The sequence below is a fragment of the Streptomyces sp. ISL-10 genome, assembly GCF_018614575.1.
GTDB lineage: Bacteria > Actinomycetota > Actinomycetes > Streptomycetales > Streptomycetaceae > Streptomyces.
In genome coordinates, this window is record NZ_JAGGOJ010000032.1 from 1 (window position 1) to 113,626 (window position 113,626).

At 69.1% G+C, this 113,626-nt stretch carries 99 protein-coding genes and 19 pseudogenes (1 of these 118 cut by a window edge); 52 read left to right on the forward strand and 66 right to left on the reverse strand.

Going from position 1 to position 113,626, the window contains the following annotated elements; translation table 11 throughout:
* Positions 1-112: pseudogene (locus J7E88_RS29195) on the reverse strand (IS5/IS1182 family transposase); the annotation flags it as partial.
* 220 nt (positions 113-332) lie between these two features.
* Between J7E88_RS29195 and J7E88_RS29200 the strand changes: the two are divergent.
* Positions 333-827 (forward strand): hypothetical protein, encoded by a 495-nt coding sequence (locus J7E88_RS29200; protein WP_215186373.1) that lies wholly within the window; start codon positions 333-335, stop codon positions 825-827.
* Between the two features lie 232 nt (positions 828-1,059).
* On the opposite strand, the gene J7E88_RS29205 is transcribed toward J7E88_RS29200, so the two are convergent.
* Entirely contained in the window at positions 1,060-1,716 is a 657-nt protein-coding gene (locus tag J7E88_RS29205) for a DUF4360 domain-containing protein (RefSeq protein ID WP_215186375.1), read from the reverse strand.
* Positions 1,717-1,760: 44 nt separating this feature from the next.
* Between J7E88_RS29205 and J7E88_RS36360 the strand changes: the two genes are divergently transcribed.
* Positions 1,761-2,264, forward strand: coding sequence for a helix-turn-helix domain-containing protein (locus J7E88_RS36360; protein ID WP_251023390.1), 504 nt, complete (start codon positions 1,761-1,763; stop codon positions 2,262-2,264).
* Positions 2,265-2,959: 695 nt separating this feature from the next.
* On the opposite strand, the gene J7E88_RS29215 is transcribed toward J7E88_RS36360, so the two are convergent.
* A complete protein-coding gene (locus J7E88_RS29215) occupies positions 2,960-3,286 on the reverse strand; it encodes a hypothetical protein (RefSeq protein WP_215186377.1) in 327 nt (108 codons plus the stop codon).
* A 600-nt stretch (positions 3,287-3,886) separates the two neighbouring features.
* On the opposite strand from J7E88_RS29215, the gene J7E88_RS29220 reads away from it, so the two are divergent.
* Positions 3,887-4,954 carry a hypothetical protein gene (locus tag J7E88_RS29220; RefSeq protein ID WP_215186378.1) on the forward strand — a complete coding sequence of 356 codons (1,068 nt, stop codon included), beginning with the start codon at positions 3,887-3,889 and terminating at the stop codon, positions 4,952-4,954.
* Between the two features lie 199 nt (positions 4,955-5,153).
* Here the strand turns inward: J7E88_RS29220 and J7E88_RS36365 are convergent, their stop codons facing one another.
* From J7E88_RS36365 to J7E88_RS29240, 4 genes and pseudogenes are all read right to left on the reverse strand, one after another.
* A complete protein-coding gene (locus J7E88_RS36365; protein ID WP_251023391.1) occupies positions 5,154-5,261 on the reverse strand; it encodes a DUF4186 family protein in 108 nt (35 codons plus the stop codon).
* 110 nt (positions 5,262-5,371) lie between these two features.
* Positions 5,372-5,653, reverse strand: a pseudogene (locus J7E88_RS29230) (DUF488 family protein); the annotation flags it as partial.
* Positions 5,654-5,668: 15 nt separating this feature from the next.
* Positions 5,669-5,848, reverse strand: coding sequence for a hypothetical protein (locus tag J7E88_RS29235; RefSeq protein WP_215186382.1), 180 nt, complete (start codon positions 5,846-5,848; stop codon positions 5,669-5,671).
* A gap of 80 nt (positions 5,849-5,928) precedes the next feature.
* Positions 5,929-6,015: pseudogene (locus J7E88_RS29240) on the reverse strand (RidA family protein); the annotation flags it as partial.
* A gap of 162 nt (positions 6,016-6,177) precedes the next feature.
* Between J7E88_RS29240 and J7E88_RS29245 the strand changes: the two are divergent.
* A complete protein-coding gene (locus tag J7E88_RS29245; protein ID WP_215186384.1) occupies positions 6,178-7,041 on the forward strand; it encodes a hypothetical protein in 864 nt (287 codons plus the stop codon).
* 281 nt (positions 7,042-7,322) lie between these two features.
* Here J7E88_RS29245 and J7E88_RS29250 read toward each other — a convergent pair whose 3' ends face one another.
* Complete coding sequence (locus J7E88_RS29250; protein WP_215186386.1) at positions 7,323-7,526, reverse strand: hypothetical protein; 204 nt, start codon at positions 7,524-7,526, stop codon at positions 7,323-7,325.
* 727 nt (positions 7,527-8,253) lie between these two features.
* On the opposite strand from J7E88_RS29250, the gene J7E88_RS29255 reads away from it, so the two are divergent.
* Complete coding sequence (locus tag J7E88_RS29255) at positions 8,254-8,769, forward strand: NUDIX hydrolase (protein WP_308307648.1); 516 nt, start codon at positions 8,254-8,256, stop codon at positions 8,767-8,769.
* A 525-nt stretch (positions 8,770-9,294) separates the two neighbouring features.
* On the opposite strand, the gene J7E88_RS29260 is transcribed toward J7E88_RS29255, so the two are convergent.
* Both J7E88_RS29260 and J7E88_RS29265 read right to left on the reverse strand, forming a co-directional pair.
* Positions 9,295-9,783 (reverse strand): hypothetical protein, encoded by a 489-nt coding sequence (locus tag J7E88_RS29260; RefSeq protein WP_215186388.1) that lies wholly within the window; start codon positions 9,781-9,783, stop codon positions 9,295-9,297.
* A complete protein-coding gene (locus J7E88_RS29265) occupies positions 9,771-10,160 on the reverse strand; it encodes a hypothetical protein (protein ID WP_251023392.1) in 390 nt (129 codons plus the stop codon). Before J7E88_RS29265 ends, J7E88_RS29260 begins: the two co-directional genes overlap by 13 nt.
* An 81-nt stretch (positions 10,161-10,241) precedes the next feature.
* On the opposite strand from J7E88_RS29265, the gene J7E88_RS29270 reads away from it, so the two are divergent.
* The 4 genes from J7E88_RS29270 to J7E88_RS29285 all read left to right on the forward strand — a co-directional run bounded on the left by J7E88_RS29270 (position 10,242) and on the right by J7E88_RS29285 (position 13,743).
* The gene (locus J7E88_RS29270) at positions 10,242-10,394 is read left to right on the forward strand and encodes a transposase (protein WP_215186390.1); all 153 of its coding nucleotides are present in this window, start codon (positions 10,242-10,244) and stop codon (positions 10,392-10,394) included.
* An 8-nt stretch (positions 10,395-10,402) separates the two neighbouring features.
* Entirely contained in the window at positions 10,403-10,576 is a 174-nt protein-coding gene (locus J7E88_RS29275; RefSeq protein ID WP_215186392.1) for a hypothetical protein, read from the forward strand.
* A gap of 1,340 nt (positions 10,577-11,916) precedes the next feature.
* Entirely contained in the window at positions 11,917-12,723 is an 807-nt protein-coding gene (locus J7E88_RS29280) for a CAP domain-containing protein (RefSeq protein ID WP_215186394.1), read from the forward strand.
* An 828-nt stretch (positions 12,724-13,551) separates the two neighbouring features.
* Complete coding sequence (locus J7E88_RS29285) at positions 13,552-13,743, forward strand: hypothetical protein (RefSeq protein ID WP_215186396.1); 192 nt, start codon at positions 13,552-13,554, stop codon at positions 13,741-13,743.
* 1 nt (position 13,744) lies between these two features.
* On the opposite strand, the gene J7E88_RS29290 is transcribed toward J7E88_RS29285, so the two are convergent.
* On the reverse strand, positions 13,745-14,329 hold the full coding sequence (locus J7E88_RS29290) for a DUF2867 domain-containing protein (RefSeq protein WP_215186398.1): 585 nt from the start codon (positions 14,327-14,329) through the stop codon (positions 13,745-13,747).
* Positions 14,330-15,435: 1,106 nt separating this feature from the next.
* On the opposite strand from J7E88_RS29290, the gene J7E88_RS29295 reads away from it, so the two are divergent.
* The 5 genes and pseudogenes from J7E88_RS29295 (at position 15,436) to J7E88_RS29310 (ending at position 22,237) form a co-directional block, all read left to right on the forward strand.
* A complete protein-coding gene (locus J7E88_RS29295; protein ID WP_215186400.1) occupies positions 15,436-15,828 on the forward strand; it encodes a CU044_2847 family protein in 393 nt (130 codons plus the stop codon).
* A complete protein-coding gene (locus J7E88_RS29300) occupies positions 15,821-17,926 on the forward strand; it encodes a trypsin-like peptidase domain-containing protein (protein ID WP_215186402.1) in 2,106 nt (701 codons plus the stop codon). Before J7E88_RS29295 ends, J7E88_RS29300 begins: the two co-directional genes overlap by 8 nt.
* Before the next feature lie 49 nt (positions 17,927-17,975).
* A complete protein-coding gene (locus J7E88_RS29305; protein WP_308307649.1) occupies positions 17,976-18,983 on the forward strand; it encodes a MoxR family ATPase in 1,008 nt (335 codons plus the stop codon).
* A 65-nt stretch (positions 18,984-19,048) separates the two neighbouring features.
* Positions 19,049-20,443, forward strand: a pseudogene (locus J7E88_RS36860) (SAV_2336 N-terminal domain-related protein); the annotation flags it as partial.
* Positions 20,444-21,670: 1,227 nt separating this feature from the next.
* Positions 21,671-22,237, forward strand: a complete 567-nt coding sequence (locus J7E88_RS29310; protein ID WP_215186586.1) for a molybdopterin-dependent oxidoreductase — start codon at positions 21,671-21,673, stop codon at positions 22,235-22,237.
* A gap of 599 nt (positions 22,238-22,836) precedes the next feature.
* Here the strand turns inward: J7E88_RS29310 and J7E88_RS29315 are convergent.
* A pseudogene (locus J7E88_RS29315) lies at positions 22,837-23,298 on the reverse strand (transposase); the annotation flags it as partial.
* A 173-nt stretch (positions 23,299-23,471) separates the two neighbouring features.
* Between J7E88_RS29315 and J7E88_RS29320 the strand changes: the two are divergent.
* On the forward strand, positions 23,472-24,101 hold the full coding sequence (locus tag J7E88_RS29320) for a hypothetical protein (protein ID WP_215186406.1): 630 nt from the start codon (positions 23,472-23,474) through the stop codon (positions 24,099-24,101).
* A gap of 17 nt (positions 24,102-24,118) precedes the next feature.
* Here the strand turns inward: J7E88_RS29320 and J7E88_RS29325 are convergent.
* A pseudogene (locus tag J7E88_RS29325) lies at positions 24,119-24,204 on the reverse strand (IS5/IS1182 family transposase); the annotation flags it as partial.
* A gap of 125 nt (positions 24,205-24,329) precedes the next feature.
* Positions 24,330-25,265: pseudogene (locus J7E88_RS29330) on the reverse strand (IS5 family transposase).
* A gap of 468 nt (positions 25,266-25,733) precedes the next feature.
* Here J7E88_RS29330 and J7E88_RS29335 point away from each other — a divergent pair.
* The gene (locus tag J7E88_RS29335) at positions 25,734-26,315 is read left to right on the forward strand and encodes a DUF4352 domain-containing protein (protein ID WP_251023394.1); all 582 of its coding nucleotides are present in this window, start codon (positions 25,734-25,736) and stop codon (positions 26,313-26,315) included.
* Positions 26,316-26,670: 355 nt separating this feature from the next.
* Here J7E88_RS29335 and J7E88_RS29340 read toward each other — a convergent pair whose 3' ends face one another.
* The 3 genes and pseudogenes from J7E88_RS29340 to J7E88_RS29350 all read right to left on the reverse strand — a co-directional run bounded on the left by J7E88_RS29340 (position 26,671) and on the right by J7E88_RS29350 (position 29,495).
* On the reverse strand, positions 26,671-27,342 hold the full coding sequence (locus J7E88_RS29340) for a histone-like nucleoid-structuring protein Lsr2 (RefSeq protein WP_251023395.1): 672 nt from the start codon (positions 27,340-27,342) through the stop codon (positions 26,671-26,673).
* Between the two features lie 174 nt (positions 27,343-27,516).
* Positions 27,517-28,955: pseudogene (locus J7E88_RS29345) on the reverse strand (NF041680 family putative transposase).
* Between the two features lie 129 nt (positions 28,956-29,084).
* Positions 29,085-29,495: a RidA family protein gene (locus J7E88_RS29350; protein WP_215186408.1), complete on the reverse strand. Its 411-nt coding sequence runs from the start codon at positions 29,493-29,495 to the stop codon at positions 29,085-29,087.
* A gap of 205 nt (positions 29,496-29,700) precedes the next feature.
* Between J7E88_RS29350 and J7E88_RS29355 the strand changes: the two genes are divergently transcribed.
* Positions 29,701-30,234: a hypothetical protein gene (locus J7E88_RS29355; RefSeq protein WP_215186410.1), complete on the forward strand. Its 534-nt coding sequence runs from the start codon at positions 29,701-29,703 to the stop codon at positions 30,232-30,234.
* Positions 30,235-30,284: 50 nt separating this feature from the next.
* Here J7E88_RS29355 and J7E88_RS36380 read toward each other — a convergent pair whose 3' ends face one another.
* The 3 genes from J7E88_RS36380 to J7E88_RS29365 all read right to left on the reverse strand — a co-directional run bounded on the left by J7E88_RS36380 (position 30,285) and on the right by J7E88_RS29365 (position 31,998).
* The gene (locus J7E88_RS36380) at positions 30,285-30,584 is read right to left on the reverse strand and encodes a transposase (protein ID WP_308307650.1); all 300 of its coding nucleotides are present in this window, start codon (positions 30,582-30,584) and stop codon (positions 30,285-30,287) included.
* Positions 30,585-30,675: 91 nt separating this feature from the next.
* Complete coding sequence (locus tag J7E88_RS36385) at positions 30,676-30,972, reverse strand: transposase (protein ID WP_251023396.1); 297 nt, start codon at positions 30,970-30,972, stop codon at positions 30,676-30,678.
* 270 nt (positions 30,973-31,242) lie between these two features.
* On the reverse strand, positions 31,243-31,998 hold the full coding sequence (locus tag J7E88_RS29365) for a hypothetical protein (protein WP_215186412.1): 756 nt from the start codon (positions 31,996-31,998) through the stop codon (positions 31,243-31,245).
* 165 nt (positions 31,999-32,163) lie between these two features.
* Between J7E88_RS29365 and J7E88_RS29370 the strand changes: the two genes are divergently transcribed.
* A complete protein-coding gene (locus J7E88_RS29370) occupies positions 32,164-32,748 on the forward strand; it encodes a hypothetical protein (RefSeq protein ID WP_308307651.1) in 585 nt (194 codons plus the stop codon).
* A gap of 12 nt (positions 32,749-32,760) precedes the next feature.
* Here the strand turns inward: J7E88_RS29370 and J7E88_RS29375 are convergent.
* Positions 32,761-33,572 (reverse strand): annotated as a pseudogene (locus J7E88_RS29375) (transposase).
* Positions 33,573-33,731: 159 nt separating this feature from the next.
* Positions 33,732-35,465, reverse strand: coding sequence for a SpoIIE family protein phosphatase (locus tag J7E88_RS29380; protein ID WP_215186414.1), 1,734 nt, complete (start codon positions 35,463-35,465; stop codon positions 33,732-33,734).
* 196 nt (positions 35,466-35,661) lie between these two features.
* On the opposite strand from J7E88_RS29380, the gene J7E88_RS29385 reads away from it, so the two are divergent.
* The gene (locus tag J7E88_RS29385) at positions 35,662-35,817 is read left to right on the forward strand and encodes a hypothetical protein (protein ID WP_215186416.1); all 156 of its coding nucleotides are present in this window, start codon (positions 35,662-35,664) and stop codon (positions 35,815-35,817) included.
* A 47-nt stretch (positions 35,818-35,864) separates the two neighbouring features.
* A pseudogene (locus J7E88_RS37525) lies at positions 35,865-36,224 on the forward strand (Ku protein); the annotation flags it as partial.
* A gap of 279 nt (positions 36,225-36,503) precedes the next feature.
* Here the strand turns inward: J7E88_RS37525 and J7E88_RS29395 are convergent.
* The 3 genes from J7E88_RS29395 to J7E88_RS29405 form a co-directional block, all read right to left on the reverse strand.
* Entirely contained in the window at positions 36,504-37,877 is a 1,374-nt protein-coding gene (locus tag J7E88_RS29395) for a Fic family protein (RefSeq protein ID WP_215186418.1), read from the reverse strand.
* Positions 37,878-38,306: 429 nt separating this feature from the next.
* Positions 38,307-38,681, reverse strand: a complete 375-nt coding sequence (locus J7E88_RS29400; protein ID WP_215186420.1) for a VOC family protein — start codon at positions 38,679-38,681, stop codon at positions 38,307-38,309.
* 678 nt (positions 38,682-39,359) lie between these two features.
* Positions 39,360-39,752 carry a hypothetical protein gene (locus J7E88_RS29405; RefSeq protein ID WP_215186422.1) on the reverse strand — a complete coding sequence of 131 codons (393 nt, stop codon included), beginning with the start codon at positions 39,750-39,752 and terminating at the stop codon, positions 39,360-39,362.
* Between the two features lie 50 nt (positions 39,753-39,802).
* On the opposite strand from J7E88_RS29405, the gene J7E88_RS29410 reads away from it, so the two are divergent.
* Positions 39,803-39,985 (forward strand): hypothetical protein, encoded by a 183-nt coding sequence (locus J7E88_RS29410; protein WP_215186424.1) that lies wholly within the window; start codon positions 39,803-39,805, stop codon positions 39,983-39,985.
* A 523-nt stretch (positions 39,986-40,508) separates the two neighbouring features.
* On the opposite strand, the gene J7E88_RS29415 is transcribed toward J7E88_RS29410, so the two are convergent.
* Positions 40,509-41,549: a vWA domain-containing protein gene (locus tag J7E88_RS29415; RefSeq protein WP_215186426.1), complete on the reverse strand. Its 1,041-nt coding sequence runs from the start codon at positions 41,547-41,549 to the stop codon at positions 40,509-40,511.
* 358 nt (positions 41,550-41,907) lie between these two features.
* Between J7E88_RS29415 and J7E88_RS36395 the strand changes: the two are divergent.
* A pseudogene (locus tag J7E88_RS36395) lies at positions 41,908-42,570 on the forward strand (transcriptional regulator); the annotation flags it as partial.
* 123 nt (positions 42,571-42,693) lie between these two features.
* Here the strand turns inward: J7E88_RS36395 and J7E88_RS29420 are convergent.
* The gene (locus J7E88_RS29420) at positions 42,694-42,903 is read right to left on the reverse strand and encodes a hypothetical protein (RefSeq protein ID WP_215186428.1); all 210 of its coding nucleotides are present in this window, start codon (positions 42,901-42,903) and stop codon (positions 42,694-42,696) included.
* Between the two features lie 295 nt (positions 42,904-43,198).
* Between J7E88_RS29420 and J7E88_RS29425 the strand changes: the two genes are divergently transcribed.
* The gene (locus tag J7E88_RS29425) at positions 43,199-43,852 is read left to right on the forward strand and encodes a hypothetical protein (protein WP_215186430.1); all 654 of its coding nucleotides are present in this window, start codon (positions 43,199-43,201) and stop codon (positions 43,850-43,852) included.
* A 200-nt stretch (positions 43,853-44,052) separates the two neighbouring features.
* Positions 44,053-44,487 carry a glycosyltransferase gene (locus J7E88_RS37530; RefSeq protein WP_374196341.1) on the forward strand — a complete coding sequence of 145 codons (435 nt, stop codon included), beginning with the start codon at positions 44,053-44,055 and terminating at the stop codon, positions 44,485-44,487.
* A 290-nt stretch (positions 44,488-44,777) separates the two neighbouring features.
* On the opposite strand, the pseudogene J7E88_RS36405 reads toward J7E88_RS37530, so the two are convergent.
* Positions 44,778-45,453: pseudogene (locus tag J7E88_RS36405) on the reverse strand (hypothetical protein); the annotation flags it as partial.
* A 129-nt stretch (positions 45,454-45,582) separates the two neighbouring features.
* Between J7E88_RS36405 and J7E88_RS29440 the strand changes: the two are divergent.
* The 3 genes and pseudogenes from J7E88_RS29440 to J7E88_RS29455 all read left to right on the forward strand — a co-directional run.
* Entirely contained in the window at positions 45,583-45,807 is a 225-nt protein-coding gene (locus tag J7E88_RS29440; RefSeq protein ID WP_215186433.1) for a hypothetical protein, read from the forward strand.
* Positions 45,808-46,109: 302 nt separating this feature from the next.
* On the forward strand, positions 46,110-47,357 hold the full coding sequence (locus tag J7E88_RS29445; protein WP_215186435.1) for a pyroglutamyl peptidase: 1,248 nt from the start codon (positions 46,110-46,112) through the stop codon (positions 47,355-47,357).
* A 259-nt stretch (positions 47,358-47,616) separates the two neighbouring features.
* A pseudogene (locus tag J7E88_RS29455) lies at positions 47,617-47,859 on the forward strand (four-helix bundle copper-binding protein); the annotation flags it as partial.
* Between the two features lie 503 nt (positions 47,860-48,362).
* Here the strand turns inward: J7E88_RS29455 and J7E88_RS29460 are convergent.
* Entirely contained in the window at positions 48,363-49,460 is a 1,098-nt protein-coding gene (locus J7E88_RS29460) for a S8 family peptidase (protein WP_215186437.1), read from the reverse strand.
* Between the two features lie 38 nt (positions 49,461-49,498).
* A complete protein-coding gene (locus tag J7E88_RS29465) occupies positions 49,499-52,732 on the reverse strand; it encodes a M36 family metallopeptidase (RefSeq protein ID WP_215186439.1) in 3,234 nt (1,077 codons plus the stop codon).
* A gap of 111 nt (positions 52,733-52,843) precedes the next feature.
* Here J7E88_RS29465 and J7E88_RS29470 point away from each other — a divergent pair, with 111 nt between their 5' ends.
* A complete protein-coding gene (locus tag J7E88_RS29470) occupies positions 52,844-54,538 on the forward strand; it encodes a helix-turn-helix transcriptional regulator (protein WP_215186441.1) in 1,695 nt (564 codons plus the stop codon).
* Positions 54,539-54,870: 332 nt separating this feature from the next.
* On the opposite strand, the pseudogene J7E88_RS29475 reads toward J7E88_RS29470, so the two are convergent.
* The 3 genes and pseudogenes from J7E88_RS29475 to J7E88_RS37535 form a co-directional block, all read right to left on the reverse strand.
* Positions 54,871-55,146 (reverse strand): annotated as a pseudogene (locus tag J7E88_RS29475) (peptidoglycan-binding protein); the annotation flags it as partial.
* A gap of 263 nt (positions 55,147-55,409) precedes the next feature.
* Positions 55,410-57,776 (reverse strand): immune inhibitor A domain-containing protein, encoded by a 2,367-nt coding sequence (locus tag J7E88_RS29480; protein ID WP_215186443.1) that lies wholly within the window; start codon positions 57,774-57,776, stop codon positions 55,410-55,412.
* Positions 57,777-57,929: 153 nt separating this feature from the next.
* Positions 57,930-58,745 carry a transposase gene (locus J7E88_RS37535; protein WP_374196337.1) on the reverse strand — a complete coding sequence of 272 codons (816 nt, stop codon included), beginning with the start codon at positions 58,743-58,745 and terminating at the stop codon, positions 57,930-57,932.
* Here J7E88_RS37535 and J7E88_RS29490 point away from each other — a divergent pair, their 5' ends adjacent.
* The 4 genes and pseudogenes from J7E88_RS29490 to J7E88_RS29505 all read left to right on the forward strand — a co-directional run.
* The gene (locus J7E88_RS29490) at positions 58,746-59,591 is read left to right on the forward strand and encodes an MIP/aquaporin family protein (RefSeq protein WP_215186445.1); all 846 of its coding nucleotides are present in this window, start codon (positions 58,746-58,748) and stop codon (positions 59,589-59,591) included.
* 56 nt (positions 59,592-59,647) lie between these two features.
* A complete protein-coding gene (glpK, locus tag J7E88_RS29495) occupies positions 59,648-61,165 on the forward strand; it encodes a glycerol kinase GlpK (protein ID WP_215186447.1) in 1,518 nt (505 codons plus the stop codon).
* A gap of 85 nt (positions 61,166-61,250) precedes the next feature.
* On the forward strand, positions 61,251-62,963 hold the full coding sequence (locus J7E88_RS29500; RefSeq protein WP_215186449.1) for a glycerol-3-phosphate dehydrogenase/oxidase: 1,713 nt from the start codon (positions 61,251-61,253) through the stop codon (positions 62,961-62,963).
* 256 nt (positions 62,964-63,219) lie between these two features.
* Positions 63,220-63,324, forward strand: a pseudogene (locus J7E88_RS29505) (IS5/IS1182 family transposase); the annotation flags it as partial.
* On the opposite strand, the gene J7E88_RS29510 reads toward J7E88_RS29505, so the two are convergent.
* Both J7E88_RS29510 and J7E88_RS37540 read right to left on the reverse strand, forming a co-directional pair.
* Positions 63,302-63,520 carry a hypothetical protein gene (locus J7E88_RS29510; RefSeq protein ID WP_215186451.1) on the reverse strand — a complete coding sequence of 73 codons (219 nt, stop codon included), beginning with the start codon at positions 63,518-63,520 and terminating at the stop codon, positions 63,302-63,304. The pseudogene J7E88_RS29505 and the gene J7E88_RS29510 sit on opposite strands and share 23 nt — an antisense overlap.
* A gap of 120 nt (positions 63,521-63,640) precedes the next feature.
* Complete coding sequence (locus J7E88_RS37540) at positions 63,641-64,006, reverse strand: hypothetical protein (RefSeq protein WP_215186453.1); 366 nt, start codon at positions 64,004-64,006, stop codon at positions 63,641-63,643.
* Positions 64,007-64,117: 111 nt separating this feature from the next.
* Here J7E88_RS37540 and J7E88_RS37545 point away from each other — a divergent pair, with 111 nt between their 5' ends.
* From J7E88_RS37545 to J7E88_RS29535, 4 genes are all read left to right on the forward strand, one after another.
* A complete protein-coding gene (locus J7E88_RS37545; protein WP_215186455.1) occupies positions 64,118-64,597 on the forward strand; it encodes a transposase in 480 nt (159 codons plus the stop codon).
* A gap of 73 nt (positions 64,598-64,670) precedes the next feature.
* On the forward strand, positions 64,671-65,039 hold the full coding sequence (locus tag J7E88_RS29525; RefSeq protein ID WP_308307661.1) for a transposase: 369 nt from the start codon (positions 64,671-64,673) through the stop codon (positions 65,037-65,039).
* Positions 65,040-65,715: 676 nt separating this feature from the next.
* Entirely contained in the window at positions 65,716-67,419 is a 1,704-nt protein-coding gene (locus J7E88_RS29530) for a hypothetical protein (protein WP_215186459.1), read from the forward strand.
* A 72-nt stretch (positions 67,420-67,491) separates the two neighbouring features.
* Positions 67,492-68,475: a LuxR family transcriptional regulator gene (locus J7E88_RS29535; RefSeq protein WP_215186461.1), complete on the forward strand. Its 984-nt coding sequence runs from the start codon at positions 67,492-67,494 to the stop codon at positions 68,473-68,475.
* 270 nt (positions 68,476-68,745) lie between these two features.
* Here J7E88_RS29535 and J7E88_RS37550 read toward each other — a convergent pair.
* Positions 68,746-69,105 (reverse strand): annotated as a pseudogene (locus J7E88_RS37550) (hypothetical protein); the annotation flags it as partial.
* A gap of 500 nt (positions 69,106-69,605) precedes the next feature.
* Here J7E88_RS37550 and J7E88_RS29545 point away from each other — a divergent pair.
* Both J7E88_RS29545 and J7E88_RS29550 read left to right on the forward strand, forming a co-directional pair.
* The gene (locus J7E88_RS29545) at positions 69,606-70,523 is read left to right on the forward strand and encodes an ABC transporter ATP-binding protein (RefSeq protein WP_215186590.1); all 918 of its coding nucleotides are present in this window, start codon (positions 69,606-69,608) and stop codon (positions 70,521-70,523) included.
* 66 nt (positions 70,524-70,589) lie between these two features.
* Complete coding sequence (locus J7E88_RS29550; RefSeq protein ID WP_215186463.1) at positions 70,590-71,387, forward strand: ABC transporter permease; 798 nt, start codon at positions 70,590-70,592, stop codon at positions 71,385-71,387.
* 77 nt (positions 71,388-71,464) lie between these two features.
* On the opposite strand, the gene J7E88_RS29555 is transcribed toward J7E88_RS29550, so the two are convergent.
* The 11 genes and pseudogenes from J7E88_RS29555 to J7E88_RS29595 all read right to left on the reverse strand — a co-directional run bounded on the left by J7E88_RS29555 (position 71,465) and on the right by J7E88_RS29595 (position 81,431).
* Complete coding sequence (locus J7E88_RS29555; RefSeq protein ID WP_215186465.1) at positions 71,465-72,121, reverse strand: response regulator transcription factor; 657 nt, start codon at positions 72,119-72,121, stop codon at positions 71,465-71,467.
* Positions 72,118-73,203, reverse strand: a complete 1,086-nt coding sequence (locus J7E88_RS29560; RefSeq protein WP_215186467.1) for a sensor histidine kinase — start codon at positions 73,201-73,203, stop codon at positions 72,118-72,120. The genes J7E88_RS29555 and J7E88_RS29560 overlap by 4 nt, the downstream gene beginning before the upstream one ends.
* 1,026 nt (positions 73,204-74,229) lie before the next feature.
* Positions 74,230-74,691 (reverse strand): hypothetical protein, encoded by a 462-nt coding sequence (locus J7E88_RS29565; RefSeq protein WP_215186469.1) that lies wholly within the window; start codon positions 74,689-74,691, stop codon positions 74,230-74,232.
* Between the two features lie 440 nt (positions 74,692-75,131).
* Positions 75,132-76,325, reverse strand: a complete 1,194-nt coding sequence (locus J7E88_RS29570) for a N(5)-(carboxyethyl)ornithine synthase (protein WP_215186471.1) — start codon at positions 76,323-76,325, stop codon at positions 75,132-75,134.
* Positions 76,326-76,394: 69 nt separating this feature from the next.
* Complete coding sequence (locus J7E88_RS29575) at positions 76,395-76,667, reverse strand: hypothetical protein (protein WP_215186473.1); 273 nt, start codon at positions 76,665-76,667, stop codon at positions 76,395-76,397.
* Positions 76,668-77,132: 465 nt separating this feature from the next.
* A complete protein-coding gene (locus J7E88_RS36865; protein WP_285427620.1) occupies positions 77,133-77,255 on the reverse strand; it encodes a hypothetical protein in 123 nt (40 codons plus the stop codon).
* A 67-nt stretch (positions 77,256-77,322) separates the two neighbouring features.
* Positions 77,323-77,601 carry a hypothetical protein gene (locus tag J7E88_RS29580; RefSeq protein ID WP_215186475.1) on the reverse strand — a complete coding sequence of 93 codons (279 nt, stop codon included), beginning with the start codon at positions 77,599-77,601 and terminating at the stop codon, positions 77,323-77,325.
* Between the two features lie 723 nt (positions 77,602-78,324).
* Positions 78,325-78,912: an SMI1/KNR4 family protein gene (locus tag J7E88_RS29585; protein WP_215186477.1), complete on the reverse strand. Its 588-nt coding sequence runs from the start codon at positions 78,910-78,912 to the stop codon at positions 78,325-78,327.
* A 29-nt stretch (positions 78,913-78,941) separates the two neighbouring features.
* A complete protein-coding gene (locus tag J7E88_RS36420) occupies positions 78,942-79,601 on the reverse strand; it encodes a hypothetical protein (protein WP_251023400.1) in 660 nt (219 codons plus the stop codon).
* 246 nt (positions 79,602-79,847) lie between these two features.
* Positions 79,848-79,997 (reverse strand): annotated as a pseudogene (locus J7E88_RS36425) (hypothetical protein); the annotation flags it as partial.
* 792 nt (positions 79,998-80,789) lie between these two features.
* Positions 80,790-81,431, reverse strand: coding sequence for a DUF4232 domain-containing protein (locus tag J7E88_RS29595; protein WP_215186479.1), 642 nt, complete (start codon positions 81,429-81,431; stop codon positions 80,790-80,792).
* A gap of 367 nt (positions 81,432-81,798) precedes the next feature.
* On the opposite strand from J7E88_RS29595, the gene J7E88_RS29600 reads away from it, so the two are divergent.
* Positions 81,799-82,026, forward strand: coding sequence for a hypothetical protein (locus tag J7E88_RS29600; protein ID WP_215186480.1), 228 nt, complete (start codon positions 81,799-81,801; stop codon positions 82,024-82,026).
* A 127-nt stretch (positions 82,027-82,153) separates the two neighbouring features.
* On the opposite strand, the gene J7E88_RS36430 is transcribed toward J7E88_RS29600, so the two are convergent.
* Positions 82,154-82,579 carry a hypothetical protein gene (locus J7E88_RS36430; protein ID WP_251023401.1) on the reverse strand — a complete coding sequence of 142 codons (426 nt, stop codon included), beginning with the start codon at positions 82,577-82,579 and terminating at the stop codon, positions 82,154-82,156.
* Positions 82,580-82,819: 240 nt separating this feature from the next.
* Positions 82,820-83,092 (reverse strand): hypothetical protein, encoded by a 273-nt coding sequence (locus tag J7E88_RS29610; RefSeq protein WP_215186482.1) that lies wholly within the window; start codon positions 83,090-83,092, stop codon positions 82,820-82,822.
* A gap of 912 nt (positions 83,093-84,004) precedes the next feature.
* On the opposite strand from J7E88_RS29610, the gene J7E88_RS29615 reads away from it, so the two are divergent.
* Both J7E88_RS29615 and J7E88_RS29620 read left to right on the forward strand, forming a co-directional pair.
* Positions 84,005-85,003, forward strand: a complete 999-nt coding sequence (locus tag J7E88_RS29615) for an inorganic phosphate transporter (RefSeq protein ID WP_215186484.1) — start codon at positions 84,005-84,007, stop codon at positions 85,001-85,003.
* Between the two features lie 18 nt (positions 85,004-85,021).
* Entirely contained in the window at positions 85,022-85,645 is a 624-nt protein-coding gene (locus J7E88_RS29620) for a hypothetical protein (RefSeq protein ID WP_215186486.1), read from the forward strand.
* 854 nt (positions 85,646-86,499) lie between these two features.
* Here the strand turns inward: J7E88_RS29620 and J7E88_RS29625 are convergent.
* The 6 genes from J7E88_RS29625 to bla all read right to left on the reverse strand — a co-directional run bounded on the left by J7E88_RS29625 (position 86,500) and on the right by bla (position 90,920).
* Positions 86,500-87,063 (reverse strand): hypothetical protein, encoded by a 564-nt coding sequence (locus J7E88_RS29625; RefSeq protein WP_215186488.1) that lies wholly within the window; start codon positions 87,061-87,063, stop codon positions 86,500-86,502.
* 566 nt (positions 87,064-87,629) lie between these two features.
* Positions 87,630-88,538: an NAD(P)-dependent alcohol dehydrogenase gene (locus J7E88_RS29630; protein ID WP_308307652.1), complete on the reverse strand. Its 909-nt coding sequence runs from the start codon at positions 88,536-88,538 to the stop codon at positions 87,630-87,632.
* Between the two features lie 67 nt (positions 88,539-88,605).
* The gene (locus J7E88_RS29635) at positions 88,606-88,782 is read right to left on the reverse strand and encodes a helix-turn-helix transcriptional regulator (RefSeq protein ID WP_251023402.1); all 177 of its coding nucleotides are present in this window, start codon (positions 88,780-88,782) and stop codon (positions 88,606-88,608) included.
* Between the two features lie 56 nt (positions 88,783-88,838).
* The gene (locus J7E88_RS29640) at positions 88,839-89,267 is read right to left on the reverse strand and encodes a hypothetical protein (protein WP_215186489.1); all 429 of its coding nucleotides are present in this window, start codon (positions 89,265-89,267) and stop codon (positions 88,839-88,841) included.
* A 270-nt stretch (positions 89,268-89,537) separates the two neighbouring features.
* Positions 89,538-89,801: a GlsB/YeaQ/YmgE family stress response membrane protein gene (locus J7E88_RS29645; RefSeq protein ID WP_215186491.1), complete on the reverse strand. Its 264-nt coding sequence runs from the start codon at positions 89,799-89,801 to the stop codon at positions 89,538-89,540.
* Between the two features lie 192 nt (positions 89,802-89,993).
* Positions 89,994-90,920: a class A beta-lactamase gene (gene bla, locus J7E88_RS29650; RefSeq protein WP_215186493.1), complete on the reverse strand. Its 927-nt coding sequence runs from the start codon at positions 90,918-90,920 to the stop codon at positions 89,994-89,996.
* Between the two features lie 446 nt (positions 90,921-91,366).
* Here bla and J7E88_RS29655 point away from each other — a divergent pair, with 446 nt between their 5' ends.
* The 4 genes from J7E88_RS29655 (at position 91,367) to J7E88_RS29675 (ending at position 95,993) form a co-directional block, all read left to right on the forward strand.
* The gene (locus J7E88_RS29655; RefSeq protein WP_215186495.1) at positions 91,367-91,915 is read left to right on the forward strand and encodes a hypothetical protein; all 549 of its coding nucleotides are present in this window, start codon (positions 91,367-91,369) and stop codon (positions 91,913-91,915) included.
* 245 nt (positions 91,916-92,160) lie between these two features.
* On the forward strand, positions 92,161-92,586 hold the full coding sequence (locus J7E88_RS29660; RefSeq protein WP_215186497.1) for a hypothetical protein: 426 nt from the start codon (positions 92,161-92,163) through the stop codon (positions 92,584-92,586).
* 777 nt (positions 92,587-93,363) lie between these two features.
* Entirely contained in the window at positions 93,364-95,346 is a 1,983-nt protein-coding gene (locus tag J7E88_RS29670; protein WP_215186499.1) for a collagenase, read from the forward strand.
* Positions 95,347-95,537: 191 nt separating this feature from the next.
* On the forward strand, positions 95,538-95,993 hold the full coding sequence (locus J7E88_RS29675) for a VOC family protein (RefSeq protein ID WP_215186501.1): 456 nt from the start codon (positions 95,538-95,540) through the stop codon (positions 95,991-95,993).
* A gap of 21 nt (positions 95,994-96,014) precedes the next feature.
* Here J7E88_RS29675 and J7E88_RS29680 read toward each other — a convergent pair.
* Positions 96,015-96,886 (reverse strand): IS5 family transposase gene (locus tag J7E88_RS29680; protein ID WP_374196338.1). Its coding sequence is split into 2 segments (ribosomal slippage): positions 96,015-96,377 and positions 96,380-96,886, totalling 870 coding nucleotides; the frame shifts between segments, so codons are not numbered across the junction.
* A gap of 123 nt (positions 96,887-97,009) precedes the next feature.
* On the opposite strand from J7E88_RS29680, the gene J7E88_RS29685 reads away from it, so the two are divergent.
* Positions 97,010-97,153 (forward strand): hypothetical protein, encoded by a 144-nt coding sequence (locus J7E88_RS29685; protein ID WP_215186505.1) that lies wholly within the window; start codon positions 97,010-97,012, stop codon positions 97,151-97,153.
* A gap of 105 nt (positions 97,154-97,258) precedes the next feature.
* Positions 97,259-97,582, forward strand: a complete 324-nt coding sequence (locus J7E88_RS36440; RefSeq protein ID WP_308307653.1) for a transposase family protein — start codon at positions 97,259-97,261, stop codon at positions 97,580-97,582.
* A 425-nt stretch (positions 97,583-98,007) separates the two neighbouring features.
* Here J7E88_RS36440 and J7E88_RS29695 read toward each other — a convergent pair whose 3' ends face one another.
* Positions 98,008-99,231, reverse strand: coding sequence for a DUF2993 domain-containing protein (locus tag J7E88_RS29695; RefSeq protein ID WP_251023404.1), 1,224 nt, complete (start codon positions 99,229-99,231; stop codon positions 98,008-98,010).
* A 596-nt stretch (positions 99,232-99,827) separates the two neighbouring features.
* A complete protein-coding gene (locus tag J7E88_RS29700; protein WP_215186509.1) occupies positions 99,828-100,409 on the reverse strand; it encodes a TetR/AcrR family transcriptional regulator in 582 nt (193 codons plus the stop codon).
* Positions 100,410-100,471: 62 nt separating this feature from the next.
* Here J7E88_RS29700 and J7E88_RS29705 point away from each other — a divergent pair, with 62 nt between their 5' ends.
* Positions 100,472-100,978 (forward strand): SRPBCC family protein, encoded by a 507-nt coding sequence (locus J7E88_RS29705; protein ID WP_215186511.1) that lies wholly within the window; start codon positions 100,472-100,474, stop codon positions 100,976-100,978.
* A 798-nt stretch (positions 100,979-101,776) separates the two neighbouring features.
* Positions 101,777-102,010, forward strand: a pseudogene (locus tag J7E88_RS29710) (transposase); the annotation flags it as partial.
* A gap of 10 nt (positions 102,011-102,020) precedes the next feature.
* On the opposite strand, the pseudogene J7E88_RS29715 reads toward J7E88_RS29710, so the two are convergent.
* Together J7E88_RS29715 and J7E88_RS29720 are read right to left on the reverse strand one after the other, a co-directional pair.
* Positions 102,021-103,045 (reverse strand): annotated as a pseudogene (locus J7E88_RS29715) (transposase); the annotation flags it as partial.
* A 118-nt stretch (positions 103,046-103,163) separates the two neighbouring features.
* Positions 103,164-104,498 carry a cytochrome P450 gene (locus J7E88_RS29720; protein ID WP_215186513.1) on the reverse strand — a complete coding sequence of 445 codons (1,335 nt, stop codon included), beginning with the start codon at positions 104,496-104,498 and terminating at the stop codon, positions 103,164-103,166.
* A 379-nt stretch (positions 104,499-104,877) separates the two neighbouring features.
* Between J7E88_RS29720 and J7E88_RS29725 the strand changes: the two genes are divergently transcribed.
* Complete coding sequence (locus J7E88_RS29725) at positions 104,878-106,275, forward strand: cytochrome P450 (protein WP_215186515.1); 1,398 nt, start codon at positions 104,878-104,880, stop codon at positions 106,273-106,275.
* Here J7E88_RS29725 and J7E88_RS29730 read toward each other — a convergent pair.
* The gene (locus J7E88_RS29730) at positions 106,217-106,969 is read right to left on the reverse strand and encodes a cytochrome P450 (protein ID WP_215186517.1); all 753 of its coding nucleotides are present in this window, start codon (positions 106,967-106,969) and stop codon (positions 106,217-106,219) included. The two genes, J7E88_RS29725 and J7E88_RS29730, sit on opposite strands and share 59 nt — an antisense overlap.
* Before the next feature lie 296 nt (positions 106,970-107,265).
* Between J7E88_RS29730 and J7E88_RS29735 the strand changes: the two genes are divergently transcribed.
* Entirely contained in the window at positions 107,266-108,342 is a 1,077-nt protein-coding gene (locus J7E88_RS29735; RefSeq protein WP_215186519.1) for a selina-4(15),7(11)-diene synthase, read from the forward strand.
* Positions 108,343-108,499: 157 nt separating this feature from the next.
* Here J7E88_RS29735 and J7E88_RS29740 read toward each other — a convergent pair whose 3' ends face one another.
* The 5 genes from J7E88_RS29740 to J7E88_RS29760 all read right to left on the reverse strand — a co-directional run bounded on the left by J7E88_RS29740 (position 108,500) and on the right by J7E88_RS29760 (position 112,474).
* Entirely contained in the window at positions 108,500-109,036 is a 537-nt protein-coding gene (locus J7E88_RS29740; RefSeq protein WP_215186521.1) for a helicase-associated domain-containing protein, read from the reverse strand.
* Positions 109,033-109,446 (reverse strand): hypothetical protein, encoded by a 414-nt coding sequence (locus J7E88_RS29745; protein ID WP_215186523.1) that lies wholly within the window; start codon positions 109,444-109,446, stop codon positions 109,033-109,035. Before J7E88_RS29745 ends, J7E88_RS29740 begins: the two co-directional genes overlap by 4 nt.
* 323 nt (positions 109,447-109,769) lie before the next feature.
* On the reverse strand, positions 109,770-110,912 hold the full coding sequence (locus tag J7E88_RS29750; RefSeq protein ID WP_215186525.1) for a PP2C family protein-serine/threonine phosphatase: 1,143 nt from the start codon (positions 110,910-110,912) through the stop codon (positions 109,770-109,772).
* A gap of 159 nt (positions 110,913-111,071) precedes the next feature.
* On the reverse strand, positions 111,072-111,605 hold the full coding sequence (locus tag J7E88_RS36445; RefSeq protein WP_251023405.1) for a hypothetical protein: 534 nt from the start codon (positions 111,603-111,605) through the stop codon (positions 111,072-111,074).
* Between the two features lie 200 nt (positions 111,606-111,805).
* The gene (locus J7E88_RS29760; protein ID WP_215186527.1) at positions 111,806-112,474 is read right to left on the reverse strand and encodes a TetR/AcrR family transcriptional regulator; all 669 of its coding nucleotides are present in this window, start codon (positions 112,472-112,474) and stop codon (positions 111,806-111,808) included.
* 58 nt (positions 112,475-112,532) lie between these two features.
* On the opposite strand from J7E88_RS29760, the gene J7E88_RS29765 reads away from it, so the two are divergent.
* Positions 112,533-113,626, forward strand: the 5' portion of a protein-coding gene (locus tag J7E88_RS29765; RefSeq protein WP_215186529.1) for an MFS transporter. Its footprint extends 355 nt past the window's final position; the window shows 1,094 of its 1,449 coding nt (coding positions 1-1,094); the start codon lies at positions 112,533-112,535; the stop codon falls past the right edge of the window.

Below are 113,626 nucleotides of genomic sequence, written 5' to 3' on the forward strand. Positions count from 1 at the left end.
GTCCGCGCCCTCCCGGCGCAAATGCCGTGATCAGCTTGCCGAACTGACGCGGGCTCAACCCGGTGAACGGGGCTGTCCAGGACGACTCTGACGCCGTGATCACACCAGCCACAGCAAGACCATCTCACCTCTGACCAGCAGTTACGGGACAACCCTTACAGTAGGACCGTCGTCGCCGGGGCCATTGGACGTGGTCGGTCTGGGTGTGTTGGGGGAGATGCCGCCGGACGGATGAAGCAGGCACCTTTGATGAGTTTGAGAATTGACGCTCCATCGCACAATGAGAATTCTTGGGCGCACCCAGAGAGCCCGCGTTCATCAGGCGAGGAAAAATGCAATCCATTTCGAAGTGGAGCGTGGTGGCAGCAACGGCGGTGTCGCTCGCGACTCTCGCCGGTTCCGCCTCTGCGTCTCATGAGCCGTATCCCCTGGACTGGGGCATGCACTTCAAGCGCAAGGAAGTCATCAGCCTGACGTCTACGGGTACCGGAACCACGGTGGTCGACAACGGCACACCTGGACGCGGGGTCGGTGATCAGATCATCATCACCGCGAACCTCTTTCGCGGAGGTGTCGGCTATGGCACCGAGGGAGCAGTGTGCACCCGAGTGGCAGCGCAAACCACTCACTGCACAGGTACTTTCAGCCTTCCTCGGGGGCAGGTGACGTGGCAGCACCTGCAGACCACCCCTGTCGGCGGCCCGCCCAGCGACTTCGAGCTCGCCGTCACCGGCGGCACCGGCGCGTACGCCACTGCTCGTGGTCATGCTCACGTCGCCAGCATCTCCGAGTCAGGTGGAGCCCTCACCCTCTATCTCGTGCACTGACCTGGGCTGTTGCCCGGGTCAGTGCAGGGACTTGGTGTGCTGGCGGTACCGGGACGTGCCCTGCCAGGAGCGCGGATTCCGTCACGGTGGCGCCTGGCGAGGCTCGACAGGATCCTTGGGGACGGTCGCTCCTGCCACAAGCCCCGCCAGCAGGACGACGACGTTCGTCCAAGGGGCGCGGATCTGCGGCCCGGCGGCCGACACGTCGGGCGCCGGGCCGGCTACGCGGGCGTCAGCGCACCGGGCACCTCTTCCAGGCGAAGTGGTACTTGGTCGTGAAGCTGCCGTCTGTCGAGTCCATCGCCATGAAGCTGGTGGTGTTGGTCGTGTCGGAGCGTCCTCCGTCCACGAGCAGCTCGGTGTTGATGTTGAAGTTCCGCTCCTCACCGCAGGGCTTGTGGACGAGGGCGTGGATGGCAGTTGCGTCGGAGACCTGCCAGTTGTCCTGGAGCGGGCCGTGGAACCGGTGGCTGCGGTACGACGTCCGGGACATGCCCTGGAAGTAGTAGCTGGCCCGCTGCGTGGCGCTCGCGCCGTTCTGCAGGCTGGCGAAGCCGCGATAGTCGGCCTTGGTGATGGCATAGGTGAAGCCCTGCGGGGCGTACACGTTCAAACCGAGCTGGCAGTTCTTGCGGAAGTCGGTCGGCTTGGCGCCCTTGCCGACCTGAGCGAGGTACTCGCTGTAGGTGATGGTGAAGGCCGTGTTGTCCGGCGCGACGGCCACGGTTGCGCTGCCGGGTCGGCAGCCCGAGCCGTTGACGGAGACGAGGTCGATCGTGACCTTGTTGGGCGGGGCGGGGGATTTCATGACCGCCGTTGTCCCCGAGGACGGGGTGAAGGCGGCGACAAGTGCCGCCGTGGCGCCACCGATGAACATTGTTCTGAACATGGGGTCCCTTCTGATCGCTCAGTGCGCCCGCTCGAACCACTTCGATGGGGCCGTCACCCATAGCGCACAAAGTCGACCATGATGTGACTCTGAGCCGCGGGACCCACGCCGAACAGCTGCCACGTGGGCTACTGAACAGGCTGTGGGTCTGCTTCGAGCGCGGGGAGAAGAACGGTGAGATCGCCGCCGAGTTGCGAGTCAGCGAGCGGTCGGTGGAGCGGTGGCGCCGGGCCTGGCGGGAGCGGGCCCACGTCGGGGTGCGGTCGAAGGGCTCGCCAGGCCGACCGAAGCTCAGGGAGGGCCAGGTCGCCCGATTGGAGCGTGAGCTGGAGCGCGGTCCGCTCGCCCACGGTGGGCGGATCAGCGGTGGACGTCGGGGCTGCACGCCGGTCGTGCGGGTGCGCGGTCGAGCCTTCGGGCGGGTCTCGATGGTGGGCATGACCTGCTACCAACCTGTGAACGATCTCGGCTGTTCTATGCGGTCCGGGAGTACACCGGGCGCAAGGAGCAGCCGAAGGGCTTCGGCCGGCGCGACTTGCGTGACCTGATCGTCCGCGCCCGCATCCAGCTCGGCGGCCCGATCGTGTGGGTCTGGGGCACCTGACCCGCCCACTGCGCCAGTTCACTGGCTGATGACTCCGACTGGCTCAGCGTCTTCCAGCTGCCCACCTACGCACCCGACCTCTACCCGACGCATATGCCGGGCAGGGCGATGTCTCCAAGCGAGGAGTACTTCTCCGAGCTGTCCTCCACATCGATGAGGAGGACGTGGCCTCGGCGGCTGAGAACCTCAAACCATGCGCTTGCCGGCTTGTTCATTGAGCTGGAACCGCCACCGCAGGGCCAGGACGGAGGCGCCCAGTGATCCCGTTGCCGACGCACCGTACGAAGGGACCGGGCGTACTCGGCACCACCGCCCCGGAGACACCGGACCGTGCAGACGCCGGCCCAACGCCGAAGGCGAGGAGCTGGACGGCGACGGACAGAGAGAGCAGGAGGAAGAAGCGTGGCCACCCACCACGGCAGCCCCCGGCGAGACGGACGTGGACACCGACGCACACGCTCGATCCGGGCGCGAGACCGAGGTGACGGCCGCCCCGGACGACGCCGGCCAGCCCCGCATTCTCAGCTTCACCTCGCTCCGGCCAATGGCCGCAGCGGCGATGCGCAGTCCGTTCGCACGGTGTGCATCGCCGCTCCGGGTGAGTCATCGTGACTCTGCTCTGTCAGCGCCGTTGGGCACTCACATTCGGTACGACGTGTACATCGCTGTCGCCCCGACGCCCCTCGGGCAATCGGCGTGGGCGTAGTTCGGCGTCCAGTACGGGGTGGCGTCGTACTTGCGTCCGTTGGCGCACGTCACCTGGACGCGGACATCGGCGCCAGAGCACGAGGCGTGGGCTTGGCCCCGATCGGTGTAGCCGATCCATTCCGAGCCAGAGGTGGGGCAGTTCGGATAGATCGTGGCTGCCGGTGCTGCGGATGCAGAAGGCCCCGCAGCGGCCAGCCCGCCAGTGGCGGCGAGAAGGCCAGCAGCGAGCATCATCACACCGCGTTTCGTCTTGATCACTGTTTCGAATTCCTCTTCAACTCAGCGCCGCCGGGCAGCGGCGACATTCCGATTCCGAGATGTTCGTCCTCCTGCCACGGCCGCCGTTCGGCCGCCGGGCGACACGGAGCTTTCTAGTGGCGGTACGTCAAAGCAACGGCGCCAGACTGTCCCGGACAGACGGGAAGTGTTCGGGCTGTTCAGGGCGTTGCCCGGGCGCTGTCCGGGACAGGAACGGCGGTGCCCGAGCCATTCAGGCTTTGTCTCGAACATGGAATGACGGCCCGTCGATGTGGGGCGTCGGGCGATTAAGGCCCGGTTCTCGTATGGCTGCGGCCAAGTGGTGCCACGCAAGCTGGTCGAGGGTGCCGCCTGGTGCCATCTATCGCGTCTCGGCACAGGTGGCGAGTGCGACCTTTTGGGGATAGGTGACACCGCGGGAGGCAAGGTCAGCCCGGCCGGCAGAGGTCCCCGCTCGAGGGGAGGACCGCAGCTGCTTCGCTGATCTCGAACACCCCAGAGATCATTTCGCCTACGCTGCCAGGGATCACGGATACATGGGGGAGGCAGGGAACTGTGAGACGCCCAACCACGCGGTTCGGTGCAGCCAGTCTGGCCATCTTGCTGGCGCTGTCAGCCGGTTGCTCATCTGCGGAGACTTCGTCGCCCGATGACGCGGCACCGAAGTCCCCTTCTGCGTCGGTGCCGGTCATCGCGACCGACGAGGCCAGGCAGGTCTTCGAGCGCTACGACCGTGCGACCGCGGCCGCAGATGCCGCGCTGGACGATGCAGCCATCCGCAAGGTCCAGATGGGCGTCCTGCTGAAGGAGTCACTCGCCGGGTACGAGATTCACCGTAAGGCGAAGACTGAAGACGGAGTCTTCCACCTGGTCCAGCCCCGCTTTCTGATCCCGGCCGTCGAAGCCGGCGAATCCTATCCTCGGTTCTTTGCTGTCTTGAGCAAGTGGAAGGGCCGGGAGAAGGACCGTTCCTCGCAGCTCCTGTACTTCATGCAGACGGAGGCAAAGGGGCCGTGGAAGGCCGCTGCTGCCGGATGGGTCGTGACAGAGCCCGCCAAGACACCCCCGTCCTCGGCGCCGGCTCCTTCTCCGGCCCCGACCAACAACGGCAAGACTTCCGTTCGTTTGCAGCCGAAGGTCCTCCCTGACCTTCGTCGCGGCGCTTCGGGAACGGTGCAGTTGTCGGACACCGCGCAAACCGACCGCACGGTGTGCGACAGCTTCGCCGACTACCTCAGCTTCACGCCCCCGCTCGGTCGCCCCACCGACGACCGCTTCACGGAGGGCGGGTTCACGAGCGATCTCGTCCGGTTCCACAACAACTGGGCGGATGCGAGAGCCGAGCGCAGCTTCTCCTACAAGGTGACCGGCGCCGACCTCCCGGCGTTCCGCCTTTCCACGGGCAGTTCCCTCGTCGCCTGCACCTTCGTGCGGGAGTACCGCGAGGCCGGTGCTCCCCCTCATGGAACAGTCCGGTACGACCAGGGGTCGGATACTGATGTGCTGCTCGGCGGCGGTGGAAAGCAATGGCGCAGGGTGGACGAGACGAGCAGCGTGACGGCCTTGATCGAGGTACCGGCGGGGAAGTCGTTGCCGCCCGCCACTGTCCTGGCGTGCGACTGCTATGACCCTCAGGCACTCTCGGCGACCGGCATCCGTCCCGAGTGACACGGTCCCAAAAGCGCACTGCCACACCATTGTCTCCCTGGCGGCTTCGTTCAAAGGGCTTGTTTCGAATGTGCTGGCCACAGCCACTCGTTGATGGCCGCGAGGAGGACCGTCGCGTCATAGTGGACGGCGAGCTTGTCGCTTCGCGTGGCCACCACGCGGTGCCTCTTGAGGCGGTTGATGCCGTATTCGACGGGTCTTACTCGTCGTCGAGCGCACGCCCGGCGGGGACGACGTGCCAGCGCTCCAGGCAGGTGCGGCAGCACGTCGCGGTGGCGTGCTGCGCGACGAACACGGGGGTCCGCAACAGGGCCTCTGGCGGCCGTCGTTGCGCGGTTCGGCCGGAGCCAGGCTGCGCTCGACCAGTTCCTACGTGGTGCTGCCCGATCCGGTGCAGCCTGTCATCCAACTCGTCCATCACCACGGGCGCAGGTGCTCGATCGTGACGCGGTGCTGCTCGGCCAATCGCTGGGCGATCAACGAGCGGTGGCATGCTTCTGGGTCGCGCTCGACACAGAACAGCGCTGCGATCCCACCATTTGACAACGCCGACACGATCGGCGTGAGGTCGGCGCTTTCGAGGATCTCGGTTGTGTAGCGGCGGGTGTACTCGGCAGCGAGCTCGCGGCGCGAGCGCTTGCCCACCCATCGGCGGTCGTCCTCGGCGTACTGGAGGTGGCGTAGTTCGGTGGTTGGGACGAGCTCGGGGTGGTGCTAGTAGGCGATCCGGGCATGGGCGAGGGCCGCCTGCAGCCGGAGCGAGTTCGCCCAGGCGTCCTCGGGTCCGCGGACACCGCGGCGCTGACGTACGTCGAGCAGAAGACGGACGTCTGCGTGCCGCAGTCGTTGCAGGAAAGAGTCGCCGTCGAAGCCATGGACGCCGATTGTCACCATTCTGAGCACCGGCATTCACCCATCTGCCTACTGCTCGTGCCGGTTGAACCGGCACGAGCAGCAGAGGCGGCGAGGTCGCATCACGCGACGGCGGTCCCCTCGAGCTCGACCGTCTGGCCGGGGATCGCCAGCCGTGTCACCCCGAGCATCGTGGTGGTCGGTGCCACCCCACGCTTTAGGGCACCGCCTGCTTGAGCGCGCCTAACGCGGCCGCCCGATGAAGCTGACACCGGTTGGCAAGGAGGTGGCCGACGCAGCGCGTAGGCTCCAGCGCCTGACGCCGGCACCTCGTCCCGAACCCTGTCGCACTGGGCAGGCAGAATCGGCGCATGCCTGAGACCTTCGTCGACCTTGGATCCGTCAATGCGCCGTCCGGTGTGCTGGTGCTCGGCATGGCCGGGTGGATCGACCACTGGCGGGAACTGGGTCAGTCCCTGTCCGAGCGCGCCAGGGCGGCGGCGTCGTCGGGAGGAGGCCATCTTCGTGAGTGGTTGTGCGAGGCGGTCGCGGTCCCGGCCGCCGACGACCGGTCGTTGAGGGTGAGGGCGAGCACTTCGCCGTCCCCGTTCGATGAGGAACTGACGATTGCGACCCTGGAGATCAGCCTCGGTATTCCGTGCTCCGAGACCGCGGAGCGGTCGGTGCCGGTCCGGCTTGGGGACCTGCCCGTCGACCGGTGTGGCATGGTTGTCGGCGACGCCGCAGGGCTGGACGCGTGGACGGGAATGGACGACGAGCCGGCCGACGGGCTCGCCGATGTTTCCTACTGGGGACGGTACGAGGACGACGCACACGCGCAGTTCGGCGGGGAGCGGATCGCGCAGTACGGCGTCGACGGACCGCACGGTTGGCTGGACCTCCCGGTGGCTGAAGCGGCCGCCCGCGCGGCCGAACTCACCGCCTGGCGCGACCGCCTCCACGGCAAGGGACTCATGCTCTCGATTGACAAGCACACCGATTTCCAACGCTTCCGGCGGGCCGGGTGGCACCATCCGCTCCACGTCGGTGCGATCGAGGTCGGCGGCTGCCAGGTGCTCGGCATCGAATGGGACCAGGGCGACCACTCGATCAGGCACCGCGGTGAGCGGGACGCCGGCCAGGTCTATCCGGTCACGCTCGAAGCCGACGAGGCGGGGGAGATGGTGATGCGATGGACCATCCCGCCCTACGACGTCGACGACGAAGGCGAGTGATGAGCCCAGCTCTGGGGATCCGCCGTCGTGGTGAGACTGATCAACACCGACAGGTGGTGAGACAGATTTGGGAGCCCCCAGGTCACAGCGGTGACCTGTGACACGAGCCGCGAGATCCTACAGCCCTGTGGGATCCACGACTTCGCTGGCAGTGAAGACAGTTCGTCAGCAGCGGATCAGCAAATCCGCGATCCCGTCGACAACGGCTACATTCAGTAGCGACCCCCTTCGAGGCTCTTTCGATCTTCGTTTGGTCCGCCCGCTGATCCAAGACGTGATGCCTAGGGGTTGTGTGCCCTCGAGGGCTGCGCTTTCAGCACGCGGAGCGTGGCGGTGCGAAGGCAGGCCGCCGCCTCGGCCACTCTCATGCGGCCGGCCCCCACCTCGCTGCCGGTGGCGTGTCCCAGGACGGTCACCGCCGCGACCAGCCAGGCAGCGGGCGGCTCGGGGTCGAACTCCCCGGCAGCTTGCCCCTTCTCGATCAACCGCGTCAGTCGAGCCGCGACGGGTTCGTGCCGCGCCCGGTCGGCTTCGGCATGTGCGGGGGCGGTACAGAGCTGGAGCAGCACGGGATGCCGCTCGAACAACCGCCACCCGATGTCCTGCGCGTGGCACCAGACGGCGGCTCGCCGGCGGAGCGGCACTCCTGGCGCTGATGTCCTTCCTGATCACCCGGCTCGGCAACGTCCCCATCAACGGCCAGATCAAGAAGTGGGCCGCTACCTCGGCTCCCCGACCACACGGAAATCCTCGCTCGCTGGGAAGCCTTTAACTACGCCCGCACAGGCGCCGCGTTCGCCGCCTTCTTCCTGCTGATCCTTCTTGCCCTGCGTCAGCACCGCACGGCGGCGTGATCCGAAAGGCAGGCCCCGGACGAAGCCCCGTGGCACACGGAAAGTAATGCTGGGGACCCCCGCGGAGGCGGGGATGGTCCCGCCGACAGGGACGTACTCGCCGAAGAATCCCGGCTGCTCCCCGCACGCGCGGGGATGGCACCCCGTCCCGACCTCGCTGCCTCGGTATCCGGGATATCGCTAGGACATCCGCGTCACAAGCCTGGGCGCCTGAGCGCCGACCGCGGCTACGACTTCGACTTCGACTTCGACAAGTATCGCTAGGTGTTGTGGAACAACTCGCGTGCTGCATCATCCGCCTGCGCCACCTGTCCAGGGGACACCACCGCGCCTCGCCCACCGAAGGAGAAACCCCTCCGTGACCTCCGCCGAGCCGTTCACCCGCATCAAGATCCGCGTTGCGGCAGCCCTTTTCAACGGCGACGAGATCGCCCTGATCCACCGCACCAAGAACGGCCAGGACCAGTACACCTTGCCAGGTGGCAACGTCGAACCCGGCGAACCCATGCACCGGGCCCTCGAACGCGAACTCGATGAAGAACTGGGCCTGGACCTCACAAAGGCGGGCAGCGTCCCGCAGGTGACCTGGATCCAGGACGCAATGGTCACCCGCCCCGGCAGCACCCCACCCCGTAAACTCCACCTCGTCTTCCGCGTCCACATCGCCAGCCAGACTCGCACCCGCCTGCGCACTGTCGAGCACGACGACACCGCTGGCGCTGGCCACCTCGTCTGGAGCCACTACAAAGACACGGCCGACAAAGCGCTGTTCCCACCGGTCCCGCTCGCCGAGCTCGCTACTCCAACCGCGCCGCTCGACGCTGCCCAGGCCTTCCTACCGGCTCTGGACGACACCAACTACAACTGGATCTGACCCGCTGCGGGCCACGGCTGAGCCCATCGGCCCCTTTCTGAAATCGCCTATTGGACAGCTCTCTCGCTTTGGTAGGGGGCGACAGCGCGGGGATGGTCCCAACTGGGGCGCGGAGTTCACCGGCGGCATGTTTCTACTCCCCGCACCCGCAGGGATCGGCGCCTGGTGGGTCTCGACGCGCTCGGCCGGTTCCACCGAGATGGGCGGCGTCCCCGCCTCTCATGACCACCGCCTTCCGAGGGTCGGCAAGGTCGCCCTTCCGAGTGCGCGAAGCCGCACTGGCGCGAAGGGACGCCTGAGCGCATACGTTCGTACGTGGTGGTGCACGATCAGTCGTATGCGGCTGGAGACGTGAAATGGTATGACGACGAGTCCGACTACCCGGCGGCCGGCAGCGAGATGACCACGATCACAGGCGTCACCGACGCAAAGGGGCGGCCCCCCGGAAGCGGGGGAGGGCGCGGCCCGGCCCCGGCCCGGAAGCGAGAGCCCCGTCTCCGCCTCCAGGCGCCCGGGGAGACCCTGTCAGGCGGACGCAGCCGCCGACTGCTCCAGGGTGATCACGACCACCACCGGAAGGTCGGTGTCCTGCTGGACGACACCGGCGGTCAGGACCCGGCCGTCCAGGGTCCACTTCCGCACCGCGATGAACGCGTCCTTGTCCGCGGCCGTTTGCTCGGCCTCGGTGAGGTGGCCGGCGAGCGGGGACTGCTCGATCTGGGGAAGGAACGCGGCCAGCGCCTGCTCGCCCTCCTCGTAGACGGCCTCCAGGTCGTCGAAGTAGCCCGACTCGTCGACGTCGCGGATCCAGACGGCGAACGAGACGCGGACCGCCCCGCTGCGGAACGTCTGGATCCACCCTCGGACGCCGTCCTTGCGCCAGGACGTCTCCACGCCGTCGCGGGGCTTGCCCCCCGGTGTCCACCCCTGGGCCGCGAATCTCTCCGCACCGCTCGCGGTGGTCAGCGGGACGAGGCCCCGGAGTTCTTCCAGCATCGCGTTCACTGCGGCCATGAACTCATTCCACTCATACCGTTGCCGCGCGCGTGATAGGCCCTGAGCTGCCCGCTGGCGTAGGCCTCCGGGAAGGCCATGGACGGCACCTCGTTCACATGCGCGGCACCCCATTCGTTGGACACCATATTGCGGACTCCCTTGCCGCCGAGATCCTCGTTGAGAGCGGGCAGCTTCTCGGCCTGCGTGGTGATCCGGCTCTCGTTGTAGAACTCGAAGTCGGGATTGTACGGCGATTTCTCCCACTCGCCGTGGTTGTCGCCGCCGGTCCACTTGGGACCGCAAAACAGGATGCGTGTCGCGGGGCAGACGGTTCTCGTAACGGGACGCTCGGGGCCGACCGCACGGCTCCCGCTGATGCGTCTCGTGTGCCTCAATCCCCGAACTTCCGCACCATAGCGCCTCATTGCTCCCGCGCGGGTGGACCGGGTCCCGGGCCCGGCAGTGAAGATCACCGTGTGCGGAATGACTCGCATGCCGACGGCCTGCCGGCCGCCTGGGTCACCGCGGACGAGGCCTACGGCCAGGACTGGAACTTCCGCCGCCTGCTCGAGCAGCTTGGACTGGGCTACGTCGTCGCGGTGCCCAAGTCCCAGCCGGTCAAGTCCTGACCGGTTCCTTGCGTATCGACCAGCTCGTCGACGAAGCCCCCGCCGGCGCATGGCGGCGGCTGTCCTGCGGCAACGGAGCCCAAGGCCCCCGCGTCTACGACTGGGTCGCGGCCGAACTGCCCGCCAACATCGTCTTCGACCCTGATCCGCCGACCCGTCACCCCTGGGTAGTGGCCCGCTGAAGTTTCTCCGACCCGGCCGGTATCGCCTACTACCTCGCCCTCGCGCCTGTTGGTACCGGACTGCTGGAACTCGCCAGGATCGCCGGCAGCCGCTGGGCGATCGAGAAATGCTTCCAGGCCGCGAAGAACGAGTGCGGCCTGGACGAGTACGAGGTCCGCCGCTACTCCGGCTGGTACTACCGGCGCATCACCCACGCCATGCTCGCCCACGCCTTCCTCACCGCCCACGCCTTCCTCACTCCCCTGGCCGCCCGAGCCGCCCACCAGGAAACCGCCGAACAGCAGTCGCCGGGTCCGCTTGGGTAGTACATCCCCGGCAGCGGTCCGGCGAGCATCTCCAGGACCAGGCCGTGCGGCGGTGAGATGGTCGGCGATCGCTTCCCGCCCGCCGCAGGGCTGCCCGCTCCTCTTCTGTGCCGTGCGCACCGGCCGGGCCCGTCCTATTCGCGGCTGGACACCGCAACGCCGGTGCTTTCGGCCCGCATCGCGCGTGGACTCCTGCCCGTCGGCCCGCTGCCGGCAGAGCCCGGCTGACCGCTCGCCGTCCCTGTGCGCCGGGTCCGCACCCCAGCAGCAGCCGAAACCCGTGCGCCGCGACTCACTCCGATGCGCCTGCAGGCACTCTCTGCCAGGTCGTGCGCCAGGCCGTCCCACCACCCCATGGGCAGTATCGGCTCGCCGCGTCATCGTGCCGACGGGCGAAGACGGGTTCGCCTGCGAGCCTCTGGCGCGATTGTCATGGGATCACTCAGTTTGCCCCTGTATCGACTGCTGCGACCACATGCAGGGCGATGACGACCCGGCGGCACCCACTGCCCGCATCCGCACTCCTTGGCCGCAACCCCGCCGGGCGGGGCCGGCGCCGACGCCGCCTGATCGGGGGTGGCGGGGATCGGCCTCGACGGTCATGGCCGGAAAGGAAACGGAGCCAGTGGTTCCGTGACATCCGCCACAGCCGTTTCAGGCACCCAGGAGGCTCGATAGTAGATGTCAGCCTTGGTGACATGAGGGTATTTGTCCACCTTGGTGCGGACATACCGCGCACGGCGTTCGGGAGCTGTCGGCCGGTTCGGCGAATGTGCCTGCCTGTCGAGCATTCAGGAATTTTTGACGGGGCGTCATGGCCCTCGGCAAGGTTCCCGCGTGCGGCCTGCATGCCCGCACGGCCTCGGCAAGGGCCGTTCCGCACTACGAGCGAGAGTAGTAGTAGACGCTCGTTGCCCTCCTCGTGCAGCGGTCCTAACAATGGCTGCCCGCAAAGGGGTCTCCGCAGGTCACGCACGGAACGGACCGGGCCAACCGCTCGCGGTGGCGCTCCGCGATGACGAATGAGGTCACACATGGGCAAGCACCGCAGAACGACGCACTACCGGAAGATGACCATTGCTGCCGTCGCCGTGGCGGCCGTGGGTGTGCCCTCTGCCGCCATGGCTTGTATGGACCCGCAGGGGACGCAGGACGGCCGGTCCCACGGCCGGTGGAAGAGTGCACATTCCGCCCAGCAGTGGCACGGGAACGAGTCCGGCCACCAGTGGCACGGAAGCGACCGGTGGTGGGACGGGGACAAGCGGGACCGGAAGCCGACTGCGACGCCGGGCAGCCGGAAGCCCGCCGCGCCCAAGCCCGCGGCACCCAAGTCCGCGGCACCCAAGTCCGCCGCGCCCAAGCCCGCGGCACCCAAGTCCGCGGCACCCAAGTCCGCGGCACCCAAGTCCGCGGCACCCAAGTCCGCCGCGCCCAAGCCGGCTGCGCCGAAGCCCGCTGCGCCGGCGTCGGGCAAGGTCGCCCGCATTGTGGCACTCGTCAACAGTGAGCGCAGCAAGGCTGGATGCTCCCCGGTGACCTTGAACGCGAAGCTGACCAAGGCCGCGCAGGATCACAGCAAGGACATGGCAGCCCACCGGAACATGTCCCACACGGGCTCCGACGGATCGGACCCGGGTGAGCGGATCACACGTGCTGGTTACGCCTGGAGTACTTACGGCGAGAACGTCGCCTACGGTTACGCGACCCCCGAGAGCGTCATGGCGGGCTGGATGGCCAGCCCTGGCCACAAGCGGAACATCCTCAATTGCGGGTTCAACGAGATAGGCGTCGGCCTCGCGCAGCCCGGCAATTACTGGACGCAGGACTTCGGCACGGCGTAACAGGCCGCACTGCGAAGGCGGGAGCGGCAGCGTGTGGCCCCTGCCGTGATCAGACGGCGGGGGCCTCGTCGTCTCTGCGGCCGGCGATAAGCCGCCGCCCGAGACACGGCCGACGGCCCGACTCTATGGGTGTTCAACACCGTCACCCATCCGGGACCTCACATGGCCCGCGTAGCATCTCACCAGGCCAGAGGATTCTGTCGGCGCCCTCGTGGGCGCAAGGCCGGTGATGAGGAGACACGGCGGGCGATCGAGGCCGCGCACGAGCGGACCATCCCCGTGGCGCTGGGGTGGATCGAGACGGATGTCGCCGTCCGCTACGGCGCCGGCGCTATTTACCGCAGTCGGCCTGGAGGGCAGCGGCGCGCGTCATCGAGCTCTTCGAGCGGTTCCGTCACGGCGAAGTTTCCCGGCCGGTGCCGCCGCGGCCGCCCGTACGGCAAGGGGGAGACGATCGCGAAGAACAGCGACGGCTGGGGGCACCCGTCCTGCGCGACGTCGGCTGCCGCAGCCGAGGAGTGGTGGGAGCAGGCCTGCGCGCGCGTGCCGCAACTGCTGGCGGCCGGCCCGGATCCGGAGACGGCCCGACTCGTCGAGGCGGTGTGTGCGATCGCCCGGCCCTGGTTCCCAGCTCGAATTCCACGGCGTCGCCCTTACGGTGCTTCTTGAAGCCCACCAGGAGCATGCGGTGTCCCATGCCGAGCTGCTTGGGGCCGATCCAATCGCGGAGCCCCTTCCATTCGGCGGCGTCGACGAGCTCCCTGCAGCGGGGGCGGGCACAGAAGCGGTCCCCCCGACAGGAAGCTGCCGCCGGGCGCAGAAGAGCGGGTGGACGCGCTGGCCCGGGAGCTGGAGGAGGCGAAGGCGCGGCAGCGGCGCGCCGAGCGCGGGCTGCACGCGGCGCGGGACCGGGCACGGGAGGCGGACCGGACCGCCCGGGACGCACGGCGCCGTGGGCGGAGGACGGCCGCGGCGGTGGAACGGTTGCCGGCCGGCGACAGTGAGACCGCCGGCCCTTGACCTACGCCGCGGGCTTCGTACGCCACCCCTCTTCGATGCCTCGCATCAGCGGGGGGTACACGAACACATGCCGGAACGGGGCGATGGCGGCCATATAGGCCCTTCCGGACAGTCCGTTCGGCTTCACCAGAACAGCCATCTGACCCCGGTGGCCCCCGGCGCCGTCCGGCACCCAGCTCATGTGCATCACCGCGTGCACCGTGCTGTTCGCCATTTCGGCCGCCCACTCGTCCTCCGTCAGATAGACCGGCCGGAAGGGCAGCCGTTCGAACTCCGGGCCGGCGGGGCCGTCGCGCAGATCGTCCGGCAACCGGTCGCGCAGCGTCGGCACCCGGGAACCGACGCCGGTGCCGGGCGAGTCCCAGCCGAGCAGCGCCCCGAGCTTCCAGCGGATCGCGAAGAGGGCACGGGCGATCCGGGACGGGTTGTTCGCCGTGTCGCCCCCGGCTGTCCGCTGCACCAGTAGCGGGAAGTCGTCGGGGCCTCCCGGCGTCGGCAGCGCCCAGACGTCGTAGACACGGAAGTCGGGCGCGATCTCGTGGATCCGCCACGGCCGGGAGGTGTGCGCGGTGTTCCGGAGCTTCATTCGTAGACCTCCACCTGGTCGTGACATGCCATGGGCCCAGGCACGGGCACGGGCACGGGCACAGGTGCCGGGTCCGTCCCGCCCGGCTGGGCCTGGATCCCTGTCGGTACCAGTGACCCGCACCGAAAAGTCTGCCCACCGCGATGGCCACGGGCGTCGGCCCGCGGGCTGATCCGTCCTCCCCCGCGCGGGCGAGAACGGCCCCCGGGACCGGTGCAACGCCGTACCGGCCCGCACGCGGCGTCCCGGTGTCCCCCGGGAGGGCACCGGCAGGCCGTGCGCCGGGCCGATCGGGTGGGACGGCAAGGTTTCTCCGGGGGATTTCGGGTCAGAGGGCCAGCCACACCCTGTAGTACGTCAGCCGGGCGGATCTTGTCACACCGAGTCGAGGGGCAGAGCCTTTCCCCGGGGCCGGGAGTAGGTGAACAAGCCACGGGTGAAGCTTCCGAATGGCCTGGGCCGGCTCATCTCCGCCGACGAGGTCGGGCCCGTACCGGAGACGTACAAGCTCCCGCTGATCTGCGAGTTCTGTGACAGCGCCGTCGGCCCGTCCGCGGCTACAAGAACGTGCCGAACCTCTCCCGCCTACTGACGGGAACACTTCACCAGCCCGGATGCGCCCTGAACTCCGCCGAGTTCATCCGGGGCATCGCTCACGGCTCCCACGGCATGGCCCTGCTGCCCATGCCGCACACCCCAAGGACACCAAGAGCGAGCTCCTTGCTGTCAGTGCGCGGTGAAGCCTGTGCAACTGATGAAGCGATTCGAGCCGTCGCCGACCGACCAGACAACGGTGTACGTACCTGGCGGGTAGAGAGCAACAGCGCCGGCAAGGTCCCCGGGCCACGTCATGCCCTGGAGCGTGGGGCGGTGGTGAACGGCATCTGTCTCCTCGTTGTCGTCGTGCGCCGGCCCGTTCCGCCGAGACCCGGCCGGGCGCCGGTCACAGGCTCCCCCTACCCGGTCCACCGCCACGGCAACATGGATGAACGGCCCCGCCGCCCGGCTGCCCGCCAGTAGCCTGGACAACTCAGATGTGAGGAAAGCGTGTTGTCCGCCCCGGGCGGTCCGACAGCACGCGTACGGGCGACGGGAGTAACGGAGCGGTGGCGTACCGGGTACGGGAAGTGGAGATCGGCGGCGAGACAGTCCTCGCCCGCGTGGAAACGCTGGACCCGGACGAGCTCGAACTGCGCAAGCGGCCCACCGAGTACGGCGAGGAGGAAGAAGTCACCGCGCTCGACACCCTGCTGGACCGGGTCGACAGCGTCCAGCGGGTGATCCGGACGGTCGGCACCTCCGTGCTGGAGGCCGCCCGGGACGCGGCGCGGCCGGACGAGGTGAGCGTCACGTTCGGTGTCGAACTGGCCGCCAAGTCCGGCAAGGTGGTCGCGTTCCTCGCCGACGGCGAGGCCAAGGCGTCCCTCAATGTCACCCTCACCTGGCGGCCGGACGACCAGAGCGACGGCACGGCCCCGGGTGCGCAGGTGCATGCCTGACCAGACCCCTCGCCTGGACCGGCTGGCCATGGCGGCGACCGCCGCCATCGGCGCGGAGGACGGCACGCACTGGGGGTCCGCCGGCCTGGTGGCCCCCGGCTGGGCGCTGACCGCGGCGCACGTGGTCCGGACCGCCGGGCCCGACCCGTACCGGGTGACCCTGTGGAACGGCCGCACGGTCCCGGCGAGAACCGCGTACCGGCTGGCCGGGGTGCCCGAGCGCGGCCCCGTCCCCAACGAGTCGGACATCGCTCTCGTACGGCTGCTGGAGGAGGACGTCGAGCACGGCTGTCTCTGGTTCAGCGACCGCGGCGACCCGCCCTCCCGCGATGTGCGGGCCTACGGCTGGTACAGCGCCGGCGCCGGGCGCGCGGGGGAGCTGCTCGAATGGAACGGCGTCTGTACGGTCGCCGGCAACGACGGTCCGTACAGCTTCCGTCTGGGCCCGCAGACGGAGATCCCCAAGGGGGCCTCAGGCGGACCGGTCGTCGATCTGTCCCTAGGCGCCCTGGTCGGCCTGACGAAGGCCAGCCGGCGAAGCTCCGAGGGAGACATCAAGGACGGCGGCAGAGCCGTGCGGGCCACGCTGCTGCGGGAGTTCGTCAGCCCAGTCGTAGTGGACGCCGACCACGTGCTCGCACCCGACCCCTACCACGCCCTGATCTGCGCTCACGACCGGTGGCACGCCGAGCGCGATCTCCGGGAGGGGTGGCCGGACGTACAGGGAGACCTGCCCGGAAACGGTTTGCCGGACAGCCCGGCCTCCTGGTCGCCCGGCGACCGTCTGGAGCTGTTCGAGCTGCTGGCCGCCCTGCCCGCCCCCGAGGATCCCACCCTGGTGAGGACCCTGTTGCGCGAGGTGTTCCATGACCGGGTGAAATTTCCGGCCGCCGCCTCGCTCCGGCACTGGCGGGACGGGCACGGCGAGATCCACCAGCACCGGATGCAGTTCCTGATCGAGGCCCTGCCCTATCTGCGGTACGCCAAGCTCGTCGCCCTCGCGGTCGAGACGACGGCCGCAGCGGCGCCCGTGGCGACGGAGCTGGCCCGCTGGGTCAGACGCCGCAAGCGCCGCCTCGGTCTGGAGACCGATGTGAGCGTCGACGGAGTCGCCCTGCCCCAGCGGGCCGAAGGCGCCTTCAACCTCATTGGCGGCCGGGGCAGTACGGGCACGCGTCGCGCCTCCACCGCCGCAACCGTGCCCCCGGACCCGCTCGAGGGCGTCGAGCCGCTGCATGTCAGTGCCCTGGACGCCCGGCCTGGCGACGGGCCCAGCGTGCTGCTGGAGCTCGAACCCGTCCTGTGGTCCGCGTCCGTCTCCTTCCACTGGCGCTTACGCGTCCTCGACCCCGAGCACGACGACGACGCCGTCGTGGACGCCGAGGACACCGGCGACGGGATCCCTCCGGACGAGCTGCCGCTGCGTTTGCAACGCCCGCTTGCCCGGCTCTTCCTGCAACTGGACACTCTGGAACGGCACGCACCGCTGGAAGTCGTCCTCCCTCCCGAGCACTTCGACCTTGCGGTGCACCACTGGCTCCCCCGGGCGGCCGTCACCGACCTGGACTTCTCCGACCCGGCCTGCTGGCCGCTGGGCGTGCGCCGCCAGGTCGTGGTGCGGGACGCCTCGCGCCGGGGCCGCGGCGACACCCTGTGGGAGATGCGCTGGAAGGACACCGCCGCGGCGGCGCCGCTGCGCGCGCTGCCGACGCCGCCACCCGGCCGGGTGCTGCGCATCGCCGGCCTCACCGGCGCAGAGCCGGACCAGGTGCCGGTGGTGTGCCGCCCTGCAACCGATGCCACGGGCCGGGAGGTTCTGCGCATGGCCCTCGAAAGCGGGCACGGCATCTGCCTGTGGAACGCCGGGGCGCACCCGCCGGACGGGTGCGACGACCACTGCCGCAGCTTCAGCGGCCACGCCGCACAGCTTCTGGCGGACGCGCGCTCCGCGGCCGAACTGCCCGAGCGGCTGCGGGTCCTGCGCGAGCGGATCCACCGCCGGGACCCGCACGCCTATTGGGCCAAACCTCTTGCCCTGATGTACGACGACGCCGACCGGCCCCTGCCCGCGCCCACCGGCATCCTCGATGCCCCCTGACGCCCCTGTCCCCTTCGCCCGAAACCCGCATCCAGCACTGAGGAGTACCGTGACCAGCGACTGGCTCATCTACCAGGGGCTGAGCGAACCCCACGACGGCATCGCCCGGCTGCCCCCGCCGCCGCCCTGGCGCGCGTTCGACGGCGAGCCCGCAGGGCCGCCGCCGCCGGTGCCCGGTCTCGACAGCGCATCCACCCGCCGGCTCGGGACGGCCCAGGGCCGGTTCGCCGCCCATGGCCCGCGGGACGAACTCGAGCTGATCAACGCGGCCCTGTACCTCCGCCGCCCTCTGCTGATCACCGGGGATCCGGGCACCGGGAAGAGCACGCTCGCCCACTCGCTCGCCTACGAGCTGGGGCTCGGCCGGGTCCTGCAATGGCCCATCGTCAGCCGCAGCAGTCTGCGCGACGGGCTGTACCAGTACGACGCCATCGGCCGTCTCCAGGACTCCCAACTGGCCGGCCGTACCGACACTGGAATCGGCCGCTACCTGCGGCTGGGCCCCCTCGGCACGGCCCTGTTGCCAGCCGAACGGCCGCGCGTCCTATTGATCGACGAACTCGACAAGGGCGACATCGACCTCCCGAACGACCTCCTGAACGTCCTGGAGGAGGGCGAGTTCAGCATCCCGGAGCTGGTGCGCTCCCGTCAGGAGGACGACGGCCGGACGGTCACCGTGCTCACCGACGACGGCACGTTCGCGACCGTCGCCGAAGGGCATGTCCGCTGCCGTGCGTTCCCTGTGGTGGTGATGACCAGCAACGACGAACGCGACTTCCCCGCGCCGCTGTTGCGCCGCTGCATCCACCTCGACATGCGCACACCCGGCGCAGACCGGCTCGCCGCGATGGTCCAGGCGCACTTCGGGAACGCCTCCGCGGACGAGAACGACGACATGATCCAGCGCTTCCTCTCCGCCTCCCCTGGCGGGTTGCGTGCTGCCGACCAGCTCCTGAACGCCATCTATCTGACGCAGCACAGCGCCCAGGAGGAACCCGTCAGCCGCGAGCGCCTCGCGGACCTGCTGATGCGGCCGCTCGGACCGGGACGGCCATGAGCACGGGGCCCGGGAAGGAGGAGACGAGCGCTCCGGGGCAGGACGGTACCCTGCCCGGCCGGCCGATGGAGGAGCTGGTGCGCAGGCTCGGTGCGGCCGGCCTGTCCGCGGCGCCCGATGCCGTGTCCGACGCACTCTGGCTCGCGCGGTTCGTCACCCCGTCCCCGGCCGCCCCGGCGGATCTCCCGGCGCAGGCGTCCCCCGCCCATCCGCGCACCAGCCCCCGGCAGGCCGGCCCGCCGCCCCAGCCGGCACCGGGGACCACCTCGCCGGGGGGCCCCCGGGTGGGTCTCCACGCGGGCACCGGCTCCGGGGGTGTCACGGCCGCCAACTCCGTGCACGTACCAGGCGGTACCACCCTGCCGGACACCCGGCCGCTGCGCCGTGCTCTGCGCCCGCTCCGGCATTACCGGTTGGCCACCCGGCCGGCTCGGGAGACGGCGGTCGACGAAGTGGCCACCGCCGAGCGTGCCGCCGAGACGGGCCTCCTCCTGCCCGTGCTGGAGGACAGGGAGCGGCCAGCCGCGCGCCTGAGGATCCTCATGGACGTCTCGACCTCGATGGCTCCCTGGCACCAGTTGCTGCGCGAACTCCGGCGCCTTTGCGGCCGCTCGGGCGCCTTCCACGACATCTCGGTGCACTACCTGCACGAACTCCCCGGGACGGGCATGCCGGTGGTCGCGAACTCACGCCATCTGGAGGCCGCCGCCACCACCCCCGTCGCTCCGCTCCGCGACCCGACTGGGCGGCGGATCACCCTGATCCTCTCCGACTGCACGGGGCCCCTGTGGCGCAGCGGCCACATGCAGCGGAACCTGCACCGCTGGGCTCAGGTCGCCCCCGTTGCCGTACTCCAGCCGCTGCCGCAGCGCATGTGGTCGCGCACCCATCTGCCGCCGGTCCCCGGCATTCTCCGGCGGCCGGAACACAGGGCACGCTGGGACTTCCGGCCCGTCCACACGGATCCGCCCGCCGTTTCGCTGCACGCGCTCGCCGTCCCGGTGCTGGCGCCGACTGCCGGGGCATTCGGCGCCTGGTCACGGCTGCTGGCAGGGAGCACCGCCGCCGCCCGGGGCGCGGCGGCCTGGGTGCTTCCCCGCCACCTGGCGTCGCGTGCGCCGCGCGTCGACGCCGCCGTCCAGGACGCCGCCGGCCTGCTGCGGGCCTTCCTCTCCGTCGCCTCTCCCGACGCGGTCCGGCTCGCCCGCTATCTGGCGACCGCGCCCCTCGTCCTCCCGGTGATGCGCCTCGTCCAGCGGGTGATGCTGCCGCACACCGGCCCGTCCGAACTGGCGGAGGTCCTGCTCAGCGGCCTCCTCACCCGTCATCCCGTGGTGTCGTCCGACGCCGAGAGCCTCGCCTTCGACTTCCAGGACGGGGTGCGGGAATTGCTCCTCGACCGCGTCGACCGCGGCGAAGCGGCCCTCGTCCTGCGCGAACTCTCCGATTATGTGGCGCAGCACTTCGGGCGCGGCACACGGAACTTTCCGCTGCTGGCCGCCACCTATCTCGACGGCACCGTCCGGCCCATGGGCGATGCCGGGCAGACGGGCGACGAGTACGCCCACCCCGCGGAGCCGATGTTCGCCGAGGTGTCGAGTCACGTGCTCCGGCGCTTCTACCCGGCCGCTGGCGGTGCGACGGATCTCGCCGGCGCATCGTCAGCGGAGCCCGTCAGGCTGCGGGAGGGGGAGTGGTTCGCTCACTTCCGGCGCGCCGACCGCCATCTTCACCGCTACGACGAGGACGGCGCCGTGCGCGACCTGGAGGAAGCCATCCGGCTGCTGCGGCTGCTGCGGGAGAGCCCCGTCGACAACATGCGGTCCACTTGGCTGTACGGGCTGCTCTCCGCCGCGCTGCTGCGGCGCTGGCGCGCCCTGGGCATGGCGGAGGACCTCACCGAGGCGGCGTCGACGGCGTTCGATGGCGCCCTGCGGCGCGACCTGAACCGCCCCACCGTGCCAGGGGACTTCGTCACCACCGGTGCCCTTGGAGACGCCCTCGTCGCGCTGGCCGGTGAGCACGACAGGACGGACGACTGGCTACGGCTCGTCCCCCCGGGGCTGCTGGACGTCCCGGCGCGGCAGTCCGGCCCGTCCTGGGCGGCCTACCGGCTGCTGACGCGGGCGGCGGATGCCTACGGGGTCGTGGCGCGCCACCCCGAGCAAGAGGCGTACGAGGAGCACACCGTCCGCAGGGCAGACGCGCTGGTACTCGCGGCCGAGGCGATCGCCCGCGCCTCGGCGGAGAGCGCCGAGTCCGCGGGCGCGGAGGGCTCGCCGGAGCTCGTCGCCGTCGAGTACCAGGGCTGCCTCACCAGCGCGCTGTCGCTGCTCGACGAGGGCACCGGCCGCGACCTCGCGCGCCGGGCGGAGGCGGCCATGAAGCTGGCTCGCCACTACTCCGGGGAGGGTTCGGTGACGCGCGTGGAACGTCCTGACCTGGCGGGCAGCTACGCGTACAAGGCCACGACCGCGCTGTCCGAGCTGCTGGCGGACCAGACCGGGCGTCTGGGCCCCAGCCACCGGGACACGCTCGCCACCCGCAGAAGACTCGCCCGCTGGAAGAGGTGGAACGAGGACGGCGGCATCCGGCTGGGCGAGCGTCCGGGTTCACTGCTCACCCGTCCCTCCGAGGGCGGCGACTCTGCCGAGGACGGCGGCGAGGCGCTCCCCCCCGGGCAGCGCATGGTGCCGGGATGGCCCGTGCGCCACTATGGACCCGTGCCGAAGTTCCGGCCCGAGCGCTGGGAGTTCCGCGTGTTCGGCGCCACGGCCTCCGGCGACAAGCACTGCTGGAACTTCGAGGAGTTCGCCGAGCTCCCGATGACGTCGATCGCGGCCGACCTGCACTGCGTGTCCGGCAAGAGCACGACGGGCCACGAATGGATGGGGATCGCCGCGGCCACCGTGCTGGCCCTGGCCCCTCCCGCTCCCGCCGTCACCCACGTGATGATCTGGGCGGAGTACGGCTACAGCGCCAATCTCCGTCTGCGCGATCTCGCGTCCGACCGGACGCTTCTTGCGCGCTATCGCAACGGGGAGGCCCTGACGCCGGAGCACGGCTTTCCGTTGCGTCTGGTGGTCCCGCATCTGTACGGCTGGAAGGGCGTCAAGTGGGTGCGCGGCATCGAGTACATGACGCAAGACCGCCGCGGCTTCTGGGAGGAACGGGGTTATCACAACATCGGCGACACCGGGCGCGAGCAGCGGTACAGCTACCAGGAGGAGCCGGGCGAGGGCCCCGTCCAGTGACGGCGGTCGGGACCCCGTGACGGCCGGGCGAGGGCACACCCGGTGAGGGCCGGCCGTAGCGCAGGGGACCCGCGCCTCTGACAGGCGCGTCGGAGCCTGCCTGCCTGCCTGCCTGCGTGAGTGAGCAAGCGAGCGGGATGCCGGTGGCGTCGGTGATCAGGTGGTGCCTGCTGCCGGTACTGCCCCGGTCGACAGGGTTTCATCCGATCTTGGATCCTCTCTCGACGCCCGAATGTACGAGCCGTCGACCACGCGCGGGAGAAGCCCAGGGCGTTCGCGCCGCGCAGCTTGGCAGTGCGCGGTATTCCCATGTTCAGGCTCTGCGACCCTGTGGCCAGGGATAGCCAAGCTGCCTGGCGAACTCCGCTGAGCCGCCACAGACTTCGGCTGTCTGACGTGGATCACCTCCCGCAAGCTGTTCAGCGAGTCTCGCGGTTTGATCAGCAGGGGCGTCACTGGAGATGGCGAGCACGGTCCGCAACTGCAGCCAGGGACGGTCTTCCTCAATGGCTGAGCGGCCCGGGTGGAAGAAGAAGAGGTTGATCTGGTCGGGTTCCCAGGGCCAGGCGGACACAGCTCCGAGTTCACATTCCCACCGTGCGAGCCAGTTGTGTTGTGGACCCGATGCCTTTGCGGGCGATGCGGTGGCGGATGTCCCGTAAGTGGAGCCATTGCCGCATGTGGTAGTAGTCGTAGACCTTGTCTGCGTGCAGTTTTGCGGGGCGGCGCCGGCGGGGTCCGCGGCGGGAGCGGATCGGCGGGATGCCGCGGACGAGGGGTTCGAGAGCCTGGCTGTCGTGGAGCTTCGCCCAGCTTGGCCCACACCCGCGCCTTGCTCCACTCGGTGAACCGACGGTGGGCTGTCGGCCCCGACGGCCCGAACGACGGAGGCAACTGCCGCCAGGTACAGCCCGCGTGGCCGCGAAGATGATCGCAGCCAAGACCTCGCGGTCTCCGTACCGACGCCGGCCACCGCCCTGCGGACGAGACGGAGCCGGCGGCACCACCCGCTCGAACAGCTCCCACAACTCATCCGGCACCAACCGCTCAACGATCCCCACGACACCAGACCACCGAACAGGGCCAAATGAGATGACCTCTAAAGGCGAGTCCCACAATGGTCAGTTGGGCATGAACAGGGTCACCAGCCTGCGTGTCCACGGTTCGGTGGATGACCACGAGGACGGAGTGCGGGTGGTCCGCATATGCTCTTGCCGTGCAGGAGCCTATAACCGTGGCAGTGGCCGACGGCAACCTGGTGGGTGCGTTCCCGCGGAACCTTGCTGATGAGGTTCGCGCGGTCCTGGCGGTCGTGCCGGAGACACGAAGCCCACCCGTGTCGCCGTTCTTGGTGGATATGAGCGGTGAGGTCGTCGCCATCCCGTATCGGATTTACCAGGATGAGCCGCCCACCGACGCGGTGCGCGCGCTTACGGCCCGGCAGCGGATGATCCTGCACTGCCTGTACTCGCGGCACAGCGACGGGCTGGTCCGCCAGCGCCACCTGGAGCGAGTCGTCAGTTCCGACCAGCCGTGGGTAGTGCCGTTCGTGATGCAACTGGTCGGCGAATACGTCTTGGAGATCTTGGAGGCCATCCAGCACGGCCTTTGCGACCTGCCCTCCAAACGGTCTGCCCAGCGGCTGCTCTATGGGGACTTCATCGCGCGGAATCCGGCGTTCTTCGCGACGATCGAGCGCCGGGTGGTGAGCTATTGGTCCTGCTACTACCGGTGGGACTTTCCGGTGTTTGGCACGTACCCGGGCTGCCGTCTGTTGGAGCTGCTGCGGTCTGCCGCAACCGACCGCACGGGCAGGCCATGGCCCCGCCATGCGGCAGCAGGGCTCATCCCCACCGCATCCTGAGATGAACGCTGCCGCCGTCACCCGGTGAGTGCGAGGTTGTGCAGATGGGCGATGCCGCGAGTATCGCGTGGTGGACGCCGTCGCCCTTCAGCTGGCAGTCGCGGGCTCAGCCCCGTGAACGGGGCTGTCCAAGACGACTCTGACGCCGTGATCACACCAGACACGGCAAGATCATCTCAGCCGCGACACCAGCAACCACTGCCACCCTGCTAGGTTCTGTCCGACCGATCATGTCCGGAGCCAGATGATGGTTGCCGCGACGGTGACGGTACCCAGGTAGACGTATCCGCGCTTGTCGTACCTCGTGGACACGGCTCGGCAGTTCTTGAGCTTGTTGATCGCCCGTTCCAGGTGTTGCGCTTCTTGTACCGCTCCTCGTCGAAACCGTGCGGGCGGCCCCCTGCCCGGCCCCGGCGAGCGCGGTTCACTGCCTGGTCACTCTTCTCGGGAATGACGTGGCGGATGCCTCGTCTCCGCAGGTAGCGGCGGGTCCGGCGGTTACTGTAGGCGTTATCGGCGCTGACGCTGTCTGGTGTAGTACGCGGGCGGCCCGGCCCGGCCCGAGGTGAGGCACCCGTATGCGCTCCATGACCGGCTCGAACTGCGTGCAGTCCGCCCGCTGGCCCGCCGTCAGCACCAGCGACAGCGCGCGGCAACGACCGTCGGCACTCAGGTGGACCTTGGTGGTGAAGCCTCCTCGGGACCGACCGAGCCCCTCACCTCCTGCACCACCTCCACCAGGCGGGCGCATAGTCTCACCCATGGTCTTTCGCTCTGGTGTGTCATAGCCGCCGCCCCTTTCGACGCAGCGGGTGGCGGGGCCTTCCGGGCGCCGGCGGCGTGCTGGTGGGCGCGGATCGAGGTGGAGTCAACCGAGACGTCCCAGTCGATCCCACTGGCGGCATCGGCCTGGGCCTGCACTTGCTGGAGCAACCGTTCCCAGGTTCCGTCGGCCGACCAGCGCCGGTGACGCTCGTAAATGGTCTTCCACGGCCCGTAGCGTTCCGGCAGGTCACGCCACTGCACGCCGGTCCGCACCCGGTGCAGGATGCCGTTGACCACCTGGCGGTGATCACGCCACCGTCCGCAGCGGTTGTTGCCTGTCGGCAGGAACGGCTCCAGACGTCGCCACTCCGCCTCTGTCAGATCCCTCCGGCCGGTCATACAACGGCCAACGAATCAGTGGGCGGCGTGAGCACGGTCAGTATCTGCGATGCCACCAAGCCAACTCCGGTTCTATCGTCGGCTCGTGATGCGTTCGCCCGAGGAGCACCGCGTCCAGGCGCTCCACCTGCACCCGGAGTTCGGCGGCGGCCCTTGGCGGAAGCATGAACAGAACCTCTTGCAGCTTGTCCCGGGCCCAGCCCTCGCCACAACAGGGGCAGGTGAACTCAGCCTCCCACCGCCTCCACCGGCGCCTAGTGCCGTGGACGCGCACGGACCACACGCTCAGCGCCACTGCCACGATGCCCGGAGACAATCGCTCCCGTTCGAGCACACGGACGGCGGCATTCGCCGCGCCCGAGAGACCTGGGACATCGCGATACCGCACCCAGGGTCTCCCCCAGCCGCGTTCCCGCGACCGAAGTGAAGCTGGTGTTCTACGCGGCACGGCCCCTTCGGATACAAGTCATGGACCGCATCCTCCCACAACCCGAGATCGACCGGACGGAACCTAGTCGGCCGCACCGCCTGCCTGGGAAACAGCGAAGTAACCACAAGCCCAACGAGCCTGCCGCCAGCAAGGATGTGGCCGGCTCGAAGGCCCTCGCCGAAAAGAAGTCAGACAAGCCGAATGTCGCCCACGTTGGCGACACCATCACGCTCAGCGGCAGCGACGAGAACCTGAAGGTCGACGCCACACTCAAGAAGTGGCTAGACCCCGCCAAGGGCGCTAACGAGTTCGGCAGGCCGCAGGACGGCAGGCGCTGGGTCGCGGCACAGTGGGAACTCGTCAACAAGGGCACCGTCGTCTACGACGACAGCCCCAGCAACGGCGCCCAGGTAGCCGACGCTGAAGGACAGAGATTCCAATCCTGGTACGGCGAGATCACCGCCGGGCCGCAGATGACGTCGGGCGCCGAAGTCCCGCCCGGCGAGAAGGTCCCCGGGTGGATCGTCTACGAAGTCCCTAAGGACTCGAAGACCGTCAGCGTCCAGTTCGCCCTCGACTCTGGCTTCGCCGATCAGACGGGTCAGTGGGTTGTGAAGTAGCCAACTGATAGGCCCTCCGCCCCGGTCGTTCTCGTCGGCGACCGGGGCGGACTCATACCCGCGAGGAGACTGCGTCATGCCCACCCAGCATCGCCGAGGGCAAAAACTGGTCCCTCCGGCTGGTCAAGACCTGGTGTAGGCCGCGCAAGGGACCGGATGCGTGGCTGCGACCGAGGCGAATCCTTCGGTGGCGCCGCCCTCACGTGTATCAACTCGCCCCAGGGGGCTCTGCGTCCAGTTCGGCCGCTGCCTCGGCCCGCACATGGCCGAGAGCGGTCGTCCGTCTCCCCCCGGGCCGGCCGTCAGAGCCATGTGACCAGCGGCGATTGGGCCGCCGGCGGCGTGCAGGGACGGTTCAGGGCTGGTTGGCGCGTTCCCATGCTTCCCGGATTTCCTGGGGGATCCGTCCGCGGGGCGGTACGTCGTAGCCGTTGGCGCGTGCCCATGAGCGGATTGCTCCGGTGTCGACGGGCTGCTCGTCGGAGACAGGGCCGGGTTTCCAGAGAGTGGGGCGAGGCGTGAACTCCGGCGGCGTCTCAAGGAGGCTGGGCGGGAACTGGGGGACCTGGTGGTGCCGGCTGAGGACGGAGACGAGGAAGGCCGTCAGGGTCCCGTCGTAGGTGAACCAGCGCGGGCCACGGGCTTCGTTGACCGCGATGTGCCAGCGGTCGGGGGCGGCCGCCGGGTCGGTGGCCCAGAAGAGATACTCGCCGTTGTCGGTCGAGCCGCAGGCGAAGAGCAGGTCGGGTTCGCAGGGGACGGGGTGCGTGCCCTGGTGGCGGTCCTTGCGCAGGTGGGCTCGGATCCGGCTGGGCATGGGCCCGGTGAGCTGGACGAACTTGGTCACCCCGTGGGGGTGGAAGAGGTGGATGTAGTCGCAGAACGTCCCGGGCCCGTACCGTTCGGCGAGCTGCTTGTAGTCCTGGGGCAGTGGCATGCCGAGCTCTGCTTCGACCACGTCCCAGCGGATGCTCACGGGCGAGTTGGGAGGCGGGCAGAGCCGCGTGAGGGTGGTGAGGGCGGTCATTGGATTCCTAGGCGGCGTCGGCGCTGCTGTGCTGCGTGGTCGGGGTTGGCGAAGTCGGTGTCGATGAAAACCGTTGGATCCGTCTGCCTCATGTAGATGCGCGACGGCATCGAGTCCGTCCTGTCGTCGCTGTACTCAAGGTAGACGCTGTAGTGAACGGTCTGAGCTTGTTCTTTAACCCTTCAACCGCTGTAGGGCGATAAGCGTCTTCTCGCGGCGGACGGTTTTGCCTACGCCATAGCGGGGTGCCCGGCGTGTGTTCCTGGTGCCGGGTGGTCGTCCAGGTCCCGGCCGGTGGGGTTTCGGTGCCCTGGCGGGACAGGGCATGTGCTGGCGGAGGTTCCGAAACGTCCGGCGGACCCGGGCAGGGGTGAGTCGGCTCGGTGCGGCCGGCTTCTCCCACGGGTGCCGCAGGTCGCGGGCCAGCGGGCGGGCGAGCCGGAGCTGGGTGTATGCGGAGATGATCAGCCAGGTCCATCGGTCGGCCGCCTCCGGCTCCCGCAGTCGAGGCTTCGTCCAGCCCAGGGTCTGCTTGAACAGCCGGAATGTGTGCTCCAGGTCGAAGCGTCGCAGGAACGCCTGCCAGACCCGGTCGACGTCTGCGTGGCTGGAGCCCGTCCTCGAGGACCACAGCCACACCGCCGGCGCTTCACGCTCCTTCGATAGGTGCTCAACCTCTAGCCGGATCAACGTCCCCTCGATCAGGGGAAGTTCGCCTTCGTGGTCCAGCCAGGCGGCCCGGTGGGTCAGCCGCGGGTGGACCCGGTCCCACGCCTGTGTGACGGCCTTGCCGTAGTTCGTGGTGGCCGTGTGGGTGGTGAGCGCGGGGTCGGGCCAGGTCTCCGGTTTGGCGAAGCGGAACTCCGGACCGTGCTTGGGCGGTCGGCCGCCCTTGGGGTCGTAGACCCGGGGCGGCTTCGGTAACCGCATCACGCGGTCGCCGCGGATCCGCCCGATCAGCTCGACAGGCAGATCCCGCAGTACCCAGGCCAGGCGGGTCACGTCGTATCCGGCGTCCGTGACGATGACGATGTCCGGCTCGCCGGGCTGCCACTGCCCCGCGGCGATAAGCCGTTCGACGACGTCGCGGAGCTGGGCGGCAGTGACCGCCGTGGCGTCGTCGGCCGGGCCGAGCCGGACCGTGTCCAGGATCTGCGTCCACGATGTGGCGCCCATCTCCAGGACCGCGACGAACGAGTACGGCCAGCCCGGAATGAACTGCGAGGCCGTCTTCGCCCGACCATAAACATGGCAGAACAGCCGGTCCGGTGAACACGGCGCGTCCGACCGGAGCCACGGCGAGACGTCCACCGCCAGTACCAGACGGCCGTCCGGGAACCGGGGCAGCGGCAGGCCGGCAAGCAGCGACAGCAGCCGCCCGGTGTCGATCCGGCCGCGGTTCAGGGCGTCGTACATCGCGCCGTGCCCGCGCCGGTGCTCGGGCAGCAGCGTCAACTCCACCGCGAATGCACCGCACCTGGCGCACACAACACCGCATCCGACAGTTCGAACAGCTCGTCGCCCCGCAGGGTCAGACACGCGTACAACTCGTCCCGAAAGCGTGACGCTTCCGCGAACGCCTCGCCCGCAGCGGCTTCAGACAGCAGACTCACCCTCACGGCCTTCGTCGTGGTCAGTGCACCTTGGTCGGAGCACATGATCAGACGGAGGCCGCCTCGGCGTCCGGCACATGACCATGTGGGCGAAGCAGTTCGAGAGGCTGTTCGAGGCGTGAGGACCACTCAGTCGGGCAGCGCGACGGTGAGGTCCACCTCGACCAGCTGCCCTGCGAAGCCCAGCTGCGCAACCCCCAGGAGCGTGCTGGCGGACGTGAAGGCCGGACCGAGGGCGGAAGCGGTAAGCCGGTGCCAGGCGAGGCCCAGGTCCTCCCTGTCATCGCTCCGCACGTAGATCACCGAACGCACCACGTGCTGCGGCTGAGCATCCACCGCCGCGAGGGCAGCGAGTGCGTTCACGATGACCTGATCGACTTGCACGTCGAGGGAGCCCGCGCCGACGAGAGAGCCGCCCTGGTCGAGGGGACACTGCCCCGCCAGATAAGCCGTTCGGCCGGTCTCCACCACGGTGATGTGGTGGTAGCCCGGCGTTTCATGCAACTGATCGGGGTTGATACGCCTGATCTTCGCTCTCATGCCGCGAGTCTGACTACTCTGCCCCCGACACGCACCGAAATTTGCCCCACCGCGCGACTGTCCGACGCCGCGCGAGGTTAAAGAACAAGCTGGGTAGCTGTTGTCGTACCGAACCTGAGGACGGCGTTTTCGCTGGTCAGGCATAGGGGCGGTGTTTTCGTGGGAGCCGTGGCCTGTCGTTTTGTCGCTCCCTGGGAGGTCACGGATGCTGTCTGTCGTCGGACGACTGGAACAGCACGAACTGGCCGCTCGCCGTCGAGTCGACGGGCTGCGGGAGGAGGCCGACCGTATCCAGGCCGAGCTGGCCGTGGCCGTGCAGGAATGGCAGGAGTGGGCGATTGCCCGCAGGCGGGTCGATACGGTGCTGGCTCCGGACGGCGGCACCACCGCCGACACGGAGGTCACCCCGGATCCGCAGGACGCGGACGCGCAGGCGCCCCGGGATGCGGCGAAGCCAAAGTCGCAGGTGCCAATGTGGCGCCAGGGGCTGGCCTGGTCCGTGCTGTCGGTGGACTACCAGCGCATCCTCAAGGCGCTCGCGGACCGCCTCCGGCTCGGTCAAGGTCCGCTGACCTGCCAGGAGAGGGCCGCCGCGTTCGGTATGGACGTGGTGCCGGCGCGGGTGGAGGCATTGCGGTCGAAGGCGAAACGCCTGGTCGCCCGCGGCTGGCTGCTCGAGCTGGGGCCGGGCCGGTTCACGCTCGCCGAGGGCGTGGCCGGGCCAGGCGGCGGGTCATGAGCAGGATCATCGACCAGTAGACCATCGCCTCGGCGCCGGTGGCGCGTCGCTCATAGTCGCGTGCCAGGCGGCGGGTGCGCATCAGATGGGCAACGCTCGACGATCCACCGCTTGGGCAGCACCACGAACCCCTTCTGGTCGTCGTTGCGCTTGACGATCGTAAGGACCAGCCCGAGCGCGGCCAGGCAGTACTCGACGAGGCTGCCGGTGTAGCCGCCATCAGCCCATACCAGGGCCAGCAGGTGGTGGGCGTCGGCGACTTGCCGCAGCAGGACTTGGCCGGCGGTGCGGTCGGCGGTGTCCGCGGCGGTGACCATCACGCCCAGCAGCAGGCCGAGCGTGTCGACCACGACGTGCCGCTTGCGGCCGTTAGCTTGCCGCCGTCAAACCCGCGACTGTCCGATCCGACGACGGCATCCGCCTTGACCGACTGCGAGTCGATCACGCCGGCCGTCGGCTCGGCGTCCCGCCCCAGCTCCTCGCGGACCTTGGCGCGCAGTCGGTCGTGGAACTCCTTGACCAGGCGTGGTCGCGCCAGCGGCGGAAGAACGCGTATACCCGGTCCCATGGCGGGAAGTCCGCCGGCATCGCCCGCCACTTGATGCCGTTGTCCACGAGATACCGGATCGCATCGAGTATCGCCCGGTGGCAGTACGCCTCCGGCTGGCCTCCCCGGCCGCGCAGCCAGCCCGGCACCGGCAGCAGCGGCCGGATGGCCGTCCACTCCGCGTCCGTCATGTCCGTCGGGTAACGCGGCTGCCGGGACCCGTTGTCGGCGGCGTTTCCGAACCGGTGAGCCAGACAGTCACACTCCAGGGCGACCGAACTGGACTGTCCGGCCATCGACACGGAACACTGCGGCACCGGGGGCCTCCTGCTGCTGCTCGGTGATTCGACACCAACGAGCTGCTCAGGAGGCCCTTTCCTCACGCGTGATCGCCCACCAACTCATCCTGCCCAGGCCCCTGTTCGATCTGAAATGACCACGATCGGAAGCATGACTGCTCCTCAGCTCGAACGAGCAACGACCTGTCCGACGACGGAGAAGCGCCTTTCGCACTGTGGGCAGGTTGCCTCGCCGAAGGCATAAGTCAGGGCGTGCGCCACATCCTCGTGGCCGTCCGCCAGGGCTAGCTCGTAGAGGCGGCGGCCGAGGCCGTCGAGGGTGCGGGGGGCGGCCGTGTGGAGAGGGAGGGTTTCGGCGTCCTCGGAGAGGGCGTAGTCCTCCGACGTGCTGAAGAAGCCCCGCTCACCAACGATCACCCATACCACCGCGCAGCAATCTGGATCGGGACAATCAAGCTCGTACTCCTCGCTGACGATGCCCCAGATCAGGTCCTCTGCCCAGTGGATGTCGCCCTCCAGGTTCAGGACCGTCTCAAGCAGGTGGCAATAGTCGTTCCGGTCAGCGGTGGCCTGCCGCCACCGGTTCGAAGCGGCCAGCAAGCGTGCGACTTCGGGCGCGTGCTGATCCCGTAGTTTCCGGGTCTCGTATCGCTGGTCGGCCTGAACAAGGAGGGCACCGGCCAGGTGGAGGGCCGCAGCCGCCGTGTCGGCGTCGTCCCCCTCAGCCATGTCCATCAGCGCGGGCAGTACCAGCGGATGGGACACCTCGAGGGAACCGTTGTGATAGAGCTCCGTCCACAAGTCGCTCCAGGCCTGACCGTCCCGACCGGTGGCGGCACGGTCCAGCAGGGTGGTCAGGCGGCCGGAATCGGCGTCGTCTGCATGGGGAACCGGGGAACTCCTCGTCATCTCTGACATCCAAGCAGACTCCGGAGGTCCTGGCTTCATGCCCGTCGCGGCCGGAAATTACCCAATCGAGTTCCCGTACTCGAACCAATGCTCACTGTGATCGATAGAGCAACGGCTTCTCAGTGCCGTGAACGAACTCCGGCGGTTTTAAAGAGCGTTTTGTCCCTGGCGGGGGTGTTCGAGAAGTGGACGGTCGGCTGCCGTTTGGGATCGCTTCAAGCTGAGGAGGGGCAGCTCTGCCAAGATGGCGCCATGTTCGACTTCGGTATCGCGGACTATCAGCCAATGTGGTTGGGCGGCCTTAGCGCCGTTGCGCGGGAGCATGGGGACCGCCTGCGTGGTCTTGCCGGCCGGACGCTCACGAGAGTCTGGATGGTCTGGGACCTCCAGGATGACGAGTGGTTCTGCGACTGCCCTGTGCTGTTCGACTTCGACGGTGAACGGGTCGAGGTCAACCATCAGAAATTCGGCGATCTCTCCCTCACGTGGAACATGACTGACCCCACCAGTCCGGTCCTGTGGCCGGGCTGCGACCTGCAGTGGCGTCCCGAACCTCTTCCCGGACTCCATGCTCTGCGGGGGCTGCCGCTCAAGGGGGCCGAACTTCTCGAGTGGACAGGGAGAGACGTCGCTCAGGGCAGCATCGACGTCAGTTTCGCCTTCGAGACGGGCCGGGTGACCGTCTTCAACGCCCTCGACGAGAACGGGCTGAGCTTCGCACCTCCCGGTCCGAGCCAGCGGTCCCACCTGTTCCACTGACAGACTCGGCGTTCAGGTATCACGCCAGTCCGGGGTGGATTCCCTTGTGAGCCTGCGGCTTATCAGGTCGACCATCGCCAGCTTGATCATGGCTTCGGAGCGGTGAGGGTGGGTCTCGTAGTCGCGGGCGAGGCGGCGGTGGTGCATGAGCCGGCCGAAGGTCCGCTCGACGACCCAGCGCCGCGGGATGACTATGAACCCCTTCTGTCCGGGGTCCCGGCGGACTACGTCGACGTCGATGCCGAGGGTGGCGCCGTGGTCGATGGCCTTGGTGCGGTAGCCGGTGCCGGTCCAGGCCTTGGTCACGCACGGGTGGGCCTGTGCGACCTGCGAGAGCACCTGGATGCCGCCGGCGTTGTCGGAGACGCTCGCGGCGGTGACTAGCACGGCCAGGAGAAGGCCGAGGGTGTCGCCGCCGATGTGGCGCTTGCGCTCTGCGATCTTCTTGTCCGCCTCGACGCCCTGGCCGGCGGCCGGCACGTTGCGGAGGTCTTGACGCTCTGGGCGTCCCGCACGCACGCGGTCGGTTCAGCGTCGCGGCCCTCGGCCTCACGGACCAGTCGCCGCAGAGCCCCGTCGAGTTGGTCGAAGATACGACTCTGTCCGCCCGCTCCGAAGGCGTGATCCACCTCGCCATCACCGACCTCATGGCCCGCCGCCTCACCGGCGAAGCCGCCGTCTCCTAGCGCGACCCGACCTACCGGAATCAAACATCCAATTCCCGGATGAGACATCGGGCAAAAACGGCCTCTACGGCGTTGCTCGAATCGTTGAGCCGTACCGGCTACTCGGCTGCCCTCGCACGAACGCCGCCGCTCAGGCAAGGCACCTGGCCTCGCGTACCCGGACACCTGGAAATCCGTTCCCCGTCGCGGGGAGTCCCGCGGGGATGGCGATCCCCGCGTTCCGGGCATTCGTCAGCCGCGGTTCTGTCCTGCGTCTGGTGCATGCCCTTCCCGAACCCGAAGTGCAGACCCTGCGGGTCAGATGGGCGGCCCGTCCTCCGAAGGAACGCGCACGACCAGGAGGGCGACGTCGTCGTCGTTGTCTTCGGGACGGGCCCTTTCCATGAGGAGATCGGTGAAGCCCTCCAGGGGCCGGTGGGCCAGAGAGGCGGCATTACGGCGCAGCCTCTCCAGGCCTTCGTCCAGTGAACGGCCGGGCGATTCGATCAGGCCGTCGGTGTAGAGCACCAGAGTGGACAGCGGCGGCAGGACGACCGTTGCATCCTCGCGGGGCATGCTGATGTGGGTGCCGAGAAGGAGGCCGTGCCCGTCCGTGAGGTAGCGGCTCTGACCGTCGTGCGTGACCAGCAGAGGCGGCGGGTGGCCGGCATTCGTCCAGCGCAGCGTCCACTGTCCCATGGCGTCCGTCTCCAGCCGGCCGAAGATCATGGTGGCCATCTCGACCTCGGAGATGTGGGGAACGGCCTCGTCGACATGGCTGACCACCACGCTGGGCGGTTCCTGGTGCGACCAGGCATAGGCCCGCAGGATGTTGCGGAGCTGGGCCATGTCGGCCGCTGCGTCCAGGTCGTGCCCGACGACGTCGCCGATGACCACGGCGAGGGCCTGGTCAGGAAGGTAGAAGGCGTCGTACCAGTCGCCGCCCACCTGGGACGCGTGCGGCGCGGGCAGGTAGCGGGTGGCCATCTCGAGGCCCGGTACGCGGGGCATCTGGGGCAGCAGGTGACGCTGCATGGTCTCGGCGACCTTGCGCTGGCGCTGGTAGAGACGTGCGTTGTCGAGTGCCAGACCGGCGCGGCGGGCGATGTCCTCCAGCAGCGGGATGTCAGCGCCGGTGAAGGATTCTGGGCGGTCGGATCTGCCGAGGGTCAGAGCCCCGAGGACTTCTCGGAGGCCGCGGATGGGCGCGATGACCGCAGAGTGCATGTGCGTGCTGTCGAACAGCCTGCGCTGTTCGACGGCAATGCCGGAGTCGGGCGGGCCCTGGTACGTCTCGGGCGTCGCCAGGGTGGACCCCGCTCCCCGCAGCGCCCGGGACAGCGGCTGGGGAGAGGCCTGGGGAACTGGCGGCATGGCTCCCTCCAAGTCCTTGCGGCGCACCAGGCGGCCGCCCTCCTCGTGCGCGACCACGGTGCGCCAGACCTCGTCGTTGTCCCTGATCAGGTCGACGACCGCCCAATCCGCCAGCAGGGGAACGACCAGCCGAACCAGACGGTCAAGCGCCTCGTCGACATCCAGGGTGGAGGTGAGCTGGGTGGTGGTCTCGGCCAGCAGAGCCAGACGTTCCAGCTCCGACAGCAGCTCCACGCTGAGGGCCGGGCCCTGCAGCGACGACCCGGCGGAATCGTGCTCGTGGAAGACCACCAGGGCGCCCACTTCGTCGGCACTGATGCGCAAGGGGGTCGCCAGCCAGGACATCGCCAGCAACGTCCCGTCACCGCGCTCGAAGTAGCCCAGATCCTCCTGCCGGGTGCGTCGGGCGATGAAGGCTTCCATCATCGAGCACTCGCTCCTGGGAATGGTCATCCCGTTGCCGTCCCGGTGGAGGAAATCATGCGCATCCCGGCCCAGCAGGTCCTCGGCGCTCCGAGCCAGCAACGCCTCGGCCTCGCTGTTCAGCGCGACGATGGCGCCGCCGGCGTCCACCGCGTACGCGCCGGCCTTGAGCCCTGCCAGCCAGCTGCCGAGCCACAGTTGCAACGCAGCACCTTGTTCCCCGTCTCCCGCCCGACCACCACGTTGCGCGACCATTTCCCCGCACCTCCGCACTCGCGCCAGCGAGCTTGACTGGCTGCTTCCCGTGCCCGGGCCGGGCACCCGCACCGCTGTTGTCCTCGCCTGCCGGGATTAAGTACGCCGACGAACTCATCTCCTCGCGGCCACGAACCCGATCGACCTCGCTGCCAAAATACTCAACGACGCGATCACGGACTACTACAGGCGCAGCGTGAAGATCGCCGACATCGAGCACCTGGTGCCAGAGACGCCCCCGACCGCCTACCTGATGGAGCTGCGTCGGTACGAACAGCTCGAGGGGGCGATGGAGAAACCGGAGGTCGTTGCGCTGACGCAGGCCTTGTACCAGGCCCTGTACCTGCAGTAATCCGTGATCGCCGAGCTGTCGTACGCCCACATCCGCGCGGCTTCACGATGCCGGACGGCCGCATGGTCCCGCTGTCCGACGAGGACCTGGCGACGCACCTGCCGCTCCTGACGAAGCGCACCGTCGAGGTCCTCGGGGTTCGTCCCGGGACGCGACATCGACCCCATGAGCTACGCCAAGCCGTACTGGCGGGACCCGACGGCCCAGGCGCGGACCGCCCGTACGCCCTGCTCGTCGAGGCGCTCGCACGAACCGGCTACGTGGCCGTCGCCAAGATCGCCATCAGGAGCCGCGAGCGCCTGGCCCTGCTACGAACACGACACGGGATCCTCGTCCTGCAGGCCTTGCTCTGGGAGGACGAACCGCGAAAGCCCGGTGACCTTGCCCCGTCCGCACCGGTCACCGACCGGGAGCTGTCACCTGCCCAGGTCCTGATCGGGGAGCTGACCGGCATCGAGGTGCGCGACCTCCACGACGAGTACGCCCACGCCCTGGAGCCGGCTGGTCGCGGCGAAAGCCGCCGACACCGATCTGGCCCCGCTGTAGGAGGCCGCGCGGCCCCGGTGGAGCTGTTGGCTGCGCTGGGGGCAGCGTCCGGGCCGCCCGGAAGCAACGCGGCGGGCTGTGGCTGTGCGCTCGAGTTGGCAGTGCTCGCCAACTCGATGCACACCTCTGCCGGGCACCGATTACGAGCTGGGAGAGGCGGGGCGGCTCCTGGTCTCCGCGAGGTGCAGGTCGATGGAGCTGGTGAGGGTGAGTGCGTCCTGGGGGTTGTCCGCCTGGAAGGTGATGCGGCGGAGCGGGCTGACGTCGTCGAGGGTGACGCCTTCGCGGGCGAGGACAAAGATGAGGGCGAGGAACGCGGAGCGGGCGTTGCCGTCGTCGAAGGGGTGGAAGAAGCACACGTCCAGGTAGGCGCGTGCGGCGCGGGTGCTCAGGGGGAGTGGCGCGCTGTGCTCCTTGGCGCTCTCGGCCAGGCAGACGTCGAAGTGGGCCCGGGTGTCCGGGGCGATCCCGTAGCGCTCGCGGCCGCCCTTTGCGAAGGCGGGCAGGGTGCGGAACGCGGGCGGTTGCGGTGTGTCCAGGACGTGTTGCTGCCATGCCTGGAGCAGTGCGAAGTTCAGCCGGGTGCCGCGTGCCGCGTCGGCCCGGAGCCGTTCGAGTGCGGCGAGCAAGCCCTTGGCGCGCGCGGGGTCCAGAGCGCCGTCGAAGGTGCGGATGTCCTCGGCCGCGCCGTCGCGTGCCGGCGTCACCGGTCCTTCCCCGCCGCGGTCGGGGGCTTCGTGCCAGACCACGGTCTCGCGTACAGCGAGCCACCGTTCCAGGTGGTCGACGGGCGGCTGGGCGGACGACGGCGGTCGGTCGTCCGGCGGTAGCGCTCGCGCGAGGCGCTCGGCGACGTCGTCGATCAGCACGATGTCGGGGCTGGTCCAGCTGTGGAAACGCCCGCCGATTGCCTCGTCGACCAGGTCCTTCGCGATGTCCGGTGCGACTCCCCATCGGCTGAGGAACCAGGTGAGCACCTGTCGGCAGTGTCCGTACCAGCCGCTGCCACAGCCGGTGCGGTCGACGACGTGCTGGATCAGGTTCCGGGCGGCGCGCTCCCACAGGATCCGCTGTTCCTCGATGCCGGAGGGATCCAGGGGGTACGCCTCGAACCGCCCGGCGAGGCTCTCCAGCCACGCCCGCCACTCGCACAGCGCCGCGACGACCCGGTCGAGCGTCTCTTCCGGGGTGGTGATCGAGTCCCGCGGGCAGCACCAGCTCCCGACGGGCCCGCCGCCGAAGTCTCCTTCGTCGTGCGCCCAGCGCCAGCCCACGACCCAGCGGCCGTAGCGCTCCATCAGCGCGTACGACATGGCATCCGCCCAGATCTTGGCCTCGCCCCAGCTCCAGACGTTCATCGCCGGGTCGCCGAGGGGGAGGTCGGGGCGGCCCGGTACGCGCCGAGCCGGACCGAACGAGCGCACATCCCGCGCCGCCGCCGCACTGTCGAAGGGATGACGGGCGGGATCAACCTCGTCCCAGGTCAGGAGGCGAGGCCACAGCTCAGATATCACCGCGCAAGCCTGCCACGCGCCGTGCGCGCCCGGGCAAGCGGATTACCACACGCCTCGAAGGGCTCAGACCGGCGGCCACATGCGGCTATCAGCGCCCCAACTCTGGTACTCAAGGTGCCAACTCAGGAGCAGGTGCCGACTGAGACGCGCAGTCTCACGAACACTGTCCTGTGCCATCGAAGCTTGGCCGTCTGTCATCGAGAGCTGAATGGTCGGAGCCGGCGAGGCGCGCGGCATCGATCGGCGGCCCACTTTGAGGGACGGGCGACGTCCTGCTCGCCGTCGAATGGCAGGGAGTGGTGACGAGTTGAGCCTTCAGCGATGGAAAAGTCCTGATTTGTCTGCGCCTGGCTGATCGAATGCCGGTCGAAGTCACCGCCCGGCGCCGGATTCTGACGCTGTATCAGCACATGTGGTGGGCCCGGTGGCTCAGTGGAGGCAGAGGCAGAACGGATGGCCGGCCGGGTCCGCGTAGACCCGCCAGTTGGCCTCCGGGCGGAGCTGGTCCGTCCGCTCCAGCACGGTCGCGCCGAGGGCGAGTGCCCGCCTCTCCTCCCCGTCGAGGTCGTCCACGTCGAAGTCCAGGTGGAGCTGCTGCGGGTGCTGCTGGCCGGGCCATTCGGGCGGCCGGTAGCCGTCCACCCGCTGGCAGGCCAGCGGCGTTCCCTCGAACCCGTGCACCTCGACCCAGTCGGGATCCTCCGAGGCCGCGACCACCCGGCCGCCGAGCAGGTCCGCGTAGAACTCCGCGAGCCGTACCGGATCGGCGCAGTCCAGCGCGATTGCCTGCAGCTTTCGAATCACTTCCGACACCCCTCGTTCCGCGGCCGCTTCCGCGCCTCGCCCGTACGGGAGGGGTCGTACCCGCCGCCGCGGCAGGCATGCACGGCGGTACGCCGGCCCGCCGCGTGGCGAGTGGTGCTCGGTCATGGTGGCCCGTCCTGAGAGACGCGTTGTCGCCTGTCAACGGCGGTCCGCGTGTCTCATCCCACGTCGTCGTAGCGAACCTGCCGTTCGTGCCACTCAGGCTTCGCTGACACGGACTCGCATCCCTCAAGGTTCGCTGGCACACGCTCAAGGTTCAGTGGCGCAGGACAACAGGCACGACCAGCCGTAGCCGTAGCCTCCAGCGTGCGCGAGATCGGTGTGGCTGTGGCCCTCAAGAGCACCGGATCAGTCGTCTGCCAGCTGCGGCAGCTGGAACAAGCGGGCTTCCTCGCTCGTGACCGCTACGGAGAGGGCACTCCGCCTGAGGTGACACAGTCACTGTGGGCAGCCGTCGGGTGTGTCCGCCCGCCGCAGGGGGTCCCGGGGCGGTGGGGGAGGGCGCTACCGTGGTTCCACACGTCAACACCGGTCACCGGGGCCCTTGATGAGGGAACAGCAGACGCCCGCTGCCCAGCCGGCCCGTCGGTCGCCGGATGCGGGGGCCGCTGTCGGCGTTACAGGTGAACATGCTCGGTGAGGTGCAGCTGGACGGGCTCAGTCATAGACCTGCTGCGGCGGCACGCGGTGCGGCAGTGGCTGACGCCAGTCGCCCAACCGGGCGACGAGGATCCGGCGGGCCAGAGTTCGTACCTCGCCCCAGGCCACATCGGCAGTCAGTGCGTCGGCCCACCGGCCGGCGCGACCGCGGACGTCCATCTCGCCGAAGAGCCGGTCGATGGCCTTGAGGTCCCGCAGGGCTTCCGGTTCGAGAGCTCCCCGCTCCGCCATTTCCTCGGCCAGACGGAGGATGAATTCGACGCCATTGGCAACATTGACAGTCCTCACCTGGTGCTCGTTGGCCCAGGCCAGCTGATCAGAAGCGTCGGCAGCAAGGATGGCCAGCAACTTCGCTATCCAGCGCTCCCAGTAATCGATATCGAGGCTCATTCAAACAGGATCCCACTGAGCCCCTTCTGTGCCCATCACAGCCCACCAGCATGGGCACGTTCATCCGTCCTTCTGTGGGCACACCGGCCAGTACGCCGACAGCCGTCGACGCGGTCCGTGCCTACGCCGCCCGGGTCCGAGCCGATGCCGACCGCCTCGCCGCCGTCTTCGAGGACATCGCACCCTGGAACCCGCAGCGCCCTGAAGGCCGGACTCAACCCGTGAGCCTGTGAGGCGCACGCCCTGTTTTCCCTGGGTGGGACAGGCCGACCTGTGAGCCTGTGAGGAACCATCAGGCCACCGCGGAGCTCGCCCGCCTCCTGCGCCGGTGGGCCGCATTGTGCCGCTCAAGGCCGACATCGTCCGCCGGCTTGGCCGGCCGCCTTCACCCCGCCGCCGGACACCCTTGGACGGGCGCGCGCTTCTCGTCGGCATGGGGCTCACGCGAACCCCTGGATCCCGTCCTCGTGCGGCCCGAGTTGCTTACGGAAGTGGAAGTAGACAACGCCACCGACCGGGGCGCCTGGTGCCACCCCCTGCGGTTCGTTCGTCCGCGCCTGGATGTCACCGGTCGAAGTGTGGGATCCGCCGCCGCCTTCGCGGACCGCGCTGGGGCGATCGGCGTAGGCGGCGGCGGGGGTTTCAGCAGCACGTGCTCCTGAACCGCGTCTGCATCCGCTGACTCTGTTGCTGGTGGGGTGGGGTGGGGTGTCGGGAGGGCGAAGCCTTCGATACCCGACCGGGGTTGCCAGGGCGTCAGAGCATAAGCAGCAGCCGCGTGTTCGGTACGAGCTTCCGGTTCACGCTGGTGCTCTGCACGAAGATTGTGAAGTCGTTGTTGTGATCCGGTTTGACGCGGACTTCCACGTCCGGCAGGCCGAGCAGGGCTCGGGCCTCGGGCCCCGTGTATACCCGGTCCGTCTTCTTCTCCAGTACCGCGATCTGCTTCTGCGCCTGGACCTTCTCGGACTTGCTCAGCTGGTAGAACGCACCACCGGTACGGTAGGTGTGCCCGCATTCGATGACCCAGTCCCGGATCGCCGCGTCACGAGCCACCGGGATCAGCTGGTACTGCGACGGGTTCACCGGGGTGAGGCCGGCTGCCTTGATGGTGTCCTTGTTGACCGTCTCCGCACCCGTGGAGAACACCGCCCGCGATCCCCGGATGCCCTGGGTGCGGCCCATCATGAAGTTCTCGGTAGCCTGCCGGATGACCTGCCCGGCCTCCTCCAGCCCCTGTGTGCTCGTGGCGTCCCAGATGGCGATGTTGTCCTTGGGGAAACCGCACTGCATGGCCTCGCGCTTGCCCATCTGGTCCGGTACAAGGACGGCGAGGGTCCAGTTGTCCTGCTGTGTCTCGATCATCTGGGCCACGGCCGCGACCAGTTCACGCGGATCCCTGGTCGGGGCATCGGGGCAGCGGTGACTTGCGTTCTCCTGCCCGTCGGTGAGTACGAACGTCAAGAAGCTGTGGTCGCCGTACAGTTGAGCTGTCTGCGCCAGCTCCCGCTGTGACGTCAGTGCGGCCGCCAGCAGGGCCGTCATTCCACCGACCCGGTACAGCTGCTTCAGCGACGGCATCCGCAGCACGTCCTTGTCGTAGATGACGCACTCCACCTTGTCCGCGAAGACGTACACCGTGACGCGGGTTTCCTGGTCCAGTTCCCTCGATCGGCGGGCAAGGTAGGCAATCTGCTGGTCGGCGACTTCGACGACCTTGCGGGTCAGGTGCGACATGGACGAACTGGCATCCAGCACAAGGGCAACGTGATTGATGTAGTTCTGGCCTTTGGACATGACAGCTCCCCCTCTTTGGCGACTCGATGCTCCTACCGTCTCACCCACCACTGACAATCGATCTCGGCTCCCGGACTGGATGAAGAGCCCACCCGACGGGCGCGCAGCCGGGACGCAGTGCGAGGCCGGGCACTGTCACAGCCCGCGGTCTCCGGCTGCCGCCTCCAGCAGTGGTCAGCCGTCGATCTCCACCGCCCGCCCCTCTCACGTCTGCCACCCGCGGGCCGACGCCGCGTCGAGCAGGGCCCGGACGGCGCCCGGTTCGGGCAGGTTCAGGGAGACGCCCCGGACGTGCCCCACGTCCCCGGAGCCCATGGGGAACCCGCCCGTCGGCGACCAGCCGGCGGGGCTTCTTCGGATGGCGGGGCACGGAGCCGAGGGTACGCAGCCTGATCCACAAGAGCCGGACAACCCCCAGACCCTGGCCGGATCAACCGAAGACCACCCCAGACTCAGTGCGCAAAAGGTGTCCGGGACGTTCGCCCACCCCGCCCGCGCGGCCGCACCCGCCGCCAGCGCCATGGCCAACGCCGGCACCGAAGGCTCCGGCTCACCCGCCAAGTCCTTTCCCGGGCTGGTCGATTGGACCCTGCCCGAAGTAAAGCCAGGCGCACCCTGCCTCAGCCGCAACGGCAAGGACGCCGACCCGCTCATCGTCCTCACACCGGCCGCGGGCTGTGGGCCCGCATCTACCGCCCCGCCCAGGGCGGCAGGCGCGCGTGCCGGCAGCTGTGCATCCCGTCCTGGAACGCGCTCGATGCCGGTAGCCGGAACAAGGCCGGACAGCTGCCGGCGCCCGAACTCGCCCGCCTCCTCGGCGCCTACGCCACCGGGTCATGACCCCGCGCGGCTCGACCGCCGTCACCGGCCTGGAGCTGATTACCGCGCTGCACCCGCCCACCCGGGCGAGCGAACCGACGAGACCGGCCGACGCCACAGCGAGCGCAACCCCGGCTCCCTCGGCAGCGAGCCGGTCGACTGCGCGCCGTGCGAGGCGCCCGACGGCCACCCGCTCCTCGCCCCATCCGACCCGCTTGCTGCTGCCCCTCGCTTCGTTGCCCTGCTGTCGACTCATTTCGAGGTCGGGTTCGAGCACGAGTGAGCTGTCAGTTCAAGCAAGCGGAGTGAGAGGGTCGGTACACGCTCATGAGAATGTCCGGGTCACCGGAATGAGAGTCAGCACCATCTCGCCGGTGATCTCGTGCCGCCGCCGTACGCCGCTGGGCCGGGCCCACAGGCAGGAGATGCGTCTGGGATCCTGCCGGTCACGGGAGCGCACGGGCAGGTGCTCGCCGTCGGTGCTGGTGACGATGAGTTCATCGAGCGGGGTGGCGCGTTCCTGAGGGGATGCCAAGGGCGGGGAGGAACCAGCCGCTGTGCCACCCCGCAGGCGGTGCCGGTTTCCGGGCAGGGGCGTTGACCTGGGGGCAGGCACTTCCGGATGTGCAGGTGTCGTACGCCGTCACGGGTGAGCATGGCGAGACGGTGTGGTTCGAGATCGTCCACGGCGTGCGGCAACGCCCCGGGTGTGCTGACCTGGATGAAGTGGACGACGCGCGTCACGACCCGGGCCCGCCTGTGGGCAGGGCCCTGGCCCGCCCGCCCCGGCTCCCGCAGCCGTGGGCGACGGGCCGTGACAAGGAGGAGCCATGTCCGACCCAGTGAAGCCGTCCCGGCGCCAGAGCGGTATGCGCGACGAGCGCTACGGCGAGGTCCTGCTCATCTCGCCGGATGAGCGCGGCGGTCTCAAGGCGGCCGTCTACACCACCTACGGCCTCAACGACTGCCCCCTCGACAAGTGGAACGCGCTGGATGCGGGCGCCCTGGCGGCGGAGTTCGGTGTCCCCGCCGTGTTCCTGAACGGGCCCCGGTTCTGGACGATCGACGAGGTCACCACGTACGCCTGGGGCGACGTCGAGAAGTTCGACGGCCTGGAGGCCCGCTGGGCGGCCGAGGTCCGCATCCCGCCGGACGTCGACGTCACCGCGGGGCAGGGCAAGAAGCACTACGTGGCCACCACGGTGGACCGGGACACCGAGTACGTCCTGAAGGCCGGCAGGCCCGCGTACGCGCTGAGCGACGCCGAAGGCCGGACGTACGTCCTGCAGGCGTACTCGCACACCGTGGACGACAGCCAGACCCTGGACTCCCTGGCTTCCCTCGGCGACCGGCTGCAGCTCCCGAAGGGCTGGCGGTTCCGCACCCACACCCCCGCTCAGGACATGCACGTGCGGACGGTCGACAAGAAGGCCACCGTCGTGCAGGACGAGCTGGAGAACACCTACATGCTCCACGCCCGCTGAGCGACGCGGAGGGGCATGGGAGGCTCGGCAATCCGTGCGACCCGGCCGGCTCGCCTGGTGGGGACGGACCTGCTGCTCACGTTGCAGCCGCTGGTGACCTGTCCGCGCACTCGTTGCCCTGTTGTCGACAGTAGGTGTGCTGAGGGATCGCCTTGGCCGGCGACGGTGACCGGACGGCATGCGCCGAGGAGAATCGCTACATGCGGATTCTGATCACCACCGCCGGTTCACGGGGAGATGTCGCGCCCTTCACAGGCCTGGGGCGGCGCTTGCCGGACGCGGGCCATCAGGTCGCCGTGGCCGCTCACCCGTCCTTCGCCGCATTCGTCGGCGGTGCGGTCCCGACTACCGGCCTTGCCGGGAGACCCGCAGGGGCTGATCCGGGCCTGGTCCAGGGCGGCGTCGCCGGAGGAGGCCCGGGCGGTGACAACGGCGTACGTGCACGGGCTCGCCGATGGGGTGGCGGAGGCCGCGGCGGGCGGATCCGGGCTGGTGCTCACCGCCTTCTTCGGCCCGGCACCGCTCAGCCGGACGGTCGGCGAAGCCTTCGGCGTCCCCGCAATCGGCACCTACCTCGCTCCGGCGTTTGCCACCAGACAGTTCCCGCTGCCCGGCGCACGTCGCTGCCGTCGTAACCGGCACCGCCCGCCTGGTTGCCGCAGCCGCTCAACAGGCCGGCCGCCAGCCCTGCCGCGAGCGGGGTGGTCAGCCACTTGATACGTGCCTTCACAGAACCGTGCCGCTGATCTCTTGTGTCATAGGGCGGCAATGCGCCCCGCCGAATGCTACAAGTCAGACGGCTCCCCGGCCCGACTCCCACAGTGCCAGGTCCGAGCTGGAGTTGAGCGCCCCGGGCACGCGTGGTTCGGAAGAAGTCGGTCAGTGGTGCCGACCCGTTCGACTTGGCTTTGGGGCGCGGCTCCGTACTGGTAACGCGTTCGCGAATCGTGCGGTCGCTCGTACGCAGCGCCGTGGCGAGTTGGTCACGCAGCTCGTCGGGGAGCTTTCCTGCTCCGAGCGCGCACGCGTCCACGATGTCCCGGCAATTCTTCTGCTGTCCGTCGGTCGCGAGCGCGGTGAACAAGGGATGCGTCAGGCTCTCGCGGGCGGCGTATCCGTCGTTCAGGACCGGGTCACCCGTGGCGAGGGCGGCGAGGACGGCGACCTGGCGGCCGTCGAGCATGCGCTGTCCGATGCCGCGGTGTGCCTCGACGTGGGCGAGGGCTTCGGTCCAGCGGCCGGCAGTGGTCAGGGCGCGTGTGCCGTCGGCGAGGAGGACGCTCCACAGCCAAGTGCGGACAACTTGGCGGTCGTCGGCGTCCGCTACGAGGATTGCGGGTATGGCGATGTCCTCGACCTGGGCGGGGCTTCGAGTGGTGACGGCGTCGAACAGTGTCACGAGGCACTGAAAGGCCGTCCTCGGCCCGCCCGGCGCGGATTTGCAGGCGTGCGAGGTTGACGACGGGCTCGAGGGCGCGGATCGCGGCCCTGCCGGACATGGCGGGGTGCAGGTAGGCAGCAGCATGCTGCCGGCACATCGTGCGGGCATCACCCGGGGTACCGACGTCGGAGGCACAGCAGTTGGAGGCCGAGGGTGCCAAGCGGCGAGCGGCCTCTGTGAAGACTCACGCCGGGTCTGGCAGGTTGGGGGAGTCGGCGCCCACAAGGCCGAGTCGGTCTTTCTGCCCGCGCCGCGATCCGCGCCGGCGGGCTCCGAAATCGTCACTGCCGTGCATGACGATGAGCCGATCGTGCTCGAGGAACTGACCCGCGACCAGGTCCTCGACTGGCGAAGTCGCGCCGCGAAGGACCACCAGATCGTCCTCGACCACATCACCGAGCACGGGGAGCTCTCCGCCCGTCGCCTCTTCACGAGCACCTTCGTCGACCAAGTCCACCGCCTGCAAGGAGCACGCCACCTTGTACTGGGACACGCCATGTGGGGGCAAACATGAGCAGCGAAGTCTCCGGCGTTGACCTGGCGCGTGTTGCCCTACGTGCCGGCCAGGAGGCCGCGAAGAAGAGCGACGGCCGCGCGCGGGTTGTCCGTCACTCGGGCCGTCCCCAAGGCACCGTCTGCGGCGGGAAGTTGACCACACCGGCCCGCGGCGGGGCCCGCCTGCGCCGTGCACCCGCCGGCTGCCGAGCCGCCAGGCCGGCCTGCCCGGCGGCCCACCGGGCAGGCCGGCCGTGACGAGTGGTAGCCACGGCGGCGTACCGCCCGTGATACTTCCGCCCACCCGACGGAAGGAATCCCGTGTCCCGAATACGCACGCGCCTGGACGTGATCGGCGTCGCCCTGCTCGTCTCCGCTTCCCTCGCACTCACCGTGTCGCCGGCCGCCGCGGCGCAACCCGCCGCCGGTGCGCAGCCCCTCACCGTGGAGGAGCAGCGCCTGCAGCGGGCCGTTCCGCAGGAGATACTGCGACGCAGCGGATTCGACGGTGTGACGCCCGCCTTCACCCGCGCGCTCGCGAAGGCTAGGACCTACGGGCAGGCCGAGCGGACCGTCGTCCGGCAGGGCGCGGCGCTGTGGGCGCGGGCGGTGGACCGGGCGCAGGGGCGCGGATGGGCGCAGGGCGACCTGAGCCGTGACGACGACCGGCCGCTGTACTGGGCCCGGCTCGGCATGACGGCGCATCTGCGCCAGTGGGAGCCGTCGTTCGGTCTGAACGACGAGCAGCGGGCGCGCCTGCTGGACCGCCTGGAGCGCACCTCGCGCGGCCAGGACTCGATGGACTTCCCTGCCGGCAAGGGAATCAAGCGCATCGTGATGACGGGCTTCGACCCGTTCACGCTGGACCGGGACATACGGATCAGCAACCCGTCCGGCGCCACGGCGCTAGCGCTGGACGGCACCTGGATCCTTACGGCGGACGGGCCGGCGAGGATCGAGACGGCCGTCTTTCCGGTGCGCTGGCAGGACTTCGCCGACGGCACGGTCGAGCGCACGCTGCGGCCACGGCTGCCGGAGGCGGATCTGTTCACGACGGTGAGCCAGGGCCGGGTGGGCCGGGTCGACATCGAGCGGTTCAACGGCGCCTGGCGCGGCGGGTTCCCGGACAACGACAACCTGTCCCGTACGGAGACGGTGCCCGTCGACGACCCGGCCACGCAGCCCCAGTGGACGACGACCACCCTCCCGTACGCGGTGATCACCGCCGCGGACACGGGCCGTTTCCCGGTGTACGACAACACGTCGGTGACCGAGGTCCCGGCGGGCGGCGGTCCCGCGGTGGCGCGGCCCGGCGGGCCGACGCCCGGGTCGACGGCGCGCGCCGGGGGCGGCGGCAACTATCTCTCGAACGAGATCGCCTACCGCGCGACGCTGCTCCGCGACCGGCTGGGCCTGACGATCCCCGGCGGCCATGTGCACACGCCCGTGCTGCGGTTCGGGGCAGCGAACACGACGGAGGTCACCGACCCCGAGTTCGTACGCAACCGGCTGGACATCATCGCGCAGGTGCGGGCGATCATCCGTGTGACGGCGGAATCGACCGGCTGACGCCAGAGCCGGGCAACGGCCGGCCGGTGCGATCCCGGCTGCGGACGTCGTGCGTCATCGACGACACGGCGCCGCAGGTGAGCTGACCGCCGGCCGGCTTCTCCCGCGGAAGACGAGGCGGGGATGGGCCGCATGAAGATCGCAGCAGCACAGTTCCCGTCCGTTCTCGGTGACGTCGAGGCCAACGTCGGCAGCATGGCTGCCCTGATCCGCGAAGCGGCCGGGCGGGGCGCCCGGTTCGTGTGCGAGACCGGCCCACATTCGCACCGACATGGACTGCGCCGACATCTGCACCGCCACCGCGTCGGTGCTCTCCCGCAACACACGGGCTACGACGCCAACATCACCCGCGCGATGCTCCAGGCCTGCGCCACCGTTCGCAAGGCGTGCGCGGACGAGTGCGCCGACCACGCCGAACATGCAAGGACACTGCCGGGTATGCGCTGAAGCGTGCCGCCGCTGCGAGCAGGCGTGCAACGACCTGCTCGCCGCCCTCGGCTGACCACCGACCGAACGTCGGCAGCAGTGGCAGTGCATGGCCGAGGGCTACCACCTACCTAAGCGCCATGGCCGGCAAAGAGCCAGTCGAGCCCGTTCGGAATCCGGGCACGAGGACGGCCACCACCACTGAGCACCGCCCCTGGGCGATGACCCCTTCCGCGCGCGGCTCGACCCGCCGATGCGCGTCGCCTGCGCCTCCGTCGGCGGGAAGGCGACGTCGCCGCGATGTCTCGCGCAACGGCTCGGCAGAACCGAACGGGCCGGAACCACCGTGATTCCCAAGCTCGGAGTGTGTTCGATTCCCGTCATCCGCTCCACGAGAAAGCCCCGGGTCGAAGACCCGGGGCCTTCTTGTCGTCCGGACCGCTGCGCATTCCGTGCCCGCTCCACGGCCGGTCCCTGTCATCGGACCCGCTCGCCGCCCTGCCCCGTTCGGCAAGACACGCTCGAAGAACCGGAGGCGGCCACCCCAGACGCCCGAGTGGCCACCCCACGCCGGTCGGTTCAGTGCTTCTTGCGGCCCTTGCCCGTGGTCACCCCCGCGGACTTCACCGCGGCCGCGGCGTCCACGACGCCCCAGCCGTAGGCCGGGGAGTAGACACCCGTCAGGCCGGTGCCCGGCTGGCGGGCCGTGCCGAGGAGCGCGTCCTCGACGTTCGACAGGGTCCGCCCCTGGGCGAAGAGCAGGGCGGCGACACCCGCCACGTGCGGCGTGGCCATGGACGTGCCGGCGTAGTAGTCGTAGTCCTTCTGGCCGCAGGACACGGATCCGGTGCCGGCCGGCACGGTGGACACGATGTCGTCCTCGCAGGAGACGAGTCCCGCGCCGCCGGGAGCGGCGACGGCCTTGAGGTCGGGCTTGTTCGGGAGTTCGGAGAACCAGCTCTTCAGCTCGTTGCGGTCGGTGGAGGCGACGCAGATCGCGCCGGGCTCCCACGCCGGGGTGTTGCAAGCCGGGGTGGCGGAGTTCCCGGCGGCCACGATGACCGACGTGCCCTGCGCGTTGGCGTAGGCGATCGCTTCGGTCACCGACGACTCCAGACCAGTGATGGTGATGATCTGCGTTCCCGCCAGCCCGCCGAGGCTCATGTTGATCACGTCGGCGCCGTGGTCCACCGCCCACCGTATACCGGCGGCTATGTCCTCGAAGGTGCCGCTGCCCTCCTCCAGCACCTTGACCGGCATGATCCTGGCGTTCGGCGCGACACCGGCGACACCGGTGCCGTTGCCCGCGACGGCGGCCACGATGCCGGCGACGTGGGTGCCGTGCTCGTCGCCGTTGTTCTGCCCGTCCGGGCCGCGGAAGTCGCCGTTCCCGCACGGCCCACCCGCCTTGCCGCAGCCGGTGAACGTGGCGCCGGCCACCAGGTTGCCCTTCAGGTCGGGGTGGGTCAGGTCCACCCCGGTGTCGACGACGGCGACAACGGCACCCGTGCCGGTGCTGGTGGTCCAAGCCTGTTCGGCGCGGACCTGGTCCAGGCCCCACTGGTCGCCTCTCAGCGGGTCGCCGGCGCCGGCATGTGCGAGGCCGGCCGACGTGCTCAACAGGGTGGCGGCGCCGAGAAGCGACGTGGCCAGAGTGAATCTGCGGTTGGGGGACATGTGTTCCTCTCCTGGGTGACGGACGGGAGCACCGTTGGTCAGCCGGCCTGCCGCGCGGTGAGGGTGAACTGGTAGTCGGCGCCGTACAGGTAGAGCAGCCCGACGTAGGCCGCGCCTGGGGCGATCACGACCTTCTGGCCCGGCGTGGCGAAGTCGCCGGTGATCGGCTTGCACGCCGAGTCGTAGAAGAACATCTGCATCTCGCCGAGTTGGCTCTCCGGCTCGGTGTACGACGCCTCGTGCAGTCCGTCGCCCCAGCCGGCCGGCAGCTTCGTGATCCACGCGTCGGCGCCCTGAGCGGCCGGCGGGGTGCCGCAGGCCGCCTGCCACGAGGCCACGGTCGCGCCGGGACGGTACGGCTCGGTGCCGGGGAGGTACCACAGCCCCTGCGGCTCACCGGCCTGGATCGTCCCCGACTCGCTGACCGGCTCGTCCGGGGTGAACGGCAGCGGCTCGACGCCCGAGGCGTTGCCGAACACCTGGAGTTCGGACAGCACGGCGTACGTCTTCGTCTCGCCCTGGACGGAGTCGACGAAGACCCGGACGTGGCTCGCGGTGACGGGTGCGTCCAGCTTCAGCGTCTGGATCTGCATGTCCGGCGCCGTGGGCCGCGGAGCCTGGGCTGCGAACGTGCCCGCCTCGACCGTCTTCCACAGCACACCGTCCGTCGACGTCTGGACCGTGAAGTCCTTGGTCGCGTTGAACCGTCCGGCCGTGGTCGGCTTGAGCGTGCTGACCGCGACGCGGGAGACCCGTGCCTCCGTGGCCAGTTTCACCTCGGCCACCTGGTGCGCGCCCGCGCTGTACGGCTTGCCCGCGTCCTTGGTCTTCCACGCGGTCGCCTCGGTGTCGTCGATCAGGAAGCTCGCGGGAAGGCCGTCGTCCTGGCTGGACGTCTTCACGACGGTCGCGCCGTTGTGCTTCGAGGCGAGGTTCGGCGCCAGCTTGAGGGTCCGCGCGGTCGTCGTTCCCGACTGCACCTGAAGGCCCCGGAACTTCTGGATGCCGAAGCCGCGCGCCTGCACGGTCATCGTGTAGGTGCCGTCGACCATCGGCGCCGAGACGACACCGCCCGAGCCCGACATGCCGAGCGGTGTCACCCGGGCCTCGAACTCACCAATGATCACCCGGGCGCCCTCGACGGGTTCGCCGGTGGAGGCGTTCATCAGCTTGACGGCGAGCATCCCGTTGCGCGACGGGGCCGCGTGGTCGAAGCCCGGCTTCGGGTCGGTGTCGTCGGGACCTGCGGTCGCGGCCGAACGGCCCGCGCCGCGGCGGGCGAAGGCGGTCCAGATGGTGTCGGTGTTGTCGCCGTGGAAGCGGAGGGTGTCCGCGTCGAGGATGGCGTCGCGCATGTCGAGGAACGACGGAGACGGCGGGGACAGCGGCATGGCGTCGGTCACCAGGTGCTCGGCGATGTCGCTGCCCGCCTTGGTGCCGTACCGGTCGACCAGGGCGCGGCGCAGGTCCCACAGCATGGCGGTCCAGATCTCGCCGTCCGCGTGGACCTCGGGGCCCGTGATGTCGTAGCCGTAGTCGCCGTACGTCAGCGGGCTCTTGTCGTACGCCCAGTTGCGGATGCCCCGCTCGGCGTTCCCCACGGCGTACTCGCCGACCACGGCCTTGTCGTAGAGGCCCTCGCGGCCCAGGTGGTTGATGGCGTACCAGTCGCCCCAGCCCTCGCCCATCGCACCCGACTGCTCACCGCCGAGCGAGCCGAGTCCACCGCCGCCGACGTACCGGTTGGACAGGCCGTGGCTGTACTCGTGCTGGATCACGGTCTGGTCGAAGTTGCCGTCGGCGTACGGGCCCTCGAACGCGTCGTTGATCGGCTCCCACAGGTACATGCTGGAGAACGACGGGATGCCGTCGGGCAGGGTCAGCATGTTGGCGTTGTCCCGGCCGAGGTAGGTCGGGGCGCCACCGGTCGCGGCGCCCGAGTGCGCGAGACCGCTGATCGGGTCGCCGCCCTGGCCGCCCTTGCCGAAGTTGTTGACCTGGAAGTTGCCCGCGGTCTCGGTGAAGCCGAACTGGTAATACTCGTCGTGGATCCGGTTGTGGTGGTAGAAGAGGTTGGTCACCGCCGGGTCGCGGTCCAGCACGTACGACGGCGGCAGCGTCTGGCCCTTGGTGCGGGCCCAGTTGGCGCCGTACGCGTAGTTGAACTGCGCCGTCGGGCTGATGGGCCGGTTGTGCTGGTCGGTCGGCGCCAGGGGTGCCGTGTACTGCGCGAAGGTGTTGGCGTTGTTGCCGAGCGTGGTGGGGCCGGGCAGTCCCGCGGCGCCGCTCGGGTCGACCCAGCCGCCCGGTGACGGCGCGTTCGCGCCGAAGCTCTTGATGACCGGCCCGCCGCCCTGGGGGGCGCCCGGGAAGTTCTCGTAGACCGTGCCCTCGGGCTCCAGGGTGCCTTCGTGGTGCACCAGGGAGTGCCTGGCCAGCGTCTTCCCGGTCGCCGCGTCGACGACCACGCCCCATGCCTCGTCAAGACTCTTGACGAACAGCACGCTGTACGCCGGGCGGGCACCGCCGGCCGTCGGGAACGCGACCTTGCGGACGCGTTGCACCTGTGCAAACGGCCCCGCCGCGAACACCTGGTAGCCGGCCTGGGTCTCACCCGTCGGCAATGGCACGAAGTCGGACGACGGAGAAAGCCACGACACGACAGCGGCGAGTGCGTCGGCCGGGGACGTGTCGAACCCGGCGCGCAGGCCGCCGCTGCGCACCGGGTCACCGGCGTAGGACAGCACCCGGCCGTCCTCGGCCACGGTCACCGTCATCACGCCGCCGTGCACGGCCTCGACGCCGTCGAACGTCTGCGTGAAACTCACCACCCGGGCGCCGATGCCGGGGAGTTCGTGGTCACGCCGCACCGCGAGCGCCTCGACGTCCGCGGCCGACAGGCCGAACGCCGCGCGGTGCGCCTGCAGCCAGTCCCTGGCGATCGCGAGCGGTTCGCCGGCCTGAGGACCGGTGAGATATCCGCCGGGCGCTCGCACGGTCCGAGGCGTGCCGTAGGTGGTGTTCCAGGTGACTTTCGGCGATACGCCTTCCGGGGCGGACTTCAGCAGCGCCGCCACGGCCGCGAGCTGCTCTTCGGTGGGCGGCAGGCTCGGCAGGCCACGTCGTACGTCCGTGGAATCCTGCGGGACGTCACCGGCGACGGCCGACGCCGGGCCGGCCGGTGGGTCCTCGGTCGCGGAGGTGGCGACCGTCGGTGTCGCCATCAGCGCAGCGGTGAGCGCGGACACGACCAACTTGCGGGATGCGTTCATGGGCAGTCCTCGGCTGGAAGCGATGCGACGGCCACGGTCCGTCGACGCAAATGAAAGCCTCGGTTCCGCCCCCTGGACAATCCAAGAACTGCACCTATTCTTGCTTCAACCATGAACGACAATGCGTCCGGGGCGCGCCCGCTCCTTCCGGGGCCGTCCCATGCGTCCTTCGCCGAGAACGTATCGACAACCGTTCAGGAACAGGTTCACAACGCCGAGTTGGCCGCGCTCCGCGGCCGGGCCGACCTCGGTTTCGAAACGCTGCGCGGTGCCCTGGCGGAAGCGCCGCGGCTCGCCGACGACGACCGGATCGCCCTCGCCGAGATGGCCTCCATGCTCACCCGGTGGGGAGCGCCCGGTCCCGCCCCCTGGGCGCTTCTCGACGAGTTGGCCGCCGCGTGCCACACCCCCCGCGCACGCGGCGCGGTGTTTCTGGCACAGGCACGGGCCGCGCGGGGGAAGGCGATGGCCGAGTACGGCACCCGGGCCCTCTTCGAGTTCACCGCGGCAGGAGACATAGGGGGACAGGCGCTCGCCCTGAGCCGCATGTCCTTCCCCGCCGACGCCGGCCTGAGCCCCTCCTACCGGCGCGAGCTCGCCCGCCGAGCGCTGGCCCTGGCCCGGCAGTCCGGCGAGCCGTGGATCATCGCCCTCGTCGCCGGCATGCTCGCCGCCGGCGAGACCTACCAGGGACGCAAGCGCGCACCCCATCGCTGGCGGCAGGCCGCCTCGCTGCTGCCGGCCGACCTCGACGCGGTCACCGGCGAGATCGCCTCGCTCAACTACCTGAACTGGGCCCTGACCTGCGCGTACGTCGGGGACTATCCGACCGCCCTGGAGGCCGTCGGCCGCGGCCGGGTGGTGGGCCGAGGGCCCTGGGTGAACAAGTTCGCCGCGGTCGAGGCGCTCGTGCGTCACCGCACGGGACACCTCGACGTCGCGAGAGAGCAGGCCGCGGTCGCGATGACGGGCGCCGCACCGGGCATCCGGGAACTCGGCAGCGCTGTCGCCGCCGCGGTGACGTTCGAGACGGCCCGCCGCCTTTCGCACGACAACCTCGAGGCGGTCGTCGAGGTGGCGTATGCGACCTCGCCTCCGTGCGGCGCGAGTGCGGCAGCGACCCTTGCGTACATACGCCATGCGCGCCGCGAGCCGCGCCCGGCGCGCGGGCTGCCGCAGATCCTGCTGAAGGCTCGCGAGGCGGAGCACCACTTCGGCTGGGAGGACGCCCTGCTCGCGCTGACCGAGATCGCACCCGCCGCGGCGCGGAACGAGGCCGCCGCCATGTCCCGGTTCTGGTCGCCCTACCCGCGCGCCGCCGCGATCCGTTCGGTCGTCGAGGGACACCTCGCCGGCAAGCGCGGCTGGGTCTCTCTGATCGCGGGCGCTGACGCCCTCGCCGACATGGGAGAACCCATCACCGCCGGCCGCGCCTACCACGCCGCCGCCCGGGTAGCCCCCTCCACGCCCGAACAGGCCCGCGCCCGCGACCGCGCCGCCGAGCTCCTGGCCTCGGCGGGAGCCGACAGATCACTGGCCACGCTCGCCCGCGACCGCTGCCTGCACCGGGGCCTGCTCCACGTACCGGAAAACCACCGCCACCAGGTGAACGCCGGGCTTACTCCCCGCGAGCGCGACGTCGCGGTGCTCGCGGCCCAGGGGTTCACCGCGGTGGAGATCGCCGACCGTCTGGGCATCACGGTCGGCACCGCGCGCAACTACGTGATGAACGTCCGCCGGAAGTTCGGCTCGGTACCAAAGCGACGCCTGGCGCTGGTGCTCGGCATGGTCGGGGAGCCCGACTGAACCCGGCCGGGCTCGTGGATTGTCTCGGGTGGTGCGGGGCTGCCGGCGCACGGCCGCAGCCCCTCGGATGCGGTGTCAGCGGGTGCCCGATGCCTGCCTGCCACACCGCGACCGCGAGCGCCGCACAGGAGGTGATCGCGGCGAGGGACGGCAGCGGCCAGCGGGTGCGTTCCAGGGCGTCGAGGTGTTCCTCGTGGTCGACGAGCCTCTTGTGGGTCTGGTCGGCGCACTGGAGCAGCAGCGCCAGGTCGCCACGGGGCGTCGCGAATCCGACATCCACCGAGCGGCGCAGCAGCTCCAGTTCGGCGACGACGCTTCCGCTTCCGCTTCCGTCATGCTGCGGCCCCCCTTCCCGTGCGCGGCACCCTTAGCCGGTCCCAGCTGGACCGGCCGGGAGAGCCGTCGGCCGCGGCGACCGTATAGCCGAGCCTGCGCTGCCAGGCCGCGTACGAGAGCACGTCGGCGCGGCCCCACACCGGACCGTGGCCGACCGCGTACCGGCCGCAGCGCTCGGCCACGAGCCGCTCGCCGACGGGCGTGATCAGCTCGCTGCGGCGGCCGGGGACGAAGCAGGTGGCCCAGGGGAAGGGCTGTTGGGACGGAACGGGGGTGGTGTGCACCACCTGGTCTTCCTTTGCCAGGTCACCCCTGCCGTCCACCGCTGCCGCGCGGCCCAGTTCGGTCACCGCAGCCAGGTTCCGTCACCCGGTTCGCGCGTGGCGCGAAGTGGGCGGACAGCCCTGCCGGTGCGCCTGAATGACCTGGGAGAGACACCGTTTGCGAACGGTCACACTGAGCCCGGTGTTGCACGGGCCGACACGGGGATGGCAGCCGGGGCCGCCATCCCCACGTCACAAGCCCGATCAGCGGATCAAGGCGAGGGACTCACCTGCACTGTGGTCAGCCGACCGTCCTGGTGCTCCTTCACCACCGCAATCCTGGTCCCGGTGTCCGGCACCTTCACCCCGACCTGCGGCAGCTCCTCGTTCCAGTACACGCCCGTGTGGTCGTCGAAGACCGGCACGCCTGGGCGCTCCGGGATGATCACGGGCACACCGGCGCGGTGCAGCACGATCTCGTCACTCGGCCGGAGCGAGAAGGGCGCGTCGAAGGTCTGCGCCCGCGCGTTGGCCGGTGCTCCGTCCGTGAAACGCAGCGCCTGCGGCCGCGCGTCGATCGGCAGGAGCATGCCCTTGCCCGGGTGCGCCTTGGTGGTGTTGTCGCTGTACGCGGTGTCCCAGAGCCAGAGGAGCACGCCCTCCTGGTACGGGTAGAACTCCAGCGTCTCCTTCTTCTCGGGGTGGGCGGGGTCGCCCGTCCAGCCGAAGTTGTACGGGCCCGTTTTGAGGAAGGCGCCGTAACCTGTGTAGTGCCGGTTCTCCACCAGGTATGCCCGGGGATGCTCGGCAATGCCCGTGCGCCCCTGCGTACGCGACCACTTGACGGTGCTCCAGCCGTTCGCGCCCTGTTCGGCGCCATCGTGCAGCAGCTCGGTGCGGGCCGCCGTGATGTGGATGTCGTCGAAGGTGACGCCCTTGCCGTGGGTGTTGCTGTCGGAGGTCACCCGGAGCCGCATCTGGACGCTCCGGCCGGTGAACTCGTCCAGCGGCACGCTCAGCTCCGTCCAGCCCCCCGAGGAGCCGGAGACGCCGTTGGCCGGGATGGGCCGCCCGCCGACGGTGCCGGTCAAGGGGGTCCAGCGCACACCGCCGTCCGTGGAGGCCTCCACCGTCAGGAAGTCGTAGCCCTCCTCGGTGTCGTACCAGACCCTGGCATCGAAGCGGGCCGGGCCTGTCGTGCCGGTCAGGTCAACGGTGCGGGTCAGCGTGTTGTCCATGTAGTCACCGGTGCCGCTCCACCATTGACTGCCCCCCTCGTAGGGGGTGGTCAGATCAGTGGAGGTGGTGGACGGCGGCAGATGCACCAGAAGTGCCTGCGGGTCCTCGGTGTTGTAGCCGGACACACCCAGCAGGGCCCGGGTCTTGCGGCCGGCGTCGGCCTCGGTGTACTCCAGCCAGCCCAGTTGCAGCTTGCTCCATGCGTCGAGGTCGCCCGGATACTCGCCGGTGGTGTTGCGTCCTCTGCCCAGGTAGGAGGCGGACGACATCAGCGACCAGAAGTTGACGCTGTTGTCACCGTCGAAGCTGTACAGGTCCGGCAGCCCCAGGTCGTGGCCGAACTCGTGGGCGAACAAGCCGACCCCGCTGTTCTCCCCGCCGGTGAGATAGTCACCGGCCCAGATCCCGGACTCTCCGATGGGGGTGCCGCCGTTCTTGTTGCCCTCGGGGCCCGCGGCTCCGGCCTGGTTCCAGTACGCGAACCAGCGATGTGCCCAGACGGCGCCGGTGCCCTGCTTGCCGCCGCCCCAGGTCTGGTCCTTCCCCGCGTGCACGACCATCAGATGGTCGAGGTAGCCGTCGGGCTCGTCGAAGTTCCCGTCGCGGTCGAAGTCGTACCGGTCCCACACGTCGTACTCGGCGAGCTGCGCCTTGATCTCGGCCGGGGTGCGGCCCTTGGCGCGCTCGGAGTGGTACCACGCATGGGTGGCGTCGCGCACCAAGTCCCAGTTGGTGCGGCATTGGCCGGGCTCGGAACAGTTGTCGGTGCCGTAGCGGTTCTCGTTCCAGGGGAGCTTCACCCAGTCGGTGACGTGGCCGTCCATGTCGTACCGGCCGGAGGACTGCAGCCGGTAGTAGTTGCGCATGCTGACTGCGCCGGGCTCGTCGCTGAAGAACCGCTGCTGGTAGTAGACGCGGTTGAAGTCCTTGCGCCAGACCGTGTGGTTGTCGGCTTTTGCGGGTTTGTCGATGGTGTTGTGCAGCGGGCCGGGCTCGCCTCCGAAGCGGGGCTTGCCCTCGAACTCGGTCGTATTGTCGACCTGCTCGCCGAACTCGGCGAGGATGACGAAGACCTTGTCCTTGCGTTCCTGGGCGAGTTCCACATAGCGCTTGCCGACCTTGACCCGCTGCGGGAGACGGCCGTCGGAAGCTACGCCGATGCGTCCCGCCGCCACATGCTCCAGGGCCTGTCGGCGTACTGCCTGCTGCTGAAGTTCCTGGCGGCTGGGCGGTGGTGGGGCCTCGGCGCCGTGCCCGTGGACGGTGTCGTGCGTGTGGTCGGCGGCTGTCGGGGGAGCCGCGGCCGGTGCGGGGGCGGCGAACACCGGGGCACCGATTGCGGGGGCGGCGAGGAGCGCGAGGGCTATCGCTGCTCCTACCGCAGTGAGTTTGCGCGACATACAGTCCCTTCGAGTGAGTCGAGCCTGAGAGCGCGGGTAATATTTCACATGTGACAGGTGATGGATAGGCCCCTGGCTGGTCAGTGACATCCGGGCCCCCGCTGATACGTCGAGAGGCCGGGCGCACCGCGCGTAGCCGTCCCTCGTAGGGCATCAAATGCGGCTACATCTTCCCGGCACCGCTACCGCAGCAGCCCTGGTCACCTGGCTCCCCAACCTGACGGGCTCAGGCACCATCCTCGGCCGACCGCTGACGTCCCCAGGGAACGGATTGCCGTGTTCGTCGGGGGCCTCGGCGTCTTCCCCGAGTTCACCCACACCGAGAGGGCCCGCGTCTCCGCGGTTCAAGCGGCTGATCACCGCACATGCTCGAGCGGAGCAGCCTTCGACGCGCCACGTCGCCGACGCCGAACCCTCCGGACAGTCGCGGCAGCGAGCCGCGCGATCACCGGTCATAAGTCCTGCCCGCAGCCTCGTCGGCTGCGGCCCAGGCAGCGGGCAGGCCGGCCGCGAGGCAGCGGCGGAGATGTTCCGGGCCGGCTCGCCTTTGGTGGCAAAGCCGCGTTCATCGGGGATGTTGGCTGTCCGGTACCGCCAACGGTCGGAGGTCCAAGACTTCGGCAGGTACAGCTCCCGGTCGACCAGGGTCCGGCCATGGCTGGTGGCATAGGCGGCGAAGACCCCGATCTGGCAGTTGTCGATCAGCTCCGCCAGTTCCTCGGCGGTACGCCCGAGGGCCAGCGTGCTGCCGATGCATGCGCTGGCATCGTTGAGTACCTGCGTGCGCTTGGGCGTCCGGAACTGCTCGGTGGTGCAGTGCGGCCCCGGGACGAAGCCGGTCGCTGCCGTGATCGGCAGCGGGGTGAAGCGCTTTGGCGCGCGGACTTCCCCGGACCAACCTACGATGATTCGTGGATCACTCGGGGGCGAGCGACGGGCCGGCCAAGAGCCGGCAGGAAGCAGGCTCACATGGCTGAGCGGCTCAAGAGGTCGGAGTTGGTCGGCGAACTGTCGGCCGAGTTCCTCGGCACCATGATTCTCATCCTCTTCGGTTGCGGTGTGGTTGCCCAAGTGGTAGCGGGCGGAGCCCTCACGGACCCCGCGGGCGGCCTCGGAGACCACGACAGCATCGCCTGGGCATGGGGCCTCGGCGTCACCCTCGGCGTCTACACGGCAGCACGGCTGAGTGGTGCGCACATCAATCCCGCGGTGACCCTGGCCCTGGCCGCGTTCAAGGGATTCCCGTGGAGCAAGGTGGCGCCCTACGCGCTGGCCCAGACGGCGGGTGCCTTCGTCGCGGCGCTGCTGGTCCGGTGGAACTACAGCGAGGCGCTGGCGAAGGCGGACCCCGGCCACACCATCAAGACGCAGGGCGTCTTCTCGACGCTGCCGGCCAACGGCAACACGAATCTGCCGGTGTACGAGTGGGGCGCGTTCCGGGACCAGGTCATCGGCACCGCGATCCTGCTGCTGCTGGTCATGGCGGTCACCGACCTGCTGAACACACCCCCCGGCGCCAATCTGGCTCCGTTCATCATCGGCCTGATCGTCGTGGCGATCGGTATGGCCTGGGGCACCAACGCGGGCTACGCGATCAACCCTGCCCGTGACTTCGGGCCGAGGCTGGCGAGCTTCCTCACCGGATACGGCGGAGCGTGGCGAGATCAGTACGGGAACTTCTACTTCTGGGTGCCGATCGTCGGTCCGCTGATCGGCGGTCTCCTCGGCGCCTTCATGTACAAGTTCTTCATCGGCCGGTTCCTGCCGTCCGCGGAACCGGAGCTGCCCGGACGAGTTCCCACCCCCGAGAGGTGACCGGCCTCGCGTGAGGCCGCCAACTCCAGTCCATCCAGGAGAAGAGGCGAAAGGCCATGGCGGACTTCGTCGGCGCGGTGGACCAAGGAACCACCAGCACCCGGTTCATGATCTTCGACCACGTCGGCAACGAGGTGGCGAGGCACCAGCTGGAGCACGCCCAGATACTCCCGCGGTCGGGTTGGGTCGAACACGACCCGGTGGAGATCTGGGAACGCACCAACTCGGTGATCCAGAACGCCCTCCGGCACGGCAACCTGTCGCCGGACGACCTGGCAGCGATCGGCATCACCAACCAACGGGAGACGACCGTCGTTTGGGACCCCCGCAACGGCCGTCCGTATTACAACGCCATCGTCTGGCAGGACACCCGCACCGACTCGATCGCGGCCGCCCTGGAGCGCTCGGGCCAGGGCGACGTGATCCGCCGCAAGGCGGGGCTGCCACCGGCGACGTACTTCTCGGCCGGCAAGATCCAGTGGATCCTGGAGAACGTCGAAGGTGTCCGCGAAGCGGCGGACCAGGGCCACGCCCTGTTCGGAAACACCGACGCGTGGGTTCTGTGGAACCTCACGGGCGGGCCCGAGGGCGGCATCCACGCCACCGACGTGACCAACGCCAGCCGCACCATGCTGATGAACCTCGAAACCCTCGACTGGGACGACGAGTTGCTCGGGTTCTTCGGCATCCCGCGGTCGATTTTGCCCACCATCAACCCGTCCTCCCACCGGGAGGCGTTCGGCGTGACCCGCACCTCCCGGCCGCTGCGGGCCGCCATTCCTATCACCGGGGTCCTCGGCGACCAGCAGGCGGCAACAGTCGGGCAGGTCTGCTACTCACCCGGCGAGGCCAAGAACACCTACGGCACCGGCAACTTCCTGGTGCTGAATACCGGCACCGAACTGGTCCGCTCCGAACACGGACTTCTGACCACCGTGGCATACCAGTTCGGCGACAGCCCCGCGATATACGCCCTCGAGGGTTCCATGGCGGTCACCGGGTCTGCGGTGCAATGGCTGCGCGATCAGCTGAAGATCATCACTGACGCCGCCGACAGCGAGCGTCTGGCCCGCACGGTCGAGGACAACGGCGGCATCTATTTCGTCCCCGCCTTCTCGGGCCTGTTCGCCCCGTACTGGCGCTCCGACGCCCGCGGCGCGATCGTCGGTCTCGCCCGGTACAACGACGGCGGCCACTTGGCACGGGCCACGCTGGAAGCCATCTGCTACCAGAGCCGCGACGTGGTGGAGGCCATGGAGCAGGATTCGGGCGTCCACCTGGACGTACTCAGGGTCGACGGCGGTGTGACGGCCAACGACCTGTGCATGCAGATCCAGGCGGATGTCCTCGGCGTACCGGTCAGCCGGCCCCTCGTCGCCGAGACGACCGCGCTCGGTGCCGCGTACGCGGCAGGTCTTGCCACGGGATTCTGGCGGGACACGGATGAACTGCGTACCCACTGGCAGGAATCCAAGCGCTGGGAGCCCCAGTGGTCCGAGGAGCAGCGCGCGGAGGGATACGCGGGCTGGAAAAAGGCGGTGGAGCGAACGCTCGACTGGGCGAAGGTGGAATAGACCCGCCGGCTCATGGCGGGGTCGCACCGCGGGACACCACGCCGGTGCACGTGGCCCACGACCGCAGCACGAGGAGGTGAGAACCATGGTGAGCCCGGTGCCTCTCTCACCCCAGTCACGGGCCCGAGCCCTTGCCGGACTGGGCGGAGGAGAGCTGGACGTCCTCGTCGTCGGTGGCGGGGTCGTGGGCGCCGGGGCGGCCCTGGACGCAGCTACCCGGGGCCTGCGAGTCGGCCTCGTCGAGGCCCGGGACTGGGCCTCGGGTACGTCCAGCCGCTCCAGCAAACTCATTCACGGCGGTTTGCGTTACCTCGAGATGCTGGACTTCCGGCTGGTCGCCGAGGCGCTGAAGGAGCGCGGGCTGCTGCTGCAGTTCCTGGCCCCCCATCTGGTGCGGCCGGTGCCGTTCCTCTACCCATTGCGGCACCGGGTTCGGGAGCGTCCGTACGTCGGAGCCGGCGTTCTGCTCTACGACACGATGGCCGCAGCCTCCGGCAGGGCCCTCGGCCTCCCCCGCCACCGACACCTGCTCAAACGCCAGGCGCTGCGCGAGGCACCCGCGCTGCGCTCCGACGCCTTGGTCGGAGCGATCCAGTACTGGGACGCCCAGGTCGACGACGCCCGGCACACGATGTTCCTCGTCCGCACCGCAGCCGCGTACGGGGCACTGGCCGCCAATCGCGCCCGCGTCAGTCGCTTCCTGCGCCAGGGCGAGCGCGTGGTGGGCGCCGTGGTGACGGACCTGGAGACCGGAGAACAGACCGAGGTACGGGCCAAGCAGATCATCAACGCGACCGGCGTGTGGACCGACGACACCCAATCCATGGCCGGCACCCGCGGGCAGTTCCACGTCCGCGCTTCCAAAGGCGTGCATCTGCTGGTCCCGCGTGACCGGATCAACTCCCGCACCGGCCTGATCCTCCGGACAGAGAAGAGCGTGCTGTTCGTCATCCCCTGGGGACGGCACTGGATCATCGGGACGACCGACACCGACTGGAATCTGGACAAAGCCCATCCCGCACTGAGCGCCAGAGACGTCGACTACCTGCTCGAACACGTCAACCGCGTACTGGCCACACCGCTGGTCGCGGAGGATGTCGAGGGCGTCTACGCCGGGTTGCGTCCACTCCTGTCGGGGGAGGCCGCGGAGACCAGCAAACTGTCCCGGGAGCACCTGGTCGCGCACCCGGTCCCCGGGCTTGTGGTGGTGGCCGGCGGCAAGTACACCACCTATCGGGTGATGGCCAAGGATGCGGTCGACGAGGCGGCCCGCGGTCTGGACGAGAAGGTGGCCGCCTGCATCACGCAGCGCGTGCCGCTTCTCGGCGCGGATGGCTATCCGGCCCTATGGAACTCCCGGCACAGCCTCGCCCAGCGCTCCGGGCTGCATGTCGCCCGCATCGAGCATCTGCTGAATCGCTACGGCTCCTTGGTTCCCGAACTGCTCGACATGGTCGCCGCCGATCCTTCGCTCGGCGAGCCGCTGCCCAGTTCCGACGATTACCTCCGCGTCGAGGCCGTCTATGCGGTGACCCACGAGGGAGCCCGCCATCTGGAGGATGTGCTCGCCCGGCGTACCAGGATCTCCATCGAGTCATGGGACCGCGGCGTGGATGCGGCAGGCACCGTGGCCGGGCTGATGGCGTCCCACCTGAAGTGGGACCGGGCGCACCAGGACCGCGAGGTCGACCACTACCTCAAGCGGGTGGCGGCGGAACGAGAGGCCCAGCAGCAGCCGGACGATCAGACCGCCGACGCTGTACGGCTCGGTGCCCCCGACATCATCCCGGTGCGTTGAGCTTCTCCGGCCTACGCCTGATGAGGAAGGGACGCCCCCTAAACGAGCCTTACCGGTCTTCGGTGCCGCCGGAGGCGGCGCGCACGGCAGCGTACCTGGAGGGGACGTCGTTCCCGGACCGGTGGCAACTGCCCTCGTCCGCGTCGGATGAGGAGCTGCGGGAGCGCCTCGCTCAGTACCACGAGGACCTACAAGCGGCTACCGCAGGTCGGCGGAGCGGGGATGGGCGGTGGCACGCACTTTGCGTTTCTGACCCGCCCTCGGCCGCTCCCGAAGAGGTCTGACCACCAAGATCCCCCTCGCCTGCGACGGCCGCGGCAGACCACTGGCCATCCTCTTCACCCCTGGGCAACGCCACGACGGTCTGCGCCAAGCCGTTGCTCGAACGCATCCGAGTGCCCCGAACCGGCCTTGGCCAGCCCCCGCTGCAGACCGCGCCACGTCGTCGCGGTCCGGAGCGCTTCCTGGCGCACGTCGACGACGTCCAGGCCCGCCGCCTCCGCGGCGGGCCTGGACGCGATCGGGCACGTGCCCGCGTAGGTGGTGGTCGCCGGCATCGGGCGCGACACTGGCGGCTGAGGCCCCATCATGAACTCTCTCGCACCGAGCCGGAGCCGACATGCTGGGCCAGGTACACGCCATCCGGGCGCAGCACCGTCGCACCTCGTCCCAGCAGGTCACCGCGGGGTGGCGGCTGACCACCAGGTCGAACGAATCCTCCGCGACGGCAGGTCGGCTGCGTCGTCGACCTGGACGACGGTCGCCTCGAACGTCGCCGAAGTGTGGCGGGCGATCGCGACGTTCGGTGGCCAGGACTCGGTTGCCGCCAGCACCGGCGGGGCGACGGGGATCGAGGCCAGCAGCTCGCCGCCGCCCGTCTGGATGTCGAGGCCGGCTGAAGCCTTCGCCATCCGCTCGGCGAGCAGCCTCGCGTACCTCCAGGACGGCCTCTGTTCGCTGGCGCGACCGGCTAACCAGGAGAAGTCCCACCCCGCGGTGGGGACGGCCTTGCCTTCCTCCACGAGCTCTTCGAACGTACGCATGGCGCTGAGAATGCCGTGCGCCTCACGGAGCATGGCAGCGCAGGCACAGGTCTCCTCGGTGATCACATAGCGTCGCGCGGCGGACCCGCTGACCTGGCCGGTTTCTTGACCATGGACCTGGACTCCACCATTGTCCTTGTCTATGGACGGGCCAAGCAGGGCACCTCGTTCAGCTACATCAAGACCCGCGGCTACCACCCGCAGCTGGCCACTCTGGCGCACAGCGGGCAGGTCCTCTTCTCCCGCGTGCGCGGCGGAAGGGCCGGTGCGGCCCGTGGCGCGAAGACCTTCCTGACCGAGACCGTCAGCCGCACCCGCCACGCGGGAGCATCCGGGCAGCTGACCGTCCGGGCGGACTCCCCGTTCTACTCCAAGGACGTACTGCTGACCGCCCGCACACTGGACGTGCGCTTCTCGATCAGAGTCCGCCAGGGCCCCCAAGATCAAGGCCGCCATCGCCGCCATCCCCGACGACGCATGGACGCCGATCCCGTACTGGCTGTCCACCCCCGGAAGTCTCCGGCGCAGACGTCGCCGAGACCGCCTACACCTGCTTCGCGCACACCAAGACACCGGTCACCGTGTGGCTGATCGTGCGCCGGGTCCGCCCCACCCCCGGCTCCCAACTCGCCCTGTTCACCACCTATGACCACCAGGGTTCGTCATCAACCGGGCTGGAGACTTTACGGAGCTTGAGGCCGATCACTGCCCACACGCCGTGGTCGAGCAGACCATCGCCGAACTGAAGTCCGCCGGGTTGGCCCACCTTCCCTCAGGGCGTTTCACCGCCAACGCGGCCTGGCTCGCACTGGCAGCTATGGCCTACAACCTTGGCCGCGCGGTCGGCATCCTTGGCGGCCACGACCTGACACGGGCCACCGCCGCCACCCTCCGGCGCACCATGTTCACCGTCCCCGGCCGACTCGTGCACAGCCCCGGACATCTGCACCTGCGACTTCCCACCCGCTGGCTCTGGGCCGACGCGTTCAAACACGCCCTCACGACCATCACCGCACTGCCACGACACGGCTGACTCCACTGCCACTGTCCCCACGACCCAGGAATCCGGAGAAGCCGGCAGATCCCGCCCGCCCTCTTCCCGCTCAACACAACAGCACCCGACCTCATCGGACCGCAGCACACAACAACATCACCGACCGGTGGATCCGGGGTGCCCGGGGCGCTGGGACCTGGAGGAGCACTCCGACTCGGTGGAACTGCTGGTCAGCGAACCTGACCAACCGTCCGGAACGCGGAGCGGCCAGTGAACACCCTGACTGCTGCGTACGAGGTTTTCCGGTGCCAAGTCGGCGACGACTCACAACCTCTTCCTCCGTACCGCGACGGCCGCCGGCGCACCGCCGCCGAGGTCACCTCCTGGACGGCGTGGCAGCCCGTCGGAAATGACACCTGCCCAGCCGGCTGTGCCCCGGGACAGCTCCCACAACTCGGCCGCCACCAGAGGCTCGACAAGACTCGCCAGGCTCTGTCCAACGACGAGGACCAGCCATAAGAACCGACGTCTTGGTCCGGAACGCCGGAGGGTCACAGCAGGCGACGAATCGCCCGCGCCCGCGCACGACGTGACGCAGCCGCACTCCCGGACGCTGCCGAATCGTGCCGCTGACACGAATCGGCCACCACACGGTCCCAAATCCGGTAGAACGCGCCTTCGTCCAGAGTTTACCCACTCGAAGGGACTGTGTCGTATGCACCTACGTCCTAGACATTTCCGCCGAATCACCGCGCGTGCCGTCACGTTCGGGGCCCTGCTCGCGCTCACGGCGCCCGGGCTCGCGGTGGCGCAGGCACCGGTTGCGGGGGAGAAGTGCAGACCCTTCCCGCAGACGAAGGCAGGGTCGACGGACGACCGGACCCACGACGGGGCGCACTGCCTGGAAGTCGTGCTCCGGTTGTCCGAGGCGCCCGCCATCGGGTCGCAGGCCAGAATCGACATGGAGGTCGTCACCACGTCAGAGGACTCCGAGGTGCACCTCGACGTCGAACTGCCCGCTGGCTTGGTGTGGGTGGACACGCCCGCCGGCCTGCGCTCCTCGACGGCCGACTCGCCCGCGCCCGTGCATGGCGGGCGAGTGCACCGCGCCGACGGCAAGGGGCACACGGGCGCGGGGCGGCCGTGGCGGCTCAGCGGCACGGTGAAGGCGGTCGCCGCAGGACCGGCCGGAATCCGGGCGACGGCGTCGGCCGGAAACGACACAGATTCCGGCAGCGTCTTCCTCACCGTCGGCTCGCAGCGGTCGTCCTTCGGCATCGCGGTCAAGGATGTCAACTCCGTGGCACCGGCGGCCGGTCCTGCGACGCGCGCCCACGCTCACCTCGCGCACCGTCCCGCCGAGCCGGTGCCGACCAAGGCGTCCGAAACGTCCGCCGCGGGCACGGCGTGCGCCGGCGGCTCGTGGAACTACGTCGACCACACCGGCGCTCCCCGGGTGTCCGGGAACACCCGTGTGACCGTGTACGACGACGACGCCAAGGGCTCGGACGACCTGCTCGCCGCCGGCCTCACCGGCGCCGACGGCCGGTTCCAGCTGTGCTTCGACAACACCGACGAGGAGGGCGGTGGACAAGACGTCTACGTCGAGTTCGGCACTGAGAACCAGAACTGGGTCATACGCCACGGCAAGTCGCGGCAGCCGTATCGTTTCGCCACCGCCGTCCGTCCCGACGTGCCTTCCGGCGGCACGGCCGACATCGGCGCTTTCCAGCCCGCCGACGCGGCATTGATGCGTGGCGTCGAGGCGTTCGACACGATGAACGCCGGGTGGAACTGGAAACCCGGAACGTCCTGCTGGGACGCCAGGGACACGAGCTGCCGGCGCGGGATCGTCAACTGGGCACCGGACTCCACCGACGGCACGTACTACTCGACCCGGGGCAACGCCGTCCACCTCGCCGCCGAGGATCCGGACGCGCCCGTCCTCGTCCTTCACGAGTTCGGGCACGCGCTGATGGACGATGTGTACGAGGACGCCTTCCCCTACTCGCCGAACTGCAGCCCGCACTACATTCCCCGCACCAGCTCGGCGGGGTGCGCATGGACCGAGGGCTTCGCCACCTGGTACGGGGTCGTGGTGCTCGACGATCCCACGTTCCGCTGGCCGGGCGGCCGGACCCTGGACGTGGAAGGCCCGACCTGGGGCACCACTGGGTGGGACGACGGAGATTCCGTGGAGGGCCGGGTGCTCGGGTCGATGATCGATCTGGCGGACAGCACCAACGAGACGGGCGACACGTGCAGCGAGAACCCCGCCGGTCCGCTGTGGAACACCTTCCTCGACCATGTGTCCGGCACGTTCGCCCAGTTCTGGGCCCACCGCACGGCGGGTGGTTACGACGTGGGCGCGAACGCGCTGGGCTGCCTGTACCACAACACGATCGACTACCGCCGATAGGCGGCGTACGCGGGCGCATCACCACGGAACGAGGTGGTGCGCCCGCACGCGCAGGTTGGTACCTTGCCGACCATGGCGACGGCGAAGGTCGGCGAGGCCCTGAGACGGCTGGGCATCGGTGACGAGGCGACCCGGGTCTATCTGGCGCTCCTGGAACTCGCGCCCGTCCGCCTGAGCCGGATCGGAACGGCCGCCGGACTGGACGACACACAACTGGCCGCGGCCTACGGCGAACTGGTCGACGCGGGCCTGGCAAGTGCCCCCGTCGACGGCCGCGACGCGATCGCCCCGCTGCCGCCCGCGGCCGGCCTGCAGATCCTCAGCCGGCACCGCGCCGCCGAACTCGACGCGTCCTGCGTCACCGTGGCGGGCGCGTTCGACGCCTTCCGGCGGCAGCGACTGGCCGAATTCAAGGACGACCTGGTCGAAGTCGTGACGGGCGAGGAGATCGGTCCGCGGCTGCGCCAAGCCTGGGACAGCGCCCGAGAGCAGATATGCCAGTTCGACTCCCCCCCATACTTCCCGATCCCGACCGCCACGGACGAGGCGCTCGCCACCCTCGCCCGTGGGGTGACGCAACGCGTGGTGTATTCGCGGGAGTCGCTGGAGTTCCCCGGCAACCTCACCCAGAGCATCGAGCCGTGCATCGCGGCCGGCGAACAAGCGAGGGTCGTTCCCTCGGTTCCGGTGAAGCTCGTCATCATTGACGACGCATACGCCCTGGTGTCACTGTCGATCAAAGAGGTCGACGTGCACCACACCATGCTGGTCGTGCAGCCGTGCGGGCTCTTCGCCGCGCTGGTCGCCCTGTTCGAGCAGACGTGGCAGAGCGCGCTGCCGTTCCACGGCCCTCCTCATCGGCCCCATCGCCTGCTCCCGGCCGACCGCCGCCTGCTGTCGCTGCTCGCGGGCGGAGTGTCCGACGACGACATCGCCAAGGAGATCGGCATCAGCCGGCGCACCCTCTTCCGCCGAGTAGAGGTCCTGATGGCTCGGTTGGGCGCCGCGACCCGCTTCCAGATGGCACTGCAGGCCCAGCGCCGAGGCTGGCTGTGAGCGTCGCGGACCGCACGTCGCCAGGCGCGCGCAGCACTGTGGGAGTCGTTGTCGATTCCGTGGCCGGCCGAGGCGAAGGCTCGGATCGCGCCGCGCCAGTCGCGGCAGCATACGTACGGGCTGAACCGTGCTCTCCTCGGTGGCCCCTGGTCCGGACGCCGGCTCAAGGCCCAGGCGACGGCACGTCCCGCCGCGGCCGCGCGGTTGGGGACATCGAGTTGGCGAGGATGTGCTCGATGTGGGTGGCGACGGTGCGCGGGCTGACCGGAAGAGACGGTCGGCGATCTCCCGGTTGGTCCGTCCCTGGGTGAGCTCCGCCAGTACTTCCAACTCACGCGGGTAGAGGGCCGAGGGGCGGGCGACGGTACGGCACACACGACCGTCCCCCCGGGACACCCCAGCTGCGGGCAGTGCAGTGGCCTTTGCCGTCGGCGTGGCGAGCTGAGCGGAGCGCCGCGCGTGATCACGTCTGGGCAGGCTGGCGCGCTCGTGTCGGGGTCGGCCTGCGCACCCTGGTCCAAGGCGGCGCGGCCTACGCCCTGTCCGGGCGGGGAGGAGCGCCGGCACTCCTGGCGGCCTACGGGGAGGCGGGCCGCACCATCGGTCGCTGGGACCGGGAGAGCACGGCATCCGCGGCGGGACTGGCCGCGCCCCTGAGCCGACTGAGGACGGCCGTTGCGCCGTTGCTGGGGCGCAAGGAGCCTGGCCTCGCGGAAGCGGCGGAAGGTTGTTCACGGCGGCTGTGTAGAGCTACGGCAACGACGACCGGATGGCGCGGCGCTCGCTGCCTTCCAGGCGGCGCTGCGCCCCGAGCTGGGGCCACCCATCCCGCCCGCCGCTGGTGGCACCTCTGGCCGCGCCGTGGATAGCGCGGCAGCGTGCGCGCGGGCTCGCATCCGCCGTCTTGCCCTGTCCTGCGCCACCGTCGCCTCCGCGGTGCCAGCAGTGGAGCAGGTGTCCATAAACGATCGGCTCAGATGCATCCGCCGATCGTATGACGGCCAGGCCCTGGAGCAGCGACGGTCGGCGCCGCAACGGCAGCCGCTTGGGCGTCCCAGCGGGGTGGCCGGTCTTCCTACTGTGTCGGGACGCCGACATCTTTCGAAGGAGCCGCTTTCATGGGCGCAGGTGTGCTGGAGGTCAGGGAGCTGACCAAGCGCTATGGCAGGCAGACGGTGGTGGACCGGTTGTCGTTCACGGTGCACGCGGGAAGGGTGACCGGCTTCCTGGGGCCGAATGGCGCGGGTAAGACAACGACCATGCGGATGCTCCTGGGACTGGTCCATCCGGACTCCGGCAGTGCGCTGGTGGGCGGCAGGCCGTTTTCCGAACTGCGCCATCCGATGTGTGAGGTCGGTGCGGTGCTCGACGCCAGGGCGGCTCATCCCGGACGTACGGCGGAGGGGCACCTGATGGCGTTGGCGAGCAGCAACGCGATCGCGCGCCGCCGGGTGGGCGAGGTACTGGAGATGACCGGTCTTGCCGGCGTGGCCGGCAGGCGGGTCGGCGGGTTCTCGCTGGGCATGGCCCAGCGGCTGTCGGTCGCTGCCGCCCTTCTCGGCGACCCGGGGGTTCTCCTGTTCGACGAGCCGGTCAACGGCCTCGACCCGGAAGGTGTCCGCTGGATCCGGGATCTCATGAGGGGCCTAGCCGCGGAGGGGCGCACGGTTTTCGTGTCCAGTCATCTGATGAGCGAGATGGAGATGACCGCCGACCATCTGGTGGTGGTCGGCCGCGGCAGGCTGATCGCGGACCTGAGCATGCGCGAGTTCTGCGCGAGGAGTTCCCGCAACGCGGTCAGGGTGCGCTCCCCGCACACTGTTCAGCTCGTCGGGGCGCTTCGGCGGGCCGGGGGAGACATCGTCGCGGACGACGAGGGCACACTGCTGGTCACCGGTCTGGACTCCGAACGTGTCGCCGAGGCCGCTGCCGGGTGCGGGGCCATGCTGCACGAGTTGTCCGTCCAGCGGGCGTCGCTGGAGGAAGCGTTCATGGAACTGACCGGACACAGCGTGGAGTACCGGGGCACTACACCCCCACCGCTCTGACCGGCCTTCCTCGCTCGGGCACCGGCCCAAGATCCCTACCGCACCATCCAGCAGACAGGCATTCCCATGACCACTACCGCTGCCACGCCCCAGCCGTCCTTCCTCGACCTGGTCAGTTCCGAGTGGATCAAGATCCGCACCGTGAGCTCGACCGTATGGTGCCTGACCCTTTTCACGCTCATCACCATCGGCATCGCCGCCTTGGTCGGACTGAACCGCAACGCCGATGCGGCGACGCCGAACAGCTCGGTGGCCATCGACAGAGTGGTCACCGACGGCAGCATCGGTGTGGGCGCCGGGCAACTTGCCATTGTGGTGCTCGCCGCGTCAGCGATCGGTGGCGAGTACGGCTCCGGGATGATCCGCACCTCCCTGACGACCGTGCCTTGGCGCAGGCGATGGCTCGCTGCCAAGGCACTGGTGGTAGCCCTGATCGCGCTGGTCGCCGGCGCGGTGGTGAACGTCGTGGCTTTCGCCGTCGGCTGCGTCGTGGCGCGCGATGTCTCGGGGGCGCTCACGGACCCCGGCATCGCACGCGCGGTACTGGGTGGCGGGCTCTACCTGAGCGCGCTCGCACTGCTCACCCTCGCCGTGGCCACCGTCGCTCGCGGCACAGCCGGTGCCATCATCACCATGTCCGCGATGATCTATGTGATGCCGTTCTTCCTGCTCGGTCCTGGCTTCGACAGCGTGCAGCGGTTCCTGCCTGCGGGTCTTGGGCCTGGGAATGCCGGATGGGCCATCATGCAGCCCGGGCCGATGCTGGGCGGCCTCGCTCCCTGGAGCGGCTTCGCCGTGCTGTGTGCCTGGGTCGTATCGGTCATGGCCGGCGCGGTGTACGCCGTGGAGAAGCGCGACATCTGAACAGCCCGACGCTGGAACTCGCCCGGTAATCGTCCAGGCGGCCGCCCAGCGTCGGGCGGCCGCCGTCGAAGCCTGTTCTACGCCTTCAGCAGACCCGCGTCGTGGGCGACGATCGCAGCCTGGACGCGGTTGGCGCACCCCAGCTTGGCTAGCACCCTGCTGACGTGGGTTTTCACCGTGGCCTCGCTCATGAACAGGCACCCGCCGATATCGGCGTTGGACTGGCCCTCCGCCAGCAGCCGTAGGACCTGGCACTCGCGCTCGGTCAGCTCGGCCACACGGTTACGGGCATGTACCTGCCGTGAGGTGTCACGGCCGACGAAATCCTGGATCAGGCGTCGCGTCACCGACGGGGCGAGCATCGCGTCGCCGGCGTTGACGGTCTTGACCGCGCGGGCCAGCTCCCGCGGCGGGGTGTTCTTCAGCAGGAATCCCGTCGCCCCCGCCTGCAGCGCGGCGTGCACGTACTCGTCCAGATCGAAGGTGGTCAGCACCACGACTTTGGGCGCGTCGGGCAGCCGGGCGATCTCCGCCGTGGCGACCAGCCCGTCCATGACCGGCATGCGGATGTCCATCAGCACCACATCCGGCCGGTGCGCGCGCACCATCCGGACCGCCTCCGCGCCGTCGGCGGCTTCTGCCACCACCTCGATGTCGGAGTCCACCTGCAAGATCATGCTCATGCCGGACCTTACCAACTCCTCGTCATCGGCCAGCAGTACGCGAACGCTCATGGCGCACTCTCCTTCGTCGGCAGCACGGCGCACACACGGAAGCCGCCGTCGCCTCGTGGTCCGGCGTCGAAGGTGCCCCCCAGGACGGTAACCCGTTCCCTGAGCCCCGTAAGCCCGTGCCCGCCGCTCGGCAGGCGCGAGACCACCGGACCACTGGGGGCGTCGTTCTCCACGATCACGCGCAGTGCCTCCGGCTCGTACCGGACGGTGACCTGGGCGGCGGCATCCGCAGCATGCTTGTGCACGTTCGTCAGCGCTTCCTGAACAAGGCGGTACGCGGTGGGTTCGTGACTGGGCCCCAGAGAACGGCGGGAGCCGGACGTCGCCAGGTCGACTCGCATACCCGTGGCCCGGGACTGCTCGACCAGCGCCGGAAGATCATTCAGGGTGGGTTGGGGCGCCCGGGGCGCGGCTTCCTCATCCTCCTCCGGCCGCAGCACCGCCAGGACCTGGCGCAGCTCCTCCAGGGCCTGTCGGCCGATTTCGCCCACGAGCCTCGCGCTCTCCGCAGCCCGAGGGGGAACTTCCGCGGTGACTTCAAGGGCACCGGCGTGGATCACCATGAGGCTCACTCGGTGGGCGACCACGTCGTGCATCTCGCGCGCGAGGCGGGCCCGCTCCTCCATGCGCGCCCGCCAGGCCAGCAGATGCTGCTCCCGTTCCAGGCGCTCCGCCTTGTCCCGAAGGTTCCCCAGCGCCATGCTCCGCGTGCGCGTGAACAGGCCCAGGAGCAGGGGGACGGCCACGAAACCCGCCTCACTGGCCAGGTGCAGCAGGGCTCCAGCGAGCAGGTCCGACTCGTACATGGCGGCCCGGGCCACGGCGAGGCGCACCACCGCCGCCCCGGACAACAGCGCGAGGGCCACGCGGCTTCTGCCATACCGGGCCAGGGCGTAGAGACACACCCCCGGCAGGAGGTAGGTGAACAGCGAGGGCAGGAGGAGATGCACAGGCGTGGCGATGACAACGGCCGCGCAGAGCGCCGTCGGCCACCGGCGGCGTACCACCGTCGCCAGGCACAGCCCGAGGTACACGGCGAGCCACATCAGGACCCCAGGCTCCCCCGAAGGAACCAGTGTCATCAAAGAGATGAAGGCGCAGGCCAGGGCGACCGAGGCGTCGAATAGCACGCTGCCGCGACTGCCCCACCACAACGGACGGTCAGCACACAACGCCCATCCGCTTTGGCCCCGGCCCCTCTTACCCCTGATCATCTACGCTGTGTCTTCTTCTCCGAACCACCGGACGCTTCGTTCGGTCTTCTGCCGGGCTGCGATGCCCCGCCGCTCATCGCGCTCGCTGTCCTTGGTCGTCAACCCTGCGTGGTGAGTCGGCCGGAAAGGGGACGCCCAGCGCGCAGAGCGCTCGTGGCGACGAGCCTACCGCACCATCATGGCCACTCGGCCATCCCTTCCGGTCCCCGGCTCTCCCTCTCGCAGCAGGTGTGCAGTGGGGGCTGCGGCAGTCCTGGCACGCAGCAGCCGCGGTGAAGGCACCCGCTCCACCGCGTCCCCGGGCGGCGGCAGCATGCGGATACGAGCGCGCGCACCTTCCGCCGCGTCATCGGCTACCGCGCCGATGAACTCGGCCGCGCGGAGAGGTCAACAGGCACTTCACCGCACCGACGCCGAACCGGTTGTGGGTCACCGACCTCCCAATCATCTCCACCGGCGAGGGTCCGCTGTGGCTCTCCGCGATCGCGACGCGTTCTCCCGCCGGTGGTGGCCTGGGAGACTTCCGCGCGAATGGACGCCGACCTGGTCCTGACCACGCTGGAGTACGCGCTCGCCAGCCGCGAGGTCGAACCGGGAAAGCTCATACTGCGCGCCGTGCGAGGCACCCGACGGCCACCCGCTCCTCGCCTCATCTGCCCCGCTTGCTGCTGCCCCTCGCCTCGTTGCCCTGTTGTCGACTCATTTCGAGGTCGGGTTCGAGCATGAGTGAGCTGTCAGTTCAAGCAAGCGGAGTGAGAGGTCGGTACACGCTCATGAGAATGTCCGGTTCACCGGAATGAGAGTCAGCACCAAGTGACCGCATCCTGCACCGGGACCGGTTCTATGTGACCATCCTCTAAAGTCTTGAGTCCTCTGCCCAGGCCCCGGCCGGTGTCACCGGCCGGGGCTCGGCCACACCCGGATGTCGTACTGCTCCGTCTCGTCCGCGGATCGCCGCCACACCTTCACTTCGTAGATTCCGGAATCCGGCAGCACCAGAGACGGCCCGGGCTCCCGGCCCTCCACGTTGACCAGCGTCAGTTCACGTTCCGGCACGTCAATCCGGCAACTCCCGAGGTACACCCGGGCCCCGTCGGGCGGCGCCTCGTCCCATACCGACAGCGCAACGCCGATGCGCACCCGTGATGCCTGTGTCGGCACGCCCGCCGCCGTGCCGTGACCGGACACGGCATCGCCCTCAGGGACAGCGGATTCCACATCGCCGCGGTCACCACCTTCGGCAAGCACCCAGAACTGGCTGTACGAGACGGTGAGCTCGTCGAACGCAACGTCCCAGGGCTGACGATCAGGAAACAGGTCTTCGCTGGAACGGTTAGGTGACTTCATGGCAGCCACCGTAGCCAGTACCGCACCCCAGGAACATTGAGCTCTGCAATACGCCAGGGCGTCGGAGGTTTCGCGCACTGATTCCTCGTTGCGCCGGCGGCAGGACCCATCGCTTCCGCGCGTCCGGCCGCTCCCACGGGTGTCGTGGAAGTCGGCGGCGAACCGGTCGCGCACGTCGGCCGCGCCGGGCGAGAGGTCGTCCCGGCCGCTGGCGGACAGGGTGGCCCGTGTGCCTTCCGAGGAGCGTTGGCGGCACGTCGACCCAGGGCCCACCTCACTGGGGGAGTGCGAGGTGGGGCGGTCGCCGGGCGATGGTCAGATGTGGCACGACATCGTCGAACTGCCCACCGAGGGGCCGGTTTTTGGCCACCGGTACGCGATCGCCTCGGTGAGCCGGCGAAACGGCGCGTCCGGCTTGGGGTGCGTCGGACCGGCTGCGCGGAGGTGTGTCAGGCCGGCTGTGCGGAGGAGTTCAGCACCGGGGCGAGGACCGGATCCGCGGTCTCGAGGGCGTGGGGGAAGGAGGCCGCCCGGTGCTGGAAGGAAAGGATCTTCGGGTTCAGGATGAAGCCGTCGCGGATCTCGATGGCCTTTCCGACCGTGGGGTCCGCGTCCCATGCCGCCGGGCCGTTCATGACCTTGCGCAGGTAGGGCAGGAGCGCCTCGCTGATCTCCCACGTGGCCGAATTCCACAGGTGGGACGGGCTGTGGTCCACCCCGTAGTAGTGGCACCCCGGCCCGACCATGGGCATCGGATCGCCGAAGGTGGTTGGACGGGCCCAGGAGAATCCCATGCCCTCGTCGCAGGAGACGTCGATGAAGAAGGAGCCCGGCCGGAACAGGGCGAGTTCCTCGTCGGTGACGAACGTCAAGGGCGCGTCGGTGTCCTGCCGGACGCAGTTGACGATGATGTCGAACCCGGCGAGATACTCCGCGAGCGGCACGGGTCCCGCCGGGGTGAGTGCCTGTAGACGCGACGGATCGTCCTCGTGCTCCTCGAAGTGGCCCATCACGACCGACGGCATCGGGGAGGCCACCGCCGCCGCGGCGCGCTGGGTGAGCACCGTGACGTCGGAGACTCCCATGGCGCCCAGGCCCGTGACCGCTCCGCGCGCCGTGGCGCCGAAGCTGATGACCACGGCGCGCAGACGCCGCCCGTAGCTGCCGGTCAGCCCGCCGAGCTGCAGGGCGTGCAGCACCGAGCAGTAGCCCGCGAGCTCGTTGTTCTTGTGGAACACATGGACACTGAAGGCGCCCGTGGAGGTCCAGTGGTTCATGGCCTCCCAGGCGATGAGGGTCAGCTGGCGGTCGATGGCGAGCTGCGTCATCCTCTCGTCCTGCACGCAGTGCGGCCATCCCCACAGCACCTGGCCCTGGCTCAACGCGGCGACGTCCTCGTGCATGGGCTTGGGCAGCAGCAACACGTCGCACTCGTCGAGGAGTTGCTCGCGGGAGCGCAGTCCTGCCACGAGCGGTCGCAGCGCGTCGTCTGCGACGCTGAACCGTTCGCCGTAGCCCTCTTCGAGGAAGATCCTCTCCCGTACGTCCGGGGCGATCCGGCCGAGGTGGGCGGGGTGCAACGGCAGGCGGAACTCGTTCTCCTTGCGGGAGGAGGCGAGTACTCCGAGACTCAACAGGCTCATACGCTTCCTCATCACTTCGTTCGGGTCATTTCGTTCGCGTCGTACTTGTGGTGGCTGCCGGGTCCCGGATCAGGAGCCGTCGGCCCCGTGCCTGCGCACGCGCTCGGCCATCGGGAGGGGCGTCTCGTCCAGACCGTTGACCGACCCGCTCGCCATGCGCGCGCACGTGCCGTGGCAGGCGAGCAGTTGCTTGTCGTCGCGGTGGGAGACCACCACCACCTCCGGATCGGGAGCGTTCCGGTAGTCGGTGCCGCACATGAGGCAGGCCAGTCCGGAGAGCATCTCCGGCGTCGGTTCGGGGCGGCCGCGGCGGCGGCCGGAGATCGAGTCCTGTGAATACATGCGTCCGCATCCTCTTGATCGGTTCAGGGCCGTGCTCATCGGTTCGGATCGGTACTGACCGGGTCAGACGTACTGATCGGTTCAGGGTCGTACGCCAGATGCCGGAACGCCTCGGAGGCATCGTGTAGCCAGGAAATCCGCTACTGCGCTGCGCGGGACCGGATACGGGAGGAAGCGTGGCAGTACGAGCCAGGAGGCATGGTGCGGCTCTTTCCGGCCGGATCCGATGTGCGCCGGCCTGTGCCGTTCTCCGAGGGCGACGCCGAAACGGTGACGGCGTGCGAGGTGCGCTCGGTGCCGCAACCGTACTCCCTCCGGACCCCGCGTGTGCCGGGTCCGGACTCCGGAACCGCCCGCAGGGAGCGTCACCGAGCCCTTCCGGGCCCCGAGCGGGGGCCAGGGCCCAGGGCGATGTTCCCGACAGCGAGCAAGCTGCGCGACACTTCCTGCACTGGCTGGTCCGGATCAGGTGGTGCAGTCCTTGGTGGCCTGGTCCTTGGTGGCCTGGTCCTCGGCGGCCCGGTGAGGGATGTCCGCCGCAGCGGCGTCACGATCTCGGTGCCGACGATGTGGAGGTCGGGATTCCATCGCAGGACCCTCTCGATCAGTACCCGCCGGCGCTGCTCCCCCCGGTGGAAGCCGAGGACCGTGTTCTTCACGACGCCCCGAAGTAGCCCCGCTGCCGGCCCGGCTCCCAGGTGCTCATGTCCGGCCACTTGATCCAGGCCACCATGAGCGCGATCTGGACCAGGTCCTCGGCCTGAGCCTGGGAGAGGTTGCCACTGCGGATGCAGAACCCGATGGCCCGGGGGTACGCGTACCGGACGAAGTCGTCGTATGCCAGTGCCGCATTCGCCGGCAGGCCGGGCGGCATGTGTTCACGGTTGTTCTCCTCCTCGCGGTCCGGGGGATGTTCGGGGGTGTGTCTGGTCACATGCACCTGCTTCCTGTAGTTGCCATCAACCCGTCCTTGCTCGACCGGTGCCGGGGCGCGCAATGCCCCCTTAGCAAGGGGGTAGCTCCGGCATCTCGGGCCGTTACGACCCAGTGCGGAAAAATCTTCCGGCTGATGGCCGGGCGGGCACCCTTGAGCGCGCGGCGTCTCGCCCGCGAATCGACGCAGATCGGCGAGATGGCGAGATGGTGTCGCCCAGGGCGATGTGCGTCGGCTGCATGCAGGCTAGATCCAACCTCCATATCGATCACGCAGCGATGACCTGTTTCCGACCGGGCATCCGATGCGGTGGCACGTCAAGTGCCAGCGGATTCGGCGAGTTGGCAGCTTCGCCGCGGCTGGGTGTGGATGACGACATGTTCAGCGTGGCGTCGGTCTCAGAGGGTCGGACGTCGTGGCCGCTGCAGTTGTTCACTGCCGCCGGGGTGCGGCCGGTGGCCTTGGTGACCCAGGTCGGTGCGAGGGCGTAAGGCTGACGAACGCGGCTGAGGTGTTTGCCGACGCGGTGTGGGAGCGGCATTGCCCCAAGGAGCAGTTCCCAGGGTGCAGCTGTGGCCTGAGGGCTCAGGCCGGCTGGCCCGCTGCATGTCGGCACGCCGGTCGTGGCCGGCTGCGGAGTGCCTCCCGTCCTCGTGAACATCGACCCTGGACAGATCGGGCCGCCTCCCAAACTCGGGTTCTGGCTCAGGTTCTGTGGAGCGGTCACGGCGAGTGAGCGTGCCTCTGCCGAATCGGATGCGCTCGGAGCTGGGGTGAGGTGAGCTCCAGAGCCCGGTTGTCCTGTCCGGCAGCCATGTGGTCGAGCCATCGTTCATACCAGGCGAGAAAGTCCGAGGCCGAGGAGACGTTCGGGCCCCAGAAGCCGTCTGCGTTGCCGACGAGCATGCGCCCCGTGAGAGGGCCGGTTATGCCTATGAGGACAAGATCGCTGCACCCGCGTTCGATGACATGCAGGAACAGGTCACCACGGCGGGTGGGGCGATAGGCCCGGCTGAATCCTCTTGAGCCCGTGCTGGCGTCTCTGGAGTTCATTGTGAAGAGCGTGCAGTCCTTCAACGGGATCAGTCCGTAGTACGGAGACGCACCGGTGCCGCCCATGTTGGTGAGGAAGTCTCGGTAGGGCCGCGGGAGTTCCACGTCATGCTCGGCTTGAAAGGCGTCTGCCTGATCTTCGGTGAGGCGGGGGCCGAGACGGAATTCGTGCCGCTCCTCCCCAAAGGAGTGGCTTCGGCTGGGCGCGTAGGGGATGCGTGCCAGCTTGCGTCGCAACCGCGGGATGCGGGAGTCCATGCGAGCTCTTCTCTCGTGTCGCTCGCAATCTATCGCACGGCGCCAGAGCTCACCCTGCGAGCAGGACTCGCTTCCTCAACAGCTGGAAGCCGGCCCGGCCGAACATCTGGCGCTTGAGCATCTTGATCCGGTTGACGTGCCCTTCGACGACGCCAGAAACTCCAGGGCGGAGTGAGGCCGGCGATGACGGCGTCGCGGTCGCGGTCGGCGAGGGTATGGAGGCTGGGCAGGTCGTCCTGCCGGACGGCGTCGAACCAGTCGGGCAGGAGCTGGCCCTGGCGCTCGGTGAGCATGGTCGCGAAGGATCGGACGTGCCCGATGAGGGCGTCGAGTTCGGAGCAGTGCGTCCGGACGGCCTTGAGCTGGTGATGCTCGGTCTCGGTGAGGGTGTCCGGACGGCGGAGGATCCATCCGGCGACGGTCCGGGGCGAGGGCGGTCGGGCGGTCACCGGCTGCGGTGAGGTGCGCTTGTCGTGTAGATAGGCGCGAACGCGCTGGTAGCTGCCCTTGTAGCCGAGTGGCACGATCTCCTCCCACGGCTTCCAAGCGTTGGTGCAGCCCTCGCTCCAGCGGTCGTCCAGATAGGGCTTGTAGTCGTCGAGGACGGAAGGCGGGTTCTGCCACTGACCGGTGAACAGCTCCTCCGGCGTCGCGGCGTCGGCGAACTGCTTGACGGTGCGGTAGGTCATCCCGAGCTGCCGCTGGACCGAGCGCCGACTGTGTCCCGCCGTCAGCAGTGCGTGGACGGCGGCATGCCGCGCCCGGGTCCGATCGGCGAATCGGTGCCCGCGCGGCCAAGGAGAACCGGACGAGTCCGCGACCGGAACAGCCTCGGGTTCGGGTCCGGGCTCAGGGACGGTGGGGACCAGAGCGCGGAGGCAGCGACGGTGCTGGGCGACGCTCCGCTCGGTGGCCTCGCTCAGGTTGTGCCAGAGGTGCCACCGGTCCGCGACTTGGAGTGCCTGCGGCGCACCGGCGGTGGCGCCCTCAGCGAAGAACGGCGCCCGGTTCCGGCACACGACCTCGACGCCGGGCCGATCGGCGAGCCAGGCAGCCAGGCTCGATGCCTCCCGGTCGGGCAGCAGGTCGACAGGGCGGCGGCTTTCGACGTCGACGAGAACGGTGCCGTAGTGGCGGCCCTTGCGGGTGGTTTACTCGTCAACGCCGACCACACGCGGGGCGGGCACTTCCGGCTCGGGCAGGGCGTCGACCAAGCTGCAGGACCGTGCTCCGGCTGACGGAGACCCCAAGCACGGACTCAAACGGGCGCCGGCACGGCCCGCCAGCGCGAGACCGACCGCAGCCAGCATCGCGCGCAGCCGCTCGGTCCGCTGACCGTGCCCACGGGTCAGGCCGGGTATCTGCTCGACGAAGGTGCGGCGGGTGCACCCCGAGTTTCCGCAGAACCGGCGGACCCCCAGCTGGAGAACAACACTTCGTCCAGCGCTGGGCACATCAGCGGGAAACCGCAGGTAGGAACCATGGACCCGGTTCGACCAGGCCCCGCACGCCGGGCAAGCGGCACCGTTCGCAGTGCATTCCGTGTCGACCCGCACTATCGCGATGCTCACGTCCACCACAGCACCGCAACGTCCGCGATCGCCGGGAACAACAGCTCCTTCAACCGGAGCACGATCTCTTCCACTGCCCCGAACTGTCATCCCCACCGCCTTGACCACGGCTCATTTTCGGGCGACTTCACCTACTGCCCGGAGAAGCTAGCCGTCACTCAGCGTGGCTCCGTCACAGAAGCTGAGCCAGAACCCAAACTCGTGAACAACCGCTGTCACGACTCAGGTGGCTCAACTTCTGAGGTGCACCTACGCTCGGTGATTGCCGATGTGCCAGGTGCCCGTTACCTCGGACCGGGGGCACACCTACAAGCTCAGCGCGTCCTCCGGGTTGCCCACCCACGCAGTCACGGAATTCTTGTCGGGCGAGACATACAGGCCGGGAGTCGACGCCTTGAGCGGCGTCTGTTCGAGATCTGACTCGGTGTTCATGGTCATCGCAATCGAGTTCACGGCCTTCCCCCTGCCGTCGTTGGCGCCGCCCATGAGCCCGGCGTAGGCCGACTCGCCCGGCTTGAGCCTGATGGCGTCCTCGATACGGGGGGCCTCGCCCCGCTCCGTGGCCTGCCCGTCCAGATCGCCGAAGGTCACAACCGGATGGCCCAGTGCCTTGCACACCTTGGTGCCGTTGTTGGTGATCTTCAGCAGATAGCTGCTGCTCGTGGGTTCCGCCAAGGTAGCGGTGAACTTCACGTCGTACGTGCTGCAGGGGAAGACACCGTAGTCGGAGTCGGGCGACGAGTCGTCAGCGCCGCCGGATGAGCCCATGTCCGGTGCCGCCGACGGCTTCGACGGCTTCGACGGCTTCGACGGCGTCGCGGACTTCGTCGGGCTCACGGTAGGGCCCTCGGCCCCGCCCGCCGCGTTGTCTTCGGTGGGCCCACAGGCAGTCAGGCTCAGTGCAGAGACGGCGGCGAGGACGAGGACGGCTCTGCGTACGGTGCTCATTGTGTTCCCCCCAAATGAGAAGCGCGAGGTGCGCTGTGCTGAGCAAAAGTGTCCCGCAGAAGCTTCACAGCTTGATGACGGTGTCTTCCCGAGTCCACCACGGTTGCCGACCCGCCTCACGTCCGTCCGTCAGTGCGGGCTCGCCCCATGCCCACCCGCAGCACCACGGGCTAGATGAAGATCAAAAACGGCGGAGTGTTGATCCATCACAGAAGTTGAGCCAGAACCCGAGGACGGGAGGCGCCCCGCGGCCGGCCACCTCCCCCGTGCGGGGGATACAGCCGCGACCCTCGGACGATCCCCGGACACCGGATCGGTGGCGACGATCGAGACGCACGCCATCACACGTCCAGATCGGAGCCTTCTCGTGCTGAAGTGGACCCTGCGCGCTGTCGCCGTCCTCGCCATCGTCGCCGCCATCGCTGCCCCCGTCGCCGCCCCCGCCCCCGAAGCCGCCGTCGCCACGCCCGCTGTCGCCGTCGCCACGCCCGCATCCGGCCCCGGCACGCCGAGCGTCAAGCTCACCTCCACCATCAAGGGGAAGGCGAGGTCGGATTCCTCGTCGACTAGTTCCGGAGCCAGTCGCCGGTCCTAGATAGAGGGTCCCGAGCGCAGCGCAGGCGAAGGACCTGGAGGAGCGGGCGACGGTCACACTCGGCCAGCCACCCGGGACAGACCTGGGCCCTGCACCGCTACCTGCGCCGGCGCAACGCAAATGCCCGTCACCCCGACGTGCTCGCCGCCCAGAGGCGTGAACGCGCCCTCTGGGCCGGGGTTGCGGCCGACAGGTAGTGATCGCCCTCGACCTGCGGCGAGTGGTTCGGATCGATGGTCGCCCGCAGGGACCACTGCCGCTGGCCGCGCTGCGCGATGAAGGTCGTGCGCAGCCGCCTGCGGTCGAAGCGCAACAGTTCGCCGTCAACGCCGCGCAGACCGTGAGCCTTGACCCACCCGCGCATCATGTACTCCTCGAAGACCGCGCGGCCCGACCAGCCGCAGCGGCTCCTCCGGCCGAAGCACAGACCAGCGTGTGCGCCGCCGTTGATCCGGCCGCCGTAGAAGTCCGCCTCCTCCACCACCAGCGGCCTCATCCGCCGCCACAAGCCGCGCAACACCTCCCTGTCCAGGGCGATGTAGGAGTGCACCACCGCCAGCGCGGCGTAGCCGATCCACGTCGTGCGAAACTTGCGCCCGTTCGCACCCAGCTCCGGGACCGCCCACGGATCGGCACCTCGGTCGGCTCGGTGGGCAGTGGCGGAACCCCAGCCCCTCGTGCCGCACCACGGTCATCTCTGATGCACGGTGCTCAGTGGTCGTGGCGTCGGTGCTGCTACCTTCGCGCGACGGCGGACACGCCCGCCCCCTTCACGGGGGCGGGCGTGTTGCGGCTACATGGCCGCTCGTTCCTCGCGGATTTCGCTGACGCTGGCGAGGAGAGTGCCTTCCGACTGCTCATAGTGGGACAGGGCGAGGCCGAGGCCGAAGAAGGTCGGCGCCCATTCGCCAACGAAGATTCCCCACCGGTCGGCGCGGGCAATGCCGGCCCCGGGCTCGGCATTGAGGGACATCGCCCAGGTGGCGATGGAGAGGCCGATGGAAGCGAACGCGGCCATGTAGGCGTGCTCGCTTCGCATCCCCATCTCGTGCAGCTTCTTGATCATGGCTATCCCTGGGGTGTGAGGGGTCAGGATCTCCACCAGGGTCACCCGGATGGCGGGGGCGCGCATCCGGAGCCCTGCTCCCAGCACTCCGAGCTTCGTTCGGGGCGGTCGTTCACGCACGTGCCGCTCACCGTGGCCGGTCGTAGGCTGGGCTCTGCTCGGGGCTGCACGGGAGGTCTCGTCATGCCCCGCCCCATCTGGTCCGGAGCCGTCAGCTTCAGGCTCGTGACCATTCCTTGCGAGATCGTCAACGCCACCGAGGAACACTCGATCGGCTTCCGGCAGGTGCACCTCGTGGACGGCGGCCGCATCCGGTACCGCAAGATCCGCGAACTGGACGGGAAGCAGCTCGCGATCACGAGATCATCAAGGGGTACGAGGTCTCCAAGAACACCTCGTCCCGGGTGCGGGACGAGGAGCTCGACCAGATGCCGCTGCCGACGGCGCAGGCGATCGAGATCGTCGCAATCTCCGACAGGGACCTCGAACCACGCCGTGCTGCGGCTTCTCGAGCGGCGCGCTGCGGCCGTGGCCCGGGCCGAGTGAGGGGCGGTCCCGCGCGGGCTACGCGCCCAGCCGCATCGCGCCTGCCGGGGCGTCCAGCACCAGGCGGCCTTGGCGACCTGCGGATGCCCTCCGGGCGTCGCCGGCGCGCGGTGGATCGTGTAGGAGACGATCCGCGCGGGGTGGAAGGTGCGCACGTCGCCGCGCATCCGACACATGGCGCGGACGATGATGCGGCCCGTGTTGGCAGTGCGGATGTCGTAGTCCGTGCAGAGAGACGTTCATCGGCTGTGTGCGTGTCGCGTGTCCGTGCCCGGCTCCCGCGGGGATTTCGCGGCAGGATGGAGACAGGGCGAGGGCGCCTGCGGGCCGTCCGGGACCGTGTGCGTGGCGAAAGGTGATCCGGCCATGGAGCTCACTCTGGTGGTGCTCATCATCATCGTGGGGCTGACGTTCGACTTCACCAACGGCTTCCACGACGCCGCGAACGCGATCGCCACCTCCATCTCCACCCGGGCCCTCACGCCCCGCATCGCCCTGGCCATGGCCGCCGTGATGAACTTCCTCGGCGCCTTCCTGGGCACCGAGGTAGCCAAGACCGTCGGCAGCGGCATCATCGGTGCACCTGAGGAACTGTCGGGCCTGCTGCTGGTGATGTGCGCGCTCATCGGCGCGATCGGCTGGAACATCTTCACCTGGTGGCGGGGGCTGCCGACCTCGTCCTCCCACGCCCTGATCGGCGGACTGGTCGGTGCCGCCCTCGCCGCCTCCGCTACCGTGCACTGGACCGGCATTGTGGACAAGGTCCTGCTGCCCATGCTGCTGTCCCCGCTGGTCGGCGTGGCCCTCGGCTACACACTGCACACGATCATCCTGTGGACGTTCCGCCGCTCTGCCCCGCGCCCCGTCACCCGTCGCTTCCGTATGGCGCAGACCGTGTCAGCCGCCGCTATGGGCCTCGGGCACGGGCTGCAGGACGCGCAGAAGACCATGGGCGTCATCGTCCTCGCGATGGTGACGGCGGGATGGCAGGACGACTTCTCCGTACCCCTGTGGGTGATCGCGGCCGTGGCCGCGGCGATGGCCGCCGGCACCTACAGCGGCGGACGCCGCATCATCACCACCCTCGGTCGGCGCATTGTCCACCTCGACCCGCCGCGCGGCTTCGCCGCCGAGACCGCCGCCACGGCCGTCCTCTACACCACCGCGTTCGTCTTCAAGGCCCCGATCTCCACCACCCAGACGATCACCGCGGCCATCCTGGGCGCCGGCGCGACCCGGCGCATCTCGGCCGTGCGCTGGCAGGTGGCCCGTTCCATCGGCACCGCGTGGATCCTCACATTCCCCGGAGCCGGGCTGCCCGCCGCCGCCCTCTACCTGATCCTGCACGCCATCACTGGCCTGTGACCTCAGCGGAGGCCCACGATGCCCACCCCACCCACTCCCCAGTCGGGCAGACCACCACGCGCCGGACTCCCCGACGGCCTCCCCGTGCCAGGCCGCTTCGCCCATCTGCACCCCGACGACGGCGCCTGCCTTATGGAGGCGGCCTCGCTGCTGGCCACCGGCCGCTTCACCGACCGACCGCCCGGCACCCATCCGGTACTCGCCGCGCTCGCCCGCGCGGTCAACGACGCCGTCGACGACGCCACCCGCCTCACCCTGTGGCCGCTGGCCGCCGATCTCGCCAACGCGGACCCCGCCGACCGCGCCTACGGTCCGCTGCTGGTGGGCACGGTCGTGGACGCCGCCCGCCTCGTGCGGCCCGACTCTCGGCGCCTGAAACGCCGCAGCGCGGCCTGCCACGCCCGGGCCAACCGGCTCGCCCGAGCCCGCACCTCGACGACATCGGCCCGCGTCGCCGACATGCTGTGGTGGCACGGCCCCGGCCACCACCACTTCGAACACGCCCTCCGCGTCCTGCTCACCGCCCCCGACGCCGACCAGCGCCTGTCCCGGCTCCTTCACCGGGCCGTGACCGAGACCCGGGCCCAAACCACCAGGGAACAAGCACCCACCCACGCGGACACCTCCTCGCAGCGCGGATGAATCCCGGCCCCCAAGCCGGGCCGGCTGGGCATGGAGGGCAAGCCGAGGCAGACCACCAGCAGAGGAGTGCAGGCCAGCAGGCAGGCGCCGCGCGAGCAGTGGGCCGCCCGGCTGGCACCGCCTGCGTAGGAACGGGGTGGAGGGCGATCCGTTCCGACGTATACCGTTGCGTGGGGCGGGCCGCCGCCGGCCCGGTTGCCCGGGTGGACCGCCAGCTCCACGACCTGCGACTTCGGTCCCAGTAACCCCTCCGCGACCACTCCCCAAGATCTGAACCCCAGGCGTCGTTTGACGTCACCTGAGGGCTTGCCGTGGGAGCGTGGAGTGTCTTCTTCTGCCGCAGGGGACCGATCGGGACGCTGCAGTCGAAGGTCGAATCTGTACGGGCGATGGTGGTCCAATCCCAGTCAGGGGTAGGCAACAAGGTGCCGGAGCCCAAGAGTCCGTGCAGCCTTCGCGGCGGCTCAAAAGGGAGGATGGTCCGGACCCGACGCCGTCGTCGTTGACCGCACTGGACGGCCTTGAGTTCCTGCGAGCCACTGAGTGACATCACCTCTCAGCGACATTGATCATGCAGCCGCGGCCTGGGTGACTCCCGAACTCACGTCAAAGGGACATCCCAGGACAGTGACACAGCGACCGGCGCGCCCGAGGGCTTCGACGACGTCACCGACCTGATCGTCCTGGACGGCATCATGTGGTGTTCCCCGTCGCTCGATGCGGCCGCCCAAGCCCGGCACCTGCGACTCGTCCGGAGCTGACCCAACCTCCGGGGTGCAGCCGCTCGGCTGCGCCCCGGAGAGGGGCGGGTCTGGTGGGAGGTCGCAGACTCTTCGCCGGTCGGTTCGCGGTCTTCAGATGCGGGCGAAGACGTTGACCACGAGTCCGATGTAGAGAATGACGAGGAGAGTCCAGAAGGTGTAGACGATGCCGGGATGCCGGATGTAGAGAGGTATCCGGATGGTCGGGTAACGCCTGCGCAGCTCTCGTGGAGTCGGTAGGTCCCTTGGCTGCTGCTGCTGAAGAGCCGCATTGCGCCACACGCGGTTGAGTTCGGCTTCACGCCACTGCCGCGGGTTGAGCATCACGGCGGCATGGTCATCGCCCACGATGAGCACCTCGCCGGCGATTCCGCTGGAGTCGATGGGGGTCCGGACAAGGAAGCCGGGCCCTTCGATGACGGTCAGCCGGCGCGCCCAGTTACGCACCAGGACGGCGCCGTCCACGAGCGCCACGTACGAGTTCACGGTATGCAGGACTGCGTAGGTCACGTACCACAGGAACGGCAGCGCGACGAGAACGATGACCGCCGGTACGGCCGACGATCCGAGCCCCTCACTGGTGCCGCGCCCGCCGGCGAGCATGAGCGTCAAGCTGATGCCCGGGAGGATGGCGGCCGGTACGATCGCCCATGCCACGCGCCCGAACCTGCTCTTGTCCGGGGATACGACAAGTTCTGTGTAGCGCTCACTCACGGCTGATACCGCCTGCCTCGACAGACCGCGAGCAGATGCCTGCCGTCACTGACATCTCTCGCCCCCCGAACTGCGTTTCTTCTCTTCACTCCTGATCCCCCTTCATTGGATCCCGGGGACGTACCCACGTGCGATTGGCCACAACCGTCCGCCGTTCGGCGGCGCTGACGGTGCTGTACCGGGCCGGTGTGGGGACCAGGCGATGCGGACTGCTGCCTCAACGCCGTGAGCGGAGTCGCCGAAGTCCCCGCAGAGCCAGTGCCGGGCGAGTTGTACTGCCCGTACGTGAGAACGGCAGCGTCGCCACCTTGTTCCCCGTCCTGGCGCTCGGTCCTGCCGGAGTCGGGCACGGAGTACGCCGATGCCCCGCCCGTGTTGGCCTGCCTGCCCGGCTTCGGGGTGCGGCCGGTCTGGCTGCGCTCCCGGCCCGGGACCGGCGGCGTGATTTCCTGTTGTGGGGGTCGGCAGAAGGCCGGTCCGGCGCCGGCGAAACGCGAACTTGATCCGTATCAGACGGTGAGGACCAGTTTGCCGCGTGTGTGGCCCATTTCCCAGTGACGGATGGCGTCGGGGGCCTCGCTGAGGGGGTACGTCCGGTCGATGACCGGTGTGATGCTGCCGGCTTCGACGAACTCGGCCAGGGACCGGAGGATGTCCTCCTTGGGCTCGCTCACAAACGGTGCGCGAAGGTTCTGGCCCACGAACGGCGACAGAGCCAGTGCCCCGAGGGCGCGGTGCAGGCCGCCGAGCCATCGCCATCCCCCTTCGCCGCCGACGATGACGAGGGTCCCTCGAGGAGTGAGGGCCCGCCGGAGGTGGGACAGCGGCCGGTTGCCCGCGGTGTCGAGGATGAGGTCGTAGCGACGGCCGTCGGTGGCGAAGTCGTCACGGGTGTAGTCGATGACGTGGTCCGCACCGAGGGAGCGGACCATGTCCGTCTTGCCGGTGCTGCAGACGCCGGTGACCTCCGCTTCGAACACCGCCTTGGCCAGCTGTACGGCGTACGTCCCCACGCCTCCGCCCGCACCGATGACCAGGACCCGCTGCCCACGCTGTATCCGCCCCTGCTCCCGAAGCGAGTGGAGGGCGGTGAAGGCGGAGATGGGGACGGCCGCAGCCTGCTCGAAGGTGGATCTCGGCGGTTTCGCCGCCAATCTGTCTTCAGGGGCGCACGCGTGCTCCGCGAAGGAGCCTTCGCAGGTGCCGAAGACCTCGTCGCCGGGCTTGAACCGGGTCACGTTCCTGCCGACCGCCTCGACGTTCCCCGCTACGTCCCAGCCGCGCACCCGGAGCCTGGGTGTGCGCAGCCCGAAGCCCATGATGCGAATCGGGTACGGCAGGCCCGTCATGAGGTGCCAGACGCTCGGATCGACCCCCGCCGCGCGCACTCGTATGAGGACGTCGTCATCGCCGACCACGGGCTTGTCGATGTCCTTGAGTTCCAGGACGTCGGCCGAGCCGTAGGCTCCTCTTGAACCATTGCCTTCATGCCGTGTCTCCTTCTTCTTCGTCCACGTACTGGAAAACGTCGTCGAGCGCGACCTTGAACACGCGGGCGATCTGGAAGGCCATCTCCAAAGAGGGCGAGTAGCGGCCCTTCTCGATGGCGATGACGGTCTGTCGGGTCACGCCGATCCGGTCGGCCAGTTCCGCCTGTGTCATCCCACCGTGCGCGAACCGGAGGGCCCGGATCGAGTTGGTGACCCTGGTCGGTTCCCTCACCAAGGCTGAAAGCCCCAGCGGTATGCGGCGATCTTCGCCGCGCAACCGAGGATCGCCGAGAGGGTGAACCCGGCGTAGAGCACGTTGGCGATCCAGAACTGGTCCATCTCGGCCAGCGCCATACCCAGGGCCGCCACCCCGCCCAGGACGACGAACGACTGGCCTGTGTACTCACCGAACCGGTGGATCTCCCGGTCGCGTTGGTCCCTTCTGTTCGCGCCTTTGGGCCCGCCGATCGAGACGACGACGCTGAGCACGATCGATGCCGCGATCGAGATGCCCACGGCCCACAGCAGCGGCGATGCGTAAGGCACCTCGGCCACGGGGGTGTCAGCGGCTCGAACCAGGAGGACGGCGAGGTAGGCCGCGTACGTACCGACTGCGAGTACCGCGATGATCCACGCTCGCTTCTCTTCGTGTGTCACACCGGGAATGTAAAGCAGACCTGACAGCATGTAAAGGATTCTTGACATATCCCGCCGTGACGGCCCGCTGGTCGAGGCGGCTTCACCACAGGTCGGCAGGCAACCCCCTTCGGATCACCCGTGCTTCCCGAGCCGAGGGCGCTCCTCGCTCCCTGCGCGCCTCAGGAGTCGGCGAAGGCCGCGCCGGAAGGGGGCAGTTGCGCTCGGGCGCCGGCTCTCGTCGACGTGAGTGGCTCGTCGGCCGCCGGGTGCCGAGGTGCGCGGGCGCGGTCAGCGCAGGGCCTTGACCCGGCTGAGCGCCGCCACGCCCCCCGCGGCGAGTGCGATCTGGAAGAGCCACTGGATCCAGTCGACACCGCGGGTGTCCGCCACGCCGAGTGCCGCGGCGAGAGCCGTGCCGACGAACGCGGCCACGATGCCGACGACGATCGTCCACAGGACGCCGATGTGCTGGCGTCCCGGCACGACCAGCCGACCCAGTACGCCGATGACGGTGCCGATCACGATCGCGCTGATGATGCCGGATATCTCCATGGGGCATCCCTCTCGAATTCTCCGTCCGGCGGATTCGTCGTCCGCCGAGCCGGCGTACGAGTGCCCCTCACGCGCAGAGTCACGCCTGCGTCGCGGGCACGCCGTGGTTCACCGTGGTCCACCGCGGAGCGGACCACCTGACGGATCGTCGGCCGGCACCGTGCGTCTTCGTACGCGTGCACACCCGATCGGTTACGACAGTGCGCCGGCCACCACGGCCGCCGCTTCCGCGATCAGCTTGTTGTCGGGCTCGGCGTCCTTGTCGCCGCGATTGGACATGATGGCCATGACGATGGGGGCCCTGTCCGGCGGCCATACCACGGCGATGTCGTTGCGGGCGCCGTAGCCGCTGCCGGTCCCTGTCTTGTCTCCGACCACCCAGCCCTTCGGCACCCCGGCCCTGATGAGCTCGTCGCCAGTGGTGTTGGTCCGCAGCCACTTCGTGAGCTGCGCGCGCTCGTCCTTGCCGAGGGCGTCACCGAGGACGAACGCGCGCAGGTCCTTCGCGAACGCCCGCGGCGTGGTCGTGTCACGCCTCTCGCCCGGGGCCCATCGGCTCAACTCCGGCTCTCGGCGCTCCATCAGGGTGACGTCGTCACCCATCGCTTCCAGGACGGCGTTCAGGCCCTTGGGGCCGCCGAGCGCGTCGAAGAGCAGGTTGGCCGCGGTGTTGTCGCTGTAGCGGACGGCGGCCTCGCACAGGTCGCGCAGGCTCATGCCGGTCCCGACGTGCTTCTCGGTGACGGGAGAGTGGGCGATCAGCTCGTCGGCTGAGTACGTGACCACCCGGTCCATGCCCTTCAGCGAGTACGTTCGCAGCACGGCACCGGCGGCCAGCGCCTTGAAGGTGGAGGCGTAGGCGAACCGTTCGCCGTCGTTGTAGGCGACCTCGTGCCCGCTGCCGGTGTCGACGGCGTACACACCGAGTCGTGCGTCGTACGTGCGCTCGAGGGCCCCCAGCTCATGGGCGAACGGCTTCGCATCGGACTCCGGTCCCGTCGTCCTCGCTGCCGGCGACGACGCGGCAGGGGAGGCGTCGTGGCCGCAGGCCGCGAGCGGGACGAGGACGAGGGCGGCGAGCGCGCCCACAAGGACGCGACGGGCACGGGTGTGGTGCACGGTCCGAACCTCCGAAGTGCCCTGCCGGGCAGGGCGAACAGGGGGACGGAGCGCCAAGGCCCCCGTCCCGGTACATGGTCGTGAATGCCGGGACCACCCTTACCGTCGGCGGAGGGTACGTCCAATGCGGACACGCGCTGTTCCATGCCGATCGGGAAGTCCGCCCGCACACCGCGCGACCGCCTGCGCCGGCTCCAGTCTTCGTGTTCCGAACGAAGGGACCGGGTGTTTCCTGGTCCGCCATGACGTGGGCAGAGTCCTCGCCACCGGCGAGGCGTTCAGCCGTCCCGCCCACCACAAAGTCGGCACGGAACCGAGTCGAACTTGGTAAATGACAAGTTGAGTGCCTGTTTCTGAACCCGCAGCACCAGGCTGATGTGCGGGTTCAGAGACAGGGTTCTCGTCCGGCTCTTGCCAGCGAAGTGCCCGAACGGCAGGGTGAAGTCGTGATCATCCCCTTCTTACGTGACGACAGGCAGGGCTCGCTGACGGTGACGGTGGAGCAGGTGGATGACCCCGCTGCGATCGGCAAAGAACCGTCAGCGTGTGGCTTCCCGAGCTGCACGGCCGTGGTGGACTACCCGGGAAAGGGGTATCGGGCCCTTTTCGGCTGGGTCCAACTGGTGCGCTCGACGGACAACTCCTCCGCCGGGGCCGCCTTCGACATGGACCCGTTCTACCTCTTCGAAGACGTGCCTTCGCCGTACGCGTTTTTCGGGATCAACCCCACCTTGTTTGACGCGCCTTCCCGCGCCAGGCGGGATCCCCTCAGCTGGACGGCCCATAGCTATCTGGCCTGGACACCCATGGAGGACAGCGAACGGCGAGTCCTGCCGCTGGCCGGCTTCTCCTGGGGATTCGATATGGACTCGGACAGTCGCATGACGCTGCACCCAGTACATGCGTTGCTCCCTGGGGACTGGGACGCTCATCTGCCATACTTCAGAACCTCTTATCCAGGCTGGGTGTTCGATAAGTGGCAGCCTGAGCTGTGAGTCCTGATCGGTGCAGAGCCGCCGGCTAGCGGTCTCCGGGTGGCGGTGGTGACCATCCCCGCAGGTGCGGGAACTTTTCAGTTGCCATCGACCCTTACGCCTACGCCCGCGCAGTGGCCATCCCCGCGGGTGTGAAACGTCATTGAAAATGCCTACGAGTGCGACAGTTTGGGCACCTTCGTGCCGACAAGATCGGTAAGCGTGCCTGCCGACAAAGGTCCGCCCGGCACCACGCCCCTGCGCGGATGAGCGCCGGTCGTGGCCGAGGTCCGTGCCGCATACCTCGGTGCCGTGCGCCTGGCCGGGAGAGGGGATACCCCGAGCCGACGGAGACCTACCACGCCACGCTGGAGCGCTCGCCGTACTCGGCCGTCGAGATGGTGCCGTTCGACCAGGCGGTGGTGCGCAGCGTGGAGGAGCTGATCGCGCTACAGCTGAGCAACTCGTCATCGACCCCGGCCCAGCTCGGGCCGCGGCGCGCGGCGTTCGCGGAGGACTTGCGCCGCGCGCTACTGGCGTACGACTCGTCGAGCCGGGACGAGGAGACCATCAGCACCGAGGCCCTGATCGCGGCCCGGCCGTTGGGGCATGCCGGACAGGCGTGGCTCGGCTACCGGCCCGGACCGCACCCGTACGCGGTCGTGAGGCGGGGCCCGCCACCTCAACCGTGAGCAGCTCGCCCACGTCGGCCACGACGGGATCGCCTGAAAACCGCAGTGATCACCAACGGGGACGACCTGCCCACGGTGCGCACCGGCTGGAGAACGACCTCGCCCCACCGGGTCGGCCGCACCCTTCGCCAGCGGATTCACCCCGGGGTCCGAGTCCAGCCGTGTACATCAAGGCGCGGCCTGCCTGCGCTCGTTCGAGCGGGTCAAGGACGCTTGGCTCCGTGCCGTGCACCTCAACGGCGACGGCGGCGGCCGCCAGCCAAGCCTCTTGCGTCGGTCGGATTCGGTCCCGTCAGCGGCCCCCTTCTGCCGCCCGGAGGGCGGCACATCCCTGACCTTTCACGAGGATCACGCGTTCCGCCTGCGGCATACCGCCCATCTGCTCGGGGCGCGGTCGACGCCGCCGGCGCCCGGCCAAGCTCCACGCCGACAAGGCTTATGACTATGACCACCTGGGCGGATGGCTCCGTCAACGCGGTATCCGCCACCGCATCGCCCGCAAGGGCGTCGAGTCCTCCACGCGACTGAGCCGCCATCGCTGGTGGTCGAGAGGACCGTGTCCTGCCCGGCTGCCTGCCGACGCCCGCACCGCCGCTACAAGGCTTGTTCTGATGCCTGCACCCCTCTTTTCATCGAGATGTCAACTGTGACATTGTACGGGCACACTTTCCGCGAGCATGACAGCTGCGAGAGTGCTCAACTCCCTTTCCATCACGGTCCGCACCCCCCACTGCCGTGCCCCACGCACGGCTGCCGACCGGCCTGGAGGCCATCGCTATGCGTAAACCCCCCACATTCAAGAAACTCGCCCAACTGCTGATACCTACCGTGGCCGCCGCCGGCCTGGGGCTCACCATGCTCGCCCCCACCAGCGGGGCGGCACCGGCCGGCGCCGAGGCACCTGAGCCCGCGCCGAGGTCGGCCCCCGCCTCACAGGCCGCCCCCGCCCCGCAGCCCGCCTCCGCCACGGTGCTCGCCGCCGATCTCGCGCCCGGGCACGCCGCCCACCCCGCGCGATCGGCCACGAAGGCCGCGCTACGCCCTCCGCTCCCCGCGGCCCAGAACGCCGCCGAGCGCAAGCGCGCCCGCTCTGCGGCGAAGGCCGCGGCGGACTGCAACGTCAACGACTTCACCTCGAAGACCGGTGCTGCCCTGGTCGAGCAGATCAAGCAGTCGGAAACCGCCTGCATCAACACACTGTTCAACGTGGCCGGTGAGGACTCCAAGGCTCTCTTCCGTGAGGAACAGATGGTCACGGTGGCGAACGCGCTCAGGGATGTCGCCACCAACTACCCGGGGGACAACAGCACTTCCGCAACCCAGGTGGTGCTGTACCTGCGCGCCGGCTACTACATCCAGTACAACCAGCCGGACAACGTCGGCGAATACGGCCCGACGCTGAAGAGCGCCATTCAGGGCTCCCTGGACGGCTTCTTCGGCTCGTCCCACGCCTTCGACGTCACCGAGGCGAACGGAGAGACCCTGGCCGAGACGGTCACCCTGATCGACAGCTCCGAAGAGAACGCCCGCTACCTCGACGTGGTCAAACGTCTGCAGAAGGACTACAACTCGTCGTACGACGAGTTCTACGGGATGATCGCGGCGGTCAACAACACCTACACCGTGCTGTTCCGCGGCCACCAGCTGCCGGAGTTCGCGGAAGCCGTGAAGGCCGACCCGAGCGTCCTCACCGGACTGCGTGACTTCGCCGTCGCCCACGACGATCTGCTCGGCACCGACAAGTCCTACCTGACCGGCAATGCCGGACGCGAACTCGGCCGCTTCCTGCAGCACGCCGGCCTCAAGGACACCGTCAAGCCGTTGGTCAAGGAGCTACTCGGCCGCAGCGAGATCACTGGGCGCACCGCCGCGCTCTGGGTCGGCCTCGCCGAGATGACGGATGAGTTCGACAAGGAGAACTGCGCCGAGTACGACACCTGTGACCTGCAGAACCGCGTGCGCGACGCCGTGCTGACGATCAAGCACGAATGTGGTCCGAGCGCGAAGATCCTCGCGCAGGAGCTGACCGCGTCCGAACTCTCGGCCACATGCGACAGCGTCCTCAAGCAGGACCCGGTCTTCCACGACATCGTCAAGGACAACGGCCCGGTCCAGGGCGACAACAACACCAGCATCGAGATCGTCGCCTTCAACTCCAGCACCGACTACAAGACCTACGCCGGTGTCCTCTTCGGCATCGACACCAACAACGGCGGCATGTACCTGGAGGGTGACCCGGCCGCTGAGGGCAACCAACCGCGCTTCATCGCCTACGAGCAGCCGGCCGAGAACGGCGCCTTCCAGATCTGGAACCTCAACCACGAATACACCCACTACCTCGACGGTCGTTTCGACATGTACGGCGACTTCGCAGCCGGGCAGACCACCCCGACCGTGATGTGGATCGAGGGCTTCGCCGAGTACGTCTCCTACTCGTACCGCGGCATCACCTACGACCGGGCGATCGAGGAGGCGGGCAAAGGCACTTACCAACTGAGCCAGCTCTTCGAGACCACCTACGACAACGCCGACACCACCCGTATCTACCAGTGGGGCTACCTGGGCGTCCGATACATGCTCCAGTCACACCCCGAGGATGTGGCCACCCTGCTCGGCCACTACCGCGCAGGCGAGTACGAGGCCGCCTATCGCCTGCTCCGCGACACCATCGGCACCAAGTACGACGCCGACTTCACCGACTGGCTGAGCAAGTGCGCCGACGGTGACTGCGGCCAACTGCCTGCCCGGAGTGTACGGTGACCGAGACCTCGGTCAAGAACTGAGCCGGCGTCCGCAGCGTCCGACCCCCTCCCACCAAGAGACGCACTGACCTGCGAAACGATGTTCTTGGCAGCAGGGCGTGTTGGACGCTGATGGGCGCTAAAAGACGCTCGCCTAGGGCCTGTTGTGAAATTGGATCGTCTGTCAGACCTGCCTGGGATGCTCCGGGCATGGAGATGACAGTGCAGCTGACGATCGACTGCTCCGATCCGCAGGAAATGGTGACGTTCTGGGCCAAGGCCCTGGGCTACGTGCCTGAGCCTCCGCCGGGCGGGCACGCCACGTGGCGTGCTTACTGGGCGGCGGTGGGGGTGCCCGAGGCAGAGTTGCCGGCCGGTGCCGGGGATATTCCGGAGTCGATCATCGATCCCGCGGGACGTGGACCGAGGGTGTGGTTCCAGCAGGTTCCGGAGCCGAAGGCCGCCAAGAACCGGTGGCACTTCGACCTGAAGGTCGGTGGGGGCCGTGACGTCCCGCTGGACGTCCGCACACAGCGGGTCAAGGCTACGGTGGAACGGCTGGTCGAAGCTGGTGCCACCGTGCTGCGGATTAAGGATGAGCCGGACATAGGGCTCTACGCCGCCGCCATGCAGGACCCCGAGGGCAACGAATTCGACGTCATCTGAGGGTCGTTGCGACGGTGCTGGTCACAGCCACTCGTTGATGGCTGCGACCAGCACGGTCGCTTCGTAGCGGACAGCGAGTTTGTCGTACCGAGTGGCGACGGCCCGGTGGCGCTTGAGGCGGTTGATCCCGCACTCGACCGCGTGCCGCTGCTTGTAGTCGTCCTTGTCGAACTTCGGCGGCCGGCCGCCGCGCGAGCCGCGCTTGAGCCGGTTGCGGACCCGGTCCACCCGCACCGGGATGGTGGCCTTGATCCCGCGTCTGCGCAGGTAGGAGCGGTTGCTGCGGGACTCGTACGCCTTGTCGGCCCGCATGCGGTCCGGCCGCTTGCGCGGCCTGCCCAGCCCGAGCCGGGGGACCCGGATCGCCTCCAGGACCGGCTCGAACTTGCCGGGGAGTCACCCCGTTGTCCGGCCGTGATAACCACCGTCAGGGGCTTTTGCCCCAGCTCGACCGCGAGGTGGATCTTGCTGGTCAGTCCGCCGCGGGAGCGTCCGAGACCGTGGTCGCCTGGTTCGACGCAGACACCGCCGGGAGTTCCTTCTGGTGGTCCCCCTTTTCGCCGCCCCGGCGGCGTGCTGGTGGCCAGGCAGACGGTGGAGTCGACGTTCACGTCCCGGGTGATCAGGCCCTTGGCGTCCGCCTCAGCCTGGAGCTGCGTGAGGATCCTCGCCCAGGTGCCGTCCCGCTGCCAGCGCCGGAAGAGGTCATAGACCCGGTCCCACGGCCCATAGCGTTCCGGTACGTCCCGCCACGGAGTACCGGTCCGGGTCCGCCACCGCATGCCGTCTATCAGCTGCCGCCGCGTCCACACCTGCGGACGGCCCGGCTTGGTACCCGGCAGCAACGGCTCCAGCCGGGTCCACTGGCGGTTCGTCAGATCCCCACGTCCCAAAGGGGCCCCGGTCGTCGCGGTATTCGATGCCGTTTGGCTCGAGAAGCTGTGGGCTCTGCCCGATGTTTGTGGCGGTATCGTGCCGAAGGTCAGGGGCTTCTTGCACGGTGCCGTTTACGCCAGATGGGGGAGGAAGCAGTGGTCCTGGACGGCAAGACGGGGAAGGATCGCGAGACGTCTCCTGGCGCGGCACCGTTCGAGATCGACCAGTACGACGGCCTGGTCGACCGAGTGGGTCCCCAGTCCTCTATCGCGCTGCCGGCCTGACCGGGACCCAAAGTTGCCCGCGCACAACGTAGGACAGGCGGGCCGCTGCTGGCCCAGCAGGGCTGCACCATCGCTCCCGGCCTTCGGCTCCGGACACTCGCCGAGGTGGTCGACCACGTCGGCGAGCACGAGAAGACCGGAAACATCGACGGCACCGCGATCCGCGTCCGTCGCCCGGCCGCCGGGCGCAAGGACCGGGACAGGTTCCTCTCGGGCAAGAACAAGCAGAACGCCGTCAAGCCCATGGTCCTCACGGACGCGGCCGGCCGTCTGCTGTACTGCAGCCCGGCCGAGCCCGGGAACTGCGCGGACATCACCCACGCCCGCAAGTCAGTGCTGGTCAGACTCCTGTCCGACAGCGCCGCGGTGGATATCCTCGCGGATGCCGGCTACCAAGTCCGGGTGCCCAGGCCGGCGGACGCGTGGTGACCTGGCCACACCGCAAGTTCAAGACGAGCAACGGCGCAAGGCCCACTCCTCACGCGGCATCCATGTCGAGCACGGTATTGCGTACCTGAAGAACCGGAGAACCCTCGCCCGCCACCACGGTTGGCGTGAGCACATGAGTGACACCATCCAGGGTGTCGCCGCACTGCTCTCTCACAAACAAGCGGTCACCCTCGCGATCGATGAACGAGTGTGAACACCGGGCCAGTCACGCCCCAGGACGTGCCACCGCCAACCATGCACGAGCTCTCCGACGACCCGATTCTCCACTTGGGGTCACAGGTGGACGCGGAGTCGTACCGCCGTCGCACCGGCGAGGAGAAGCCGCGCATCGCGGCGGAGTAGCGAGGTCACCCGCACGGGCCCGGCGGCACGATGGTGCTGCCGGGCCCGACGTCGGGAGCGGGTCAGTTCTCGGGGGTGGAGTCCGCGCCGGCGACCTCGCCGAAAGTGAGGCCGGTGCCGGTGAGATCGGCCCGTACGCCGGAACGTTCCACCACGATGTCGCGCAGCCGCACGTCCCCCGTGGTCCGGGGCAGTTCGAACGACAGGGACAGCCGGTCCGAGAGCTCCGGCGGGCGCAGTTCGAGCAGGGTGCCGACGAGATGCGGGTCGATGCCCGCTTTCTCCAGGAGCCAGGGATGCTCGATGACGAGGTCGACCAGATTGACCTGCATCAGCCGCTCGATGAAGCGCGGTGAACCGGTGAGGCGGCTGAGCTTTTTCTCGCTCCTGAGCGCGCGATCGATCTGGGCGCGGGGTATGCCGAGCCGTTCCACCACGGCGGGCAGCTCGAGCAGCGCCTTGGCGCGCGCCGCCTCCGAGGTGATGCGGCGGACAGCCTCCGGGTGCAGTCGCAGACCGGATTTCGCAGGGTCCCTGCCCGGGCGGAAGGTGAACAGGCCAGGGACGTCCAGGTGCATCGCCTTCACGGTGGTGGACACCGCACGGTCGCCGTCTCGCCTCAGGTGAGCCTCGGCGCGAATGCTCACCTCTCGCCCGGCGATCGGCAGTGAGCCCGCGATGCGGATGCTGCCGCGCCCCGCATCGGTGAACTCGACCTGGGAGGCACCAAGTTCGCGGCTGAGATCGTCGAAGGAGAGCAGGACGTCGCCGTCCATGCGGTCGATCACTCCGCCCTGGATCGCCGTCGGCAGATCGCCGACGATCCGCACATCGGTTGCCGTGGCGTGCACTTCGGCGAGCGAGACCTTGTCGGCGGCGACATCAGGGACGGTGACGTCCGCCCTGTCGATGCGGTGATTGAGTACCTGGGTGAGGAAAGGGAAGCCCTCGATGTCGACCTGAGGCCGGGCCGCCAGGCCCATCGACTGCTGGATCTTGTCCTCGGCCTTGTCCTCCGCGTATGCCACGGCGAGACGGTCGCCGGTCACGAAGAACGCGGCGGTGACGATCGCGGCGACGGTGAGCTTCACCGACACGGGCAGGAGCGCGAGGCGGCTCCTCCCGCGGTGGTTGGGGGGTGACCAGTCGTCCTCGTCGTCGTCCGAGCGGATGCCGAGCCGGTCGAATCCCGAGGAGGCGCCGCTGCGCCCGTCCGGCTCCGCGCCGTAGTCCGGTTCGGGGTCTGCCAGTTGAGCCAGTTCCTCGTACGGATTGCGTGTGGGCATGGAAGTGCGTGTGGGGGGTCGCATCGGCTCATCCCATCACGATCACCACTGCCGGACGCAAGCCGGACCGTGACGGCGGGACGAGATTTCGCCCACGTCCGGCGTCTCCTCGGACTTCGCGGCCGCCGGCGGGAACAGCCACGGTCCCGCGGCTGTTGGCTCCTGAGGGCGTCCGGCGGATCAGGGCAGGCATCCCCCGCGCTGGCCCACACAGCGCCATCGGTCCGTCCGGCCATCCGAGGAGAGCCCATGCCACCGGGGCACCGCATCACCATCGCGCACGTCTGCACGGCGGACGAGAAGCCGGCCGCTGAGTGCACCCGATGCCGCGCACCTGATGTGGCGGTGCGCACCGACGACGCACTGCACTCACGCGCAAGTGCACCGCACCCGGGCGGGAGTAGCACGGCATCGCCGGTGGCGATGCCGTGTATCCGCCTCAGAGCGCACGCACCGTAGGGGTCCGTAGTACCCGATGGTGGTAATCGGTCACGGTGCTCGGTGGGCTCTGTCGATGTAACCGCTGGTGGGCGGCGAGCCTGGGCAAGCCGGGTTCGGCCATGCGCAATTCTCTACAGCCACCCTCGGCGCCGGTGCTACTCCAGCAGCGCGGCCGTGCACTCCTCGGTGAGGTCCTCGGCGTACGGCGGCAGGGGCCCGCCGGCGCGCAGGTGACGGCGGACCATGGACAGCGGCAGGTCGACCAGGGCGAGGGCCACGCGCTCACGGCCCCGTTCGTCCGTGGCGCCGAGGGCCTCGGCGAGGGCGGCAAGGGAAGCGAGCACCCGCTCATTGCCCAGGTCGGCGCGCCGGGTGTGTTCCTCGGACCAGTCGGCGCGGCCGAAGTCGGCGGCGCCGTAGAGGAGGAGGGAGGCCTCGTCCGGGTTCCTGCGACTCCAGCCCACCACGTGCCGGGCGGCCGCGCGCGCCGCCTTGCGGGGGTTGCTCTCCCGGACGAGGACGGCATGGTAGCCGTCCTGGAAGCGTTCCACGGTCCGCAGCCACACCTCCGCCAGGAGCGCCGTGCGCCCGGCGAAGCGGTGGTAGACGGAGCCGCTGGGGGCGCCGACGGCGTGGGCGACTGCCGACATGGTGACGGCGGGCGGCCCGCCGGCGGCGGCGAGGCGGACGGCCGCGTCGAGGAGCTGGTCGGTGTCGAAGCGGGGTGGTCTCACCATGAATCAGAGAGTACTCTCCATTTCATTGGAGGGAAGTCTCTAATTGTGATGGAGGAGGACCCATGGCCGTCCACAACGTGCACGAGCGCCTGCTGGCCGCAGACGAGACCGAGGTGGGAGCGCTCATCGACACCCTGGCGAGCGGGGACCGCGACCTGCTGTGGCCCGGCCGCGACTGGTCGCCGATGGAGTTCGACCGGCCGCTGGGCCCCGGCGCGGTGGGCGGTCACTGGCCGGTGGGGTACACGGTGTCCGGCTACGTCCCCGGGCGCTGGATCCGCTTCGAGTTCACCCGGCCGCGCGGCTTCAACGGCTTCCACGAGTTGGCCGTGCTGCCGGTCGGCCCGGGGCGCGCCCGGATCCACCACACCCTGACCATGTCCACCAAGGGCCTGGCACGGATCACCTGGCCGCTTGCGTTCCGCCCCCTGCACGACGCCTGCCTGGAGGACGCCTTCGACCGGGCCGAACGCGCCTGCACCGGGACCGTCGCCCGCCCGGCCCGGTGGTCGCCGTACGTGCGTCTCCTCCACGTCCTGGCCGCCCGCGCGACGCGGAAGAAGCTCTAGCCAACAATCCGATCCCCGGCGGGCCACGACGCCCAACGCACCCCGGCGCCGACGGCTGACGGTTGCCGGAGGAATCCGGTGCTGTCGAAACTCGGATTCTGGCTCAACTTCTTTGGTGGGGCCACATTGAGTGACGGGATGGTCTCCGGGGGCACTGCGGGGTCCTTGAGTCAGAACGGTGGGCCTTCGGAGTAGCCGCCCGTCCAGGATTCCAGAGCGGCGACCTGACGGACGCGTGTCAGTGCGGTGGGTGTCGATGCCGCTGATGAGCGCGGGCCGGCTGATGTCTGCTCCTGTGACGGCGTGGATGGTCAGGGCTGTCGCGTGCAGGGGGTGTGCAACCGTGTTCAGCCGGGCGGCGAGGACGTCTGCTGGTGTGCGGTCATGCCCTCGCGCGGGCGGTGCGCCGGTCGTCGTGGAGTTGAGCTCGGGTGCGCCCGGGCACCCGGCGCGTTTCGGACGGTCTGTCACCACGCCGTCCGACCGTGGGGGAGAGGTGATCCACTGCCCGTCGTCCAGGTTGGAGGCTGGTTCGGCGGATCCTTGCTGTCCGGCGCTTCGCGTGCCGTCCGGTGAGTGTTCCGTGCGGTCCAAGACCGCACGGGCCTCGGGGAAGGTGGCGAGGAGGCGGTACGGGGCCGGTTCGAGAAGGGTCTTCGGAGCCGGGGGTGACCGGCCGGTGCCAGAGGAGGGTGAGGCGGATGCCTCACCGCTCGTGCAGCCTGATACCGTCCCGGGTTGGCGATAGTCCGCCGGATGTGACCGAACGCGCCGTTGTGTGAAAGCCGTTCACGGACGCTCTACCTGCCCGGCCTGTCCTCCGGCGACTTCGTCCCCGCGCTGGAGCAGTTCCTCGGCTCGCCCGCCGGACTCTCGCCGGCCACCGTCACCCGCCTCACCACGCAGTGGCAGGCCGAACATGCCGCCTTCAACGAGCGCGACCTGTCCGCGACCGACTACGTCTATGTCTGGGCCGACGGCATCCACCTGAAGATACGGCTCGAGCAGGCCAAGGCCGCCGTCCTGGTACTGAGCTTGTTCTTTATGGTCTGGCCTGGTCACGTTCGGCAATGGTCTCGGGCGGTCTGACTGTTTTGCCCACGTCGTATCGGGTGGCGGGGTGACGGTTCTTCGAGCCGAGCGGCCTGGCGGGACCGGGCCGGTTGGGTTTCGGTGCCCGGGCTGGACAGGGCAAGTTCGCGCGGAGGTTCCCGAACCCCCAGCGGACCCGGGCGGGCGTGAGCCGGCCGGGCTCGGCCGGCTTCTCCCAGGGCGACGGAGGTCAGCGGCCAGCGGCCGGGCGAGGCGAAGTTGGGTGTGGGCCGCGATGACCAGCCAGGTCCACCGGTCCGCGGCCTCGGGGGTGCGGAGCTTCGGACAGGTCCAGCCCAGCGTCTGCTTGATCATCCGGAACGTGTGCTCCAGGTCGAATCTGCGCAGGAACGCCTGCCAGCGCAGGTCGACGTCCTCGCCCGACAGGCCGGTGGCCGACGACCACAGCCAGACGGGGAGTGGGTCGTGGCCGCCTGGCAGGCGGTCGACTTGCAAGCGGATCAACGTGCCTTGGATGACAGGGAGTTCGGCGGTGTGGTCGATCCACGCGGAGCGGGTGGTCAGACGAGGATGGATGCGGTCGCAGGCCATCGCGCGAGCGGTGCCGTAGCGGTCGGTGACCTGCACGGTCGCGGCATCGGGCTCGCCCCAGGTGTCGGGCTTGGCGAAGCGCAACTCCTTGCCGTGTTTCGCCGGGCGCCCGCCCTGCGGCGGCGAGATCCAGGGGACCGGGACAGGCTTGCGCATCACTCGGTCCATGCGTATCCGCCCCAGGACCTCCACCGGCAGTCCTTCCAGTAAACAGGCCATGCGCGGAGCGTCGTAGCCGGCATCGAAGACAACCAGGATGTCGCGGTCGCCCGCGTGCCAACGGCCCATGTCGATGAGGCCCTCGACCACCCGGCGGGCCTGGGCAGCGGTGACCTCGGCGACGTCGTCGACCGGCCCCAGCCGCAACGCGTCCAGGATCTGGCACCACGACGTCCGGCCCGACTCCAACACGGCGACGAACGATAGGGTCAGACACTTCATGGCGACGTATCACCCGACCATGATCCATGACCCGAGATCACATTGACGACAGACCCTAGGCCCGGCCTGGCACAGGAGGCGGAACCGGTGGGACGGTGGGTCAGTCGTTCTGGCGCTGGTGGATGACCATGGGCATGCGGGTCGGGTGTGCCATGGAGGAAGTCGCCTCAGCGGGGGGCTTGCTGCCCGGGACGGAGCGGAGTCGCCAGCGCGGCAGGATGGTGGCCAGGGTGATGGTGGCTTCGAGCCAGCTGAACTTGTCGCCGATGCACTTGCGGTTGCCGGCACCGAAGGGGACGACGTGGTCGCGGGGTCGTGCGGCGACTTGTTCGGGCAGCCAGCGGTCCGGGTCGAAGCGGTCCGGGTCTGGGTACAGCTCGGGGCGGCGGTGCAGCGCGTAGAGGCTGATGAGTACTTCAGTATCGGCGGGAATCTCGTAGCCGCCGATGGTGACCGGTTCGATCGTGCGCCGCATCATGGTGACCACGCCGTGGAGGCGGATCGCCTCATCCAGGACCCGGGTGATGCCGGGCAGCTGCGGCACGTCGGCGAAGGTGACCGGACGGTCGCCGATTGCCTTGTCGATCTCCGCGAGCAGTTCCTCTTCCAAGTCTGGGCGCTGGCCTATGTGGTAGAGCGCCCAGGCGAGGGTGGAGGCCGTGGTCTCGGTGCCGGCGAACAGCATGGTGGCCAGTTCGTCGCGGATCTCCACGTCGGTCAGGCCGGCGCCGGTGTCGTCGCGCGCAGAGAGCAGCAGGGACAGAAGGTCGGTGCGGGCTTCCGGGTTGGAGGCACGCGTGGTGGTGATCACATCATCGATCACGGAGCGCATCCTGGCAGCGGACCGATCGAAGGCCCGCCAGATCGGCAGCCCGTCGAGGGCCTTGGGGGCGAGGGCCCGACGCAGCATGTCCTTCAGGATGACCGGTAGGTCCTCGCGGACGGACTCGACGGCGGGACGGCCGATGTCGGCGCTGAAGAGGGTGGCGGCCAGGGTCTCGATCGCGTAATTGCCCATGACCTGGTTGGCGTCGATGACCTGGCCGTCGCTCCAGGATCCGGAGAGAGCTTGCGCGCGCCCGCTCATCACAGCGGCGTAGCCCTCCAGGCGCTCCTTGTAGAACATCGGCTGGATCAGGCGCCGGTTGCGTATGTGCTGCGCGCCCTCCGAGTTTCCGAGGCCGTTGCCGACGAGCGGCCTGATGCGGTCGAAGAGTCGGCCCTTCCTGAACGATCGCCCCTTCTTCACCAGGACTTCGTTGACCGTGTCGGGGGTGGTGACCAGGATCACCGGCATGGTGCCGACGTCGATGCGTAGTACGGGCCCTTCGGCATGGAGGGATCGCAGGACTCCGAGCGGGTCGTGCAACAGGCGGGGCACGTGGCCGAGGCCGGGCACACGTCCCTTGACTCGGGGGATGGAATCCAGTGACACGGTGCGTCCTCTCGCGAGACAGACTCGCGCCGGTGCTCAGCTGCCCCGGCGTGATGGGTAAGGGTGGTCGGGTGCGCGCGAACAGTCGGCCGGCCGAAGCGGTCAAGTTCGCCGCATACTATTCGCCCTTGATCGTCTTCGGACAGGGCGCCATGGGCTACGGGGAGATCGACCCGAGCTGGTGATGACTCAACCACCCGTCGTGCAAGGTGGCTTGACGACGTGTCGAGCCGTGGTGCGCCGCCGATATGCTGTCCTGCGGCTGGCGATCTTGCTGCCTGAAGACCGGCAGCCGGTGCCGCATCCCGCGGTCAGCAGTGACGATCATGAGCGCCCCGGCCGGCCTTCGTGACAGGGTGCTCCCATAACCGGAGGCTCCGTGACTACCCCACCCCCGATACCCGCCGACGGGCTCGTGCCGCCGCCCGGGTGCCCCGCCCACGGCATGGCCCCCAATGCCCTCCGGCGTCTGGCGGAGATCACCGACCCGGCCCGCGCGTACGAGGAGCTGCGCCAGGAGCACGGTCCGGTCGCTCCGGTCCTGTTGCATGGGGACATCCCGGCGTGGATCGTGCTCGGCTACCGGGAGAACCTGGAAGTGATGCGCACTCCGTTGGTGTTCAGCCGGGACTCACGGCGCTGGAATGCCTTCCTCGAGGGGCGCGTGCCGGCGGACTCGCCGTTCCTCCCCATGGTGGCCTGGCAGCCGTTGTGTGTCTTCGCCGACGGCGCGGAGCACGCCCGCTTGCGCGGCGCGGTCGTGGACGGTCTGGCCCAGTTCAACCGCCGCGGCATGCGCCGGTACGTCACCCACTACACACGTGAGCTCGTCGCCGGCTTCAAAGCGGACGGCACCGCCGACCTCGTGCATGACTACGCCGAGCCTCTGCCCATGCTGGTCGTCAGTCGCCTGCTCGGCATGACCCCGGACAAGGGCCCACTCCTGGTCGAGCCGACACTCGACCTGCTGCGCGGCAGCGAGACCGCGGCAGCCAGCAACGCCGTCGTGACCCAGGTGCTGCAGGACCTGGTCGCCCACAAGAAGACAGCCCCGGGCAACGACCTCGCCTCAAGCCTCATCCTGCACGAGTCCCAACTCACGGACACCGAGATCGTCGAGCATCTGCGCCTGACCCTGGTGGCTGCGCATCAGGGCACAGTCAATCTGATCGCCCAAACACTCCGGCTGATCCTGACAGACCGCCGGTTCCGTGGCAGCCTCTCCGGGGGCCGCATGACCCTGCCCGACGCACTGGAACAGGTCATGTGGGACAACCCCAGCATCGGTGTGGTCCCCGGCCGGTGGGCCACCGACGACACCAAGCTCGGCGGCCGGCACATCCGGAAGGGTGACCTGCTCCTCCTCGGCATCGCCGCCGCCAATGTGGACCCGGAACAGCGGCCCGACCTCAGCGTGCCGATGCACGGCAACCGTTCGCACCTCGCACTGAGCGCCGGGCCCCACGAGTGCCCGGGCGGAGACATCGGCCGCGCCATCGCGGACACCGGGATCGACGAACTCATGGCGCTGCTCCCGGACGTGCGGCTTGCCATCCCCGAGACCGAGATCGGGATCACCGCCGACTGGCTTACCCGCCGTCCCTCCGCTCTTCCCGTCCAGTTCACCTGGCCGCGCTCCATTGGCTCGCAGCACGTTCCCCCCGCACCGGCGGCCGCCCAGCCGCTGCCGGAAGCCGCCCGGGTAGCGCCCGACTCGGTCACCGCCGCCGTGTCTGAGCCTCCCCGCTCGTGGTGGCGATCGCTGCTGAACCGCTAACCCCCTTGAGCGTGACCGCCCGCCGCTGCTTCCCGGGGGCGCGCCAGGGCTGGTAACGAGCGCCGGGCCCGAACCAAGGTTCGGGCCCGGCGCTCGTCGATGCCCTGACCTGCGAGGACGCCGCAGCAGCCGTCTGGCGGCCCTCCGCGGCCACCGCTGCGCCCTTGATGCCGTGCAGGTGGACCGACAGGGAGAGGAGCCCCTGCTCCGAGATGGAGGCCATGCGCTGCGGCTCTGCGGCCAGCGTGAGATGCGGGTACCGGGTGAACAGTGCGCGCAGCGCGATCTGTGCCTCCAGCCTCGCCAGCCGGGCGCCCAGGCAGTAGTGCGCGCCGCGGCCGAAGGCGGTGTGTTCGCGGTTCGTGGATCTGGTGGTGTCGAACGAGTCCGGGTTCGTGTGGCGGGAGCCGTCGCGGCCGACGGCCATCACGCTCGCCATCACCGCCTCGCCCTTGGCCACGGTGACCCCGGCGATTTCGACGTCGTCGACGGCGCAGCGCAGCAGGATGTGACGCACGGGTGGTGTGTAGCGCAGCCCTTCCTCCACCACGGCCGCCCAGGCGGCGTCCGGGTCGGGCGCCTGCAGTGCGGCGGTGAGCATCTCCGGCGCATCCAGCCACACATCCGTCGGCGAGGGCCCTGCCCAGCCTGCCTTCCCGACGGCTCCCGCAGTGCGGATCAGCCGAGAGGTCATTCGGCAAGCAGCCCAGAGGCGACGGTACCCACCCGTTCGGCCTCGACCGCGGTCGGCGGAGGCCGCCGCCATCTTCGGGTGGGTACAGGGCACAGTGCGAACCGCCCCAGGTGAACAAGGGAAGACTGGTGGGCCTTGTCCGATCCGCCTCTGGTGACCTCCTGCCACAGAGGCTCCCTTGGAGGGTTGACTCAGCATCAGTAGCATGCGCTATTCGACTACTTAACGTGAGATTCCGGCCATGATTCGTGTGCACGCGCCGTGCTCGCGTACCGATGAGCTGAAAGGGCAGCACGGTGACTTCACCCCTGGCGATTCCGCCGACGTACGCACCCATCCCGTCCGCCATCCATCTGAGCCACGCCGCCATCGACGCACGGACCGCAGCCTGGGCCGATCAGTTCAACCTCGGGTCGCAGGAATGGCGCAGCCGGCTCGTCACCCAGGACATCGGCGTCTTCGCCTCGCGGATCCTTCCCGAGGGCCAGGAGGAAGTTGTCGCCCTGCTCTCAGACTTCGTCATATGGCTGTTCGCCGTGGACGACGGCTACTGCGAGGAAGGCGACCTGGGCGACAAGCCCTACGAACTGGCGGCAGTGCTCCACCGCCTGCTGCGCATAGCGCAGAACCCCCAGGCGCCCATGCTGACCAACGATCCACTGGCTGAAGGCCTGCGCGACCTGACACTGCGGGTGTCGCGCTGGGGGACCGCCCTGCAGGTCGAACGGTGGGTGGACACCCTGCGCGAATACTTCTTCGCCGTGGTCTGGGAGGCGGAGCAGCGCGCCGCGAACCGGGTGCCCACGTTGAACGACTACGCGCTGATGCGCCTCTACGACGGCGCGACCTCCGTCGTGCAGCCGTTCCTGGAGATGGGCCAAGGATTCGAGCTCCAGTCGCACGAGCGGGACAGCAAGGCGCTGCGGGCCGCCGCCGAGATGACCTCGTTCATCACGACGTGGGACAACGACATCTACTCCCACCACAAGGAGAGCCGGGGGACGGGCTATTACCTGAACGTCGTCCGCGTGCTGATGCACGAGTACGACCTGAGCCCAGAGGCGGCCCTCACCATGGCCGTCGCCCAGCGCGACCGCGTCATGTGCCTGTTCCTGAGCCTGCGCGCGAAGTTGGAGGACCAGGGAAGCCCGCAGATGCGGCAGTACCTGCGTGGTCTCTCCTCCTTCATCCGGGCCACCCAGGACTGGAGCATCAGTTCCCTGCGCTACACCACGCCCGACGACCCGGCCCTGCTCCCCAGCGCGTTCACCGACAGGCCGACCGACGACAGCACCGACCCGCTGGACATCGCGTCAATCTCCTGGTGGTGGGATCTGGTGCCCGCCTCCCGAACGGACCCCCTGCGCGGATAGGCCCCAGGCCACCGGACAGCCCTCCCCTTGCGATCCACCGCGGCGCCCGGCAGCACCACTGCCGGGCGCCGCTCGGCCGGGCGACCTCGCGCGGTGCATGGCTCCCGGGACGCCCCTGATGGTCGGGGACTCCGGCAGGAGCCCCGGACCACTCCGGTTACCGGCGGGGTGGACGCATGGGCGAATCCAGTTGCCGGGTGTCACGGGCGAGGACCCGCTCGGTGGAGGAGAGCCGGGTCACTGCCTTGTCGACTGGAGCTGAGAGCAGCGCCTCGGCCACGTGGTCGACGTCGGGGACATCCGCCGCTGGCTCGGCAGACCGAGGCGCAGGCAGGAGTGGGTGGCGGCGGTCAGTGGGGCGCTGGAGACGGATCGCACCATCGTCCTGTTCGTGGACGGGAGCGTAGCCGGCGTCACGAAGCGCGGTGATCACGGCGTCGCTCGGGAAGGGGCTCGTCAGCACGGTGGGGGCGAGCATCCGAAGGCGGAGTGAGACGAGCTGGGGGGACGCGGCGATCTCGCCGATCAGGGTGGCATCTGCGGTGTGCAGGACGCTGGCCGGGGTGGTGAGGCGGAGTCGGCCGTGCGCGTCGGCGGCGTGCTGGACGAGGACCGTCAAACGCTCGGGAAGTTTCGGGTCCTCGGCCATGTCCTGCAGGGCGTGGATGATCTCGTCGGATGTGGCCGGTATCAAAGGCGCGACGCAGTGAAGCCGAGGTGATGTGCCAGCTTTAGGAGGGCAGCCAGCCGAGGCGAGGGCATGCCGTCGACCACCGCGGTCACGTCCGGGCCGGTGGTGAAACGCACCGCCTCACACAACGGCGGAAGCAGCCGCTGCGCGCAGGCGACGAGTTCGGTCTCCTGGACGGCCGGGTCCATATCGACGTGCCGCAGAGGTGGGGACAGCGGGCTGAGCGCGCCCCTCGCCAGTACACCGAGCAGCTCGGCTTCATGAACCAGCGGCGCGAGCGCTGCCGTCTCGTGGTCGCGATCGCGTTCCCTCAGGTACGAGTGCTTCTCCGTGCAGGCGCAGAACAGGGCGCGGGGGCGGTGCCAGGCGAGCAGGTCGGCGAAGCCGACCGACCGGGTCGTCCGTCGTGTCAACGGCCTGCTGCGGGCCGAGCGCGGCCGCGCTGTCCAGGAGGGCAGTGCGCGTCGCCAGACAGCCGTCGCACTCGACCCGGGAGGCAGCAGGTCGCAGGAGCCCGGGTCCCGGTCGCCGACCGCGCCACCCGCTCCTGCTTCCACGCGGTGACCAGCGGCTCGATCAACGCCCCATGCTCGTCGGACAAGTCGGTTGCGTACGCCATCCGTTCCATGCCCCGCGATCCCATCATGTACACGCCATGACGGAGCGTGGAACCATCCCATCACCCACGAACGGGCGACACCACATCATCAGGAACGGGACTTGACGCCCTCTCAGATCACAGGCCCGGGGCTTTGTTGTTGTCCGACCCAGGTCGGATTGGGGCACGGGTATTCGGCCGCAATGCGAGGGCCGCGATGTCGTCGTCGAGCCGTCCGCCGCTGTACTGGAGCAGGTCGCGGTGAAGCCGGTCGAGCAGCTCGCGGGGCGACATCAGGCCCTGCTGCCCCATCCACTCCGGGAGTGGAAAGAACTCGCCCGCGCGGTCCCGGGTCTCCGTCACGCCATCGGTGTAGAGAAGCAACTGGTCGCCCGGGGCAAAGGCGACGGTGTCGACGCAGTAGGTGTCTCCGATGAGCGTCGCGAGGTTGAGGGGCGGCGAGGGGATGGAAGGCTCCAGGACGCGGGTCTCCCCGTGGTGCACGAGCAGTGGCGGAGGGTGCCCGCAGTTGATGAGTCTGACGTGGCCACCGCCACGCGGGACCTCCGCGATGAGAGCCGTAGCGAAGCGCTCCGGCAGGTCCGGGCCAGGGAACGCGGCGATGTGGCGGGTGATGCTCGTTTCCAAGCGCCGGGTGATGCTCCTCAGGTCAGGCTCGTCATACGCGGCCTCCCTGAAGGAGCTGATCACCGCCGATGCCGCTCCCACCGCCGACAGACCCTTGCCGCGCACATCACCGATGAGCAGCCGGACCCCGTACGGGGTGTCGGCCGCCTCATAGAAGTCGCCGCCGATCCGGGCCTCCTCTTGGGCCGCCAGGTACAGCGACTCGATCTCGATGTCATTGATGCGAGCCGGCAGGGGGCGCAGCAGCACCTTCTGGGCCGCATCGGCGACGAGCCGGATATGGAAGAGCGTCTCCTCCCGCTGGAGACGGTGATGGCTTGTGTAGGCGGCGGCCAAGGTGACCGCGACGATCGCAGCCCCCGTGTATGGCGTCCCCAGGTCGGTGTAGAAGAAGCTGAGGCTGATCATGATCAGCAGGCAGAATGCCCCCAGCAGGATCGTGGGGAGTACAGGCCACATCGCGGCGGCGAGGGCAGGCGCGGCGGGCAGGAGACGGCTGAAAGCGATCTCCCTCGGTGTGGAGAACGCCAGGCCGGCGATGAGGACCGTAAGGATCACGGGCGACAGCAGTGCAGCTTCCCACCTGCCGCCGTAGGGAAAGCGGCGGCGCCGTAGCCGACCAAGCGTGATCACGAAGCCATGATATCGGGATATAAAGGTTGGGATCGGTCCCGCTTGCCAGCCCGTTCGGCGATTTCCAAAATCCCCGGGAGCTATGCCCGGCTGTCCTCAGTGTCAAGGCGTACACCTGCTTGTCGTCGCAGCCGACGTACAGCATCCCGTCAACCACTGTCAGAGTGACGGGCGCAGCTGACGCCATCCGTACCACGCGGTCAGCGGCGCGTTGTCGACGTCCGCCGGTTTCCTGGGTGGGGCGCTGACCTGGTCGGGGAATGTGTTGTTCAGGCTCCGTAACCCTGGTCCAACTCCGCTCTCACCGCTGGGTGCAACGGAACTGCTCGGCGATGCCCTCGGTGCGGACGGCGGTCTGGTCATGCATCCCTCCGGGACGGATGGCCCGGCGCGGCCCTGGTCGTCGCTGATCGCGGTGGTCTTGATGGTGTTCTGCTTGCGCTTGCCGGAGACGAAGGCCCGTCTGGCGGGGCAGTGCGCCTTGGAGTGACGGACCTGGGTCTCGGTGCCGTCGATTCGCAGCGTGACATTCTCGGCCGCGGCGTAGGCGAACACGCCCTCCAGGGCGTGGCCGGGGCATGTCAGGTTTAGAGTCCACTCGCGCAGATCATGCACGACCTCGCCGAGAACGAGGTTCTGACGGTCGGTCGACTGCTGGTCGGTCGACACCCGCTTATAGACCAGGTTCGCCATGCCGCTCCCCGTTGTGGTGGTCGCATTCGACCCTAGCCGTCAGCAAACCCCGTCATCAGCCGCCATCGGATCTCATTGGATCGAGGCCCCGGAAAGTCTGGGTTCATTGGACGCCCGTTGGTCCTGTCGTCATTCGTTCGTTTGCCGACACTGGAGAGCCGTGGTGTCAGACGGCCAGGCGCATCGTCGGCGGCGAGTCGTCAGCGGCTGACGAGAAGGCCGTCCACCAGGGCCCGGAGCCCGTCCTGGTAGGTGTCCTCAGCGGTCAGCGGTGCCCAGCGATCCGCGGCCTGTGCCAAGCGGGGTAGCTCGCTCGGGTCGAGATCGGCGAAGACTTGCTCCCGGTAGGTCGCACGGTCATCGTCTGCGCGCCGTCGGGCAGCTGTAGTCCTGACCACGATCTCTCCGGCGGTGTAGTACCAGATCGCGCGGTAGCCATGCACGGCCCGGTCGGGGGAGAGGCCGCATTCGACCAGGCCGTCGACGATCTGCTCGACGAACCACAGCGCGGATGTGGACATCAAGTCGTCGGCGGTCAGCACCTCCACGATCCAGGGACAGGCGGCGAGTGCCTCGTGGATTGCGGTGGTGGCGACGATGATCCGCTCGCGGGGGTGGGCGGGCAGTTCGGGTCGGCGCAGTGTCCGCGCGGCGTAGTCGTCCAGCAGCAGTACGAGCAGTTCTTCCTTGTCGCGGACGTGGTGGTAGAGAGCCATGGGCGTACTGCCAACTTCCGTGGCCAGCCGCCGCATGGTCAGCCGGTCCACTCCTCCCTCAGTCACGATCCGGCGGGCTGTCTCGATGATCTCCTCGCGAGAGATACGGGGAGGTCGGCCCAGGGTCTTGCGCGGTGCGGACGGGTGCGGCATGCCCCCATCATCTCCCAGGTGTCGACAACGGCCACCTCCTGACGCTAACTTTTCGTACATGTATAAAAACACCCGAGAGAGGCCAGGCGTGGTGCTGGCGGCAGCCGCCGTCGCCCAGTTCGTCGTCGCTCTGGATATGTCCGTGGTCAACGTCGCGTTGCCCGCGATCCGCACCGACCTGGGATTCGCGCCGCTCGACTTGTCGTGGGTCGTGCACGTGTACGCGCTCACGTTCGGCGGGTTCCTGCTGCTGGGGGGACGCGCTTGCGACCTGTACGGCCGGCGTCGGATGTTCGTGCTGGGGCTGACCGTCTTCGGGCTGTGCTCGCTGGCGGGCGGACTCGCTCAGGCACCTTGGCAACTGATCGCCGCCCGCGCAGGGCAGGGCCTGGGCGCCGCCGCAGTTGCGCCGGCCGCGCTGGCGATGCTCACCACTACCTTCACCGAAGGCCCCGAGCGCGTGCGCGCACTTGGGGTGTGGAGCGCTGTGAACGCTGCGGGCGGCGCGCTGGGCGTGCTGGCAGGTGGGCTGCTGACCGAATACGCGGGCTGGCGCTGGGTCATGCTGATCAACCTGCCCATCGTCGTGGCGGCTCTCGCGCTCATCCCCGCAGGGGTGCCCGCCGGAACATCACCTGCCCGGCGCGAGAGGCTGGACGGGCTGGGCGCCGTCCTGGCGACAGGCGGAGTCGGGCTGCTGGTGCTCGGTGTCGTCCGCACCGACACCCTGGGCTGGGGCTCCCCGGTCACGTGGGCGACCCTTGCCGTCGCGGCCGTGCTGCTGGGCATGTTCGTCTTCGCCGAGTCAAGGGTCGCCGCACCGCTGCTGCGCCTCGGCCTGCTGCACAGCCGTTGGGTCGCTGGCGCGAACGTGCTGGTCTTCCTGGCTGCGGCAGGGCAGTTCACGGCGTTCTACTTCGTGTCTCTGTATATGCAGCAGGTCCTGGGCATGGGTGCCGCAGCGACCGGAACTGCATTTCTGCCCTTCTCTCTGGGCCTGGTTGCGGGAACCATCGTCGCGACCCGCATCACCGCGGCACGCACCCCCCGTGTGTCCCTGGTGCCTGGCGCCCTGCTGGCCGCCGCGGGCCTGGCCTGGTTCGCGCTCATCAGCCCCGACGGCAGCTTCCTTACCGACGTGCTCGGTCCGTC

Excerpts from the sequence above, each read along its gene's own strand:
- J7E88_RS29235 (WP_215186382.1), bottom strand. The coding sequence starts at position 5,848 with ATGGTGACAATCGGCGTCCATGGCTTCGACGGCGACTCTTTCCTGCAA.
- J7E88_RS36420 (WP_251023400.1), bottom strand. The coding sequence starts at position 79,601 with ATGACCTACCGCACCGTCAAGCAGTTCGCCGACGCCGCGACGCCGGAG.
- J7E88_RS29555 (WP_215186465.1), bottom strand. The coding sequence starts at position 72,121 with ATGAGCGTTCGCGTACTGCTGGCCGATGACGAGGAGTTGGTAAGGTCC.
- J7E88_RS29350 (WP_215186408.1), bottom strand. The coding sequence starts at position 29,495 with ATGAGAGCGAAGATCAGGCGTATCAACCCCGATCAGTTGCATGAAACG.
- J7E88_RS29470 (WP_215186441.1), top strand. The coding sequence starts at position 52,844 with ATGAACGACAATGCGTCCGGGGCGCGCCCGCTCCTTCCGGGGCCGTCC.
- J7E88_RS29595 (WP_215186479.1), bottom strand. The coding sequence starts at position 81,431 with ATGAGCACCGTACGCAGAGCCGTCCTCGTCCTCGCCGCCGTCTCTGCA.
- J7E88_RS29500 (WP_215186449.1), top strand. The coding sequence starts at position 61,251 with ATGGTGAGCCCGGTGCCTCTCTCACCCCAGTCACGGGCCCGAGCCCTT.
- J7E88_RS29585 (WP_215186477.1), bottom strand. The coding sequence starts at position 78,912 with ATGGACTCCCGCATCCCGCGGTTGCGACGCAAGCTGGCACGCATCCCC.
- J7E88_RS29460 (WP_215186437.1), bottom strand. The coding sequence starts at position 49,460 with ATGTCCCCCAACCGCAGATTCACTCTGGCCACGTCGCTTCTCGGCGCC.
- J7E88_RS29490 (WP_215186445.1), top strand. The coding sequence starts at position 58,746 with ATGGCTGAGCGGCTCAAGAGGTCGGAGTTGGTCGGCGAACTGTCGGCC.
- J7E88_RS29355 (WP_215186410.1), top strand. The coding sequence starts at position 29,701 with ATGCTGTCTGTCGTCGGACGACTGGAACAGCACGAACTGGCCGCTCGC.
- J7E88_RS37545 (WP_215186455.1), top strand. The coding sequence starts at position 64,118 with ATGGACCTGGACTCCACCATTGTCCTTGTCTATGGACGGGCCAAGCAG.
- J7E88_RS36445 (WP_251023405.1), bottom strand. The coding sequence starts at position 111,605 with ATGGCGAACCTGGTCTATAAGCGGGTGTCGACCGACCAGCAGTCGACC.
- J7E88_RS29415 (WP_215186426.1), bottom strand. The coding sequence starts at position 41,549 with ATGTCCAAAGGCCAGAACTACATCAATCACGTTGCCCTTGTGCTGGAT.
- J7E88_RS36865 (WP_285427620.1), bottom strand. The coding sequence starts at position 77,255 with ATGGAATCCCGACCTCCACATCGTCGGCACCGAGATCGTGACGCCGCT.
- J7E88_RS29560 (WP_215186467.1), bottom strand. The coding sequence starts at position 73,203 with ATGACACTGGTTCCTTCGGGGGAGCCTGGGGTCCTGATGTGGCTCGCC.
- J7E88_RS29615 (WP_215186484.1), top strand. The coding sequence starts at position 84,005 with ATGGAGCTCACTCTGGTGGTGCTCATCATCATCGTGGGGCTGACGTTC.
- J7E88_RS29425 (WP_215186430.1), top strand. The coding sequence starts at position 43,199 with ATGTCCGACCCAGTGAAGCCGTCCCGGCGCCAGAGCGGTATGCGCGAC.
- J7E88_RS29620 (WP_215186486.1), top strand. The coding sequence starts at position 85,022 with ATGCCCACCCCACCCACTCCCCAGTCGGGCAGACCACCACGCGCCGGA.
- J7E88_RS29290 (WP_215186398.1), bottom strand. The coding sequence starts at position 14,329 with ATGAAGCTCCGGAACACCGCGCACACCTCCCGGCCGTGGCGGATCCAC.
- J7E88_RS29405 (WP_215186422.1), bottom strand. The coding sequence starts at position 39,752 with ATGAGCCTCGATATCGATTACTGGGAGCGCTGGATAGCGAAGTTGCTG.
- J7E88_RS36385 (WP_251023396.1), bottom strand. The coding sequence starts at position 30,972 with ATGACGGACGCGGAGTGGACGGCCATCCGGCCGCTGCTGCCGGTGCCG.
- J7E88_RS29535 (WP_215186461.1), top strand. The coding sequence starts at position 67,492 with ATGGCGACGGCGAAGGTCGGCGAGGCCCTGAGACGGCTGGGCATCGGT.
- J7E88_RS29575 (WP_215186473.1), bottom strand. The coding sequence starts at position 76,667 with ATGTATTCACAGGACTCGATCTCCGGCCGCCGCCGCGGCCGCCCCGAA.
- J7E88_RS29635 (WP_251023402.1), bottom strand. The coding sequence starts at position 88,782 with ATGACACAGGCGGAACTGGCCGACCGGATCGGCGTGACCCGACAGACC.
- J7E88_RS29365 (WP_215186412.1), bottom strand. The coding sequence starts at position 31,998 with ATGTCAGAGATGACGAGGAGTTCCCCGGTTCCCCATGCAGACGACGCC.
- J7E88_RS29310 (WP_215186586.1), top strand. The coding sequence starts at position 21,671 with ATGGTGCCGGGATGGCCCGTGCGCCACTATGGACCCGTGCCGAAGTTC.
- J7E88_RS29645 (WP_215186491.1), bottom strand. The coding sequence starts at position 89,801 with ATGGAGATATCCGGCATCATCAGCGCGATCGTGATCGGCACCGTCATC.
- J7E88_RS29550 (WP_215186463.1), top strand. The coding sequence starts at position 70,590 with ATGACCACTACCGCTGCCACGCCCCAGCCGTCCTTCCTCGACCTGGTC.
- J7E88_RS29730 (WP_215186517.1), bottom strand. The coding sequence starts at position 106,969 with ATGACCTCTCGGCTGATCCGCACTGCGGGAGCCGTCGGGAAGGCAGGC.
- J7E88_RS29695 (WP_251023404.1), bottom strand. The coding sequence starts at position 99,231 with ATGCCCACACGCAATCCGTACGAGGAACTGGCTCAACTGGCAGACCCC.
- J7E88_RS29685 (WP_215186505.1), top strand. The coding sequence starts at position 97,010 with ATGGGGGAGGAAGCAGTGGTCCTGGACGGCAAGACGGGGAAGGATCGC.
- J7E88_RS37530 (WP_374196341.1), top strand. The coding sequence starts at position 44,053 with ATGCGGATTCTGATCACCACCGCCGGTTCACGGGGAGATGTCGCGCCC.
- J7E88_RS29300 (WP_215186402.1), top strand. The coding sequence starts at position 15,821 with ATGCCTGACCAGACCCCTCGCCTGGACCGGCTGGCCATGGCGGCGACC.
- J7E88_RS29700 (WP_215186509.1), bottom strand. The coding sequence starts at position 100,409 with ATGGTGAGACCACCCCGCTTCGACACCGACCAGCTCCTCGACGCGGCC.
- J7E88_RS29245 (WP_215186384.1), top strand. The coding sequence starts at position 6,178 with ATGCCTGAGACCTTCGTCGACCTTGGATCCGTCAATGCGCCGTCCGGT.
- J7E88_RS36360 (WP_251023390.1), top strand. The coding sequence starts at position 1,761 with ATGGGGCCGTCACCCATAGCGCACAAAGTCGACCATGATGTGACTCTG.
- J7E88_RS29335 (WP_251023394.1), top strand. The coding sequence starts at position 25,734 with ATGGACCGCATCCTCCCACAACCCGAGATCGACCGGACGGAACCTAGT.
- J7E88_RS29670 (WP_215186499.1), top strand. The coding sequence starts at position 93,364 with ATGCGTAAACCCCCCACATTCAAGAAACTCGCCCAACTGCTGATACCT.
- J7E88_RS29510 (WP_215186451.1), bottom strand. The coding sequence starts at position 63,520 with ATGCCGGCGACCACCACCTACGCGGGCACGTGCCCGATCGCGTCCAGG.
- J7E88_RS37540 (WP_215186453.1), bottom strand. The coding sequence starts at position 64,006 with ATGCGTACGTTCGAAGAGCTCGTGGAGGAAGGCAAGGCCGTCCCCACC.
- J7E88_RS29260 (WP_215186388.1), bottom strand. The coding sequence starts at position 9,783 with ATGGCCGCAGTGAACGCGATGCTGGAAGAACTCCGGGGCCTCGTCCCG.
- J7E88_RS29675 (WP_215186501.1), top strand. The coding sequence starts at position 95,538 with ATGGAGATGACAGTGCAGCTGACGATCGACTGCTCCGATCCGCAGGAA.
- J7E88_RS29280 (WP_215186394.1), top strand. The coding sequence starts at position 11,917 with ATGGGCAAGCACCGCAGAACGACGCACTACCGGAAGATGACCATTGCT.
- J7E88_RS29570 (WP_215186471.1), bottom strand. The coding sequence starts at position 76,325 with ATGAGCCTGTTGAGTCTCGGAGTACTCGCCTCCTCCCGCAAGGAGAAC.
- J7E88_RS29760 (WP_215186527.1), bottom strand. The coding sequence starts at position 112,474 with ATGCCGCACCCGTCCGCACCGCGCAAGACCCTGGGCCGACCTCCCCGT.
- J7E88_RS29200 (WP_215186373.1), top strand. The coding sequence starts at position 333 with ATGCAATCCATTTCGAAGTGGAGCGTGGTGGCAGCAACGGCGGTGTCG.
- J7E88_RS29530 (WP_215186459.1), top strand. The coding sequence starts at position 65,716 with ATGCACCTACGTCCTAGACATTTCCGCCGAATCACCGCGCGTGCCGTC.
- J7E88_RS29480 (WP_215186443.1), bottom strand. The coding sequence starts at position 57,776 with ATGTCGCGCAAACTCACTGCGGTAGGAGCAGCGATAGCCCTCGCGCTC.
- J7E88_RS29610 (WP_215186482.1), bottom strand. The coding sequence starts at position 83,092 with ATGATCAAGAAGCTGCACGAGATGGGGATGCGAAGCGAGCACGCCTAC.
- J7E88_RS29205 (WP_215186375.1), bottom strand. The coding sequence starts at position 1,716 with ATGTTCAGAACAATGTTCATCGGTGGCGCCACGGCGGCACTTGTCGCC.
- J7E88_RS29380 (WP_215186414.1), bottom strand. The coding sequence starts at position 35,465 with ATGGTCGCGCAACGTGGTGGTCGGGCGGGAGACGGGGAACAAGGTGCT.
- J7E88_RS29465 (WP_215186439.1), bottom strand. The coding sequence starts at position 52,732 with ATGAACGCATCCCGCAAGTTGGTCGTGTCCGCGCTCACCGCTGCGCTG.
- J7E88_RS29340 (WP_251023395.1), bottom strand. The coding sequence starts at position 27,342 with ATGACCGCCCTCACCACCCTCACGCGGCTCTGCCCGCCTCCCAACTCG.
- J7E88_RS29705 (WP_215186511.1), top strand. The coding sequence starts at position 100,472 with ATGGCCGTCCACAACGTGCACGAGCGCCTGCTGGCCGCAGACGAGACC.
- glpK (WP_215186447.1), top strand. The coding sequence starts at position 59,648 with ATGGCGGACTTCGTCGGCGCGGTGGACCAAGGAACCACCAGCACCCGG.
- J7E88_RS29660 (WP_215186497.1), top strand. The coding sequence starts at position 92,161 with ATGAGCGCCGGTCGTGGCCGAGGTCCGTGCCGCATACCTCGGTGCCGT.
- J7E88_RS29410 (WP_215186424.1), top strand. The coding sequence starts at position 39,803 with ATGGGCACGTTCATCCGTCCTTCTGTGGGCACACCGGCCAGTACGCCG.